This window comes from Pseudoxanthomonas sp. USHLN014 (assembly GCF_037153335.1).
GTDB lineage: Bacteria > Pseudomonadota > Gammaproteobacteria > Xanthomonadales > Xanthomonadaceae > Pseudoxanthomonas_A > Pseudoxanthomonas_A winnipegensis.
In genome coordinates this window covers 1-115,343 of record NZ_JBBCKO010000003.1, presented here as the reverse complement: position 1 = coordinate 115,343, position 115,343 = coordinate 1, and the positions used below count along the sequence as shown (strand labels likewise).

Annotated in this window: 79 protein-coding genes, 1 pseudogene and 2 riboswitches (1 of these 82 running past the window's edge); of the genes and pseudogenes, 36 read left to right on the top strand and 44 right to left on the bottom strand. The window is 70.2% G+C overall.

Annotated elements, in window-relative coordinates; all coding sequences use genetic code 11:
* From WFQ05_RS07500 to WFQ05_RS07490, 3 genes are all read left to right on the top strand, one after another.
* Positions 1-2,084: the 3' portion of a S9 family peptidase gene (locus WFQ05_RS07500; protein ID WP_337053317.1), read on the top strand. Its footprint begins 145 nt before the window's first position; 2,084 of the gene's 2,229 nt are visible here — the last part of the coding sequence; the start codon falls outside the window, past its left edge; its stop codon occupies positions 2,082-2,084.
* Between the two features lie 223 nt (positions 2,085-2,307).
* Complete coding sequence (locus WFQ05_RS07495; RefSeq protein WP_337053555.1) at positions 2,308-4,095, top strand: DUF885 domain-containing protein; 1,788 nt, start codon at positions 2,308-2,310, stop codon at positions 4,093-4,095.
* Between the two features lie 5 nt (positions 4,096-4,100).
* On the top strand, positions 4,101-4,460 hold the full coding sequence (locus tag WFQ05_RS07490; protein ID WP_337053553.1) for a VOC family protein: 360 nt from the start codon (positions 4,101-4,103) through the stop codon (positions 4,458-4,460).
* A 9-nt stretch (positions 4,461-4,469) separates the two neighbouring features.
* Here the strand turns inward: WFQ05_RS07490 and WFQ05_RS07485 are convergent, their stop codons facing one another.
* Positions 4,470-4,922, bottom strand: a complete 453-nt coding sequence (locus WFQ05_RS07485) for a hypothetical protein (RefSeq protein WP_130520745.1) — start codon at positions 4,920-4,922, stop codon at positions 4,470-4,472.
* Positions 4,923-5,069: 147 nt separating this feature from the next.
* Here WFQ05_RS07485 and WFQ05_RS07480 point away from each other — a divergent pair, with 147 nt between their 5' ends.
* The 4 genes from WFQ05_RS07480 (at position 5,070) to aroE (ending at position 8,291) form a co-directional block, all read left to right on the top strand.
* Complete coding sequence (locus WFQ05_RS07480) at positions 5,070-5,984, top strand: bestrophin family protein (RefSeq protein WP_130535330.1); 915 nt, start codon at positions 5,070-5,072, stop codon at positions 5,982-5,984.
* A 74-nt stretch (positions 5,985-6,058) separates the two neighbouring features.
* Positions 6,059-7,051, top strand: coding sequence for a porphobilinogen synthase (gene hemB / locus WFQ05_RS07475; protein ID WP_337053316.1), 993 nt, complete (start codon positions 6,059-6,061; stop codon positions 7,049-7,051).
* A gap of 4 nt (positions 7,052-7,055) precedes the next feature.
* Positions 7,056-7,403, top strand: coding sequence for a hypothetical protein (locus WFQ05_RS07470; RefSeq protein ID WP_130520740.1), 348 nt, complete (start codon positions 7,056-7,058; stop codon positions 7,401-7,403).
* Between the two features lie 48 nt (positions 7,404-7,451).
* Positions 7,452-8,291: a shikimate dehydrogenase gene (gene aroE, locus WFQ05_RS07465; protein ID WP_130524581.1), complete on the top strand. Its 840-nt coding sequence runs from the start codon at positions 7,452-7,454 to the stop codon at positions 8,289-8,291.
* Positions 8,292-8,810: 519 nt separating this feature from the next.
* Here the strand turns inward: aroE and WFQ05_RS07460 are convergent.
* A complete protein-coding gene (locus tag WFQ05_RS07460; protein ID WP_337053315.1) occupies positions 8,811-9,989 on the bottom strand; it encodes an OsmC family protein in 1,179 nt (392 codons plus the stop codon).
* A 265-nt stretch (positions 9,990-10,254) separates the two neighbouring features.
* Here WFQ05_RS07460 and WFQ05_RS07455 point away from each other — a divergent pair, with 265 nt between their 5' ends.
* Positions 10,255-13,290: a TonB-dependent receptor gene (locus WFQ05_RS07455; RefSeq protein ID WP_337053314.1), complete on the top strand. Its 3,036-nt coding sequence runs from the start codon at positions 10,255-10,257 to the stop codon at positions 13,288-13,290.
* Positions 13,291-13,322: 32 nt separating this feature from the next.
* On the top strand, positions 13,323-14,309 hold the full coding sequence (locus tag WFQ05_RS07450; RefSeq protein ID WP_165402999.1) for a DUF1684 domain-containing protein: 987 nt from the start codon (positions 13,323-13,325) through the stop codon (positions 14,307-14,309).
* A 6-nt stretch (positions 14,310-14,315) separates the two neighbouring features.
* Here WFQ05_RS07450 and WFQ05_RS07445 read toward each other — a convergent pair whose 3' ends face one another.
* The 4 genes from WFQ05_RS07445 to WFQ05_RS07430 form a co-directional block, all read right to left on the bottom strand.
* Complete coding sequence (locus WFQ05_RS07445) at positions 14,316-14,957, bottom strand: exopolysaccharide biosynthesis protein (RefSeq protein WP_337053313.1); 642 nt, start codon at positions 14,955-14,957, stop codon at positions 14,316-14,318.
* A gap of 88 nt (positions 14,958-15,045) precedes the next feature.
* Complete coding sequence (locus WFQ05_RS07440; RefSeq protein WP_130524576.1) at positions 15,046-18,492, bottom strand: PAS domain-containing hybrid sensor histidine kinase/response regulator; 3,447 nt, start codon at positions 18,490-18,492, stop codon at positions 15,046-15,048.
* Between the two features lie 419 nt (positions 18,493-18,911).
* Positions 18,912-20,186 (bottom strand): HAMP domain-containing sensor histidine kinase, encoded by a 1,275-nt coding sequence (locus WFQ05_RS07435; protein ID WP_337053312.1) that lies wholly within the window; start codon positions 20,184-20,186, stop codon positions 18,912-18,914.
* Positions 20,176-20,871: a response regulator transcription factor gene (locus tag WFQ05_RS07430; RefSeq protein WP_130520729.1), complete on the bottom strand. Its 696-nt coding sequence runs from the start codon at positions 20,869-20,871 to the stop codon at positions 20,176-20,178. Before WFQ05_RS07430 ends, WFQ05_RS07435 begins: the two co-directional genes overlap by 11 nt.
* A gap of 215 nt (positions 20,872-21,086) precedes the next feature.
* Between WFQ05_RS07430 and WFQ05_RS07425 the strand changes: the two genes are divergently transcribed.
* Together WFQ05_RS07425 and WFQ05_RS07420 are read left to right on the top strand one after the other, a co-directional pair.
* Positions 21,087-21,812, top strand: a complete 726-nt coding sequence (locus WFQ05_RS07425; RefSeq protein ID WP_337053311.1) for a phosphatase PAP2 family protein — start codon at positions 21,087-21,089, stop codon at positions 21,810-21,812.
* 2 nt (positions 21,813-21,814) lie between these two features.
* Positions 21,815-23,494 carry a phosphoethanolamine--lipid A transferase gene (locus WFQ05_RS07420; RefSeq protein WP_337053552.1) on the top strand — a complete coding sequence of 560 codons (1,680 nt, stop codon included), beginning with the start codon at positions 21,815-21,817 and terminating at the stop codon, positions 23,492-23,494.
* 911 nt (positions 23,495-24,405) lie between these two features.
* On the opposite strand, the gene zapE is transcribed toward WFQ05_RS07420, so the two are convergent.
* From zapE to WFQ05_RS07350, 14 genes are all read right to left on the bottom strand, one after another.
* The gene (zapE, locus tag WFQ05_RS07415) at positions 24,406-25,494 is read right to left on the bottom strand and encodes a cell division protein ZapE (protein ID WP_337053551.1); all 1,089 of its coding nucleotides are present in this window, start codon (positions 25,492-25,494) and stop codon (positions 24,406-24,408) included.
* Between the two features lie 11 nt (positions 25,495-25,505).
* Positions 25,506-26,177, bottom strand: a complete 672-nt coding sequence (locus WFQ05_RS07410) for an alpha/beta fold hydrolase (RefSeq protein WP_130524573.1) — start codon at positions 26,175-26,177, stop codon at positions 25,506-25,508.
* A 51-nt stretch (positions 26,178-26,228) separates the two neighbouring features.
* Positions 26,229-29,918, bottom strand: coding sequence for an ABC transporter permease (locus WFQ05_RS07405; protein WP_337053310.1), 3,690 nt, complete (start codon positions 29,916-29,918; stop codon positions 26,229-26,231).
* Positions 29,919-29,931: 13 nt separating this feature from the next.
* Positions 29,932-30,810, bottom strand: a complete 879-nt coding sequence (locus tag WFQ05_RS07400) for an ABC transporter ATP-binding protein (RefSeq protein WP_337053309.1) — start codon at positions 30,808-30,810, stop codon at positions 29,932-29,934.
* A 181-nt stretch (positions 30,811-30,991) separates the two neighbouring features.
* Positions 30,992-31,921 (bottom strand): nuclear transport factor 2 family protein, encoded by a 930-nt coding sequence (locus WFQ05_RS07395; protein ID WP_337053308.1) that lies wholly within the window; start codon positions 31,919-31,921, stop codon positions 30,992-30,994.
* A 124-nt stretch (positions 31,922-32,045) separates the two neighbouring features.
* The gene (locus WFQ05_RS07390) at positions 32,046-32,744 is read right to left on the bottom strand and encodes a hypothetical protein (protein ID WP_337053307.1); all 699 of its coding nucleotides are present in this window, start codon (positions 32,742-32,744) and stop codon (positions 32,046-32,048) included.
* A gap of 95 nt (positions 32,745-32,839) precedes the next feature.
* Complete coding sequence (locus WFQ05_RS07385) at positions 32,840-32,974, bottom strand: hypothetical protein (RefSeq protein ID WP_265937031.1); 135 nt, start codon at positions 32,972-32,974, stop codon at positions 32,840-32,842.
* A 69-nt stretch (positions 32,975-33,043) separates the two neighbouring features.
* Positions 33,044-33,514 (bottom strand): nuclear transport factor 2 family protein, encoded by a 471-nt coding sequence (locus WFQ05_RS07380; RefSeq protein WP_165494553.1) that lies wholly within the window; start codon positions 33,512-33,514, stop codon positions 33,044-33,046.
* 144 nt (positions 33,515-33,658) lie between these two features.
* Positions 33,659-35,194, bottom strand: a complete 1,536-nt coding sequence (locus tag WFQ05_RS07375; protein ID WP_337053306.1) for a DUF6065 family protein — start codon at positions 35,192-35,194, stop codon at positions 33,659-33,661.
* Between the two features lie 13 nt (positions 35,195-35,207).
* Positions 35,208-38,894, bottom strand: coding sequence for an autotransporter domain-containing protein (locus WFQ05_RS07370; RefSeq protein WP_337053305.1), 3,687 nt, complete (start codon positions 38,892-38,894; stop codon positions 35,208-35,210).
* A 1,005-nt stretch (positions 38,895-39,899) separates the two neighbouring features.
* Positions 39,900-40,427 (bottom strand): ECF-type sigma factor, encoded by a 528-nt coding sequence (locus tag WFQ05_RS07365; protein WP_130531904.1) that lies wholly within the window; start codon positions 40,425-40,427, stop codon positions 39,900-39,902.
* A gap of 41 nt (positions 40,428-40,468) precedes the next feature.
* A complete protein-coding gene (locus WFQ05_RS07360; protein WP_337053304.1) occupies positions 40,469-43,312 on the bottom strand; it encodes a serine/threonine-protein kinase in 2,844 nt (947 codons plus the stop codon).
* Between the two features lie 153 nt (positions 43,313-43,465).
* A complete protein-coding gene (locus WFQ05_RS07355) occupies positions 43,466-45,127 on the bottom strand; it encodes an MFS transporter (protein WP_130520707.1) in 1,662 nt (553 codons plus the stop codon).
* 123 nt (positions 45,128-45,250) lie between these two features.
* A complete protein-coding gene (locus tag WFQ05_RS07350) occupies positions 45,251-46,678 on the bottom strand; it encodes a carbohydrate porin (protein ID WP_130531902.1) in 1,428 nt (475 codons plus the stop codon).
* Positions 46,679-46,949: 271 nt separating this feature from the next.
* Here WFQ05_RS07350 and acs point away from each other — a divergent pair, with 271 nt between their 5' ends.
* The 3 genes from acs to WFQ05_RS07335 all read left to right on the top strand — a co-directional run bounded on the left by acs (position 46,950) and on the right by WFQ05_RS07335 (position 50,882).
* Positions 46,950-48,893, top strand: a complete 1,944-nt coding sequence (acs, locus tag WFQ05_RS07345) for an acetate--CoA ligase (protein ID WP_337053303.1) — start codon at positions 46,950-46,952, stop codon at positions 48,891-48,893.
* A 117-nt stretch (positions 48,894-49,010) separates the two neighbouring features.
* Positions 49,011-49,679 (top strand): response regulator transcription factor, encoded by a 669-nt coding sequence (locus WFQ05_RS07340; RefSeq protein WP_130520703.1) that lies wholly within the window; start codon positions 49,011-49,013, stop codon positions 49,677-49,679.
* Between the two features lie 165 nt (positions 49,680-49,844).
* Positions 49,845-50,882 (top strand): LacI family DNA-binding transcriptional regulator, encoded by a 1,038-nt coding sequence (locus tag WFQ05_RS07335; protein WP_337053302.1) that lies wholly within the window; start codon positions 49,845-49,847, stop codon positions 50,880-50,882.
* Here the strand turns inward: WFQ05_RS07335 and WFQ05_RS07330 are convergent.
* On the bottom strand, positions 50,879-52,252 hold the full coding sequence (locus tag WFQ05_RS07330; protein ID WP_337053301.1) for an MFS transporter: 1,374 nt from the start codon (positions 52,250-52,252) through the stop codon (positions 50,879-50,881). The genes WFQ05_RS07335 and WFQ05_RS07330 overlap by 4 nt on opposite strands.
* A gap of 280 nt (positions 52,253-52,532) precedes the next feature.
* Here WFQ05_RS07330 and WFQ05_RS07325 point away from each other — a divergent pair, with 280 nt between their 5' ends.
* The 7 genes from WFQ05_RS07325 to WFQ05_RS07295 all read left to right on the top strand — a co-directional run bounded on the left by WFQ05_RS07325 (position 52,533) and on the right by WFQ05_RS07295 (position 65,578).
* Positions 52,533-54,974: a TonB-dependent receptor gene (locus WFQ05_RS07325; RefSeq protein ID WP_337053300.1), complete on the top strand. Its 2,442-nt coding sequence runs from the start codon at positions 52,533-52,535 to the stop codon at positions 54,972-54,974.
* A 47-nt stretch (positions 54,975-55,021) separates the two neighbouring features.
* Positions 55,022-56,917: an amylosucrase gene (locus WFQ05_RS07320; RefSeq protein WP_337053299.1), complete on the top strand. Its 1,896-nt coding sequence runs from the start codon at positions 55,022-55,024 to the stop codon at positions 56,915-56,917.
* Positions 56,918-56,955: 38 nt separating this feature from the next.
* The gene (locus tag WFQ05_RS07315) at positions 56,956-57,960 is read left to right on the top strand and encodes a carbohydrate kinase (protein WP_130524558.1); all 1,005 of its coding nucleotides are present in this window, start codon (positions 56,956-56,958) and stop codon (positions 57,958-57,960) included.
* Positions 57,961-57,999: 39 nt separating this feature from the next.
* Positions 58,000-59,706, top strand: a complete 1,707-nt coding sequence (gene aceK / locus WFQ05_RS07310) for a bifunctional isocitrate dehydrogenase kinase/phosphatase (RefSeq protein WP_130524557.1) — start codon at positions 58,000-58,002, stop codon at positions 59,704-59,706.
* Between the two features lie 239 nt (positions 59,707-59,945).
* Positions 59,946-61,328, top strand: coding sequence for a magnesium transporter (gene mgtE, locus WFQ05_RS07305; protein WP_130524556.1), 1,383 nt, complete (start codon positions 59,946-59,948; stop codon positions 61,326-61,328).
* Positions 61,329-61,788: 460 nt separating this feature from the next.
* Complete coding sequence (locus WFQ05_RS07300) at positions 61,789-64,494, top strand: bifunctional acetate--CoA ligase family protein/GNAT family N-acetyltransferase (RefSeq protein WP_337053298.1); 2,706 nt, start codon at positions 61,789-61,791, stop codon at positions 64,492-64,494.
* Between the two features lie 118 nt (positions 64,495-64,612).
* Positions 64,613-65,578 carry a hypothetical protein gene (locus WFQ05_RS07295; protein WP_337053297.1) on the top strand — a complete coding sequence of 322 codons (966 nt, stop codon included), beginning with the start codon at positions 64,613-64,615 and terminating at the stop codon, positions 65,576-65,578.
* Positions 65,579-65,804: 226 nt separating this feature from the next.
* Here WFQ05_RS07295 and WFQ05_RS07290 read toward each other — a convergent pair whose 3' ends face one another.
* A complete protein-coding gene (locus tag WFQ05_RS07290; protein WP_337053296.1) occupies positions 65,805-67,223 on the bottom strand; it encodes an alpha/beta hydrolase in 1,419 nt (472 codons plus the stop codon).
* 213 nt (positions 67,224-67,436) lie between these two features.
* On the opposite strand from WFQ05_RS07290, the gene WFQ05_RS07285 reads away from it, so the two are divergent.
* From WFQ05_RS07285 to WFQ05_RS07255, 7 genes are all read left to right on the top strand, one after another.
* Positions 67,437-68,513: an alpha/beta hydrolase fold domain-containing protein gene (locus tag WFQ05_RS07285; protein WP_337053295.1), complete on the top strand. Its 1,077-nt coding sequence runs from the start codon at positions 67,437-67,439 to the stop codon at positions 68,511-68,513.
* A gap of 4 nt (positions 68,514-68,517) precedes the next feature.
* Positions 68,518-70,170, top strand: a complete 1,653-nt coding sequence (locus WFQ05_RS07280) for a long-chain-fatty-acid--CoA ligase (protein ID WP_337053294.1) — start codon at positions 68,518-68,520, stop codon at positions 70,168-70,170.
* Between the two features lie 221 nt (positions 70,171-70,391).
* A complete protein-coding gene (locus WFQ05_RS07275) occupies positions 70,392-70,868 on the top strand; it encodes a hypothetical protein (protein ID WP_337053293.1) in 477 nt (158 codons plus the stop codon).
* 298 nt (positions 70,869-71,166) lie between these two features.
* Positions 71,167-72,126, top strand: a complete 960-nt coding sequence (locus tag WFQ05_RS07270; protein WP_337053292.1) for a TerC family protein — start codon at positions 71,167-71,169, stop codon at positions 72,124-72,126.
* 267 nt (positions 72,127-72,393) lie between these two features.
* On the top strand, positions 72,394-74,037 hold the full coding sequence (locus WFQ05_RS07265) for an N-acetylmuramoyl-L-alanine amidase (RefSeq protein ID WP_337053291.1): 1,644 nt from the start codon (positions 72,394-72,396) through the stop codon (positions 74,035-74,037).
* A gap of 201 nt (positions 74,038-74,238) precedes the next feature.
* Positions 74,239-75,042: a rhomboid family intramembrane serine protease gene (locus WFQ05_RS07260; protein WP_130520685.1), complete on the top strand. Its 804-nt coding sequence runs from the start codon at positions 74,239-74,241 to the stop codon at positions 75,040-75,042.
* 25 nt (positions 75,043-75,067) lie between these two features.
* The gene (locus WFQ05_RS07255; RefSeq protein ID WP_337053290.1) at positions 75,068-76,249 is read left to right on the top strand and encodes a glycoside hydrolase family 18 protein; all 1,182 of its coding nucleotides are present in this window, start codon (positions 75,068-75,070) and stop codon (positions 76,247-76,249) included.
* On the opposite strand, the gene WFQ05_RS07250 is transcribed toward WFQ05_RS07255, so the two are convergent.
* From WFQ05_RS07250 to WFQ05_RS07235, 4 genes are all read right to left on the bottom strand, one after another.
* On the bottom strand, positions 76,233-76,649 hold the full coding sequence (locus WFQ05_RS07250) for an acyl-CoA thioesterase (protein ID WP_130520681.1): 417 nt from the start codon (positions 76,647-76,649) through the stop codon (positions 76,233-76,235). The two genes, WFQ05_RS07255 and WFQ05_RS07250, sit on opposite strands and share 17 nt — an antisense overlap.
* A gap of 83 nt (positions 76,650-76,732) precedes the next feature.
* Positions 76,733-79,702 carry a diguanylate cyclase gene (locus WFQ05_RS07245; RefSeq protein WP_337053289.1) on the bottom strand — a complete coding sequence of 990 codons (2,970 nt, stop codon included), beginning with the start codon at positions 79,700-79,702 and terminating at the stop codon, positions 76,733-76,735.
* A 153-nt stretch (positions 79,703-79,855) separates the two neighbouring features.
* The gene (locus tag WFQ05_RS07240; protein WP_337053288.1) at positions 79,856-80,875 is read right to left on the bottom strand and encodes a ribonucleotide-diphosphate reductase subunit beta; all 1,020 of its coding nucleotides are present in this window, start codon (positions 80,873-80,875) and stop codon (positions 79,856-79,858) included.
* A 478-nt stretch (positions 80,876-81,353) separates the two neighbouring features.
* Complete coding sequence (locus WFQ05_RS07235) at positions 81,354-83,771, bottom strand: ribonucleoside-diphosphate reductase subunit alpha (protein WP_337053287.1); 2,418 nt, start codon at positions 83,769-83,771, stop codon at positions 81,354-81,356.
* A 187-nt stretch (positions 83,772-83,958) separates the two neighbouring features.
* Positions 83,959-84,192: riboswitch (cobalamin riboswitch) on the bottom strand.
* Positions 84,193-84,423: 231 nt separating this feature from the next.
* On the opposite strand from WFQ05_RS07235, the gene WFQ05_RS07230 reads away from it, so the two are divergent.
* Positions 84,424-85,332 (top strand): ZIP family metal transporter, encoded by a 909-nt coding sequence (locus WFQ05_RS07230; protein ID WP_307184114.1) that lies wholly within the window; start codon positions 84,424-84,426, stop codon positions 85,330-85,332.
* On the opposite strand, the gene WFQ05_RS07225 is transcribed toward WFQ05_RS07230, so the two are convergent.
* The 3 genes and pseudogenes from WFQ05_RS07225 to WFQ05_RS07215 form a co-directional block, all read right to left on the bottom strand.
* Positions 85,333-86,187, bottom strand: coding sequence for a sterol desaturase family protein (locus WFQ05_RS07225; protein ID WP_337053286.1), 855 nt, complete (start codon positions 86,185-86,187; stop codon positions 85,333-85,335).
* A 12-nt stretch (positions 86,188-86,199) separates the two neighbouring features.
* Positions 86,200-86,370, bottom strand: a pseudogene (locus WFQ05_RS07220) (hypothetical protein); the annotation flags it as partial.
* A gap of 185 nt (positions 86,371-86,555) precedes the next feature.
* Positions 86,556-87,086 (bottom strand): hypothetical protein, encoded by a 531-nt coding sequence (locus WFQ05_RS07215; RefSeq protein ID WP_337053285.1) that lies wholly within the window; start codon positions 87,084-87,086, stop codon positions 86,556-86,558.
* A 175-nt stretch (positions 87,087-87,261) separates the two neighbouring features.
* On the opposite strand from WFQ05_RS07215, the gene ompR reads away from it, so the two are divergent.
* The 4 genes from ompR (at position 87,262) to WFQ05_RS07195 (ending at position 92,669) form a co-directional block, all read left to right on the top strand.
* Positions 87,262-87,981 carry a two-component system response regulator OmpR gene (ompR, locus tag WFQ05_RS07210; protein WP_337053284.1) on the top strand — a complete coding sequence of 240 codons (720 nt, stop codon included), beginning with the start codon at positions 87,262-87,264 and terminating at the stop codon, positions 87,979-87,981.
* Positions 87,978-89,234 (top strand): ATP-binding protein, encoded by a 1,257-nt coding sequence (locus WFQ05_RS07205; RefSeq protein WP_337053282.1) that lies wholly within the window; start codon positions 87,978-87,980, stop codon positions 89,232-89,234. Before ompR ends, WFQ05_RS07205 begins: the two co-directional genes overlap by 4 nt.
* A 21-nt stretch (positions 89,235-89,255) precedes the next feature.
* The gene (locus tag WFQ05_RS07200) at positions 89,256-90,152 is read left to right on the top strand and encodes an alpha/beta hydrolase fold domain-containing protein (RefSeq protein WP_337053281.1); all 897 of its coding nucleotides are present in this window, start codon (positions 89,256-89,258) and stop codon (positions 90,150-90,152) included.
* Between the two features lie 276 nt (positions 90,153-90,428).
* Positions 90,429-92,669 carry a TonB-dependent siderophore receptor gene (locus WFQ05_RS07195; RefSeq protein ID WP_337053280.1) on the top strand — a complete coding sequence of 747 codons (2,241 nt, stop codon included), beginning with the start codon at positions 90,429-90,431 and terminating at the stop codon, positions 92,667-92,669.
* Positions 92,670-93,051: 382 nt separating this feature from the next.
* Here WFQ05_RS07195 and WFQ05_RS07190 read toward each other — a convergent pair whose 3' ends face one another.
* The 7 genes from WFQ05_RS07190 to WFQ05_RS07160 form a co-directional block, all read right to left on the bottom strand.
* On the bottom strand, positions 93,052-94,065 hold the full coding sequence (locus WFQ05_RS07190; RefSeq protein ID WP_337053279.1) for a patatin-like phospholipase family protein: 1,014 nt from the start codon (positions 94,063-94,065) through the stop codon (positions 93,052-93,054).
* Between the two features lie 123 nt (positions 94,066-94,188).
* Positions 94,189-95,499: an arsenic transporter gene (locus WFQ05_RS07185; RefSeq protein ID WP_337053278.1), complete on the bottom strand. Its 1,311-nt coding sequence runs from the start codon at positions 95,497-95,499 to the stop codon at positions 94,189-94,191.
* A 188-nt stretch (positions 95,500-95,687) separates the two neighbouring features.
* Positions 95,688-96,101, bottom strand: coding sequence for an arsenate reductase (glutaredoxin) (gene arsC / locus WFQ05_RS07180; RefSeq protein ID WP_337053277.1), 414 nt, complete (start codon positions 96,099-96,101; stop codon positions 95,688-95,690).
* Between the two features lie 43 nt (positions 96,102-96,144).
* Positions 96,145-96,492: a helix-turn-helix domain-containing protein gene (locus WFQ05_RS07175; RefSeq protein WP_337053276.1), complete on the bottom strand. Its 348-nt coding sequence runs from the start codon at positions 96,490-96,492 to the stop codon at positions 96,145-96,147.
* Positions 96,493-96,649: 157 nt separating this feature from the next.
* A complete protein-coding gene (locus WFQ05_RS07170) occupies positions 96,650-97,660 on the bottom strand; it encodes a TIGR00266 family protein (RefSeq protein ID WP_130520650.1) in 1,011 nt (336 codons plus the stop codon).
* Between the two features lie 244 nt (positions 97,661-97,904).
* Positions 97,905-100,124 (bottom strand): TonB-dependent receptor, encoded by a 2,220-nt coding sequence (locus tag WFQ05_RS07165; RefSeq protein ID WP_130535292.1) that lies wholly within the window; start codon positions 100,122-100,124, stop codon positions 97,905-97,907.
* Positions 100,125-100,260: 136 nt separating this feature from the next.
* Entirely contained in the window at positions 100,261-100,887 is a 627-nt protein-coding gene (locus WFQ05_RS07160) for a nicotinamidase (protein ID WP_337053274.1), read from the bottom strand.
* A 157-nt stretch (positions 100,888-101,044) separates the two neighbouring features.
* On the opposite strand from WFQ05_RS07160, the gene WFQ05_RS07155 reads away from it, so the two are divergent.
* Positions 101,045-101,743, top strand: a complete 699-nt coding sequence (locus WFQ05_RS07155) for an MgtC/SapB family protein (protein ID WP_130524532.1) — start codon at positions 101,045-101,047, stop codon at positions 101,741-101,743.
* A 27-nt stretch (positions 101,744-101,770) separates the two neighbouring features.
* Here WFQ05_RS07155 and WFQ05_RS07150 read toward each other — a convergent pair whose 3' ends face one another.
* Entirely contained in the window at positions 101,771-102,514 is a 744-nt protein-coding gene (locus WFQ05_RS07150; protein ID WP_130524531.1) for a sulfite exporter TauE/SafE family protein, read from the bottom strand.
* 85 nt (positions 102,515-102,599) lie between these two features.
* Here WFQ05_RS07150 and WFQ05_RS07145 point away from each other — a divergent pair, with 85 nt between their 5' ends.
* Positions 102,600-103,499 (top strand): LysR family transcriptional regulator, encoded by a 900-nt coding sequence (locus WFQ05_RS07145; protein WP_337053271.1) that lies wholly within the window; start codon positions 102,600-102,602, stop codon positions 103,497-103,499.
* 79 nt (positions 103,500-103,578) lie between these two features.
* Here the strand turns inward: WFQ05_RS07145 and WFQ05_RS07140 are convergent, their stop codons facing one another.
* From WFQ05_RS07140 to WFQ05_RS07110, 7 genes are all read right to left on the bottom strand, one after another.
* Complete coding sequence (locus WFQ05_RS07140; protein WP_345786381.1) at positions 103,579-104,466, bottom strand: fructose bisphosphate aldolase; 888 nt, start codon at positions 104,464-104,466, stop codon at positions 103,579-103,581.
* Between the two features lie 178 nt (positions 104,467-104,644).
* Positions 104,645-106,936: a 5-methyltetrahydropteroyltriglutamate--homocysteine S-methyltransferase gene (gene metE, locus WFQ05_RS07135; RefSeq protein WP_337053269.1), complete on the bottom strand. Its 2,292-nt coding sequence runs from the start codon at positions 106,934-106,936 to the stop codon at positions 104,645-104,647.
* 231 nt (positions 106,937-107,167) lie between these two features.
* A riboswitch (cobalamin riboswitch) is annotated at positions 107,168-107,420 on the bottom strand.
* Positions 107,421-107,534: 114 nt separating this feature from the next.
* Positions 107,535-109,049, bottom strand: a complete 1,515-nt coding sequence (locus WFQ05_RS07130) for a histidine kinase famiy protein (RefSeq protein ID WP_337053550.1) — start codon at positions 109,047-109,049, stop codon at positions 107,535-107,537.
* Between the two features lie 156 nt (positions 109,050-109,205).
* Complete coding sequence (locus WFQ05_RS07125; protein WP_337053268.1) at positions 109,206-109,955, bottom strand: response regulator transcription factor; 750 nt, start codon at positions 109,953-109,955, stop codon at positions 109,206-109,208.
* A gap of 170 nt (positions 109,956-110,125) precedes the next feature.
* Entirely contained in the window at positions 110,126-110,611 is a 486-nt protein-coding gene (locus tag WFQ05_RS07120) for a hypothetical protein (RefSeq protein WP_337053267.1), read from the bottom strand.
* A 220-nt stretch (positions 110,612-110,831) separates the two neighbouring features.
* On the bottom strand, positions 110,832-111,386 hold the full coding sequence (locus tag WFQ05_RS07115) for a hypothetical protein (protein ID WP_337053266.1): 555 nt from the start codon (positions 111,384-111,386) through the stop codon (positions 110,832-110,834).
* A gap of 171 nt (positions 111,387-111,557) precedes the next feature.
* Entirely contained in the window at positions 111,558-113,651 is a 2,094-nt protein-coding gene (locus tag WFQ05_RS07110) for a catalase (RefSeq protein WP_337053549.1), read from the bottom strand.
* Between the two features lie 156 nt (positions 113,652-113,807).
* Here WFQ05_RS07110 and WFQ05_RS07105 point away from each other — a divergent pair, with 156 nt between their 5' ends.
* The gene (locus WFQ05_RS07105; RefSeq protein ID WP_165421984.1) at positions 113,808-114,626 is read left to right on the top strand and encodes a YdcF family protein; all 819 of its coding nucleotides are present in this window, start codon (positions 113,808-113,810) and stop codon (positions 114,624-114,626) included.
* Positions 114,627-115,343: the final 717 nt, after the last annotated feature.

The following is a 115,343-nucleotide window of genomic DNA, read 5'->3' as shown; positions in this document are numbered from 1 at the left end:
CGCGGCACCGGCTGGACCTGTGGTGCTACGAGGTCGCGGCAGGCGAACACCGGCTGCTGGTCGATGCCGACCACGTGCTGCCGCCAGGCGGGGAACGGCTCAGCGCCGAGGAAGCCGCGCGCCGCGAGCGTCAGCGCATCGCCGCCTACAGCGGCATCGTCGACTACCAGTTCTCGCAGGACGGCGCTCGGCTGCTGTTCCCGCTGGGCGGCGCGCTCTACCTCTACGACCTACGCGCCGCGCCCGCGCAGGCGGTGCGGACGCTGACGCACGCCGAGGAAGGCTTCGCCACCGATGCGCGCTTCTCGCCGCGCGATGGTTTCGTCGGCTTCATCCGCGGACGCGACCTGTGGGTGGTGGACCTGGCCGACGGCGCGCAGCACCGGCTGACCCACGACGGCGATGCGGTCATCGGCAACGGCGTGGCCGAGTTCGTCGCCGACGAGGAAATGGGGCGCCACACCGGCTACTGGTGGGCCCCGGACGACAGCGCACTGGCGTTCGCGCGCATCGACGAATCGCCGGTGCCGCTCAAGCAGCGCAGCGAGATCCACGCCGACCGCACCGTGGTGGTCGAGCAGCGCTATCCGGCCGCGGGCGAGCCCAATGTGCGGGTGCGGCTGGGCGTGATCGCGCCCGGCGCGGGCGCGGCGCCGCGCTGGATCGACCTGGGCGACGAGGCGGACTTCTATCTGGCGCGGGTGACCTGGCGCGATGCGCAGCGCCTGACCTTCCAGCGCCAGTCGCGCGACCAGCAGCGCCTGGACCTGATCGAGCACGATCTGCGCACCGACGCGCAGCGCACCCTGATCACCGAGACCTCGCCGACCTGGGTGCCGCTGCACGATGCGCTGCACTTCCTCGCCGACGGGCGCTTCGTGTGGGCGTCCGAACGCAGCGGCTTCCTGCACCTGTCGCTGCACCAGGAGGACGGCAGGCTGCGCACGCCGCTGACCGCGGGCGCTTGGCCGGTCGACGCGCTGCTCGCCGTCGATGCGGCGCGCGAGCAGGTGTACTTCAGCGCCGGCATGCGCGATGGCGCGGCGGCGCCGACGCAGGCCCATGCGTTTGCCGTGTCCTTCGACGGCGGCGCGCCGCGGGCGCTGACGCGGGAGGCGGGCGTGCATGCGGTGAGCTTCGCGCGCGATGCCAGCGTGTTCGTCGATCACTGGTCCAGCCCCTCGGTGCCGCCGCAGCTGGTCCTGCATCGCGCCGACGGCACGCCGCTGGCCGCGCTGCTGGCCAACGACCTCGACGATCCCGGCCATCCGTATGCGCCCTACCGCGCCGCGCATCGTCCGCCGCGGTTCGGCACCTGCCTGGCCGCCGACGGCGTCACGCCGCTGCATACCAGCCTGCTCCTGCCACCCGGCTTCGACCCGGCGCGGCGCCATCCGGCGATCGTGCACGTCTATGGCGGCCCGGCCGCGCAGACGGTGACCGAGAGCTGGCCCACGCGCGGCGATGCCTGGCTGGACCAGGTCCTGGCCCAGCGCGGCTACGTGGTCTTCAGCGTGGACAACCGCGGCACGCCGCGGCGCGGGCGCGCGTTCGGCGGTGCGCTGTACGGGCGGCAGGGCACGGTCGAGATGGACGACCAGTGCGCGGCGGTGGACTGGCTGCGCGCGCAGCCCTGGGTCGACCCGGCGCGCATCGGCGTGTACGGCTGGTCCAACGGCGGCTACCTGACGCTGATGCTGCTGGCGCGCGCGCCGCAGCGGTTCGCCTGCGGCGTGGCCGGCGCCCCGGTGGTCGACTGGGCGCTGTACGACACCCATTACACCGAGCGCTACATGGGCCATCCGCGCGACAACGCCGAGGGCTACGCCCAGGCCAGCGTGCTGACCCATGTGGCGGGCATCGCCCCGGGCGCGCTGTTGCTGCTGCACGGCATGGCCGACGACAACGTGCTGTTCTCCAATGCCACCGCCCTGATGAGCGCCCTGCAGGCGCGCGGCACCGCCTTCGAACTGATGGCCTTCCCCGGCGCCCGGCACGGCCTGCTCGGACACGACGCGCGGTTCCGCTACCGGATGATGGAAGACTTCTTCGCGCGCAAGCTGGGGGTTGGCAGCGCAGGCTGACCGCCTCGGCCCACCGCTCCGCCCCCTCCCTTTCGCCGAAGGCGAAGGGGAGGGTCGGGGTGGGGTGCTGTTGCTCTTGCTTCTGTGGCTTGCCCGATAAAGCCCCCAACCCCTCCCCAGCCCTCCCCTGCGCTATGCGCAAGGGAGAGGGCCGTGAGTTGCCTCCCTGCGTCGCAGTGCGTAGCGTCGCCGCACTCTCCTTGCCTGCCAGGTGTCGTCCATGATCAAGCCGCTGGTGTTCGCCCTTGCCCTGGCGCTGTGCGCGCCGCTGCCCGGCGTGGCGGCCGAGGCCGCCTCGCCGGCCGCGCCGGCCTGGGTCGCGCGCAGCAACACCTACGCCGAGGCGCTGCTGGAGGCGCAGGCGGCCTTCATGCCGGAGATGGCGAGCCAGGTGGGCCTGTCGGCCTACGACGCGCGGGTCGCCGATCTGGGGCCCAACCAGCCGGCGCGCTATCGCGCCGCGATGACCGCGGCGCGCGCCAAGCTCCAGGCCGCGCTGCAGACCGAGCGCGATGCCAACGTGCGCCAGGACCTGCAGATCCTGCTGCACGCGGTGGACATGGAAATCCAGGGCAGCCAGCTCAACGAGGAGCTGCTGCTGCCGTGGGTCGACGCACCGCAGTCGGTGTTCAACGGCATCAACAACCTGCTCTCCGACCAGGTGCCGCCCGCGCGCCGGGCCAAGGCGCTGGACCGGCTCAAGGCCTACGTGGGCCTGACCCCGGGCAGCACCCCGTTCACCACGCTCGCGCGCCAGCGCTACGAGGAGAAGCTGGCCAATCCGGCGCTGCTGCCGCCGACCAGGCTCGAGGTCGAGCGCGCGCTGTCCAACGTGGACACCTACATCGACGGCATCCGCGAGCTGTTCACCGAATACAAGATCGCCGGCGCCGAGCCGGCGCTGGCGCGCATGGCCGCCGAGCTCAAGGACTACGCCGACTGGACCCGCGGCACCGTGCTGCCCAAGGCGCGCACCGACACGCGCCTGCCACCGCAGCTGTACGCCTTCCAGCTCAAGCAGGTCGGCATCGACATCGATCCGCAGCAGCTGATGCAGCGCGCGCAGGTGGAGTTCATGGAGACCCGCGCGGCCATGCAGCAGCTGGCGCCGCAGGTGGCCAAGGCGCAGGGGCTGCGCGACACCGACTACCGCGCGGTGATCAAGGCGCTCAAGCGCGGCACCATCGCCAACGACCAACTGGAGGCGCACTACCGCGATGTGATCGACCGGATCGATCCGATCATGAAGCGCGAGCGCATCGTCACCGTGCCCAAGCGGCCGCTGCAGATGCGGCTGGGCTCGGCCGCCGAGAGCGCCGCCTCGCCCGCGCCGCACTACCTGCCGCCGCCGCTGGTGGGCAATACCGGCCAGCAGGGCCAGTTCGTGCTGCCCATCGGCAACCCGTCGGCCGATGGCCAGGAAGCCGGCAGCCGCTACGACGATTTCAACTTCGCCGCCGCGGCCTGGACGCTGAGCGCGCACGAGGGTCGCCCGGGCCACGACCTGCAGTTCGCCGCGATGGTCGAACGCGGGCTGTCGCTGGCGCGCACGCTGTTCGCGTTCAACTCGGTGAACGTGGAGGGCTGGGCGCTGTACGCCGAGGCCGAGATGGTGCCCTACGAGCCGGCCGAGGGGCAGATGATCGCGCTGCAGTTCCGCCTGCTGCGCGCGGCGCGCGCGATGCTGGACCCGATGCTCAACCTGGGCCTGATCGACCGCGAGCGCGCGCGCCTGGTGCTGGAGCACGACGTCGGGCTGTCGCCGGCGATGGCGCGCCAGGAGCTGGACCGCTACACCTTCAACGCGCCCGGCCAGGCCGGCAGCTACTTCTACGGCTATAGCCGGATCCTTGAACTGCGCATGCAGACCGAACTGGCGCTGGGGCCGGCGTTCGACCGGCAGGCGTTCAACGACTTCCTGCTCGACCAGGGACTGCTGCCGCCCGACCAGCTGGCCGAGGCGGTGCGCACGCAGTTCGTGCCGCGTTACGCGGGCAAGGCCGCGCCATGAAGCCGCTGGTCGTGCGCCGCGTGGTCGCCAACCTGGCCACGCCCGATCCGGCCGGGCTGGCGGCGTTCTATCGGGCGGTGTTCGATCTGGAGCTGGCGATGGACCACGGCTGGATCGTGACCCTGGCCAGCGACGCGGCGAGCATGACGCCCCAGGTCTCGCTGGCCAGCGAGGGCGGCAGCGGCACGCCGGTCCCGCAGCTGTCGATCGAGGTGAACGATGTGGCCGGCGCCTATGCGCGGGTGCAGGCGCTGGGCGCGCCGGTCGAGTATCCGCTGACCGACGAGCCCTGGGGCGTGCGGCGCTTCTTCGTGCGCGATCCGGCCGGACACCTGCTCAACGTGCTGGCGCACCTGCCGCGCTAGGGCCTTGGGTCAGGGCGTGGCGGGCGCCGTCTCGGCCGCGCGCTCGGCGCCCGGCGGGACGTAGATCGCTACGCCGTTGGCCTGCTTCTGCTGGGTCGGGATGCCGATGCCGATCCCGCCGCCGACATGGCCGCCATAGCTGCCGCCGCCGACCGACAGGCCCACCGGCGAGCGCCCGCCGGCGCCGGCGCCGATCAGCACCACGCCATTGGCGCCGAGCTTGGCCGCCTCGTTCTTGAGCCGGCGCATGGCCGCGTCGGTCTGGCCCTGGGTGCCGAAGCCGACCGCGCTCTGCGCCTCGAGCTGGGCGATCTGCACCGCGCCGGGCGGCACGGCGGTGTAGACGCGCACGGTGGCCGGGTCCACCGGCGGGCGCGGCGAGGACAGCATCACCTTGGTGGTGCCGGCGCAGGCGGCCAGGCTGAGCAGCAGCGGGGCGAGGAACAGGGCGCGCTTGGACATGGTCGAAACTCCGGCAATGGGCGAGGACGGCCCTCCAGGCCGGCATGATCCACGCCGCGCGCTGAACCGCAACGTCCCAGACGGCGCGTGGCGCCGCGCGGGCGTCGGGGCGATCATGGCCTGTCCGGTTTTCCTGTCCCCCTTCGCATGATCCTGCGTCCACGCCCCACCACCTGGCAGCTGCTGTACCTGATGCGCGGCTCGATCCTGCCGCTGGTGGCGCCGCGGCTGCTGTTCGTCGGCGCGGTGGCGTGCCTGGCGTCGTGGTTCGCCCAGCGTCAGCCGCACGCGTTCGCGCAGATCACCGTCGCGCCCTTCACCCTGATCGGCATCGCGCTGTCGCTGTTCCTGGGCTTCCGCAACAGCGCCTGTCACGAACGCTGGTGGGAAGGCCGCAAGCAGTGGGGCGCGCTGCTGGTGCACACCCGCGCGCTGGCGCGGCAGACCGATGCCCTGCTGGCGCAGGCGCCGCAGCTGCGCACCGAGCTGCTGCGCGCGGCCATCGGCTTCACCCATGCGCTCAACGCCCGCCTGCGCGGCGGCCAGACGGCGGCCGCGGCCGCGCCCTGGTTGCCGGACGAGACGGCCGCCGCCATCGCCGCCGCGCCCAACCCGACCGACGCGGTGCTGGGCTGGATGAGCCGCCGGCTGGGCCAGGCCCTGCACGACCAGCAGGTCCATCCGCTGCTGTATCCGAGCCTGGCCGCGCCCGTCGCCGGCCTGGGCGAGGTGCAGGCCGCGTGCGAACGCATCCACGGCACGCCGCTGCCGTTCGCCTATACGCTGCTGCTGCATCGCACCGCGCTGCTGTTCTGCACGCTGCTGCCGTTCGGCCTGGCCGGCGCGCTGGGCTGGGCCACGCCGCTGCTGTCGATGCTGATGGCCTACGCGATGTTCGGCCTGGACGCGCTGGGCGACCAGCTGGAGGACCCCTTCGGCCGCGCCGACAACGACCTGCCGCTGGACGCGCTGACCCGCACCGTGGAGATCGAGCTGCGTGCGGCGCTGGGCGAGACCGCGCTGCCGGCACCGCTGCAGCCGCAACGCTTCGTCCTGACCTGATCGCGCCAACGCCGCGCCGGTCCGCGCGGCGCGGGGGCGTATCCTTGTCGGGTTGAAGCTGGAGTTCTTCCCGTATGGCCTACCCCGCCCACCGTCCGCGGCGCATGCGCCGCGACGATTTCTCGCGCCGCCTGATGCGCGAGCACACCCTGACCACCAACGACCTGATCCTGCCGGTGTTCGTCCACGAGGGCGAGGGCCGCATCCCCGTGCCGTCGATGCCCGGCGTGGAGCGCCTGTCGATCGACGAGCTGCTGCGCGTGGGCGAGCAGGCGCTGGAGCTGGGCGTGCCGGTGCTGGACCTGTTCGGCGTGCCCGACCCGGCCGCCAAGACCGACGACGGCCGCGTGGCCTGGGACGAACAAGGCATCATCCAGCGCGCGATCCGCGCGCTCAAAAGCCGGTTCCCCGAACTGGGCGTGATGACCGACCAGGCGCTGGACCCGTACACCACGCACGGCCAGGACGGGCTGATCGACGAGACCGGCTACATCCTCAACGAGGCGACCATCGAGGCGCTGATCAAGCAGTCGCTCTCGCACGCGGCCGCCGGCGTGGACATCCTCTCGCCCAGCGACATGATGGACGGGCGCATCGGCGCCATCCGCAGCGCGCTGGAAGCCGAAGGCTTCATCCACACCAAGATCATGGCCTACTCGGCCAAGTACGCCAGCGCCTTCTACGGCCCGTTCCGCAACGCGGTCGGCAGCGCCGGCAACCTGGGCAAGGGCAACAAGTTCACCTACCAGATGGACCCGGCCAACCTGGACGAGGCGCTGCACGAGATCGCGCTGGACCTGGAGGAAGGCGCGGACATGGTGATGGTCAAGCCGGGCATGCCGTATCTGGACGTGCTGCGCCGGGTCAAGGACACCTTCCGCCGCCCGACCTTCGTCTATCAGGTCAGCGGCGAGTACGCGATGCTCAAGGCCGCCGCGGCCAATGGCTGGCTGGATGGCGAGGCGGTGATGATGGAATCGCTGGTCGGCTTCAAGCGCGCCGGCGCCGATGGCGTGCTGACCTACTTCGCCCTGGACGCGGCGCGCTTGCTGCGCCAGCGCGGCTGACGCGATGAGTACCGGCATGGCCCTGCAGGCGCTGCTCGGCCTGCCCCTGGTCTGCGCCACCGCCTTCGCGCTGCTGGTGGCGCTGATCGCCCCGCGCGTGCCCGGCCGCACCCTGGTGCGCTGGGGCGCGGCGCTGATGCTGCTCGGTCAGGTGGGCGCGCTGGGCGTGAGCGTGGGCCAGACCCTGCTGCTGCAGCGCACCCTGGCCGGCGGCGGCAGCCTGCAGCAGGCCGGCGTGGTGATCGGCTTGATCCACATGGGCCTGGGCGTGATCGCGGTGGTCGGCCTGAGCCTGCTGGCGGTCGGCTTCCTGCGCACGGCCCGGGCGGCGGCCGGCGCCATGCCGCGCTGAAGCCCGGCATGGGACACTAGGCGCTCGTCGTCCCATCCGAGTGCCCGCATGAGTCGTTACGCGCTGTTTGGCCGGTCCGTGGCCAAGTCGCCCTCCCCGCAGATCCACGCCGCCTTCGCCCGCCAGACCGGCATCGCGATGGAATACGTCGGCCTGGACGTCGAGCCGGGCGCGCTGCCCGCCGCCCTGGACGCCTTTGCCGCCCGTGGCGGCCGCGGCGCCAACGTCACCGTGCCGCACAAGCAGGCCGCCTTCGCCGCCTGCACGCGCCTGAGCGCGCGCGCCCGCACCGCCGGCGCGGTCAACACCCTGCGCCTGGAAGAGGGCCAGTGGTACGGCGACAACACCGACGGCGCCGGCCTGGTGCGCGACCTCACCGGCCGCCACAGCCTGGACCTGCGCGGCCGACGCGCCCTGCTGCTGGGCGCCGGCGGCGCCGCGCGCGGCGTGGCCCCGGCCCTGCTGGAGGCCGGCGTGCGCGAGCTGGTCATCGTCAACCGCAGCCCCGAGCGCGCCGACGCCCTGGCCGACGCGCTGGGCGAACCCGGCCGCGCCCATACCCGCTACTGGGAAGACCTGGCCGGCATCGGCGACTTCGAACTGGTCATCAACGCCACCTCGGCCGGTCGCGACGCCGGCGCCCCGCTGTCGCTGCCCTTCGCCCTGTGCAACGACATGACCGGCGCGGTGGACCTCAACTATGGCGAGGTGGCCATCCCCTTCCTGGCCTGGGCCCGCGCCGCGGGCCTGCGCACCATCGTCGACGGCCTGGGCATGCTGGTCGAACAGGCCGCCGAGAGCTTCGAGATCTGGCACGGCGTGCGCCCCGACACCGACCCGGTCTACGCCCTGCTGCGCGAGGGCGCCCCGGAACCGGCAACAGCCTGAGCCTCTGGCGGTTGTCTTTGCGGTTGCGGTTGCGGTTGTGGTTGCTCAAGAGCTTTTGCTTTTGCTTTACCTGTCTGAGCCGTAAAGCGAGCCGAGCATCGCAGGAAGACGGGGCCGAAGAGGGGCCCTGTTTGAGCGAAGCGAGTTTGGGCCCCGTGCCCCGTCTTCCGAGAAGCGCAGGGAACCGCCGCGCAGCGGCGGCTCGCGTCCCGGCGAGAAGCGGTTTTGGCTACTTTTGACAAGACAAAAGTAGCTCGCGCGGCGAAGCCGTGCGAAAGCTTTGCTTTTAAGCCCGTCGAGCGCGCTCAAGCCTGCTATCAACCGCGTTTCAGCGCCAGCGTGTTAGTGCACAGCTTGCAACCCGCGAGAACGTCCACGCAGCGTTGCCGGGGGACGAGGGGACCCCGTTCCCCCCAACCGTCGTTCCCGCGAAGGCGAGAACCCAGCGTGTCTCGCGCTGCAAAGCCAAAGCCCCTGGATTCCCGCCTGCGCGGGAACGACGGTCTGTTAGCCCCGGTCTTATCCCTTGGCATCGGCCACATAGGGCCCGTGGACGATCCTGCCTTCCAGCTTCTGCGAATCCTTGACCAGGTTGTACAGCGGGCAGGTGTCCTCCACCGCCTTGGCCAACGCATCGATGTCCGCCCGCGAATTCGGCGAAGCGATGTCGACCTGATAGGTGATGTAGCCATAGCGCGCCGGTGACTTTGCGTTCCTGCCGAAGCGCGGACTGAGCTCGGCATCGGCGGTGAGTTCGAGCTTGTCCAGCAGCACACCGCGGGCGGCCGCCTGGATCTCGAAGATGTGCGTCGGGCAGGTGGTCACCACGCCCAGTAGATTCTCTTCCACGGTCGGCGCCAGGCCGCGACCCAGCAGGCCGGGCGCACTGTCGTGGAGCGCGCTGAAGTAGCCGTCGTCGCCCAGCCAGGTCTGCCGCAGGCCGGTATGCGGCTCCACCCGCGTGTGCGCGATCAGGGTGCGCGGCGCCTGCGCCTCGCCGCGCGGCTTGCTGGACGTCAGCGTGCCCTTGGTCACCGGCACCTGGTCTTCGAGGATGAACTCGCGCAGGCCCGGCTGCGTATTGGGCGCGCGCTGGGCCGGGGTCTGCTGGTAGTGGATCGTCAGCGGACTGACCTGGTGCGGCTGCGTCACCAGGTCGATGACCGAGGAGTTGGCGTGGACGGCGGCCTTCAACGCCTGAAGCTCCGCATCCGATGCCGGCGACTGGATGTAGGCCACGTAGGACAGGTTGTTGGGATAGCTGAGGTTGGCGTTCTTGCGCTCGGGGATACTGGTGAACACGATGTCCAACGCATCCAGCGGCACGCCACGCACGGCGGCCTGGACGATGTATTCGTCGGCCACCGCGCTGGACAGCATCGCCACCAGCGATTCCCACGAGCCGGGCGCCAGGTTGAAGCCGGCGCCCTGGCGCGGGCTGTCGCTCAGCCACTGGAACTGTTCCTTGTCGCCAACGCGCAACCGGCGCACGCCCGAGCGGCCTTCGGCGATCACATGCGCATGCAGGCGCGTGGGTGCGGCGTCCTGCTGCTGCAGGGCCGAAATGGCCTGCGCCTTGTCCTTCAGATAATCGCGCAGGGGCTGGTCGCTCTCCGCCGAGCGGGCCGGCGATACGGACAGCAACGATGACAGCGCTAGGACGGCGCCGATAAGGAGCTTGGACGAAACAGTGGGCATGGGCTGACGCTTCGGATGGACAAAGAGCGTGCATCTTCACTGACAACGCCCGTCTCCCCTCATGCCCATCGGCCATGTGGAAACGCCTCACCCTTTCATCGGCAACCGCTCCTTGCGCCGGCATAAGCAGCGAATAAATCCGCATTTCGCAAACCGATGAACGCTGTTCAGGCTGCTGCTCCCCTTCACCGACACAGGGCGCCGCGTGCAGCCGCATCGTCATTCTCCAAACCCGCTCGTGCTGGAGACGCGCGCTCGATCCCGGTTGTCGCTGGCGCTGTGCGCACTGCTTTGCAGCGGCACGCTGCATGCGCAGGACACCACCGAGCGCGACACCAAGCCGCAGGACGCGACGGCGCAAACGACCGACGTGCCGCAGCACGGCGACAGCAAGACGCTGGACAAGGTGTCCGTGGTGGGCTCGCAGATCGCCGGCGGTGGCGCGCAGGCGGCGCTGCCGGTGGTCAGCGTGAGCAAGGAGCAGATCGACTCGACCGGCGCGACCAAGGGCGATGAGCTGTTCCGCAACCTGCCGCAGTTCGGCGATGTGGCCTTCACCCAGAAGACCGTCAATGCCGGCCGCAACCAGAACTATGCGCGCGGCGACGTGGCCTCGATCAACCTGCGCAACATCGGCTCGCAGTACACGCTGCTGCTGGTCGATGGTCGCCGCACGGTCCAGTACCCGCTCAGCGGCAACACGCCTTCCTACAACGCCAACGCGATCCCCACCTTCGGCCTCGACCGCCTGGACGTGCTGCTCGATGGCGCCGCGGCCGTGTACGGCTCCGATGCGGTGGCCGGCGTGGTCAACCTGGTCCTGCCCAGCAACCTCAACGGCGGCGGGGTCGAACTGGGCTATGGCCACGCCGAGGGCACCAGCCGTTCGACCCGGTCGCTCGACGGCTACTGGGGCAGCGACTTCGCCGAGGGGCGCGGCAACGTCAGCCTGCTCTACGGCGCCTCGCACCAGAGCAAGCTGCTCAACAGCGACCAGGCCTATACCGCGACGGCCCGGCGCAGCATCGCCGAGGACGGCCGCGCGGTGCCCGATCCCAACGGCACCGCCGGTGGACTGAGCACCTACACGCCCTGGGGTCAGTTCACGCTGGTCAGGAAGAACGCCGACGGCTCGGTCGCGACGCTGGGCCAGCCGTACTACGTCGACACCACCGGCACCCTGCGCCGCGCCAGTTCGGTTCCGACCTCGCTGCGCTACGACACCTCGGCCGCGCCAGGCATCACCCAGGAGCCCTCGGTCGACAAGGCCAACGTCTACGCGAGCGCGCACTTCGATCTGAGCCAGACGACCCAGCTTTTCGGCGAACTGGGCTACTACCGCGCGAAGTCCGAATCGCGCTTCTCCGGCGGCCCGAACTCGGTGCTGAGCTCCACGGTGCCTAACTACGTGTACGTCGACACCAACGCGTACTGGGTTCCCGCGTCCCTGCGCGCCGCCGCCGCCGCGGCCGGCGCCAGCGCGATCCGCCTGACCAACTACCAGCTGGTCGACGAGCCCGTGCAGCGCCTGAAGGACGACAACTCGGAAGTGCGGGTGCTGACCGGCGTGCGCGGCAGCACCGAGGGCGGCTGGAACTGGGAGAGCGCCGTCCTGTACGCGCGTGCCCGCGTGGTCGACAGCCAGCAGAACGGCCTGTTCAATCAGTTCGTCGCGGCGTTGAACAAGACCACCGCCGACGCCTACAACCCCTTCAATGGCGGCGACCCGTCGCATCCGAGCTGGGGCGACGCCACGCCCTCCGACCTGGCCGGCATCCTGGGCTGGACCACGCGCATCGGCACCACCACGCTGGCCTCGTGGGACTTCAAGGTCGATCGGCCCGATGCGCTGCGCTGGTACGCGGGCGAGATCGGCGTGGCCGCGGGTGTGGAGCTTCGCCGCGAGACCGCCAAGGACGACCGCGACGCGAACGTCGACGGCACCGTCCAGTACCTCGACTGGTATACGGGTAACGTCAACTCGAGCAACGTGTTCCTGACCAGCTATTCCGACGACATCAGCGCCAGCCGCACGGTGAAGTCCGTCTTCGCCGAGCTCGCCGTGCCGCTGGTCTCGCCCGAGCTGGGCATTCCGCTGGTCAAAGCCATCGATCTGCAGGTCGCCGGCCGTTACGAGGACTACAACGACGCCGGCTCGGTGGCCAAGCCGAAGCTGGCGCTGGCCTGGAACGTGGTGGACGGCCTGCTGCTGCGCGGCTCGGTGAGCGGCGGCTTCCACGCGCCCGCGCTGGAGCTGGCCAACTCCGGGACCATCTGGCGCGGCGGCAGTACCATCGACCTGATCCGCTGCGATGCGCTGGTCAAGCGCGGCGCCTACGCCAGCTACAGCGCCTGCACCAGCGCCACGAGCGGCGCGGTGCTGCTGGCGCCGCTGTCCACGAACATCGACACCGGCACGGTGTTCGACAAGGGCAGCATCAAGCCGGAGACCAGCAAGCAGTACTCGTACGGGTTCGTGTTCGAGCCGGCGTTCCTGCCCGACGCGGCCGGCCGGCTGAGCTTGGGCGTGAACGCCTGGCAGATCCGGATCGACAACCCGATCAGCGCGCTCGGCGGGACCAACGAACTGCTCTACGACGCCTACCTGCGCACCAGCGGTCAGGGCGGAAGTCCCAACGTCGTCCGGCTCGACCCCACCGCCGAGGACGCGGCCCAGTTCGCCGGCTCCGGCATCGCCCCGGTCGGCGCGCTGCAGTACGTCAAGACCTACTACGCCAACGGCAACCCGCTCACCGCCCGCGGCATCGACTACGACCTGAGCTGGCGCAAGCGCGGCACGGCCTGGGGCGACTGGACGTTCACCGTCAACGTCAGCCAGCTCAAGCGCTACTCGCAGGAGCCGCTGCCGCAGGTCAAGGCCATCGCCGGCGCGATCGCCAGCGGCGTGCTGGTGAACATCGTCGACCCCGCCACGCTGGCCGCCTACAACCAGGTCGGCCTGGAGGGCGCCAAGCCGGAGTGGCGCGGCAGCGCGGCGCTGATCTGGCATCGGGACGACTGGACGGTGCGCCTGCGCGACAACTACATCGGCAGCGTCACCAGCGCGGCCTACAGCTTCGTGGCCAGCACCGCGCCGCACAAGGTCGATGCCACCCAGTTGTGGACGCTGTCGCTGAGGAAGGGCTTCAGCCTGGGCGCGCTGGCGGGCAGCTACGTCGAGGTCGGCGCGCGCAACCTGTTCGACAAGGATCCGCCGCTGGACGCCGGCGGCAACTATCTGGCCGCCCTGTACGAAGACTACGGCCGCTATCTCTACCTCAACGTGGGCGCCACCTGGTGAGCGCCCGCCTCTTCCCTCAACGGAGCACCCTCGTGAAGACTTCGCATCCCGCGCCCAGGCGACTCGCCGCCGGCCTGCTCATCGCGCTGCTGTCCGGCACCGGCGCCTGGGCGGCCGACCTTCCCAAGCCGGGCGCCGCGTCCGGCCAGCCCAACGCAAGCGCCTTCGCCCAGGCGCAGGCCAAATTCGAGCAGGACTATGCCACCGGGCTGCGCAAGCCCGACGGCTGGCCCAGCGTGATCGGGCTGCACTGGATCGAGCCGGGCAAACAGTCGGTGGGCGGCGCGGACGGCAACCGCATCAAGCTGGCGATCGCGCCGGCCACGCTGGGCGTGATCGAGGAGCGCGGACAGACCGTCTACTTCACCCCGGCCAAGGCGGCCGCGATCACCGTGGACGGCAAGCCGCTGGACCATGAGATCGCGCTCGCGCCCGAGGGCCACGATGGCGGCACCCAGCTGGTGTACGACGGCGGAAAGGGCAAGATCAGCCTGATCAAGCGCGCCGACCGGCTGGCGCTGCGCGTGCGTCATGCCGACGCGCCGACACGGCTGAACTTCGCGGGGGTGGATTTCTATCCGGCCAACCCGGCCTGGGCGATCAAGGCCAGGTTCCATCCCAATCCGCCGGGCACCACGCTGCCGATCGCCAACATCATCGGCAACGTCACCGACACGCCGAATCCGGGCTATGTGGAGTTCGAGAAGAACGGCAAGACCTGGCGCCTGCAGGCCCTCGGCGACCCGAGCAAGAGCCTGAACTTCATCTTCCGCGACGGCACCAGCGGCAAGACGACGTATCCGAACGCGCGCTTCCTGCGCACCGGGCCGGTGGCGGCCGACGGCACGGTGCTCATCGACTTCAATCGCGCCTACAATCCGCCCTGCGCCTACACCGCGTATGCGACCTGCCCGCTCCCTCCGAGGGAGAACCTGCTCAGCAAGACCGCCGACGGTCAGGTCGCGCAGCTGGCAGTGGAGGCCGGGGAGAAGAAATACCGCGGCCAGGTCGACCACTAGGCCCGGCTAGCCCGCCAGCCGCTGCAACGCCTCGCGCAGCGCCAGGCCGCCGCCGCCGATCAGCACGCCGAAGTAGACGATGCTGGCCAGATTCATCAGATGGCCCAGCAGCGCCGCGACGCCATCGCGCTGCATCAGGCCGATCGCCAGCAGCAGGATCGCCAGCGCCGGCAAGGTGTTGGAGAAGGGCACGAAGCCGAACGGCGCCATCAGCAGCAGCGCGCCCAGCACCAGGCCGGCGTCGTTGACCGTCTCGGCCGGGCGCGAATCGACCAGGGCGGGCAGCCGGTGCGGGCGGCTGATCTTCTGCAGCCGCCCGACCCAGACCATGCCGCGGCCGAGCGCGCTGCGCAGCCGGTCCGAAGGCAGCTGGCGTTCGCGCAGCCGCGCCGGCAGCCACAGCGGGCGGCGCAGCAGGCGGCACACGCCGACCAGCAGGATGCCGGCGCCGAACACCGTGCTCACCCCGGGAATCGACACCGGGATCAGGAACACCAACGTCAGCAACGCCGTCAGCAGCAGCAATCCCTGCGGCCCGAACTGGTCGAGCAGCGCGTCAAGGCTGAGCTGGTCCGGCGGCAGATGGTCGATGGCCTGTTGCAGCTGGTCGCCCAGCGCGGTGGTGGACGGGTCAGGCGCGGCGCGCATGCGGGATCCGAAGCGACGTGGGACCGCGAGCCTAGCCCGGCCGCGCATGTCGGCGCTGTCAGTCGGCGCCGACAAACGCAGGCGCGATTCAGCGCGCGGCGGCGCCGTGCGCGGCCAGGAAGGCGCGCAGCGAGGCCGGCTTGACCGGCTTGGTCAGCAGGCGATAGCCGCGCTCGCGCGCCTCGGCCTTGAGCTCGTCGCGGCCATCGGCGGTCAGCAGCGCGCCGGCGATCGGGCCCGGGCTGGCGGCGCGCAGCGCATCCAGGGTGTCCAGGCCTTCCAGGCGGTCGTGCAGGTGGTAGTCCACCAGCATCACCGCCGGCGCCTCGGCCACCACGCGCTCCAGCGCCGCATCGACGGTGGCCGCGGTGACCACGTTCACACCCCAGCGGCCCAACAGCACGCGCATGCCATCCAGGATCTCCTGGTCGTTGTCCACGCACAGCACCTTGAGCCCGGTCAGCGAGTCGCTGGCCGGCATGCGCCGCGGCACGGCCGGGCGGGCGCTGATGCTGGCCGCGCGCGGCACGGTGATTGAGAACATGCTGCCCTTGCCGACGTTGCTGCGCGCGTCCAGCGGCGCGTCCAGCACGCGCGAGATGCGCTGGCAGATCGACAGGCCCAGCCCCAGGCCCTGCTCGCCCCAGTCGAAGGGCTGCTGGTAGCGCTGGAACTCGTCGAAGATCTGGCGCATGTGCTGCGGCGGGATGCCCGGGCCGGTGTCCCACACCTGCAGCTCCAGCTGCGCGCCGCGGCCGCGCATGCCCAGCACGATCCGGCCCGAGCGGGTGTAGCGCAGCGCGTTGGCGATGAAGTTCTGCAGCACCCGGCGCAGCAGGCGGCGATCGCTGCGCACCGGGGCGCGGTCGCGCACGTGCACGCGCAGCTGCAGGCCGCGGCCGGCGGCCACCGGCGCGTACTGCGCGGCCAGCTCGCGCATGACCTCGGCCGCGTCGAAGTCGGTCAGCTCGGCGCGCAGGCGGTTGTGGTCCATGCGCGAGACGTCCAGCAGGCCGTCGAGCAGCTCCTCGGCCGCGCGCAGCGAGGCGTCCACGCGCTCGGCCAGGCGCACCTGCTCGGCCGCGTCGCCGCCACTCTCGCGCAGGGCCGAGGTGAACAGCCGCGCCGCGTTGAGCGGCTGCAGCACGTCGTGGCTGATGGCCGCCAGGAAGCGCGACTTGGACTGCTGCGCCGATTCGGCCTCCTCGCTGCGCTGGGCCACGCGCTGTTCCAGGTTCTCGTTGGCTTCCAGCAGGGCCAGCTCGACGCGCTTGAACTCGGTCACGTCGTTGTAGCTGGTCACGTAGCCGCCGCCGGGCAGCGGCTGGCCGCGCATCTCGATCACCTGGCCGTCGCTGCGCGTGCGCTCGAACACGTGCGGGCTGCCGGCGCGCATGTAGCCGATGCGCTTGGCGATCTGCTCCTCGACATCGCCCTCGCCCAGCTCGCCGCGCTCGGCGTTGTAGCGGATCAGGTCGGCGACCGGGCGGCCGACGTAGAGCATGCCCTCGGGATAGCCGAACATGGTCTGGTAGCGGCGGTTCCAGGCCACCAGGCGCATCTCCGGGTCGACCACGCTCACGCCCGAGCTGATGTTCTCCAGCGTGGAGGAGAGGATCTCGCGGTTGAAGCGCAGCTCCTGGCCGGCCTCGTCCAGCACCGCCACCACCTCGCCCAGCTCCATGCCCGAGCCGCGCAGCACGCTGGTCAGCACCAGCCGCGCCGAGGCCGCGCCGATGGCCGAGGCCAGCAGGCGTTCGGTGAACTGCACCCAGGCGCGGTCGGCGTTGGCGTCGAGCTTGAGCTCGCGGCCCAGCTCGCGCGCCTGCTCGGCGAAGGCGCGCGAGGCATGGCGTTCGCCCACCACGCGCTGGGCCAGCGACATCAGGTCGGCCACGCGCACGTTGCCCGGCCACTCGCTGGCGATCAGCGCGCGCCGCTGCGCGTACGGGTCCAGGAACGGCACGATGCGCAGGCGCTCGTCCAGCGAGGGCCGCCAGCGCGCCGAGACCAGCATCATCGTGGCGGTGTTGAGCAGCAGCGACCAGAACGTGCCGTGGGTGAGCGGGTCCCAGCCGCTCAGGTTGAACAGCTGCTGCGGCTTGAGCCAGGCGATGCCGAACGGCCCGGTCTCCAGCCACTCCGGCCCCAGCCAGCCCGAGGCCGACAGCGTCGGCAGCAGCAGCGTATAGCCCCACACCGCGAAGCCCGCCGCCATACCCAGCTCCACGCCGCGCTTGCTGGCCCCGCGCCAGTACAGCCCGCCGATCAGCGCCGGGGCGAACTGCGCCACCGCCGCGAAGGCGATCAGGCCATAGCTGGCCAGCGTGCTGTCGCCGTTGCTGCCGCGGTGGTAGGCATAGGCGCACAGCGCCAGCACCAGGATGGTGACCCGGCGCACCCACAGCACGCGCGTGGCCACGTCGGCCGCGTCGTGGCGCTCGCCCCAGCCGCGGCGCAGCAGGATCGGCATGACCAGGTCGTTGCTGATCATGGTCGCCAGCGCGATGCTGGCCACGATCACCATGCCGGTGGCCGCCGAGAAGCCGCCGATGTAGGCGGCCATGGCCAGCTTGTCCTGGCCGATGGCCAGCGGCAGGGCCAGCACGAAGGTGTCGCCGGCCTGCGCGCCGTGCCCGCCGAACAGCTCCACCCCGGCGGTGGCGATGGGCACCACCATCAGCGAGATGATCACCAGGTAGGCGCCGAACATCCAGCGCGCGCGGCGCACATCGCCCACGTCGCCGCATTCGACCACCGCCACCTGGAACTGGCGCGGCAGGCACAGGATGGCCAGGAAGCCCAGCAGGGTCTGGGTGAGGAAGCCGGCCGGCGGCTGGCTCTCGAACAGCGTGCGCGCCGCCTCGCCCAGCGGATGGTCGCGCACGCTCAGCCAGTGCCAGGACACCAGGCCCACGGCCACCAGCGCCACCAGCTTGACCACCGACTCCAGCGCCAGGGCGGCCATCATGCCGTGGTGGTGTTCGGTGGCATCGACCTGGCGGGTGCCGAACAGCGCGGCGAACAGCGCCATCAGCAGCGCCACGTACAGCGCCGGATCGTGGAAGAAGCCGGTGGTCTCCGGGTTGTGCCCGGTCAGCACGCCCAGGCTCATCGCCACGGCCTTGTACTGCAGGGCCAGATAGGGGATGACGCCGAACAGCGCGATCAGCGTCACCAGCGCGGCCAGCCGGCGCGAGCGCCCGTAGCGCGAGGAGATGAAGTCGGCGATGGAGACGATGTTGTGGCTGCGCGCCAGCAGCGCCAGCCGCTCGATGATGCGCCAGGCGAACACCATCAGCAGCAGCGGGCCCAGGTAGATCGGCAGATAGCTCAGGCCGTGGCGCACCGCCGTGCCCACCGCGCCGTAGAAGGTCCACGACGAGCAGTACACCGCCAGCGCCGCCGAATAGATCACCGGGCGCAGCCAGCGCAGGTTGGGATACAGCCGATAGCGGTCCCCCAGCCACGCCACGCCGAACAGCACCGCGGCATAGGCGACGGAAATCCCCAACAGGACCCAGCCTGAGATCATCGTGTTCCTTAAGGATGTGTGGCGCGCGGACGGCGCGCCCGGCGGCCAGTGTACTGAGCGGCGTCAGGAAAGCCCCGTCGCCGCCGTGGCGGCTCCCACAAAAGCGCCAGCCGTCAGCCGTCAGCAAACCCCCCTACCGTCATTCCCGCGAAAGCGGGAATCCAGGGACTTTGCTCCTGCGCTTCGACCTCCTGGTTTTCCCGCTCGAACGTCCATGGATTCCCGCTTTCGCGGGAACGACGGATTGGGAGGATCGGGGGAGCGACGGCGTTGCAGGCCGTTGCGCGTCAGCACCGCAGCGCTTGTGGCGGGAGCCGCCATGGCGGCGATGGGGCTTTACCGGGAAGGCCTCATCGCCGCCATGCCGGCTCCCACCAAGCGGACTGACTGGCCACCGCAGCGCCACAGGCGCCGCAGATTCACTCCGCCGCGCAGAAGCGCAGGCGGGCCACGGTGCCGCGGCCGGGATCGGAGTCGATGCGCAGCTGCCAGCCCAGGTGCTCGCACAGGCGCGCGATCAGGTCCAGGCCGATGCCGCCGCCGTCGCGGCCGCCGCCGCGGGCCATGCGGCTGTAGACCGCGCTGATCTCCTCCGGCGACATGCCGTGGCCGGGGTCGCGGATCACCACGGTCGCGCCGGGCTCCAGGCCCACTTCGATGCGGCCGCGGTCGCTGTTCTCCACCGCGTTGCGCAGCAGGTTGCCGATGGCGGCCTGGACGATGGCCAGCGGCGCGTGGATCACGCATTCGGCCATGGGCGCGATCACCAGCTCCAGGTCGCGACCCTCGGTCAGGTGCTGGTGGTCGGCCACCACCTCCGGGATCAGGTCCTGCAGCGCGACCAGGTCGGCGTTGCGGGTCAGCCGCGAGGGATCCTTGGCCAGCACCAGCAGCAGCGAGATCAGCTGCTCGACCTTACGCGCGGTGCGGCGCACGCGCAGCAGCGGCGCGCGCACGGCCGGCGGCAGGTCGGGGTGTTCCAGGGCCAGGTCGTTGGCGCCGGCGATCACCGCCACCGGAGTGCGCAGCTCGTGGCTGGCGCTGTCGATGAAGGCGCGCTCGCGCTCGACGAAGCGCGCGTTGCGCTCCAGGTAGCCGTTGAACGCCTCGCCGATCACGCGCAGCTCCTCGCTGGCGTCGGCCGGCACGTCGATGCGGGCCTGGGTCGCATCCGGACGCAGCCCGGCGATCTGCCGCGCCAGCGCGCTCAGCGGCTGCACCGCCCGGCCCAGCCCCAGCGCCATCAGCAGGCCGAAGATGATGATCGCCACTGCCGCGGTCACCACCGTGGAGAAGGTCACCCAGCCCTCGACGCCTTCGAACCGGGTCAGGTCCAGGGCCAGTGCCAGCCGCCCGAACTCGGTGTCCTCCACCAGCACCACATGCTTGACGTGGTTGATGAAGAAGTCGTCGTGCAGTCCGGGTTTGAGCCGGGCCAGCTTCTTGGGCAGGTTGGCGTCGTGCTGCAGGAAGTACATGTGCTCGGCCGGGTCGTCGATCCAGTTGTAGCCCGGATCGGCCCGCCGGCGTTCGACGAAATGCTGCAGGTCCGAGCGCATCAGCGAGCGCCAGACCTGGCGCTCGGCGTGCTCGTTGACGACCTCCCCGCCGATGACCACCGCGGCGGTGACCACCACCAGGTAGACCAGCGCCCAGCGCAGCAGGCGCGCCCGCAGTGAAGGCCTACGCGCCATCGCGCGCCATGGGCTGGGCGTGCAGGCGGTAGCCCACGCGCGGCAGGGTGTGGATCAGCTTGGTCTCGAACGGCCCGTCCACGCTGCGGCGCAGTTCGTAGATATGCGAGCGCAGCATGTCCCCGTCCGGCGGCTCGTCGCCCCACAACGCCTGCTCCAGGCGCTGGCGCGCCACCGCGCCCGGGCTGGCCTGCATCAGCACCTCCAGCAGCTTGCGGCAGGCCGGGTACAGGTGCAGCGGCCGCCCGGCGCGCTGCACCTCCAGCGTGGCCAGGTCCAGGGTCAGGTCGGCCACCTGCAGCACGCGGCGCCGGTTGCGGCCCTCGGCGCGGGCCAGCAGCGCCTCCAGGCGCACCTCCAGCTCCTGCATGGCGAAGGGCTTGGTCAGGTAGTCGTCGGCGCCGGCGCGGAAGCCGTCGACCTTGTCGGGCAGCTCGTCGCGCGCGGTCAGCATGATCACCGGCACGGTGCTGGCGTGCTCCTCGCGCAGCCGGCGCAGCACCTCGCGCCCGTCCATGCGCGGCAGCATCCAGTCCAGCAGGACGGCGTCGAAGGCCTGGGTGGTGGCCAGGTGCAGGCCGGTGACGCCGTCGGGCGCGGCGTCCAGCGCATGGCCGCGCGGTTCGAAGTAGTCGAACAGATTGGCCACCAGGTTGCGATTGTCTTCGATCACCAGCAGACGCATGGCGAGGGTCCTTGCAGGGGCCGCCGGCAGGAAGGCGGGCGGCGCGGGCGCGCATGGTGCACGGCCGCACGTCGGAAAGCCGTGTGGGCGCGCCGGCCGATTGTCCCATATGCTCCAGCGGCTGAACGCCTATGACGGGAGCGCCAGGTTCCGACATGTCTCCGACATCGCCCGGCACAGCATCGCCACCGCTTCCCTCGTCTCGCGCGCTCTCCATGCAGATGCCTGCCGTTTTCCGCCCGCGCGCGTCGTTGGCCGCACGCTTCCATCCCGATCTGCTGCTGTGGGGCCCGCTGTGTGCGGCGGCCGTGGCCATCGCCCTGCTGCAGGGCGCCGGCGGCGATCTGTGGCTGGCCGACCATGTCTATGCGTGGGAAGGCGGGCGCTGGGCCCTGCAGCACGCCTGGGCGACCGAGACCCTGGTCCACCAGTGGGGCAAGCGCACCGACGTGGTGATCTGGCTGACGCTGGCGGCGCTGCGCATCGTGCTCTCGCGCGAGCCTTCGACCCGCGCCTGGTGGCGGCCGCTGGACTACCTGCTGATCGCCTCGGTGGCCGGCCCGCTGCTGGTGTCGTGGATGAAGTCCTGGACCGACGTGGACTGCCCCTGGGACCTGGCCCGCTACGGCGGCAAGCATGTCTACGTGGAGCTGTTCCAGTCGCGCCCGGCCGGCTATGGCCCGGGCCAGTGCTTCCCGGCCGGCCACGCCAGCGCCGCCTACGGCTGGGTGGCGCTGTTCTTCGGCCTGGGCGCGGTGCAGCCGCGCTGGGGCCGGATCGGGCTGGTCGCCGCGCTCTGCGCGGGCCTGCTGTTCGGGCTGAGCCAGCAGCTGCGCGGGGCGCACTTCGCCTCGCACGACATCGCCGCCGTGGCGGTGTGCTGGACGGCGTCGTGGCTGCTGGCGCGGCTGATGCTGCCGCGCGCGGACGCGCCGGCGTGAGCATGGAGGTGCCGCTGGACACGCGACGCGGCCGCCTGCGCCTGCCGGCCTGGCTGACCCAGCGCCCGCTGCTGTCCAGCGATGCGCTGGTGGTGCTGGCCAGCCTGTACTTCGCCTGCTTCAGCAACGCCCGCTTCTGGTCGGCGGCGATCACCTCGCCCACGCAGCAGTGGCCGATGGCGCTGGCGCTGCTGGTGCTGCTGGTCGGCCTGCACGTGCTGCTGCTGGGCCTGCTGCTGACCCGCCGCACCGCGCAGCCGCTGCTGACGGTGATCGTGCTGGTCACCGCGGCCGCCTCGCACTTCATGGTGAAGTTCGGCCTGTACCTGGACGCGGACATGATCCGCAACGTGCTGGCCACCGACCGGCGCGAGTCCTCCGAGCTGCTCACCCCGTCCCTGCTGCCGCCGCTGCTGCTGGCCCTGATCCCGGTGCTGCTGCTGTGGCGGGTGCGCGTGCGCCAGCGCCCGCTCAAGGTCGCCGTGCTGCGCCGCGGCGCGCTGCTGGGCGGCGCGGCGCTGGCCTGCGTGCTGGCGGCCGTGGCCGCCTACCAGCCGCTGTCGGCGCTGATGCGCAACCAGCACGACCTGCGCTACCTGGCCGCGCCGGGCAACTGGATGATCTCGCTGGCGCGCGTGACCCTGGCCGGTCCGCCCGGCGACAAGAAACCCAAGCAGCCCATCGGCCTGGACGCGGTGCAGCTGCCGCTGCGCCCGGCCGGCGCCAAGCCGCGCCTGCTGGTGCTGGTGGTCGGCGAGACCGCCCGCGCGCAGAACTGGGGCCTCAACGGCTATGCGCGCGACACCACGCCGCAGCTGCGCCAGGCCGGGGTGATCAACTTCCCCAACACCAGCTCCTGCGGCACCGCCACCGAGGTCTCGGTGCCGTGCATGTTCTCGCCCTGGGGCCGGGCCAACTACGACGAGGCCAAGATCCGCGGCCACCAGTCGCTGCTGCACGTGCTGGACCACGCCGGCGTCGGCGTGGTGTGGCGCGACAACCAGGCCGGCTGCAAGGGCGTGTGCGAGGGCCTGCCGTTCCAGTCGGTGACCGAGTCGACCGATCCGGAATTCTGCAACGGCACGCGCTGCTTCGACGGCATCCTGCTCAAGGACCTGGACGGCGCGCTGAAGCTGGCCAAGACCAAGGGCGGCGACCGCGTGCTGGTGCTGCACATGCTGGGCAACCACGGGCCGAGCTACTACGACCGTTATCCGCCCGCCTTCGCCCGCTATGCCCCGGCCTGCCAGCAGGCCGACCTGGGCCGCTGCACGCGCGAGCAGATCGTCAACGCCTACGACAACGCGCTGACCTATACCGACCACGTCCTGGCCAGCGCCATCGCCCAACTGGCCGCGCGCACCGATGTGGACAGCGCGCTGCTGTACGTCTCCGACCACGGCGAGTCGCTGGGCGAGAAGGGCCTTTTCCTGCACGGCGTGCCCTACGCCATCGCCCCGCGCGAGCAGACCCATGTGCCGATGGTGATGTGGTTCGGCGACGGCTTCGCCCGCGACGAGGGGCTGGACGTGCAATGCCTGCGCCAGCACGCCGATGCGCCGGCCAGCCACGACAATCTGTTCTCGTCGGTGCTGGGGCTGATGGACGTCAAGACGTCGGTGTACGACGCGTCGCGGGATCTGTTTGCGCCGTGCAGGAGCAAGTCTGTGGCGAGCAAGTAGCGCACAGCTGTTGCTGTTGCCTCGGCTGTTGCTGTTGCCTCGGCTGTTGCTGTTGCCTCGGCTGTTGCTGTTGCCTCGGCTGTTGCCGTTGCTTCCCTGTCTGAGCCGTAAAGCGAGCCGAGCATCGCAGGAAGACGGGGCCGAAGAGGCGCCCTGTTTGAGCGAAGCGAGTTTGGGCGACGTGCCCCGTCTTCCGAGAAGCGCAGGGGACCGCCGCGAAGCGGCGGCTCGCGTCCCGGCGAGAAGCGGTTTTGGCTACTTTTGACAAGACAAAAGTAGCTCGCGCGGCGAAGCCGTGCGAAAGCTTTGCTTTAGCTTTGCTCTAAGAAGCGCCTGCATGGCGCTCAAGTTTTGCTTGCAAATTTAAAGCAAGACTTGCCAGGAGCTGGCGCCGGGACTTGTAGGACGAAAGCAACGCGCCTGCGGCGCGCCAAGTGCAAAGCTTTCGCGCCTGCGGCGCGACTTCCTTTTGTCTTGTCAAAAGGAAGCAAAACCGCTTCTCGCCGGGACGCACGCCGACGCTACGCGTCGGTCCCCTGCGCTCCTCGCAAAGCAGGGCACGGCGCCCAAACTCGCTTCGCTCAAACAGGGCGCCTCTTCGGCCCTGCTTTGCTGCGGTGCTCGGCGTGCTTTACGGCTCAGACAGGTGAAGCAACCGCAAAGGCAAAAGCCGAAGCAACAGCAACAGCAACAGCAACAGCAACAGCAACAGAAGAGCAGAAGCGGGCGCACTCTTCGCGCTAAGAGCGGGAGCTCAGTGTCCTTAGCGCTGCGCTTGTACGTCCATAGGTTCCCGCGTTCGCGGGAACGACGGTAGGGGGTGTGTTGCCAGCTTGAGCGGCAACAGCCCGCCGGCAGCTGATCTGCTCGACAACAGCACAGCAGCAGCACAGCCGCACGGCACCCAACCCCTACCCGCGATGCGCGGTCCCCAGATACTCCGCACTCTGCATCTCGATCAGCCGCGACGCCGTGCGCTCGAACGCCCCCGCCAGCCGCGTGCCCGCATACAGCGCCACCGGCGCGGCCGCCGCCGTGCAGACCAGCTTGACGTGGCGGTCGTAGACCTCGTCGATCAGGTTGACGAAGCGGCGCGCGGCGTCCTCGTTCATGCGGTCGAAGGTGGGAATGCCGCCCACCAGCAGGGTCTGGAACTCGGTGGCCAGGGCGATGTAGTCGCTGGCCGCGCGCGGGCCTTCGCACAGCTCGGCGAAGTCGAACCAGGCCAGGTCCTGGCTGCGCCCGCGCATGACCAGCGTGCGGCCGTCGATCTGGATCTCATCGCGCTGCGCCGGGGCGCCGGCCAGCTCCTGCCAGCGCCCGGCCAGCCAGGCCTCGCTGTCGGCATCCAGCGGCGCGCGATACACCGGCGAGCGGGTCAGCGCACGCAGCCGGTAGTCCTGCTGGCCTTCGGCGTAGAGCACCACGCAGTGCCGGACCAGCAGGTCGATCGCCGGCAGGAAGCGCTCGCGCTGCAGGCCGTCCTTGTAGAGATTTTCCGGCGCGGTGTTGGAGGTGGTCACCAGGGTCACGCCTTGGGCGAACAGGCGCTCGAGCAGGCGGCCCAGCAGCATCGCATCGCCGATGTCGGTGACGAAGAACTCGTCCAGCACCAGCACGCGCAGGGAATCCTTCCAGTCCTGGGCGATGCGCGCCAGCGGGTCGGCCTGGCCGGCGTGCTCGCGCAGCTTGTCGTGGATATCGCGCATGAAGCGGTGGAAGTGCGTGCGCCGCTTCTGCCGGATCGGCAGGCCTTCGTAGAACAGGTCCACCAGGAAGGTCTTGCCGCGCCCCACCCCGCCCCAGAAGTACAGGCCGCGCACGGCCTGGGGCTTCTTCCAGAACGCCGAGAGCCGGTCCAGGAAGCCGTCCTGCGCCTCGTCGCACAGCTCGGTATGGATGCGGTCCAGCTCGGCCAGGGCCGCGTGCTGGGCCGGATCGTCGCTCCACTGCCCGGCCTGGGCGCCCTGCGCGTACCGCTGCGAGGGCAACAGGTCCACCTGCGGGGCGCTCACGCGCCGGCCGCCGGCAGCCAGCCCTTGACCGCGTGCTGGAGGGCGCCGCGCAGGTCGATCAGCTTGCGGTGGAAGAAGTGGCTGGTGTCGGGCATGCGCACCAGCGTGTGCGGGGCGCGCTCGCCGATCTCGCCCAGCCAGTCGAACACCGCCTGCGGGTCGACGATCTCATCGTCCTCGCCCTGGATCACCAGCCAGTGCGCCGGCGGATGGATCTCCGAGAAATCCCAGCGCCCGGCCGGCGGCGCGATGGAGATCAGCGCCTTGGGCCGCAGCGCGCCGGCGGCCTTCAGCGAGACGTAGGCGCCGAAGCTGAAACCCACCAGCCACAGCGCCGCGCGCGGGCGCATCACCCGCACCCACTCGACCACCGCGGCCAGGTCGTCCTGCTCGCCCTGGCCGTCGTCGAAGCTGCCTTCCGAGGCGCCGACGCCGCGGAAGTTGAAGCGCACCGTCGGCACGCCCAGCTCGCGCAGGGCGCGCGCGGCCATGGTCACGACCTTGTTGTGCAGGCTGCCGCCCTCGGTGGACAGCGGATGGCAGACCACGGCCACGACCGGCAGCTGGGCCGCGTCGGGCGCGGGGAAGTCGACGGCCACCTCCAGCGCGCCGGCCGGGCCGGCCAGCTGCAGGACGGTGTCCTGGGTGGGGAATTCGGGCAGGGACATGCGCCCATGATACCGCCGCGCCGCAGCATGGCCGCGGCACGGCGCTTGCCGCTACTGCAGCGAGACGTCCACCAGGTTGTCCTCGGCGATACGGTCGACCAGCTTGTTGTACGGGTCGATCCCGGCGCGCGTGGGCAGGCGGTCCACGGTGAAGGTGAAGTCGCGCTGGCCCGCGCCCAGGCGCACGCGCTGCACGGCCAGCGGCTTCTCCTTGCCGGCCGCGCCCTCGAACACGCCCACCTCGACCAGATCGTCCATCGGCGCCGGCGTCTCGTTGCCGTCGCCGTCGGCCTGGGCCTTGCCGGCCTGCACCTGCAGGGTCACCTGGTAGCGGCCGTCGGCCAGCTTGCGCGCCGTGGCCGAGCGGGCGCGGTTGTCGTAGAGCACGATCCGTTCGAAGCTGTCCCCGATGAAGGACTGCAGGTCCGCCGGCGCCTGCGCGCGCAGCGCGGCCACGAACTCGCGCGTGTCCGGGTAGCTGCCGTCGCGCCCGCCGGCCGGGTCGGCGTTGGCGTAGCGACGGCGCAGCAGCAGGTCGCGCAGCGCCGCGTTGACCTTGTCCTCGCCCATGTAGTCGGCCAGGGTGTACATCAGCAGGCCGCCCTTGTTGTACCAGACGTAGGGCTCGTTCTGGACCAGCACCAGCGGCCGCTCGCGACGCAGTTCGCGGGTGCGCCCGCGCAGGTAGCTGTCCAGCTCGGTCCGCAGCACCTTGCGCATGTAGTCCGGGCCGTACTGGTGCTTGAGCGCCATCAGCGCCGAATACTCGGCCAGGGTCTCGGACATCATGTTCGAGCCCTCCACGTTGCCGCCGATCAGCTGATGGCCCCACCACTGATGGCCCAGCTCGTGGGTGGTGATGAAGTAGGCGAAGTCCACGTCGTCGTCCTTGCGCCGGCGCTGGATGAAGCCCAGCGCCTCGGAGAACGGCACGGTGTTGGGGAAGGACTGGGCGAAGCTGCGATAGCGCGGATACTCCAGGATGCGGTACTGGCGGAACTGGAACGGGCTGAAGTGCGCCTCGTTGTAGGCCATCCCCGCACGCGAGGACGCCAGCAGGGTGCCGATGTTCCAGGCGTGGCCCGGGTGGTAATAGACCTCCAGGTTGATCGGCCCTTCCTTGCCGGGGTAGACCTCCTTGTGCACCGCATAGCGCCCGGAGACGAAGGCGAAGAAGGCCTGCATGGGCTGCTGGCCCATGCTGTACTCGAAGTACTGGCGGCCGTCCTTGCGCCACTGCTTCTGCAGATAGCCCGGCGCCAGCGCGGTCTGGTCGCCGCTGGTGCCCACCACCGTGTGGAAGCTGATCCAGTCCGCGTTGGGACTGAACAGGTTGACCTTGGACTGCACCGGATCGCCGCGCTTGGCCATCTCCTGCTGCGGGCCCAGGCCCTGCTCGCGGCGGCGGCGCGGATCGTCCAGCTCGTTGCCGGGCTGGTAGCCCAGGATCGGGAAGAACTCCAGGTCGAAGAACGTGCCGTTGTAGGCGAACTTGCCGCCGGCATCGCCGCCGGAGAAGTCGGCGACCTTGCCGTCGGTGAAGCCGGGGCTGTCGTGGCCGACCTTGAAGTGCAGGGTCATCGTCTGGCCCGGCTGCAGCGGCGCGTCCAGTGCGTAGATCACGTACAGCCCGCGCGGCGCGCGGCTGACCAGGTGGGCGGGACGGTCGAAGGACAGCGCGCGCAGCGACTGGTTGATGTCGGTGAAGTGCAGCTGGGTCACCGGCACGCTGCCGCGGTTCTGCAAGGTGTAGGTGCCGGTGGCCTCGAAGGCGCGCCGCTCCGGATAGATCTCCACCGTGGTGTCCACGGCCGTGACCTTGGGCTGCGGCAGGTCCTGGTAGCGCTTGAACCGGCGCTCGTAATCGGCCTGGATGGCGCGCCGGTCCTTGCTGCTGAGGAACTCGTTGAGCACGTGGGTGTTGTAGTAGTACCAGCCGCCGGCCGCGGCGGCCACGCACAGGCAGGCCAGGGTCGCCGGCAGCCAGCCGGACGGGCGCCGCAGCGCCGCGCCGATGCGGCGGCGCAGGCCGGTCTCGGCACCGCGCCGGGCCAGGGCCATGGACAGCACGCCCAGCGCGGCGAAGATCGCCAGCCAGTACAGGATCGACCAGAACAGCGCCGGCACGTAGTGCCCATAGCCGTTCATGTCCGAATAGGTGAAGCCCGGCGTCGCGCCCGGCAGGTACAGCGTGTTCTCCAGGCCGAAGTTGTACAGGATCGGCACGATCACCCACAGGCCGATCACGATGGCGTGGCCCAGGAACTTGTTGGGCACCACCGTCTGCACGAACAGCGCCAGCATCGAGAAGCCCACCAGTTGCGGCAGGACCAGCACGAACAGCTCCTTGAAGTACAGCAGAGGCTCGTAGTGGTAGTAGCCCAGCACCGTCTGCATCAGCACGCCGCCGAGCATGGACAGCAGCAGCATCACGACCTGCGCGGCGGTGAGGGCGAGCAGCTTGGAGGCCGCGTCGGGCAGCGGGCGCAGCGGCAGCGCGTCGAAGATGCCGTCGAAGCGCACGTCGCGCTCGCGCCAGACCAGCTCGCCGGCATACAGCGCGGTGACGATGACCAGGAACAGGTAGGCGTTGCCTTCCACCGATTCGAGCATCAGATAGGTCACCGGCCACACGTCGGTGCCGCTCATGCGCCCGGCGTAGTAGCCGTTGTTGACGATGAAGGCGAACAGCACGCCGCACAGCGCCCAGAACGGCACCGCCTTGAGGATGGCGCGCGTGCGCAGCGACGCCAGCGCGAGGAACTGGCGCCAGCGCGTGGCCGGATCGTGGCGCGGATGCACCTGCGGCAGCCGGGTGGCGATCTGCGTGCGCACCGGCGCGCCCTGCGCCTGTTCCAAGGTGCGCAGCTTGGCCGCGCGGCGCCCCTGCGAACGCGCGCCCAGCGCCTCCACCGACATCGGGAACAGCAGCGCCAGCGCCGCCAGCACCAGCGCGCCGAAGCCGATCCACAGCAGGCGGTTGTAGAGGAACACGCCCGGCGCGTAGCCGCTGGTGGTGTCCATCGGGAACAGCCAGCTGTTGCGTTCCACCACCGACCAGTAGCCGCTGACCACGCGCGCCAGCTGCAGGCCGATGGGGTCCAGGATGCCCGACCAGAAATGCTCGGTGGAACGCGTGGCCGAGAAGGCGGTGAGGCCGATCAGGTACAGCACGAACAGCGCCACGCCCTGCACGTAGACCACGAACAGGCTGCGGGTCAGCGCCGCCACGGCGAAGAACAGCGCGCCGATGAAGAACACCTGCACCACCACGATGGTCAAGAACGGCTGCAGGTACCAGACCAGATGGTTCGGCCCGATGCGCGCATGGTCGGCCCACGGCGCGTAGGTGCCCAGCCAGGCCCCGACCAGCAGGCCGGAGAAGGCGAACAGGGTGACCAGCATCGAGCCCGACCAGCGCCCGCCCAGATACGACAGCCGCGACACCGGCTTGGTGAACAGCAGCTGGAAGGTGTCGCGCTGGAAGTCGCGCAGGATCGAGGTGCCGAAGATCGCGGCCATCACGATCATGCCGAACATGCACGCGCCGAACATGTTGTAGCCCATCGCCCAGGGCCCGTTGAGCATCACCTTGCCGCTCTGGCTGGACACCGGCCCGAAGTTCTCCGAGGCCACGCTCAGGAACGCGAACGCCGCCCACATGAAGAAGTACACGTAGGTGGACGGACTCTTGAAGCGCAGCTTCAGCTCGAAGCGCAGGAACTCGAGGAACTGGTGCATGGCGCCCCCCTGCTCAGGCGCGCCCGGCGGCGAGCCGGGTGAAGTACACGTCCTCCAGGCCGGCACCGGCGGGCACGAAGCCCTCGCCCGGCGCCTGCGCGGCCAGCACGCGCACCTCGTGGCGGCCGCCGACCAGATGGGTGCTGATGAGCGTCATGTCGGCCTCGATGGCGCGCAGCTCCGCGTCGCTGTCCACCAGCTTGGACCACACCTGGCCGTCCAGCGCGCCGATGGCCTCGTTGGGCGCGCCCTCCAGCAGCACCTGGCCGCCGGCGATGATGGCCATGCGCGGGCATAGCTCGCGCACGTCATCGACGATGTGGGTGGACAGGATGACCGTGACGTCGCGGCCGATGCCGGCCAGCAGGTTGAGGAAGCGATTGCGCTCGGCCGGGTCCAGGCCGGCGGTGGGCTCGTCGACGATCACCAGCCGCGGGTTGGCCAGCAGCGCCTGGGCGATGCCGAAGCGCTGCTTCATGCCGCCCGAATAGGTGGCGATGGCCTTCTTGCGCGCGTTCCACAGGTTGGTCTGGTTGAGCAGCGCCTCGATCATCTCGCGCCGCTCGCCCTTGTGGATCACGCCCTTGAGCACGGCCAGGTGCTCGAGCATGTCCAGCGCCGAGACCTTGGGATAGACGCCGAATTCCTGCGGCAGATAGCCCAGCACGCGGCGGATGCGGTCCTTCTCGCGGACCACGTCCACGCCGTCCAGGGTGATGCTGCCGGCGTCCGGATCCTGCAGGGTGGCGATGGTGCGCATCAGCGAACTCTTGCCCGCGCCGTTGGGCCCCAGCAGGCCGAACATGTGGTTGCCGATGGTCAGCGACAGGTCCTTCAGGGCCTGCACACCGTTGGGATAGGTCTTGGACAGTCCTTCGATGACAAGCGCCATGCACGGATCCTTTGAGGACGTACGGGAGAAGGGGGGGATACCAGAACCGATACTGACCGCACCGCGGTCCGCCGCGAATGCCCGGACGTCATCATGACGAAAGATCTAGGCGGCCACGGACAGCCGTCCGACGAACGGCCGCCATGCCCGCATGCGGTCGCGGCGGCAGCGGCGCCGGCGCTCACTTCGGCGCCGGGCTCTCCTTGGTGAGCTGCCCGGCGGCGATGCGCCAGCCCTCGGCGGTCTGGACGGCCACCAGCAGCAGGGCGCGCTCGATACCGGCGATCGGCTGGCCCTGCGCATCGAGGAACTTGACCCGGAAGAAGAGCGTGGCCACGCCCGGCTTGGGGATGCGCACGGTGCTGGGGCCGAACGGCGCGATCGTGGTCTTGCCGGCCCAGGACGCATGCGCGGCGGCCAGATCCTGGACGATGGCCGCGCGCCCCTCGTCGCGCACTTCGGCGATCGGCACCCAGACCGCCTGTTCGGTGAAGAGCCGTTCGAAGCGTTGCGCCTGGTGCGCATTCCAGGCGTCGACGAACGCCGGGACCAGCGCCTCCGGACCGGGCGCCGCGGCCTCGCTGTCCGGGCCCGCGCCGGCGGGCGGTGGCGCGTCGACACCCAGGATCGTTGCCTGGCGCAGCACCAGCACCCAGCGCGCGCCGTCCTGCTTCCAGACATCGGTGAAACGCCTGCGGACCTGCTGGCCGGCGTTTGGCGCATCGCCCTTGGGCACCACGCGCTCCTCACCCATCAGGACCACGGCGTCGTCGAGCCTGCCCGCGTACTCGATGCTGCGCTCATACCGGCTGTAACTGATCAGCCCGTTGCTGTTGCGGCGCCCGACCGCGTCGCGCACGGACACGCCGTTCTGCGGATTGTTGACCACCAGGTCCTTGCCCAGGCCCGCGGCGAAGGCGGCATGGTCGTCGCGGATCAGGGCCGCGTCCATCGCATCGACGGCGGCCAGCGCCGCCGCGATGCGCGGGTCGGCAGCCGCGGCGGTGACGCTGTCGTTGGCGGCCTTCCATTCCGCCGAGGCGGGGGCGCAGCAGGCGATCAGCAGCAATGCCAGGGCGCGGGGAGCGCATGAGGGAAGCGACAGCGTCATGTGCGTTTTCCTTGGGTGTCGTCGGTGGAGGCAGCTTTCAGTCCCGCATGTCCCTGTGCCTGGAGGGGGGCGGCGCGTGGCGTCGGAGGACGCGCACGCCGGGTTGGCAGCCGACGCGTCGAGGTCAGGAAGGCGGCTGGGCCCAGGCCGCGAGCCGCTGCGCGAGCGTGGTCGCGGTGACGGCGTCGGAGAGCGGCCCCATCGCGCACAGCAGCGCACCGCCGATGACGGTCACGACGAAGACGCGCCTGCGGGTAGCCAGGTCGAAGACGAACAGCGCGGCGATCGCGGCCAGCGGCACCAGGCCGATGAGGGCCGGATGGTGGACCATCACCGGGAACGTCAGCGCCGGGTGCTCCACCACGGGGAAGGCCATCCGGAACAGCGCCGGCGGCAGCAGGGCGGCATTGGCGATGAGCATCGCGCGCTTGTGCACGATGCGGTCGTTGCGCCTGTAGACCGCGAGTGCGACGAAGGCGCCGAAGAACAGCAGCTCGATGAGATTGCCGATCAGGAAGGACGCCGGGCTGCCCAGCGCCGGCGGCAGCGCCAGCCCGCGCGCCAGCGTCCCGAACGTGGTGAGGACGCCAAGCACCACCATCGCCCCGGCGATGAGCGCGCCGGCCATGCCGAGCCTGCGGTGGAGCCGCAGCTGCCCGGTCGCCACCAGCGCGGGCTGCACCACCACCAGCACCATCCAGGACGAGAACACGAGCCCATGCGCGTGCACGAGCACGCTGGGCTGATGCGAGAGCGTCGCGCCGCGCAGGAAGTAGCTCGAAGCGAACCCCAGGAAGACGATCGCCAGCATGGCCAGCGACATGACGGTGAAGAACACATCGTCCGCGCGCCTGTGGAGGGCCGGCGCCGGGCGCGACGTCGTGCCCATGCCGGCCGGGCGTGTCGGCGAGGGGCTGCTCATCCTCGCTCCGTCGTGCCTCCGACACCGCTGCGCGCCGGTCCACCGCCCGGGTGGCCCATCGACGCGCCTCGCGCGCCCTTGTCCGCACCGCCCGCACCCGCGATCAGCAGCAACACCAGCAGCAGGGTCATCGTCGATCTCCTGTCAGGACATCCTTGGTCGCTTGGACGTCACGCGCCGCCGGCGCGCGACGCCAGGGCTCAGTAGTGCTTGACCGCCGGGTCGTAGATCGTGGCCTGGCGTGCGATCAGCACCCAGGCGCCGTCGGTGTACTGCCAGACGTTGGTGGCGCGCCGGTGCAGCAGCTGGCCCTTCTCCGGCCCGAAGGTCGGGGTGTAGGTGTCCTCGCCCATCGACACGGCGACGTTGCCGTAGAACTCGGCGCGCTCGAGCTTGAAGGTGTAGCCCTGCTCGTAGTCGAGCATGCCGGCCTTGATCGCGCCGAAGACCTGGTCGCGCGTCAGGACCGAGTTGTCCGGCGAATTGACCAGCAGCTTGGGCGACCAGAGCTTGCTCAGCGCGGCCAGGTCGTGGGCGACGATGGCCCGCCCCACCGCCTCGGCCGCCTGCGGCAGCTGCTGCCTGGCGCGGGCGTCGAGCTCCTGCGCCTGGGCGAACGCGCACGGGACGAACAACGCCAGCAGCAGGGTCAGCTTCAAGGTCCTGGACATGGGAACTCCTTCATGGGTGGATGGAGGGATGCGCGATCTGCGCGAGGGCAGACGGAGCGCGGCGGGGCACGCGGCCGGCCGTGTGTGGGCCGGTCTGCCCTCTGTTACGCCGAACGGCGCGCCGGCCCGCCATCGCCGCGGCGCTCATGGCGGGTTGGGCCAGTGGAAGTCCTCGCGCGTCACCGACACGCTGAAGTCCATCGCCGCGCCCTGGCGCCACCAGCCGAAGGGGACGAACAGCGCATCGCCCGGCTGCAGCAGCACCGCATGCAGTTCCAGCCCGCGCAGCTGCGGCTGGCGTTCGGACAGGTCCGGCGCGGTCAGGTCGCCCAGCGCGCCGGCCTGGGCCAGCGGCTGCAGGCGCGCCGCCTCGCCCGGCGGCGCCAGCCACAGGCGGCGCTGGCCGTGCAGCTGCAGCAGCAGGCGGTTGCAGGGTTCGGGCGCGGCCAGGGTGCCGCTGCCGGCTGCCTCCAGCCACAGCCGGCCCGGGTCGTGACCGCGCAGCAGGCGCATCAGGTGGCCCAGGCGCGGGGCCAGGTCCGGCAGCGTCTCCAGCGCGCCGGTCAGGCGCGGCTGACGGCCGGGCGCGTCCGCGGGCCGCAGCGCCTGCTGCACGAACCGGCCCAGCGTGCTGGCCTGGCCGTGGGCATCGACCAGCGGCGCGTCGCCGTGGGTCGAGACCAGGGCCTGCGGCGCCCAGCGTCCCAGGGCTTCCTCGATCTCCCCGGCCAGCAGCACCGGCCAGTTGGCGGCGTAGTACTCGTCCAGGAACACCCCGGCGGTCAGGCCGCCACGGCGCGGCACGCAGCGGTTGCGCGCCGACAGCGCGCGCAGCCGCTGCAGGCGGACGAGCACCTCGCTCGCGTCCGGCGATGGCGGCAGGGCCGGGCCCGCCGCGCGCCCATGCGGGCAGGCCGCCGCCGGCGCACCTGCCGGCGGCGGCGCGGCGCCCTCGAAGCCCGGCAGACGCAGCTTGCTGCGGTGATCGGCCGCGCCGGGCGCGCCATCGGCATCGGTACCGCGGAAATAGAACTTCTGCCACTTCGCGCCCGGCGCGGCCTGCGGCGTGGCGGCGACCTGCGCCTGGAAGGCATCGCGCGCCTGGCTCCACTGCTCGAAGCGGCGCTTGAGCTCGGGCGCCTCGTCGATCGGCGCGATGCGCGGCACCACCGCGTCGAGCAGGTCGCGCGGCAGCGGGAACAGGAAGGCCAGCGGCTCGTTCTCCTCGAAGCGCACCACGTGCCCGGCGCGGGTGAAGCGCCAGTTCATGGTGAAGGTGTACGGGGCCCAGTCGGTCTCGATGATCCCGCCCAGCGCGGCCACGCCGTCCTTGGCCAGGTTGGGCGATCCGCCCACCCACAGGTTGTGCCCGAGCGAGGTGCGGAACAGCCCGGGCACATGGAAGGTGAAGGTGCCCTGCCCGAACAGCGCCACCGGCGCGTCCTGCGCCGGCGTGCCCGGATCGGCCTGGATGCTCACGTCCTGCGGCAGCGGCCCGCCGTTCCAGTGCGCCTGGAAGCCGCACGGGCTGAGCAGCTCCCAGCCGTGCGCATTGGCGATGCCCAGCGGCAGGCAGCGGTAGGCGAAGCTCTCCGGGCTGGCGTCCATCCAGGCGCGCCGCGGGCTGGCCGCACGCAGCCGCGGCTTCCAGCCCGGATAGACGTAGCAGGTCAGCTCCATCGCGACGCTGGCCTCAGAACGTCGCGCGCAGGCTCAGCGTGCCCTGCTGATCGCTCCAGCCGTCGGCCCATTGCCCGCGCCAGGCCAGCGACAGCGTCCACGGCCCGCGATGCCCGGTCAGCGCCGCGCCGGCTTCGCCGACATCGCGCGCGATGCCATCGCGGTTGCCGTCGAACAGCGTGCCGTCGGCGGCGGTGAGCGCGTAGCGCTGGCCCTGCCCGGCCTGCGCGCGGCGATAGCCCACGTGCAGTTCCGGCGTCCAGCGCACCCCGCTGGCCTGATCGAAGCTGCGCGACAGCCCCAGCGCGGCGTACGGCGACACCAGGGTCTCGCGCCGGGCCTGGCCGCCGACCTTGAACGCGTCGGGCACATCGCCGGTCTCGACGAAGGCCTCGCCGGTCAGGCGCGTGGCCACCACCCCGGCCACCGGCGTCAGCTGCGCCTGGCCGACGTCCAGCGGCAGCGCCAGCTGCAGCGCCGCGGTGGCCGCGTCGGTGCCGCGGCTGGAGAAGGCCAGGCCGATGCCGGTCTGGCGCCAGGCGTGCTCGCGCGCATGGGCATAGCCCAGCATCGCCGACACGCCCAGCGGCCCGATCAACTGCGAGCCGTACACGGCCATGCGCGTGACATCGCTGCGGCCGCGGCTGCCCAGCTGGTCATGCAGCCAGGCGTTGTCCGTGCCGACCGCCAGGCCCAGCCGCGTGCCCTGGCCGAGCGTCCAGTCGGTGCCCACCTGCGTGGCGGTGGAGCGCGCGCCGAAGCCGACCTGATCGCTCGCCCCTTCGACATCCAGATCCTGGTAGCGCAGCTGCACCCAGCCACGCGCCGCCGGGTCGAGGCCGGCATCGCGGTTGAACAAGGTATTGCCGTCGCCCTCGGCCCGCAGGCGCGCCAGCAGGCCCATCGCATCGGCCTGGCTGGACAGCGCCAGCGCGGTGGCCTGGCGACTGAACAGCTCACCATCGTTGGGCGCGATGCGCACCGGCGCGGTGGGAGTCGGTGTCGGGGTCGGGGTCGGGGTCGGTGTCGGTGTCGGGGTCGGTGTCGGTGTTGGAGTGGGCGTGGGGGTTGGTGTTGGTGTTGGTGTTGGTGTTGGGGTGGGAGTCGGCGTCGGCGTCGGCGTGCCCAGCGTCAGGTAGGCATTGTTGGCGTCGTAGCTGACCGAGGTCGGGAAGCCGGCCGGCGGCGTGGTACCGGCCGCATTGGTGACGGTGGCGAAGCCGCCGCTGACGCCGCCGCTGGCGTTGACGAAGCTGCGCGAGACGCTGCCGTAGGTGCCCGGCGCCCAGGCGAAGGCCACCGTGCCGGCCAGCGCGGCCGTGCCGCCGGTGACCTTGAGCTGGTCGATCGCGTCGGGCGTCACGCCGACCACCAGCGTGCCGCTGGCGGCCTGCGCGTAGCGGCCCAGCACGTTCAGGCTGTTGCCCGGCGCGCCGGACTGGCTCAGGTCGAGCAGGCCAGAATTGTTGAACACGAACTGCCCGCTGCTTGCGCCAAGCGTCTGGCCCGCGCCAACGGTCAGGCGCGAGCTGGCGTCGAGGTTGAAGCTGGCGTCGGCCTGGCCGTAGGACGAGGAGAGGGTGAGCCTGTCGCCGGTCAGGACCGCGGCGCTGCCGTTGCTCAGGCTGATCGTGCGCCAGTTGAATCCGAGATTGATGCCCTGGGACGGATCATTGGTGCTGAAGCTGCCGCCTCTGAACTGCAGGCCGTCCAGGCTGAGCGTGCTTTCGCCGAAGTCGTTGCTCAACCGGGTCAGCCCGGCGTAGTCGGCGGCGCTCAGCCCGCTCACGCGGATGTTGCCCGAGCCGATCGCGATGCCGCCGGTCACCGACCCCCCGGTCCAGTTCACCGTGGTGTCCGAACCCATCATGTAGCCGGAGGCGATGTCGCCGCGCACGCTGCCGCCGCGCAGGTTCAGCACGTTGCTGTTGCTGAGCACGACCGCGGCACCGCCCGCGCCGTCGAGGGTGCCGGTGTTGTCGAGCAGGAGCGCGCGCCCGCCGCCTGCGCTGACGCCGCCGACCAGGCTGCCGGCGTTGGTGAGCGTCAGGGTGCCGGGCAGCGATGTGCCCTGGTCGAGGATCGAGAAGGTCCCGACGTTGCTGATGCCGGTGCCGGTGATGCTGCCGCCCTGCGCCACATCGATGCTGGCGTTGCCGCCGTAGGACAGGCGGACGCCACCGCCCCCCTGGACGCTGCCGGCCACGGCGATGCGCAGGCTCGGATCGATGCCGGCCGCGCCGGTGGCATCGCGGTAGCCGCTGCTGAAGTCGATCCCGTAGTTGCGGCCGCTCAGGCTGCCGTCGACCTGCACGACCGCCGTGCGATCGGCGGTGCTGGTCCCGCTGGTGGGCGGCGCCTGTTCCAGGCTCACGGCGCTGCCGTTGGCCGAGCTCAGCGTGCCGGCCAGCTGCAGGCGCGCGGTGCCGTTGAAGTTGCGCACCGACAGCGCATTGCCCTGGCCGCTGATGCTGGCCGCGCCCGTCACTTCGACATCGGCGCCGCCGACGCCGGAGTTCCACACCATCACCGTGTCGGTCACGCCGGTGGGGTTGCTGCTGCCGCGGGTCACCGCGCCGGCGAGCGTGACCGCGGTCCTGCCGGTGGTGCCCTGGTTCCAGGCGTAGACCGCCGTGGCGCCGGGCGTGCTGACATCGCGCAGCTGCAGGATCAGGTCGCGGCCGCTGGCGGCGTTGTGGGCATTGACCGCGGCGTCGGTGCCGAAGGTGGCGGTGCTGCCCGAGCGACTGACCGGCCCGGTGGCGATCACGCTCAGCGAGCCGGTACCGCTGTTGTCCGCATTGATGGCCCGCGCGCCTGCATCCACTCCGGCGGTGCGGATGGTCAGATCGCCCGTGCTCGCACTGCCCAGCGACGCGTTGACGCCGACGCTGGCGGCGCCGTTGCCGGTCACCTGGCCGTCGGCCGTGATCGAGATCCCGCCGCGTGCGGCGTAGGCCTGGATGCCGGTGTAGCCGCTCACCGTCGAGGCGGCGGCGATCACGATGTCGCCATTGGTCGTGGCGGCGTTGATGCCGCGGCCCCCGCCGACGCCGCTGACGGCGCCCTGGGTCGTCACACTGACCGGACCGCCGGCATTGATGGAGACGGCCTCGCCGCCATTGCTGGGCGCCATCGACACCGTGCCGCGGGTGATGAGCGAGACCGGAGCGCTGGGGGCCGACACCAGGATGCCGTAGGCGTAGCTGTAGCCCTGTCCATCGCCGCCGGTCACGCTGCCCAGATCCAGGCTCACCTGTCCGGCATGGCTGGTCTCCAGCGAGAGGCCGAACCCATGCACCGCGGCGATGCTGCCGTTGCTGACCAGCGACAGCGGCACGTCGCCCTGATCCGGGTCGTAGGCGTTGTAGCGGAAGTAGATGCCCGCGCCGCCCCGGATCGAGGACTGAATGGCATCGGTGAAGCTGCCGGCCCCGTTGATCGTCAGTGCGGTGCCGCTGTTGCCGGTGTCCACGCCGAAGCCGGCGGCCGTGCTGGCGGTGGTGACGGTGGGGCTGAAGACGATGGTCTGCCCGCTGGTGTTGGCGCTGGCGGCGCCGTCGCAAATCCAGGTCTGCGGCGTCAGGTCGGTGCGCAGGACGCAGGCGGCCTGGGCGGCCTGTTGGCTGGCCAGCACGGCCAGGATGGAAACGCTCAGTGCGGCATAGCGCGGCACGGCCTTGCGCCGGATCGGGTTCATGTCTGCTCCATGGCGGGACGAGGAAGCCGCCGCCCCGGTACCGGGACGGCGGCGCGGGCCCGCCTCGCACGGACTCGCAGTCCTCTGTTACGCCGCATGGGGGCGGTGGCCGCCACGCGTGGAGCGTTTTTTGTTCTTCTTGTGTTCGATGGGTCGCGGCGTGGGGGCGATCCGTCCTTGCGGAAGGCTGAGAACAGCATCGGACCGACGCTTGTAGAGCGGAGCTCGCTCCGCTGAGGCCTTCCCGATGATCCGGTCGAAAGGCAGCGGAGCAAGCTCCGCTCTACAAGGAGGGCGCGACGTGGTTCGGGGCGACACGCCGGTGCGATGTGTCCTTGCCGAATGCGAAAGGGCAGCATCCGACCGACGCCTGTAGAGCGGAGCTCGCTCCGCTGGGGCTTCCCCGATGATCTGGTCGAAAGGCAGCGGAGCAAGCTCCGCTCTACAAGCAGGGCGCGACGTGGTGCGGGGCGGCACGCCGGTGCGATGTGTCCTTGCCGAACGCGAAAGAGCAGCACCGGACCGACGCCTGTAGAGCGGAGCTCGCTCCGCTGGGGCTTTCCCGATGATCCGGTCGAAAGGCAGCGGAGCAAGCTCCGCTCTACAAGCAGGGCGCGACGTGGTGCGGGGCGGCACGCGGATGCGATGCGTCCTTGCCGAGTGCCAAAGGGCAGCACCCGACCGACGCCTGTAGAGCGGAGCTCGCTCCGCTGGGGCTTTACCCATGATCTGGTCGAAAGACAGCGGAGCAAGCTCCGCTCTACAAGGAGGGCGCGACATGGTCCGGGGCGGTACGCGGATGCGATGCGTCCTTGCCGAATGCCAAAGGGCAGCATCGGACCGACGCCTGTAGAGCGGAGCTCGCTCCGCTGGGGCTTTCCCCATGATCTGGTCGAAAGGCGGCGGAGCAAGCTCCGCTCTACAAGGAGGGCGCGGCGTGGTCGACTGCGGCGAAGAACCAAGGCTCTGACGGAGCGCTGGACGGGCCCCGTCCGGGCGCCTGGCTCAGGTGCCCAGCGCTTCGTACAGCAAGGCCTTGGCGATGGCCCAGTCGCGCTGCACGGTGCGCTCGGAAACGCCCAGGGCCAGGGCGGTCTCGGCGTCGGAATAGCCGGCGAAGTAGCGGCATTCGACGAGGCGCGCCAGGCGCGGCTGCTGGCGCTCCAGTTCGGCCAGGGCCTCGTCGAGGGCGACGATGCGCTCGTCGCTCTCGGCCAGCACCTCGACGGTGTCGATGTCCAGCAGCGCGCGGCCCGGGTCGCGCTTGTGGCGCAGGCGCGCGCGGGCGTGGCTCACCAGCACCTGGCGCATGGCCAGGGCGGCGGTGTTGAGGAAATGGGCCTGGCCTTCGAAGACGCCGTGGCGGCTCAGCTTGAGGTAGGCCTCGTGCACCAGCGCGGTGGTCTCCAGCGTGGCCGCGCGCGGGAAGGCCCGGCCGCGCTCGCGACGGGCCAGGCGCTTGAGGTCGGCATAGAACATGCGCGCCAGATCATCGACCAGGGACGCATCTGGCTGGGGGGGGACGGAAGCCATGGCGGCTAGATTCTGCCCCACGCCGCGCGCGCCGGGGTGACTCACTCTTGCAGCGCCAGGCGCGCGCCCTTGGCGGGCGCGCCCGATTTGCGCTGCGCCTGGGCCAGCAGCTGCTGCGCCTGGGCGATGCGTGGACTCTGCGGCAGGTCCAGGGTGCGGCGCAGCGCCAGCGAGGCATCCAGCAGGCGCGCGGCGCCGGCGGCGTCGCCCTGGGCCAGCGCGGCGCGGCCTTCGAGCAGCTGGCCGTCGGCGATCATCGAGCGCAGGAACGGCGCCAGCGTGCTGGCGCGCGCCGCTTCGGTCGCGGCGTGGGCGCGACGCGCGGCGTCGGCGGCATCGCCGCCGGCCAGGGCCAGCTCGGCCTCGGTCAACGCGCGCTGCAGGCGGCGGGTCTGCGCCTTGGGGCCCTGCCCGCTGATCGGCTTGAGGCTGGCGTAGCCGGCCTGCGCCTGAGCCAGCTGACCCTGCGCCAGCAGCGCGCGTACGCGCTGCAGCATGTTGAAGTCGTTGGGGCCGGGCGTGCCGAGCGCGTCCATCAGCCGGTCGCATTCGTCCAGTCGCTGGCGGGCCTCGTCGTAGCGACCCAGCTCGACCAGCGCCTCGGCCTCGCGCTGCAGGCTGCTGGTCAGCACCGTACCGCCCGGGTCGGCCTGGCGTGCCAGGCGCACGGCCTGCCGCGCATCGATCAGCGCCGCCGCCGGATCGCCGGCACGCACCTTGGCGCGGCTGCTGGTCGACAGGGTATGGATGGTGAGGAACAAGGCCTCCGGGCCGGAGTCCTGAGGCGGCGCGGCCGCCCGGGCCAGCGCGGCTTCGACCAGACCCTCGCGCGCGCGATCGGCATTGACCAGCGCCACGGCCAGGGTGGCGCGGGCGCGCACCAGGGCCAGGTTGTTCTCCGCGGTCGAGTCTTCAGCGCGCTGGATGCCGCGGCGCAGATCGGCCTCGGCGGCAGCGTGCTCGTAGGCGTAGCTCTCGGTCTCGCCCAGCTGGATGTAGTAGCCGGCCAGGGCGGGGTTGGGATCGCCGTCGGCCTGGATGGACACCTGCACCGAGCGCCGCAGTACCGGGACGGCCTCGGCGGTCTTGCCGCGGTAAGCGGTGGCGACGCCCTGCAGCTGCAGGGCGCGGGCCAGCTCGGACGAAGGCGGATACGCCGACAGCACCGCCGCCGCCTGGGTCGCATCGTCCAGGGCGCGGCCGGGATCGTTGGTGTAGTTGTTCGCGGCCGAGGCGATCAGCAGCCGGCCGCGCAGCTGCGAGCGCGTGTCGCCCTGGCGGTCGAGGATGGCGCGGGCCTGGGCGAGCAGGGCTTCGGCCTGGTCGTGATCGCTGAAGCTGATCCGCGCCTGCGCGATCAGGTCGCTGGCCAGTTCGACCGAATCGGGCCCGTAGAGCTGGCGGCTCAGCGCGACGGCCTGCTGGCGCATCGGCAGCTGCTCGGCGCTCAGCGCGAACTCGTCGTACAGGTTGCCGAACAGGCGCAGCAGCGCCAGCTTGTTCTCCGGCGCCTGGTCCAGCTCGGACTGGATGCGCGCCGCGCCGATGTCCAGCAGCTCGCGCGCGGTGGTCTGGCGCGCGCGCACCGGATCGGCCTGGCGGCTGGTGTTGGTGCGGAACAGATCGACCATGAAGGCCTGCATGGCTGCGGCCCGCTGCGCCTCGCGCTCGGTGCGGCGCTCCTGCCAGGCCAGCGTCACCAGGCCGGTGCCCAGCGCAAGGAAGGCCACGCCCACCAGGGCCAGCCCGCGCCAGTGCCGGCGCACGTAGCGGCGCGCCTGGTAGCTGCGCGCGCCGGCGCGCGCCAGCACCGGGCGGTGTTCCAGATGGCGGCGGATGTCCTCGGCCAGGGCGCGCGCGTCGGGATAGCGCTGCTCGGCCGCGGGCCGCATCGCGCGGGCGACGATGGCGTCCAGGTCGCCGCGCAGCGCGCGGGCCGGGATGGGGCCGTCGGCGGCCACGGCGCGGCTGGGCGGCGGCGGTTCGGCCGCGGCCAGGCGCCGCACCGCGGTGGCCAGCGCGCTGCCCTGCATGGCCCAGGGCAGGCGGCCGGCGAGCAGTTCGTACAGGGTCACGCCCAGGGCGTAGACGTCGGTGGCGGTGCCGACCAGGCCGCCGTCGAGCTGCTCGGGTGCGGCGTAGGACGGCGACAGCTGCAGCGTGCGCGTGGTGCTGGCCGCCTCGCCGCCCGGCGCGTCCTCGAGCAGCCGGGCCAGGCCGAAATCCAGCAGCCGCGCCTGGCCGTCGTCGGTGACCAGGATGTTGGCCGGCTTGATGTCGCGATGGACGACCAGCCGGGTATGCGCGTAGGCCACCGCATCGCAGACCTGCAGGAACAGCGCCAGGCGCTCGGCCACGCCGCTGTGGCGCGCCTGGCACCAGCTGACCAGGTCCTGGCCCTGCACATACTCCATCGCCATCCAGGCCAGGCCCTCGTCGGTCACCCCGCCGTCGTAGAGCCGGGCGATGCCCGGGTGCACCAGCGAGGCCAGGATGTCGCGCTCGGCCGACAGCCGGCCCTGCAGCGGGTCGGGCACTTGGGCGATGAGCTTGATCGCCACCTGCTGGCGGAAGCCGCCGGCGATGCGCTCGGCCAGCCACACCTGGGCCATGCCGCCGGCGCCGAGCCAGCGCAGCAATCGATAAGGCCCGACCACGCGGCCGGGCGTGCGCGGATCGGCCTCCTGGGCCGCGCCTTCGCCGAACGGAGACCGGTCCAGGAAGCCGTCACCGCCCTCGGCCAGGGCCAGCAGCCGCCGCAGGCGTTCGAGCAGATCCGGCCGTCCCTCGCAGGCGCGCGCCAGCGCCGCCTGGCGCTGCGCCGGCGGCAAGGCCAACAGCTGCTCCAGCAGGGCGTGCACGCCCTGCCCGTCGCTCTGCGTCATCGGAAGGTTCCAGGCCAGTCCCCCTGCCCCGCGCCGGAGCATAGCGCGGCGCGGCGCGGCCAGGCCCCGCAAACAGCGACGCCGGCCCCCCACGGACCGGCGTCGGTGTGGGCCGGCGTGATTCGCCCCGGCCCTTGGCGCCCCTCCCAGGGATTACTTGGTGATATCCACGTCCTTGGTCTCGCGCAGGAAGATCGCGCCGATCACCAGGGTCATCAGCGCGACGCCGATCGGATACCACAGGCCGTAGTACATGTTGCCGGTGGCCGCGACCAGGCCGAAGGAGATGGTCGGCAGGAAGCCGCCGAACCAGCCGTTGCCGATGTGATAAGGCAGCGACATGGAGGTGTAGCGGATGCGGGTCGGGAACAGCTCGACCAGCCAGGCCGCGATCGGCGCATAGACCATGGTCACGAACAGCGCCAGCACGAACAGCACCGCGATCACCATCGGCTTGTTGATGCGCGCCGGGTCGGCCTTCTCCGGATAGCCGGCGCCGGTCAGCGCGCCCTTGAGCTGCTTGCCGAAGGCATCGGCCTTGGCCTTGCCTTCTTCCTTGGACAGCCCGCTGCCTTCGTAGGAATTGATCTGGTTGCTGCCCACGTTGACCGTGGCGATGGTGCCCGGCGGGGCGGCCTTGACGGTGTAGGGCACGCCGGCCTTGGTCAGCGCGGTGGCGACGATGTCGCAGGAGCTGGTGAAGGTCTTCTTGCCGACCGGGTCGAACTGGAAGCTGCAGGTGTCCGGATCGGCGTTGATCACCACCGGCGCACTGGTGCGCGCCTCCTCGATGGCCGGGTTGGCGTAGTGGGTCAGCGCCTTGAACATCGGGATGTACAGCAGCGCGGCCAGCAGGCAGCCGCCCAGCACGATGACCTTGCGGCCGATGCGGTCGGACAGCCAGCCGAAGAACAGGAAGAACGGCGTGGCCAGCGCCAGCGCGCCGGCGATCAGCAGCGCGCCGGTGGTGGCATCCACCTTGAGCGCCTGGGTCAGGAAGAACAGCGCGTAGAACTGGCCGCCGTACCACACCACGGCCTGGCCGGCGGTGGCGCCCAGCAGCACCAGCAGCATCAGCTTGAAGTTGCCGCCCTTGAGGCTGTCGCGGAACGGGGTCTTGGAGCCCTTGCCCTCGGCCTTCATCTGCTGGAACAGCGGCGACTCGCTCAGCTGCATGCGGATCCACACCGACACGCCCAGCAGGATGATCGAGACCAGGAACGGGATGCGCCAGCCCCAGGCCTCGAAGGCCTCGTTGCCCAGCGCGCTGCGGCAGGCCAGGATGATCAGCAGCGACAGGAACAGGCCGATGGTCGCGGTGCACTGGATGAAGCTGGTGTAGAAGCCGCGCTTGTTGGCCGGCGCATGCTCGGCCACGTAGGTCGCCGCACCGCCGTACTCGCCGCCCATCGCCAGGCCCTGGGCCAGGCGCAGGCAGATCAGGATCACCGGCGCGGCCACGCCGATGGTGGCGTACGAGGGCAGCACGCCCACCAGGAAGGTGGACAGGCCCATGATCAGGATGGTCACCAGGAAGGTGTACTTGCGACCGATGCGATCGCCCAGGCTGCCGAAGAAGGCCGCGCCGAAGGGCCGCACGAAGAAGCCGGCGGCGAAGGCCAGCAGCGCGAAGATGAAGGCCGTGGTCTCGTTGACGCCGCTGAAGAACTGCTTGGCGATGATCGCCGCCAGCGAACCGTACAGGAAGAAGTCGTACCACTCGAACACGGTGCCCAGGGACGAAGCGAGGATGACCCGCTTGTGACCCTGGGTGAGTCCGGCCGGCTGGCCGGCGGTGACGTTGACGCTGGACATGGGAGCTTTCCCTCGAAGCTGGATGCCGTGGTGCTGGCGTGGATGTCAGTTGGCCATGGAGCAGCCGTGGGTCTCGCGCCGGAAGGCGAGCCCTTCCGGCACGGGGCAGGCAGGTACAGCGCCCTAGAAGGTGTACTGGGCGCTGACGCTGACCTGGTTGCCGCTTTCGGTGGTGGTGTTGGCGGTGGTGCCGACGGTGTGCTCGAGCTTGTCGTGCATCGCCTCCAGGCCCAGCTTGTAGGGGCCGTTGGCGTAGATCAGGTTGAGCGCGGTCTGGCGGTTGTTGAGCAGGCCCACCGCCGTGCCGCGCCAGCGCAGCACGTCGTCCTTGTCGGGGTTGTCCACCGCGTAGAACGCGTTGAGGCTCCAGTTCTTGTTGAAGCTGTAGCCCACCTGCGCGTAGCCGCCGGTTTCGGAGATGTCGCCGAACTGGGAGAGCGCGCCGAAGTTCTGGCCCATGCCGTTGCCGGTGAAGGCGAAGGCCTTGATGTTCCAGTTGCCGGGCTTGACCATGCCGCCCACTTCGAAGGCGGTGCTCTTGATGTCCGAACGGATCGGCGTGGGCGTGGCGCCGTCGACGCCGCTCAGGTCGATCTTGGAGTAGTGCCCGGCGGCATAGGCCACCCAGTTGCTGCCGGCCACGCGCACGCGCGCCTCGACCTGCGGGTTGAAGCCGGCGTTGCCGCCGGTGAGATAGTTGGTGGTGCTGCCCGGGCCGGACCAGTTGCCGCTGAAGGCGCCCACGTCCAGGCGCCACTTGGGGCCATCCGAACCGTGGTTGAGGTCCTGCATGACCACCACGCCCGGATAGCGCCAGCCGATCATGCCGGTGCCGAAGCCGAGCGGGAAGGCCACGTGGGCGACCGAGTCGGGCACGTTGTCCAGCGGGAACATCAGCGTCCACTGCTGGCCCACGCGTACCTTGGTGCCGGTGGCGGCGTTGTCCATGTCCAGGTAGGCCTGGCGCAGGCGCGGGACCGGCTGCTGGCCGCTGTAGGCGCCGGTGCCGTTGTTGCCGCCGAAGAAGTCCATCTCCAGGCGCGCGCCGCCGGTCCAGTGCTCACCCATCTTGGCGCCGGTGATGTCCACCCAGAAGCGGGTGTTGCGGATGTCCACGCCGCTCAGGTCGCCCTTGCCGCCGGGCGTGGGCCACTCGGCGTTCTGGCCGTTGCCGAAGTTGAACGGCCGCGACTGCTCGAAGGCCGTGGCGTTGACGAAGCCGTGGAAGGCCACCGACATGCCCGGCGCGGTCGTGAACTGCGGCGCGGCCGGCTTGGCGGCGGCGGTGGCCTTGACCTGATCCAGCTCGGTCTTGGTGTCGGCCACCTGAGTCTGGGTCTGGCTGACCTGGCTCTGGGTCTGCACGACCTGCGCCTGGGTCTGCTGCTGCGCCGACAGCAGCTGCTGCACCTGCGCCTCGAGCTGGGCGACACGCGCCTCGAGCGCCTTCTCCTTCTTCGACTGCGCCAGGGCCACGCCCGGCGCCATCAAGGCCACGATCATGGCGAGCGCCAATGGGCGACGCGCCATCGTTGCGATGCGTGTGGTCATGCTCCCCTCTCCCAAGAGTCCGGTGATTCACCGCGGCGCGCCCTCCCCTTTGCGAGAGCGCGATGTGCGCCGCAGATTGCGCACGCATGACAGCGCCCACCATTCGCCTTTGGTCTCAAAACAAGGGCTTTAAGACCATGGTCTAAGCCAGCTGCTGCACTGCGCAAACAGTGGATCGGTCAAACTTCAAGGCCTCGACAAGTCGCTGGCCGCACCCCGCAACGGTTGGTCCATCCGCCACGTTCCAAGCAAGATGAGGTAAGGAGATTCCATGTCTGATCTGTATCCCGTCGATCCCGCATTCGCCAGCCAGGCCCTGGTCGATGCGCAGGCCTATGCGCGCGACTACAAGGCGTCGGTGGAAGCACCCGACGCGTTCTGGGCCAAGGCGGCGCAGCGACTGGACTGGATGAAGGCGCCGACGCAGATCAAGGACGTCAGCTTCGACATCGACGACTTCCGCATCAACTGGTTCGCCGATGGCGAACTCAACGCCAGCGTCAACTGCCTGGACCGCCAGCTGGAGAAGCGCGGCGACAAGATCGCCCTGCTGTTCGAACCCGACAGCCCCGACAGCCAGAGTGTTGGTGTGACCTATCGCGAGCTGCATGCGCGCGTGTGCAAGCTGGCCAACGCGCTGCGCAAGCTGGGCGTGGCCAAGGGCGACCGGGTCACCATCTACCTGCCGATGATCCCCGACGCGGCCGTGGCGATGCTGGCCTGCGCGCGCATCGGCGCGGTGCACTCGGTGGTGTTCGGCGGCTTCGCGCCCAACTCCATCGCCGATCGCGTGTCCGACTGCGGCAGCAAGCTGATCATCACCGCCGACGAAGGCCTGCGCGGCAGCAAGAAGGTGCCGCTCAAGGCCAATGTCGATGCCGCGCTCAAGCTGCCCGGCACCAACAGCGTGGAGACCGTGCTGGTGGTGCGCCACACCGGCGGCGCGGTGCAGATGCAGGCCCCGCGCGACCGCTGGTTCCACGACGTGGTCGAGGGCCAGCCGGAGACCTGCGAGCCCGAGCGCATGAACGCCGAGGATCCGCTGTTCATCCTCTACACCTCCGGCAGCACCGGCAAGCCCAAGGGCGTGCTGCACACCACCGGCGGCTACCTGCTGTGGGCGGCCTACACGCACGAGGTGGTGTTCGACCTGAAGGAGGACGACATCTACTGGTGCACGGCCGACGTGGGCTGGGTCACCGGCCACAGCTACATCGTCTACGGCCCGCTGGCCAACGGCGCCACCTCGCTGATCTTCGAAGGCGTGCCCAACTACCCGAGCAACTCGCGCTTCTGGGAGGTCGTGGACAAGCACCAGGTCACCCTGTTCTACACCGCGCCCACCGCGATCCGCGCGCTGATGCGCGATGGCGACGCGCCGGTGAAGAAGACCTCGCGCAAGAGCCTGCGCCTGCTCGGCACGGTCGGCGAGCCGATCAACCCCGAGGCCTGGCGCTGGTATTACGAGGTGGTCGGCGATTCCCGCTGCCCGATCGTGGACACCTGGTGGCAGACCGAGACCGGCGGCCACATGATCACGCCGATCCCCGGCGCCACCCCGCTCAAGCCCGGCTCGGCCACCGTGCCCTTCTTCGGCGTGCAGCCGGCGCTGGTGGACGCCAACGGCGCCGAGCTGGACGGCGCGGCCGAGGGCAACCTGGTGATCAAGGACTCCTGGCCGGGCCAGATGCGCACGGTCTACGGCGACCACCAGCGCTTCATCGATACCTATTTCCGCACCTATCCGGGCACCTACTTCACCGGCGACGGCTGCCGCCGCGATGCCGATGGCTACTACTGGATCACCGGCCGCGTGGACGATGTCATCAACGTCTCCGGCCACCGCATCGGCACGGCCGAGGTGGAAAGCGCGCTGGTCTCGCATCCCAAGGTGGCCGAGGCGGCGGTGGTGGGCTTCCCGCACGACATCAAGGGCCAGGGCATCTACGCCTACGTCACCCTGGTGGCCGGCGAGGCGCCCAGCGAGGAGCTGCACAAGGAGCTGATCGCCCACGTGCGCAAGGAGATCGGCCCGATCGCCTCGCCCGACCACCTGCAGTGGGCGCCGGGCCTGCCCAAGACGCGCTCGGGCAAGATCATGCGCCGCATCCTGCGCAAGATCGCCGAGAACGCGCCCGACCAGCTCGGCGACACCTCGACCCTGGCCGACCCCTCGGTCGTCGATTCGCTGGTGTCCGAGCGCAAGGTCAAATAAGACGTGATGGCGGCCGTGGGCAAGGAAGCATCGAAAGCCGATCGCCTGGTCTGGCACTATGCCAGTCGTACGGCGCACGACGCGTCGGACGCTTCCGTCCCCACGCCCCCCGCCTCCATGACCACACTGCTCATCGCCGACGACCATCCCCTGTTCCGGGAGGCCCTGCGCGGCGCCGTGCAGCGCGTGCTGCCCGGCGTGTCCCTACACGAGGCCGACAGCGTCGATGCGCTGTACGCGCTGGTCGAGGCCAACCCGGACGCCGACCTGCTCCTGCTGGACCTCAACATGCCCGGCGCGCACGGCTTCAATGCGCTGGTGCACCTGCGCGCGCTGCATCCGCAGCTGCCGGTGGTGGTGGTGTCCGCGCGCGAGGAACCGTCGGTGATGCGCCGCGCGCTGGACCACGGCGCGCTGGGCTTCATCCCCAAGTCGGCCGACTCGGACACCATCGGCGAGGCCATCGGCCTGGTGCTGGACGGCGAGCGCTGGGCGCCGGAGGAGGCGCACAACGCGCCGGCCATCGGCCGCGACGAGCAGGAGGTCGCCCAGCGCCTGCGCGACCTGACCCCGCAGCAGTTCCGCGTGCTGCAGATGCTCGGCGCCGGCCGGCTCAACAAGCAGATCGCCTACGACCTGGGCGTGTCCGAGGCCACCATCAAGGCGCACGTCACCGCGATCCTGCGCAAGCTCGGCGTCACCAACCGCACCCAGGCCGTGCTGATGGCCGGGCGCCTGTCGGTGGATCCGGATGGGCTGACGCCGCCGCCGGAAGACCAGGACTGAGCACCAGGGCCGCCGGTTTTCGCGAAGGCGGGACCGGGTGACCTTGGCGCCTGCGGGAACGTCGCTGGGTTCCCGCGTGCGCGGGAACGACGGCAAGAGCGTCGGCGGCGCGGCGGCATCCATGCAGTAAGGTGATCAGCCCAAGAAGGCCCAACCGCGCCCTCCATGTCCGACAAACCCTCCCGGTCCGGCGACGCGCCGCGCGCCAAGGTGCAGATGGCCGACATCGCCCGCATGGCGGGCGTGTCCGAGTCAACCGTCTCGCGCGCGCTGGCCGACAACCCGCTGGTCGCCGAGCGCACCCGCGCCTACGTCAAGCAGCTCGCCGCGCGCGCCGGCTACCAGGTGGACCCGGTCGCGCGCAGCCTGCGCTCGCGGCGCTCCAACACCATCTGCGTGGCCGTGCCGCTGATGCATGCCTTCGAGCAGCCGCTGTCGGACCCCTTCATGATGACCATGCTGGCGCTGCTGGCCGAGGAGCTGACCGGCAACGGCTACAGCATGCTGCTGTCCAAGGTGGACCGGCACCAGGACGGCTGGGTCGAGCGGCTGGCGCGCAGCAGCCGCGCCGACGGGCTGGTGATGCTGGGCCAGAGCTCCGAGCACGAGGCGATGAACGCCGCCGCGCGCGAGGGCTGGCCGATGGTCGTCTGGGGCAGCCGCATGCCCGGGCAGGCCTATGTCAGCGTCGGCAGCGACAATCGGCGCGGCGGCGAGCTGGCGACCGCGCACCTGATCGAGGCCGGGCGCCGGCGTATCGCCTTCCTCGGCGACGAGCAGCTGCCCGAGGTCGCGCCGCGCTTCGCCGGCTATCGGGCGATGCTGGAACAGCACGGGCTGGCGTTCGATCCGCGCCTGCACGCGCGCAGCCACTTCGTCAGCGAGGACGCCTACCGGCTGACCCGCGCGATGCTGAAGAAGGCCGACCCGCCGGACGGGGTGTTCGCGGCCTCGGACCTGATCGCGCTCGGCGCGATCCGCGCGCTGGCCGAGGCCGGCCTGCGCGTGCCGCAGGACGTCTCGCTGGTGGGCTTCGACGATCTGCCGCTGGCCAGCTACAGCCAGCCGCCGCTGACCACGGTGCGTCAGGACCTGACGCTGGCCGCGCGCCACATGGTCGATCGCCTGCTGGCCCTGGTCGACGGCGGCACCGCCGATTCGCTGGAGATGCCGGTGCAGCTGGTGGTGCGCGAGTCGGCCTAGCGCCGCTCTTCCACGCCTGGATAGCCCGCGCCCGCGCTTGAACGCGCGGCGCTGGCCCGCGGCGCGCGCACGCGCTGCACGCCGACGAACAGCATCGACACCGCCGCGGCCAGCAGCAGCGCCCCGGCCAGCCGGATCACGTTGCGCGCATCGCCGCCGAGCAGGCGGTCGAAGTACAGCGGCAGGGTCAGGATCTGGATCAGCATCGGCAGCACGATGAACAGGTTGAACAGCCCCATGTACACGCCGGTGCGCTCGGGCGGGATGCGCTCGGCCAGCATCAGATAGGGATTGCCCATCATGCTGGCCCAGGCCAGGCCGATGCCGATCATCGGCAGCAGCAGCAGCCAGCGGTCCTGGATGACCGGCAGCAGCAGCATGCCGATGCCGGCCGCGGTCAGGCAGGCCGCGTGGGTCGGCTTGGGGCCGAAGCGCCGCGTGAACGGCACCATCGCGAAGGCCGCCACGAAGGCGACGAAGTTGTAGAAGCTGCCGATCTGCCCGTTGATCAGCCCGGCCTGGCGGAATGCGTGCGAGGCCGGATCGGTGGTGCCGAACAGCGTGGTCGACAGCGACAGCACGATGTACTGCCAGTAGCAGAACATCGCATACCACTGGAACAGCATCACCGGCGCCAGCTGGCGCATGGTCGGCGGCATCTCGCGCAGCGCGCAGACGATCTCGCGCAGCGCCGCGCCCAGGCCCTGCCCGCCCTGGCGCAGGCGCGCGCGCTCGGCGGGCGTGGGCTGCGGCTCGCGCACGCTGCGCGCGGTGAGCAGGATCGAGCCGGCCGAGAACGCCGCGCCGATCACGAACGCGGCGATGGTGACGTAAGGGATGTGGTGGCTGTTGGCCGCGTCCTGGTCCATGCCGAACCACACCAGCAGCGAGGGCGTCAGATAGGCCAGGGTCTGGCCCAGGCCGGTGAACGCGCTCTGGGTCAGGAACCCGAGCGGGCGCTGCTCGGGCGTGAGCACATCGCTGACCAGCGCGCGATACGGCTCCATCGCCACGTTGTTGGCCGCATCCAGCACCCACAGCAGGCACACCGCCATCCACAGCGCGGTGCTGAAGGGCATGGTCAGCAGGCACAGGCTGCACACCAGCGCGCCGAGCACGATGAAGGGCAGCCGCCGCCCCCAGCGCGTGCTGGTGCGGTCGCTGATCGCGCCGACCAGCGGCTGCAGCACCAGCCCGGTCACCGGGCCGGCCAGCCACAGGTACGGCAGGCTGGCGTGGTCGGCGCCCAGGTAGCTGTAGATCGGGCTCATGTTGCTCTGCTGCAGCCCGAAGCTGTACTGCACGCCGAAGAAGCCGGCGTTGAGCAGCAGCAGGCGCATGAGCGGGAACGTGGTGGGACGCGAGGACATGCCGTTGCCTTGGAGAACGGGAGGCGGGTCCGGCAGGGCCGGCGCTACATAGCCTGCGAGCTTTGCAATCGTTTGTAACGACGCAGCGCAGCAAGAAATCCTTGCAATCGCGAGGACATTCATTTGCAATCTATCGATGCTGCAGTGCAAGTTGCAATCGATTGCAAAACCCCAATACTCCGCCGCCACACCGCCGGCCATCCGGTCGGCCCGGCCCGGGGAGGGACGGTCAGGTGCGCGTATCACGCCAAACACCACGAACCGTGAGAGGGGTAATCCGATGTCCATCAAGACCACATGTCGCATCCACGTCCTGGCCTGCGCGGTGAGCGCGGCCCTGGCCGCGCCGGCCGCGCTGGCCCAGCAGGCCGCCTCGGCGACCGTCTCGCCCGCCGACGGCGCCACCAACCTGGACATGGTCTTCGTCACCGGCACCACCAGCGCCAAGACCAAGCTGCGCAGCGCGGTGTCGGTCAGCACGGTGGGCGCCGAGGCGATCGAGCAGTCCGCGCCGCGCTCCAGTGCCGAGATCCTGCGCAACATCCCCGGCATCCGCTCGGAGTCCAGCGGCGGCGAGGGCAACGCCAACATCGCCGTGCGCGGCCTGCCGGTCGCCTCCGGCGGCGCCAAGTTCCTGCAGCTGCACGAGGACGGCCTGCCGGTGATGGAGTTCGGCGACATCGCCTTCGGCAACGCCGACATCTTCCTGCGCGCGGACAACACCGTCGAACGCATCGAGGCCATCCGCGGCGGTTCGGCCTCGACCATGGCCTCCAACTCGCCCGGCGGCATCGTCAACTTCATCAGCAAGACCGGCGAGAGCCGCGGCGGCAGCGTCGGCATCACCCGCGGCCTGGGCGACTGGGACAACACGCGCCTGGACTTCGACTACGGCCAGCCCTTCGCCGAGCACTGGCAGTTCAACGTCGGCGGCTTCTACCGCCGCGGCGACGGCGTGCGCGATGCGGGCTTCGCCACCGACAAGGGCGGCCAGCTCAAGGCCAACCTCACCCGCCTGTTCGAGAACGGCTATGTGCGCGTCTACGGCAAGTACCTGGACGATCGCGCCGCCGGCTACCTGCCCGCGCCGGTGGGCGTGCGCGGCAGCGACGGCTCGCCGCACTTCTACGACCTGCCCGGCTTCGATGCCGGCAGCGACACGCTCTACAGCCCCTACATCCGCCGCACCCTGGCGCTGAACGGCGACAACCGCCCCGAGACGGTGCAGCTGGGCGACGGCATGCATCCCAAGTCGCAGGCGATCGGCGCCGAGGCGCAGTTCGACCTGGGCGGCTGGACGCTGACCGACCGCTTCCGCTTCGCCGACAACTCCGGGCGCTTCGTCGCGCCGTTCCCGGCCGAGGTGACCGACGCGGCGACCCTGGCCGCGGAGATCGGCGGCGCCGGCTCGCGCCTGCAGGTCGCCAGCGGCCCCGGCGCCGGCCAGGCCTACACCGGCATGGCGGTGCGCACCATGCTGTTCAACGTCAAGCTCAACGACCTGAACAACACGACCAACGACCTCAACCTGACCCGCAGCTTCGCCGCCGGCGACGGCGGCACGCTCGACCTGAAGGCCGGCCTGTACTCCTCGCGCCAGGTGATCGACGTGGACTGGCTGTGGACCTCGTACGTGCAGTCGCTGGAGCACCGCGCGCGGCTGCTGGACGTGTACAACGCCGCCGGCGCCTCGCTGTCGCAGAACGGCGTGTACGCCTACGGCCAGCCCTACTGGGGCAACTGCTGCACGCGCAACTACGACACCCGCTACACCGTCAACGCGCCCTACGTGGCGCTGACCTGGGACCAGGGCCCGCTGTCGCTGGACGGCAGCCTGCGCTACGACATGGGCACCGCGCGCGGCACCTACGCGGCCGCCACGACCACCGCGATGGACGTCAACGGCGATGGCGTCATCGAGGCGCCCGAGCAGCAGGTGGCGGTGATCGACTACGCCAACCGCAAGCCGGTGGACTACGACTGGAACTACCTGTCCTACTCCTTCGGCGGCAACTACCTGATCAACGACGACCTGGCGGCGTTCGCCCGCTACAGCCGCGGCGCGCGCGCCAACGCCGACCGCCTGCTGTTCGGCATCGTGCGCGACGACGGCTCGGTGTCCTCCAGCGAGGCGGTGAACTTCGTCAAGCAGCTCGAGGGCGGCCTGAAGTGGCGCAGCGGCGGCCTGAGCCTGTTCGCCACCGCCTTCGCCGCGCACACCCAGGAGCAGAACTACGAGGCCACCAGCCAGCGCTTCCTCAACCGCAGCTACAAGGCGCACGGCCTGGAGCTGGAGGCGGCCTATCGCACCGGCGGTTTCGGCCTCAACGGCGGCCTGACCTGGACCGACGCGAAGATCGACAAGGACCAGATCACCCCGAGCAACGTCGGCAACACCCCGCGCCGCCAGGCCAAGTTCGTCTGGCAGCTCACCCCGAGCTACCGCGGCGAGCGCTACGAGGCCGGCGTCAACCTGATCGGCACGACCTCGGCCTATACGCAGGATTCCAACCAGCTGAAGATGCCCGGCTATACGCAGGTCAACCTGTTCGCCAACTACCACATCACCAGCGCGCTGACGCTCTCGGCCAGCGTCAACAACCTGTTCAACGCCTTCGGCCTGACCGAGGCGGAAGAAGCCAGCATCCCGGGCGACGACATCATCCGCGCCCGCTCGATCGCCGGGCGTACCGCCAGCCTCGGCCTGCGCTACGACTTCTGATCCATCACCCAAGGAGCCTGCCGCGCCCGCCCGGGCGCGGCGCCATCATGACCCCCACGCCTGCCCCACGCGCCACCCTCGTTTCCGATGCGCCCGACCTGGAGGGCCTGGCGCTTGGCCCGCGCTGGGCGCGGCACGCGCCGCGCCTGCTCGAGGCGTTGCGCGCGCTGTACGGCGACCATCCCGACTACGCCGGCTGGCTGTCGTCCTGGCTGCAGGCGGTGGCGGCGAAGATGGGGCAGCGGCCGCAGGCGCTGGCGCAGCTGGATGCCACCCGCGCGCCGGACTGGTTCGGCCAGCCGGACATGGCCGGCTACAGCACCTATGTGGACCGCTTCGCCGGCGACCTGCGCGGGCTGACCGCGCGCGTGCCGTACCTGCAGGACCTGGGCGTGCGTTATCTGCACCTGCTGCCGTTCCTGCGCATGCGGCCGGGCGACAGCGACGGCGGCTTCGCGGTCAGCGACTATGGGCAGGTCGATCCGCGCCTGGGCAGCAACGACGACCTGCGCGCCCTGACCGCGCAGCTGCGCGCGGCCGGCATCAGCCTGTGCGCGGACTTCGTCCTCAACCATACCGCCGACGACCACGCCTGGGCACAGGCCGCGCGCGCCGGCGATGCGCACTACCGCGACTACTACCACCTCTATCCCGACCGCCGCGTGCCCGATGCCTACGAGCGCACGCTGGGTCAGGTCTTCCCGCGCACCGCGCCGGGCAACTTCAGCTGGGTCGAAGACGCGCAGGCCTGGGCGTGGACCACGTTCTACCCGTTCCAGTGGGACCTGGACTGGCGCAATCCGCACGTCTTCGGCGACATGGCGCTGGCGCTGCTGGAGCTGGCCAACCTGGGCGTGGAGGTGTTCCGCCTGGATTCCACCGCCTATCTGTGGAAGCGGCCGGGCACCGACTGCATGAACCAGCCCGAGACCCACGTCATCCTGCGTGCGCTGCGCGCGCTGGTGGACATCGCCGCGCCCTGCGTGGCGCTCAAGGCCGAGGCCATCGTGCCGATGGACCAGCTGCCGCCCTACTTCGGCCAGGGCGCGCACGCGGGCGAGGAATGCCATCTGGCCTACCACAGCTCGCTGATGGCGGCCGGCTGGTCGGCGCTGGCGCTGCAGCGCGCCGACATCGTGGCCAACGTCATCGCGCGCACGCCGCCGCTGCCGCCGGCCGCGGGCTGGCTGGCCTATGTGCGCTGCCACGACGATATCGGCTGGAACGTGCTGCGCGCCGAGGCCTCGGGCGCGACCGGGCTGGCGCCGTTCTCGCTGGCGCAGGTGGAAGGCTTCTACGCCGGACGCACGCCCGGGTCCTTCGCCCGGGGCGAGTCCTTCCAGAGCGATGGCGAGGGCGTGCACGGCAGCAACGGCATGGCCTCGGCGCTGTGCGGGCTACAGGCGGCCGAGGAGGCCGGCGACCCGGCGCAGGCGCAGCGCGCGATCGACCGCATGCTGCTGCTGTACTCGCTGGCCATGGCCATGCCCGGCATCCCGATGCTGTACATGGGCGATGAGCTGGCGCTGGGCAACGATACGACCTGGCGCGCGGACCCGCTGCGCCGTGACGAAGGCCGCTGGCTGCACCGCCCGCCGATGGACTGGGACCTGCTGGCCCAGGCGCAGGCCGACGCCGGCACGCCGCATGGCCGGGCGCTGGCCGGCCTGCGCGCGCTGATCGCGACCCGCAAGCGACTGCCCGCGCTGGCCAGCACCCAGCCGCTGGACACCGTCGACACCGGCGATGCGCGCGTGCTGGCGGTGCGCCGCGGCGCGGACTTCCTGGCCGTCGGCAACTTCTCCGACGCGGACTGCACGCTGAGCCTGGACGTGCTGTCCGACGGCGCCTGGACGCTGGTCGCCGGCGGGCAGGCCCGTCACGCCGACACGGCCGTGCACCTGGGGCCGTGGGGATTCGCCTGGCTGTCCCGCCCCGTCTGACGCCGCGCGCGAACGCGCCCATCCTTGAGGAGAGAGTCATGCGCAAGATCGTCTGCTTCGGTGAAGCGCTCATCGACATGCTCGGCCTGCCCACCGGCCATCCCGACGCGCCCACCGCCTTCCACCAGAACGCCGGCGGCGCGCCGGCCAATGTCGCCGTCGGCATCGCCCGGCTGGGCGGCGCGGCGTGCTTCGTCGGCATGCTGGGGCGCGACCTGTTCGGCGACTTCCTGCTCGAACGCATGGCCGCGGCCGGCGTGGACCTGGGCCACGTCCAGCGCACCGACGCGGCGCGCACCGCGCTGGCCTTCGTCTCGCTGGACGCCCAGGGCGAGCGCAGCTTCAGCTTCTACCGGCCGCCGTCGGCCGACCTGCTGTTCGAAAGCGCGCACTTCCAGCCGGCGTGTTTCGAATCGCTCGGCACCTTCCACGCGTGTTCCAACAGCCTGACCGGCGAGGGCGTCGCGCAGGCCACCCTGGACGGCATGCGCCGAGCGCGGGCGGCCGGGGCGCTGGTCAGCTTCGACATGAACCTGCGCCCGGCGCTGTGGCCGGCCGATGTGACGCCGGGCGAGCGCATCGCGCAGGCGCTGGCGCTGGCCGACCTGGTCAAGCTCTCGCGCGAGGAGCTGACCTATCTGGCCGCGTTCCTGCAGACCACCGACGAGGCGGCGATCGCCCAGCTGCTGGCCGGCCACACGCGGCTGCTGGTGATCACCGACGGCGGCGCGCCGCTGCGCTGGTACACGCGCACCGGGCGCGGCGAGCGTGCGGGCTTCGAGGTGACCGTGCGCGACACGACCGCGGCCGGCGATGCCTTCGTCGCCGGGCTGCTGTTCGCGCTGGCCCGACGCGGCGTGGATGCGGCCGGACTTGCGGCGCTGGCCGAGGATGCCGAGGCGCTCGACGAACCGCTGCGCTTCGCCGCGGCCACCGGAGCGCTGGCGGTCACCCGCGCTGGCGCCTTCGCCGCCATGCCCAGCCTGGCGCAGGTGCAGGCCCTGCTGGAGACCGAGCGCCGCGACGACGCCATCGTGGTGTGAATGCTCTAGGCTGTCGCTCCCCTGCCCCGGGCCGCCCGCATGGACGACGCCGCCGCCTACGCCAGCCTGATCGACGAGGCCTTCGCCGATTACCACGCCCGCTTCGCGGACATCACCCGGCGCGCCAAGACGCGCTTCGAGCAGCGCGACTGGAACGGCGCGCGCGACGATGCGGTCGAGCGCATCGCGCTCTACGACGCCTGCGTGGACGAGTGCCGGCTGCGCCTGCAGGCGGTGATGGGCCAGCGCGCGTTCGACCGCACGCTGTGGCACGCCATCCGCGCGCGCTACGCGGCGCTGATCGATAACCAGATCGACCGTGAGCTGTACAAGACCTTCTACAACACCCTGACCCGGCGCTTCTTCCGCACCCAGGGCGTGGATGCGCAGGTCGAGTTCGTGGCGCTGGACATCGCGCCCACCGAGGCCATCACCCATCCGGTGGCGCGGCACAACTACCTGGTCTCGCAGACCAGGCCGATGGACACCTTCGCCCGGCTGCTGGGCGACTACGTCTTCGCCGTGCCCTATGCGCACCAGGCGCGCTGCGCGGCGGCCATCGCCGTGCGCCTGCACGACGACCTGACCGGCTGGGGCGAGCCGGTGCGCGCGGTGGAGCTGCTGGACACGGTGTTCTACCGCGAACGCCGCGCCTACCTGGTCGGCCGCGTGCTGGGCGAGACGCGCTTCGCCCCGTGCATGATCGCGCTGATCCACGACGAGGCCGGCCTGCGCGTGGACGCGGTGCTGACCCGGCGCGCGGACGTGGCCCAGCTGTTCGGCATCTCGCGCAGCTACTTCCACGCCGACCTGCCCACGGTGGGCGATGCGGTGGTGTTCCTGCGCACGCTGCTGCCGCACAAGCCCATCGACGAACTGTACACCGTGCTGGGCCGCGCCAAGCAGGGCAAGACCGAGCGCTTCCGCACCTTCTACCACCACTTCAACGACCATCCCGGCGAGCAGCTGATCCAGGCCGAGGGCACGCGCGGCCTGGTGATGGCGGTGTTCACGCTGCCCAGCTATCCGCTGGTGTTCAAGCTGATCCGCGACCGCTTCGCCGAGACCAAGCAGGTCACGCGCCAGGACGTGGAGGACCGCTACGCGCTGGTGTTCAACCGCGACCGCGTCGGTCGCCTGCTCGATGCGCAGCCGTACCGCTCGCTGCGCTTCCCGCTGGCGCGCTTCGCCCCGGCGCTGCTGGAGGAGCTGCGGCAGACCTGCGCCAGCAGCCTGAGCTTCGAGGGCGAGGACGTGATCATCGCCCTGTGCTACGTGCAGCGCCGGCTGCGCCCGCTCAACCTGTATCTGCGCGAGCAGCCGGCCGAGGCCGCGCGCGCGGCGGCGCTGGACTACGGCCAGGCCATCGTCGACATGGCGCGCAACAACATCTTCCCCGGCGACATGCTGCTGAAGAACTTCGGCGTCTCGCGCCATGGGCGGGTGGTGTTCTACGACTACGACGAGGTGCGGCTGATCACCGACTGCCGTTTCCGCGACTGGCCCAAGGCGCAGAGCTACGAGGAACAGATGGCCGACGAGCCCTGGTTCCATGTCGCGCCGGGCGATGTGTTCCCCGAGCGCTTCGCGCAGTTCATGGGCCTGCCCGCCGCGCTGACCCAGGCCGTGCGCGCGGTGCATGGCCAGCTGTTCGACCCGGCCTGGTGGCGCGAACTGCAGGCCGCGCTGGCGCAGGACCGCTATCCCGACACGCCGCCTTATCCGCCCTCGCTGCGCGTGGCCTGAACGCCGCGACCATCGGCCATGCCGCATCGCGAGAAAGTGGTTGACGCTTCGAGGATGCAGGCACAGACTTCCGCCCGCCCGGCGCAGGCCACAGCGCGCCGGTCCCTTTCGTGAAGCTTTCCTCCTCATGCCCAGCGACCCTTCCAGTCGATCTTGTCTGCCGTCAACGGTGGCTGCGCGCTGAGTCCTGATCGGGTTCGGCCAGGCGGCCGTTGCGGCTGCCCAACCAGGCCGTCCCGATGAACCTGAAGCACTTCTCCTTCAAGACCACCGACCCGGTGGCCGCCCAGCTGGACGCGCTGCGTCCGCTCAACACCGCCGACGTGGTCGAGCGGCTCAACAAGCTCAAGCCCGCCCTGGCCGATGCGACCTTCGCCGGCCTGTCCGATGAGCGCGCGATCAACGTGCTCGAAGCGCCCGAACTGCTGCGCGCCCCGCAGCTGCTGCAGGCCCTGCCGCGGCCGCGCCGGGCGCGCGTGCTCGAAGGCATGGCCGACGACCGCGCCGCCGACGTGGTCCAGGCGCTGGAGCTGACCGACCAGGCCGCGGTCCTGGCCGACCTGGCCGCCTGCGCCCCGGCCAGCGCGCACGCGATACAGAAGCTGATGCGCTATCGCCCGCGCACCGCCGGCGCGCTGATGACCACCGAATACGTCGGCGTGCCCGCCGACTGGACCGTGGCCCAGACCCTGGACCACGTGCGCGAGGTCGAGCGCAAGCGCGAGACCGTCTACGCCATCTACGTGCTCGCCCCCGGCAGCGACGTGCTGCAGCAGGTGGTCACCTTGCGCCGGCTGATCACCGGCGCGCCGGGCGACAACATCCTGACCGTGGCCCAGGTCAATCCGCCGGTCACCGTCTCGCCGCTGACCGACCAGCAGGAGGTCGCGCGCCTGATCCGCCGCCACGACCTGCTCTCGCTGGCCGTGGTCGACGAGCAGCGCCGCATGCTGGGCATCGTCACCGTGGACGACATCATCGACACGATGATGGAGGAGAGCACCGAGGACGCGCACAAGTTCGGCGGTATGGAGGCGCTGGACGCGCCGTACATGCAGATCGGCTTCTGGCGGATGATCCGCAAGCGCGCCGGCTGGCTGTGCGCGCTGTTCCTGGGCGAGATGCTCACCGCCAGCGCGATGCAGCACTTCGAGGGCGAGCTGGACAAGGCGCTGGTGCTGACCTTGTTCATCCCGCTGATCATGAGCTCGGGCGGCAACTCCGGCTCGCAGGCGACCTCGCTGCTGATCCGCGCCCTGGCCCTGGGCGAGCTGCGCCTGCGCGACTGGTGGAAGGTGGCCCTGCGCGAGCTGCCCACCGGCATGCTGCTCGGCGCGATCCTGGGCGTGATCGCCATCGTGCGCGTGGTGGCCTGGCAGCAGCTGGGCATCTACGACTACGGCCCGCACTGGCCGCTGGTGGCCCTGACCGTGGGCGCGGCGCTGGTGGGCATCGTGACCTTCGGCTCACTGGCCGGCTCGATGCTGCCGTTCGTGCTGCAGCGGCTGCGCTTCGACCCGGCCAGCGCCTCGGCGCCGTTCGTGGCCACGCTGGTGGACGTCACTGGCCTGGTCATCTACTTCAGCATTGCCCTGCTGATTTTGAGCGGGACGCTGCTGTAGGCGAGCGGGGAGCGCGGTTCGTTGGAGCCACCATTGGCGAAGAGGCCACAAGGGCGGCCTCCACCGGTAGAGCGGAGCTTGCTCCGCTGCGTTTCGGCCGGATTATCGGGAAGGCCCAGCGGAGCAAGCTCCGCTCTACAAGGAGGCCGCGATGCGCTCGGAAGAGACAACGGCTGCCACGCACGCTGGGCCCCTCCCCTTTCGCGCAGCGAAGGGGGAGGCTGGGAGGTGGTGCTTTTCAGCTTTCCCGCGGAGAGCACCCCCTCCCCTCAGTCGTTAGGTCGCGACTTCGAGCTTCCCTTGGCCTGCGGCCAAAGGGAGGTGGCTAAGCGCGCATCGCCGACGCGTAAGGGGACCTTTGCTCCTCCTCACGCGTTCGCGGGGCGCGTCATGCAGGGGCGCCGCCGGGGCGTGTAACGTGTGGGGCGATGTCCCGCTTCCAGGCCGCCGCCGCCACCGCATGAGCACCTACCGCCTCAAGTCCGTGTTCGCGCCGGCCTCGATCGCCATCATCGGCGGCAGCCCGCGCGATCGCTCGGCCGGGCGGGCGGTGGTGCGCAACCTGCGCGCGGCCGGCTTCCCCGGGCGGATCGCCTGGATCAATGCGCGCTACAAGCGCATCGACGAGGTCGACACCGTGCCGCGGCTGTCCGACCTGGACTACGTGCCGGACCTGGTGATCGTCACCACCCCGGCGCACACCGTGCCCAAGGTCGTGGCCAACGCCGCCCAGCGCGGGGTGGCCGCGGCCATCATCCTCACCGCCGGGCTCGGCCACGGCTCCGGCTCGCTGGCCGAGGCCACCGAGCGCGCCGCGCGCGCCCACGGCCTGCGCCTGCTCGGGCCGCACTGCCTGGGCGTGATCGCCCCGCACGCGCGGCTCAACGCCAGCATCGCCGCGCACACGCCGATGGCCGGCGACCTGGCGCTGATCTCCGAGTCCTCGGCCATCGCCGCGGCGCTGGTCGAATGGGGCGTGCAGCACCAGGTCGGGTTCTCGGCGGTGGTGTCGCTGGGCGATGCGATCGACGTGGACTTCAGCGACCTGCTGGACCACTTCGCCATCGACCACCGCACCCGCGCGATCCTGCTCTACGTCGAATCGATCCGCGACGCGCGCAAGTTCATGTCCGCCGCACGCGCGGCCGCGCGCGCCAAGCCGGTGGTGGTGGTCAAGTCCGGCGTGGCCCGCGCCGGCGGCGGCGAGGACACCCACAGCCAGTCGCTGGCCCGGCCCGATGCGATCTACGACGCGGCCTTCCGCCGCGCCGGGCTGTTGCGCGTGGGCGCGCTGGACGAGCTGTTCGCCGCGGCGCAGACGCTGGGCCGGCTGGGCACCTTCCCCGGCCGGCGCCTGGCGATCCTGTCCAACGGCGGTGGAGTGGGCGCGCTGGCGCGCGACCAGCTGGCCCTGCTCGGCGGCAGCCTGGCCACGCTGTCGCCGGCCACGGTGCAGCGCCTGGACGGCGTGCTGCCGCACGGCTGGACGCGCGAGAACCCGGTGGACATCGTGGTCGACGCCGATGGCGATCGCTACGCCACCGCGGTCGAGGCGCTGCTGGCCGACCCCGACAACGACGCCCTGCTGGTGGTCAACGTGCCGACCGCCTTCACCTCCTCGGCCGATGCCGCCAGCGCGCTGGTGCGCAGCGCCGGCGCGCGCCCGCGCCACAGCCATGCCAAGCCGGTGTTCGCGGTGTGGCTGGGCGGCGGCGAGGCGGCGCTGTCCACGCTCAACGCGGCACAGATCCCCAGCTACGCCACCGAGGCCGATGCGGTGGCCGGCTTCATGCACCTGGTGCGCTACCGGCAGGCGCAGACCGCGCTGATGGAGACCCCGCCCAGCCTGCCCGAGGACTTCGTGGTCGATGCCGCCGCCGCGCGCGCGCTGGTCGAACAGACCTTGAGCGAGGGACGGCGCTATCTGGACCCGGTCGCCGCAAACGCGGTGCTGCGCGCCTACGGCATCCCGACCGCGCAGCTGTGGGTGGCGGCCGATGCGCAGGCCGCGGTGCGCTTCGCCCAGCCGCTGCTGGACCAGGGCCAGCCGGTGGCGCTGAAGGTGCTCTCGCCGGACATCCCCAACAAGTCCGATGTCGATGGCGTGCGCCTGAACCTGGTCTCGGCCGAGGCCGTGCACATGGCCGCGCAGACGCTGATCGAGCGCGCCCGGCGGCTGCGCCCGGACGCGCGCATCGATGGCGTGGTGGTGCAGGCGACGGTGCTGCGGCCCAAGGCGCGCGAGCTGATCGCCGGCATCGCCGACGATGCGGTGTTCGGCCCGGTGATCGTGTTCGGCCGCGGCGGCACCGCCGCCGAGGTGATCGACGATGTGGCCCTGGCGCTGCCGCCGCTGGACCTGCGCCTGGCCCATGAGCTGATCGGCCGTACCCGCGTCTCGCGCATCCTCAAGGCCTATCGCGACGTGCCCGCCGCCGACGAGCGCGCCGTGGCCCTGGTGCTGGTCAAGCTGGCGCAGCTGGCCGCCGATCTGCCCGAGATCCGCAGCCTGGACATCAACCCGCTGCTGGCCGACGCCACCGGCGTGGTGGCGGTGGACGCGCGCATCGCCGTGGCCCCCTCGCGCGCGCTGCACAAGGGCCGCGGGCATCCGCGCTTCGCCGTGTTCCCCTATCCGAAGGAGTGGGAGCGCACCCTGGCCCTGAGCGATGGCGGCACGGTCTTCGTGCGGCCGGTGCGCCCTGAGGACGATGCGCTGTTCCGCGCCTTCTTCGCCCGCGTCACCGACGAGGACCTGCGCCTGCGCTTCTTCCAGTCGGTCAAGCATTTCAGCCACGAGTTCATCGCCCGCCTGACCCAGTTGGACTACGCGCGCTCGATCGCGCTGGTGGCCATCGACCCGTCCAACGGCGAGATGCTCGGCGCGGTGCGGCTGCTGGCCGACGCCGATTACGATCGCGGCGAGTACGGCATCCTGGTGCGCTCGGACCAGAAGGGCGCCGGCCTGGGCTGGCAGCTGATGCGGATCATGATCGAGTACGCGCACTGGCAGGGCCTGCGCCAGGTCGAGGGCCAGGTGCTGCGCGAGAACCGCACCATGCTGGCCATGTGCCAGCAGCTGGGCTTCACCCTCAGGCCCGATCCGGACGACCCGTCCATCGTCAACGTCACCCTGCCGATCCAGAGCGCCCGCGCGCAGACCTGAGCGGCAAAACGGGCCCGGTGTCACCTTCCGGGACTTGCCCCCTGTTGCGATGCGGCGGCGGCGCGTTAGGCTCGTCCCATGCGCCGCAGGGCACGGATGCGGCAACAAGGGGCGTGACGTGGTGCGGGTGGCGATCGTGGGTTCGGATGTGCAGACCGAAGTGGCGCTGATGCGCCGCCTGCAGCGCATTGCCGCCCTGCCCGCCGACAGCCTGACGCTGATCCACAACCCCGACGGCTGCGACCTGCTGGTGCTGCAAGAGGCATCGACCACGCGCGTGGCCGGCGCGCGCCTGGCACAGGAGCGCCCGGCCCGGCCGCTGTGGCTGATCGATGCCGGCGGGCGACTGTCCGACCCGCGCCAGGGCGCCGCGCCGCTGCACGAGCAGGCGATCCGTGAGGTGCTGCAGGCCCTGCACGCCCCGCATGCGCAGGCCGACGTCGCCCCGTCCGCCCCGGCACGCCCCTTCGCCGAGCAGCTGCGCGAGCACCTGCAGGCCCGGCGCACGCAGGCGGTGTTGTCGCTGGATGGGGTGGACGTGCTGCACCTGGATTTCGTCGCCGGCCAGGCCGTGCCACTGCACAGCGCGCGCCAGGCGGTGGACAACGTGCCCGGGCTGCTGGGGCCGGGCTTCGACCGGCTGGTGCTGCGCGAGGTGGCGTTCGCGCCGGCCGGCCAGGCCCCGCGCTTGGCCCTGACCCCGCTGCTGTGGCAGACCGCGCTGCGCATGCGCATGGTGCCGAAGCTGATCGCGCCGCTGACCGAGACCACCGCGCTGCGCATGCGCCAGTGGCCGGACTTCCGGGTGCTGGCCCACCGCCATGACGACTTCCGGCTGTGCTCGCTGCTGCTCAAGCAGGCCATGACCGCCACCGAGGCCGCCGCGCAGCTGGACATGGACCCCGGCGCGGCGCGCGCCTTCTTCAACGCCGCCTATCTCAGCGGCCACGCCGTGCTGGAAGGCGAGGCGGACGCACTGGGCGCCGCCACCGCCGACGCGCCGCCACCGCCGCCCGGCACCTCGCCCCTGGCGCGGCTGTGGCAGCGCCTGCGCGGCAGCGCGCGCCGCCGGGCCGGCGACTGAGCCCGCCCGCACCGAGCCTGCCTGCACGACCGCGACGATCGTGACACCTCCGGTGTCGCGTCACTCGAAACCGCGAGCAACCTTCTGCCGTCGTTCCAGTCGGCACGCGGCGCGTGCGTGACGAGGTCGCATCGCGTCGGGCTTGGCACGGGAAACATGGCATCGGTCGCTGCGCGCGCAAACCCCGAGCCCCGCGACCACCCAGGCGATCAAGCAATCAAGCAGCTCAGTGCACAAGATCCTCGGACGGCCGCGTGCCGCGCTCGACCCAGGCGTGCAATGCGTTCCAGGCCGCCACCGTCTGCGCCGGATCGAAGCCGCAATGCGTGTAGCCCACCACGCCGCCGATCGGCAGCGGCGCCTTCACCCCCGGCACGGTGAACTGCACCAGGCGCGCGTCGTTGCCGGCCTGATGGACGACGCGGCCCAGGCCCTGCGACTGCGCGTAGGGCACCAGCGAATCGATCCGGTTGTGCAGGGTCACCAGCGGCACCTGGAAGCGGCCGGTGGCCTGGTGCCAGCGCCGCGCGTAGGCGATGGCCGCCGGGTCGGCGCCGAAGCGCTGCACCTGCCGGTTGAACTCGGCCAGCTCCTTGGCGCTCATGTCCGGCACGCGATAGACCTTGCCCCGGTTGCCGTACAGCTGGCCGCCCATGGTCTGGCGCAGATCGTCGGCGCCCAGGGCGAGGGTGAGCAGCGGATAGGCGACCGAGGCCGGCTCGTTCTCGAAGCCGCCGATCGCCGCCACCTGCCGCGCGATGCGCGCCTCGGGCCCGTCGGGGCGTTCCTGCGCCGCCTTGAACAGCGCCAGCACCGGCGTGGCGAGGCGGGCCATCTGCATCCCGCGGAACTGCTCCGGATCGGTCGCATCGCCCGGCGGCGGCACGGTGGGCAGCGCGGTGCGCAGCGCGTCCTGCTCGCCCGGCAGCGCGTAGGGCGTGCCGCGGGTGAGCTGGTTCCAGGCCACGCGCATGTCGAACAGCTGCGCGAACAGCGGCTCCCAGCCCTCGGTCACCCCGCACATCGCCAGCCCGCCGGCGAAGGCCTGCGGGTGCTGCTCCAGCAGCGAGAGCACGATGTTGCCGCCCATCGAGCTGCCGCTGACATAGACCCTGTCCGCGCCCAGGCGCACCAGGAAATCGCGCAGCCGCAGCGTGTTGACCGTCGCGGTCTCCACGCCCATGCCGGCCTTGGCATAGGCGCTGTGCCCGGCCGCCAGGCCCGCGTCGTAGGCGGCCTTCAGGACCCCGGTCGCGCCGGTGCCCGGGGCGGTGGGGTCATCGAGCACGTCCACGGGGCTGCCCGGCGTGGAGTATCCGTGCGCGTAGAGCAGGGCATCGTGGTTCCATCGCGCTGGAATGGCGACGGCGAACTGATCGCCACCGAGCTTGCCGCCCAGCAGCAGGCCGCCCTCCGGGCCAGGCACGGCGCTGACCTCGGTCGCGCCAAGCGCGGCGGCACGCGCGGCCAGGGCTCGCTGCGCGCTGGTCGGCTCGGTCGGCGCCTTGGCCGGGGCGGTCGCAGAGGTGTCCACCGCGGGGCGCGCAGGCGTGACGGCCTGGTGCGTGGCGCTGCAGGCGGATACCAGCGTCATGGTCAGCAGCGTCATGGCCATGCCGCGCGCACGCCGTGCGATCGGATTCATGCGGAAACTCCCTCGAATGACCGGGCCGAGTGTATGGCCTTGCGGAGGGGCCCTTCCGTGGACGTGCCGCGGCCCTGCCCTAGCAGAGGTCATAGGCAAGGCAAGGCCAGTCGACGGGGCAAGCGCCCTGTGCGGCGCAGCATGACCCGGCGCAGGCGATCAGGCAGCTTGGCGGGACAGGAGTGAGCCCCTTCCATCCGCTGGAGCACCGCGTTGAGAACCGCCATCTTTTCTTGTGGGGCCCTGCTCGCGCTGTTCGCCTCGATGTGGACGGTGCGCGCCGCCGAGACGCCCGATCCGCGCGTGCCGCTCAACGGCGTGCAGGTGCCGCTGTCGGCCTTCGCCTCGCCCGAGGCGCGCGTGCGCCTCCAGGCCATGCTCGATGCGCACGCCCGCGGCGAGGGCCCGGGTCAGGACATCGCTGCGGCGCGGGCGTTCTACGACGCGCAGAACAGCGACCGCGTGGCGCGCATGCGCAAGCTGTGGCCGGTGCGCACCAGCGAGCAGCGCTTCGACGGCGTGCTGGCCGACGTGGCCGAGCCGGCCGACGGCATCGCGCCGGCCAACAAGACGCGCGTGCTGATCAATCTGCACGGCGGCGCCTTTCTGTGGGGCGCGCGCAGCGGCGCGCTGGCCGAGGCCATCCCGATCGCCGGTGTGGGCAAAATCAAGGTGGTCTCGGTGGATTACCGCCAGGGGCCGGAGTACGCCTTCCCCGCCGCCAGCGAGGACGTGGAAACCGTCTACCGCGCGCTGCTGCGCGACTACCGCCCGCAGGACATCGGCATCTACGGCTGCTCGGCCGGCGGCTATCTCACCGCGCAGGCGGTGGCGCGCCTGATCTCCAAGCAGCTGCCGCTGCCCGGCGCGATCGGCACCTTCTGCGGATCGCTGGCCGCGCCCGATGGCGATTCCATCTACACCTCGGCCGCGCTGGAGGGGCAGAAGGTGCCCGCCGGCCCGCCCAGGCTCTCGGACTACCCGTACTTCCGCGGCGCCGACCTGTCCGATCCGCTGGTGTTCCCGGCCAATTCGCAGGCCATCCTCGCCCGCTTCCCGCCCACGCTGCTGATCAGCGGCAGCCGCGACTTCGCCTTGAGCTCGGTGCTGCACAGCCACGCGCTGCTCGACGCGGCCGGGGTGGACGCCGAACTGCATGTGTGGGACGGCATGTGGCACGCGTTCTTCGTCGATCCCGAGCTGCCCGAGTCGCGCCAGGCCTATGCGGTGATCTGGCGCTTCTTCGACCGCCACCTCGGCCAGGCGCCGGCCGCGGGCAAGGGGCGCTAGGACCATGGGCCTGCGCTACGCCACCCCGGCCGAAGGCCATTACGACTATCCGCTGCACGTGGGCCAGCTGCTGCGCAGCGCGCTGGAGACCCGCAGCGGCCAGTCCATCCTCGGCAGCGACGGACGCCGCCACGACTATCCCGAGTTCGGCCGGCGCGTGCACCGCCTGGCCAACGTCCTGACCGCGCTGGGGGTGGCGCCGGGCGATGTGGTGGCGGTGATGGACTGGGACAGCCATCGCTACCAGGAGTGTTACTTCGCCATCCCGATGCTGGGCGCGGTGCTGCAGACGGTCAATGTGCGCCTGTCGCCCGAGCAGATCGCCTACACGCTGCGCGACACCGGCGCGCGCGTGGTGCTCTTCCACGCCGACTTCGCCGCGCTGGTGGCGCAGCTGGCCACGCAGCTGCCGCAGCTGGAGCGCTTCGTGCTGACCCATGCCGGCCAGCCGCCGGCCTCGCTGCCGCTGGCCGTCGCAGGCGAGTACGAGGCGCTGCTGGCCGCGGCCGAGGACCGGCACGCCTTCGTCGACATCGACGAGCGCGCGCTGGCCACCACCTTCCACACCACCGGCACCACCGGCGACCCGAAGGCGGTGGCCTTCTCGCACCGCCAGCTGGTGCTGCACACGCTGGCCGTCGGCACCACGCTGGGCACGCAGCCCGAGGGCCAGGGGCTGCGCCACGGCGATGTCTACATGCCGGTGACGCCGATGTTCCACGTGCATGCCTGGGGCCTGCCGTACCTGGCCACGCTGCTGGGCCTCAAGCAGGTCTATCCCGGCCGCTACGTGCCGGCGCAGCTGCTGCGGCTGCGGCGCCAGGAGGGCGTGACCTTCTCCCACTGCGTGCCGACCATCCTGCAGATGCTGCTGGACGCCTTCGGCCCCGAGGACCCGGTCGACCGGCGCTGGACCATCATCGTCGGCGGCTCGGTGCAGCCGCGCGCGCTGCATCGCGCCGCGGCCGCCAAGGGCATCACCGCGCTGTCCGGCTACGGCATGTCCGAGACCGCGCCGGTGCTGAGCATCGCGCGCTCGTTCGCGCCGCCGGGCGCGCAGCGCGAGACCGAGCTGTGCAGCGCCGGGCACCCGGTCCCGCTGGCGCAGCTGCGCGTGGTCGACCCGGACATGCAGACACTGCCGGCCGATGGCCAGCACCAGGGCGAATTGGTCGCGCGCACGCCGTGGCTGACGGCCAGTTACGGCGGCAACGCCCAGGCCGGCGAGGCCCTGTGGCGGGGCGGCTGGCTGCACACCCAGGACGTGGCCAGCATCGCCGCCGATGGCCGCCTAGTGATCCGCGATCGGCTCAAGGACGTGATCAAGACCGGCGGCGAATGGGTGTCCTCAGCCGAAATGGAGGACCTGACCGTGGCCGGCCCCGGCATCTGCGCCGCCTCGTACGTGGGCGTGGCCGATCCGCGCTGGGGCGAGCGGCCGGTGGTCTTCGTGGTGCCCGCCGAGGGCGCGCAGGTCTCGCTGGAGGGCGTGCGCGCGCACCTGCAGCAGCACGTGGACAGCGGCGCCATCAGCCGCTATGCCCTGCCCGACGAACTGATCGTGGTCGAGGAGCTGCCGCGCACCAGCGTGGGCAAGATCGACAAGAAGGCGCTGCGCGCGCGCCTGGCGCAGCGCGACACCTTCCAGCGCGATTGATCCGACCCGGGCATTCGATGCGACGACGCCGTCGGCCCTGGCCCGGGAACACGCTGGCGGCGTGCCGACGCCAGCGGACGGCACGCACCGTCACGGACAGGCATCGCGCCGGCCAGCCTGGGTTTAAGGCGCGGCTGCTAGCGTGCACGGGTGATCCCTGCCGGCCTGCTGGCCAGACGGCCCGCACCGCGCAACGGACACGCACCGCAAGGTCTGCCGCCATGAAGTCCATCGCCGTCGTCTCCCTGTTGCTGCTCTGCGCGCCGCTGGCCGCGTTGGCTCAGACCCAGCCGCTGAACCTCAAGCTCAAGGACGACACCAGCTTCTCCGGCGCGGGCGATCCGCCCGGCACCTATTACGGCGACCACAGCGGCCCGGTCGTGGACACCGACCCGGTCCGGCCGGTGTCCGAGCTGGACGACGGCAAGGCCCACGTGCATGGCGCGTTCACCACCGGCATCGGCTATTCCAAGGGCTACGGCAGCAGCACCTACAACGCGGCCGATCTGAGCGTGGCCAAGGCGTTCACCAGCGACGAGGGGCGCACCAGCGTGATGCGCCTGGACATCCACGTCAGCAAGAGCGATGGCCCGTTCGGCGGCGGCCCCTATGGCGGCTACTACGGGCGGGGTTACCCGGGTCCGCGCTCGGCCTCGGGCGCGGCGATGCGCTGGTCGGCGGCCGACGACGCGCCGTGACAATGCGGACAGATCGGGCCTGATCTGAACGACCCGCTCAGCCTGGGCGTTGACCCGGCGCGTGCCGCGCCGCGACAATCGCCCACAGAAGGGGAGTAGCTCCCACGCGCTGCGATCGTCATGACGGGCTTCACGCCCCGGTCCAGCGGCAACCGGCCCACTACTAGGGCCGGCTGTGAGCGAGACCTTCGCCGCAACGGCGAAGGTGTGTGTCCGGATCTCCTTCTTTCCCGGATTCCGTGCGCTTCACTGGACTCGTCGCAGCCTTCGTCCCTTGGCTTACGCGTGGAGCATTCGCATGCAGACAATTGCAAACCCCTGGCTGTGGGGTGGATTCGTGGTGGTGGTGATCGCCGCCCTGTTGGCCGACCTGGTGCTGATGCGCCACGGCGGCCCGCACAAGGTCACCTTCAAGGAAGCGCTGTGGTGGTCGATCGGCTGGGTCGCCCTGGCCCTGGCCTTCAACGCCGGCCTGTGGTGGTACCTGCACCAGACCATCGACGCGGCCAACGCCAACCGCATCAGCCTGGAATTCCTGACCGGCTATCTGGTCGAGAAGTCGCTGGCGGTGGACAACATCTTCGTGTTCCTGATGGTGATGTCCTACTTCGCCGTGCCCGAGGAGCAGCGCCAGCGCGTGCTGGTGATCGGCGTGCTGGGCGCGATCTTCCTGCGCGCGATCATGATCTTCGCCGGCGCCGCGCTGCTGACCAAGTTCCACTGGCTGCTGTACGTGTTCGGCGCGTTCCTGCTGTTCACCGGTATCAAGATGTGGTTCTCGGCCGGCAGCGAGCCCGACCTGGAAGCCAATCCGGCGCTGAAGTTCATGCGCAGGCATCTGCGCCTGACCGATGGCTACGTCGGCCACGACCTGTCGGTGAAGCGCGATGGCAAGCGCTGGTTCACGCCGCTGTTCGTGGTGCTGATCCTGATCGCGGTGACCGACGTGATCTTCGCGGTCGACTCGATCCCGGCGATCTTCGCCATCACCACCGACCCGTTCATCGTGCTGACCTCCAACGTGTTCGCGGTGCTGGGCCTGCGCGCGATGTTCTTCCTGCTGGCCGGCATGGCCGATCGCTTCCATCTGCTGCCCTACGGCCTGGCGGTGGTGCTGGTCTACATCGGCGCCAAGATGCTGCTGATCGATGTGGTCAAGATCCCGGTGCTGGTGTCGCTGGGCGTGGTGTTCGGCATCCTGGCGGTCACGGTGTGGCTGAGCCTGGTGCGGCCGGCGAAACCTGACGCGACCGGCTGATTGAAGGCCGAAGGACGCTGGTGTCGCCCAGACGGCGACGCCAGCGGCAAAATAACAGCGCGCGCGGCGGACGCAACGCAATCGGTTGCATAAACCTCAAGCTTAGAGAATGTGCGGCCAATTCCAGATTGTATTCCCCGTCGAATCCTTCGTTGACCTGCAATCGCGATCATGTGATGGTCAGCGTGCGAGGGTAGCCCAGGAAGGCATCACACCACGACACCAATGGGTTCCGTATCGCATTCTCGATCAAGGAGGATTCATCAGATGGGCATGCAATGCGCTACCCGGTTCCGCTCGCGCCATTTCATTATATGTGGGTTTCTCACCGCCACCTTGGTGACGCCATTTTTGTATTGGCCTTTTAGTGCAGCGAATGCTAAAGAAAGCGGGCCAACAAGCAAAATAACCCTGAGTAACAGCACCTCTATTGAGGCCACTATACGACCGGAGATTCAACGTCTTGTAGATGGCCAACGCAGGCTTCCTGGTCAAGGCAAGCTTATATTGGTAAATGTAATTGCCGACCCTGACAATGGATCGATTACAGTCAATGTAGACAGTGACTTTATACCGCAAGGAAAGCGTCACCTCACCGAGGATCTTGGGGATTTGATCAATGAAATAACCGGAGCAACATCTTCTATCATTGGGAATACCTTAGGCCCTACTCCGATCAGTTTCACGGTCGGCGGAAAAGATCTATCGGAAATCTTTCCCGATGATTTTTCCCCAAGGAAGCGACCGAGTAACAAGGCGTCACTTGTCATGCCATCAGCCGTATCGGGCCTCGTCGTTATAAATCCGGGACACGGATTTTATTACCATTACGGCACAACCAATGGCTGGGTCAAGCAGCGCCCACTTTATTCCGGATCTTCTACTGAGACTGAAGACTCTGTGATGCCCGGCTACTCGACAGAGTTGTCGAACATAATGATCAATCGTAGCCACGAGTACGTCACAGCTCTCGCCAATACTAGAGACGTTTCAAACAACGCCATAGATCCAGACAGCGAAAAACCTTGGAAGGATTTGGGGGCAAGATATTTCCTCAAAAGACAATATCCCACACTTGGCCCGACATTGTGGAACATGTTTCCAAATGGAACAGAGCCGGATCGCTTGGCGCTAAGGGAGTATGACGAGGATATTCGATCACGCCCAGAGTACGCTAATCTTCTGGACGCAGAGACTATGATCTCTATTCACAGCAATGGATCAACAAACGTCAATGCGCGTGGCTTCGAAGTCTACACCCGCCTGACAGATTCAGAATCACTCAAGTTGGCCACCAACATTTCTTGCGCTGCCAAGGAGCTGATTCAGGCGATCCCCACATACAGCGCTTTTCCCGTCGACCTCAATCCGAGATCAAGCACTCATGGCGAGGTTAATCGTGCCGATGCAACAGCAGTCCTGATTGAGGTCGGCTATCACAGCAACGCGGCGGATGCCGCTGCCTTGCTTGATCCGGCGTTTCGTACCGCAGCAATGAAAGGCACGGAAAAAGGTTATCGCCTGACCAAGGAGGACGAGGATTGCGTGCCTTTCGCTATCACCAACGTCCCCGATGTGAGCGGGCCATCGAATGGTTCAGAAATCCCTGCAAATATAGAGTTCGCCGGATTCCCACAGTTTCCAGTGACTCGCGTGATGAAAAATGTCAGCTGCCCGGCAAATGCAAACTGCCCAGATGTTACGAGTGTCTATTCGGAAAAAATTCCGTCTCCGCTTCAGGCTTCTTTTAAATGCACTGGATTCACGACAACGCAAGTTGGCACCTTCAGCACCACACTGACAGATGCAGATGGAGTCAAGACCGACCCGGTTGAACACACTTTGACCTGCACCCCCAACTCTAGTTCAGCGGCAAAAGTGCGCACCTCGGTTGGCGAGATGGAAGGCTGACAAGTATTTTGCCAAGCGCCTTGCTAGAGCAGAGCTAGAGCCTCTGGTCTCAGACCCGTTGTTCGTGTCTGTGCCGAGTGCCTGCTTCAAAGCCTGGCGACTAGTCCAAGCCAAGCCTGCGTACCGACGCGCCGCGGCGTTCCATCCATGGGACGTCGCGGCGCGCTTGTTTTCGCAGCCTGGCGGCGCCATCGAAGCGGGATGGACGCCTACCACCCCGACGATCCGCGCTATGACGCGCAGGCCCAGGCCCGTGCCGACCGGCGACGCCTGCTGCGCGCCTTCAACGCGTCGCTGGCCTTCGTGCTGCTGCTGGTGCTGTGCTACTGGATGCAGTCCAGCTTCGACTGGCGGGCCCTGGCGATCGCGCCGCACACCGTGCAGGGCCTGGTCGGCATCCTGACCGCGCCGCTGCTGCATGGCTCGGTCGAACACATCGCCTCCAACGCCATCGCCCTGCTGATGCTGGGCACGCTGGCCGGCAGCGTGTATCCCAAGGCCACGCTGCGTGCGTGGCCGCTGCTGTGGCTGGGCTCGGGCCTGGGGGCGTGGTGGCTGGGCGATGCCGGCACGCGCCACCTGGGCGCCAGCGGGCTGGGCCACGGGCTGATGTTCCTGGTGATCGGGCTGGGCCTGCTGCGCCGCGATCGTGCGTCGATCGCCGCCGGCCTGATCGCCTTCCTGTTCTACGGCGGCATGCTGCTGACCGTGCTGCCGCGCGAGCCCGGCGTGTCCTGGCAGGCGCACCTGGGCGGCGCGGTGGCCGGGCTGCTGGCGGCCTGGTGGCTGCGCCGCGCCGACCCGCCGCTGCCGCGCAAGCGCTACAGCTGGGAGGTAGAAGAGGAACTCGCCGCGCAGGCGCACGATGAGGACGCCAGCACGCTCGAGCCGCCCTCGCCGCGCGAGGTGCCGGTGCTGTGGCAGCCGGCGCCGCCGGGCCGCGGCACGGTGCTGGTGTTTCCGCCCCGGCCTCCGCAGGACGCGTCGGGTCAGCGGCTAGACTAGCCGGCCGTTCGCTGCCGGCCCTGCCATGCGCCTGATCGCCTCTTCCGGCCTGTCGGCCGTGCTGGCCTGCCTGCTGACCCTCACCGGCTGCGCCAGCGCGCCTTCGCCGGCGCAGCCAACCTTCCCGCGCACGCCGCTGACCCTGGTCGGCTACGTCACCGCCGGCGAACCGGTCCGCGCCAGCGCCGCCGCCAAGCTGGACGTGGCCAACTTCGCCTTCGCCGCGCCCGATGCCGCGCACCGGGTCAGCCTGGGCACGACGCAGAACGCCGCCGCGCTGTCCGCGCTGGTGCGTCTGCGCCAGCAGGCGCCGGGCCTGCGCGTGGTGCTCTCCATCGGCGGCTGGGGCGCCGGGCATTTCTCCGAGGCGGCGGCCACGCCGCAGGCGCGCGCGATCTTCGTCGACAGCGCCATGGCCCTGCTGCGCCAGTACGACCTGGACGGGCTGGACATCGACTGGGAGTACCCGACCCTGGCCGATGCCGGCATCAGCGCCAGCGCCGACGACAAGGCGCACTTCACCGCGCTGCTGGGCGACTTGCGCGCGGCGCTGGACGCGCAGGGCGCGCGCGACGGGCGCCGCTATCTGCTGACCATCGCCGCGGCCGAGGGTCGGCTGGCCTCGGGCCTGGACCTGCCGGCGATCGCGCCGCTGCTGGACTGGATCAACCTGATGACCTACGACTTCTACGGCAGCCTGACCCCGACCACCGGGCATGCCGCCGCGCTGGGGCGGTCGCGGCTGGCACCGGCCGATGCGCGCACGACCGAGGCGGCGGTAGAGGGCTTCCTGCGCGCTGGCGTGCCGGGGGCCAAGCTGCACGTGGGCATGGCGTTCTACGGGCGCCGCTTCGGCGAGGTCGCGCCGCAACAGGCGGGGCTGCTGCAGCCCTACCGCAGCGATGGCGGCTTCATTTCCTATCGCCAGATCGTGGAAGGCGACCTGGTCGGCAGCGGCGGCTTCGAGGCCCATTGGGATCCGCAGGCGCGCGCGGCCTGGCTGTGGAATCCGCGCAGCGCGCAGATGATCAGCTACGAAGACCCGCGCGCCCTGCGCGAGAAGGTCGCCTACGCCCGCGCCCAGGGCCTGGGCGGGGTGATGTTCTGGGAGCTGCACCAGGACCACGACCAGGACCTGCTGGACGTGGTGCGCCAGGCGATCGACGACCCGGCGGCCGCCCGCCCGGATCTCATCCCTGCGCGCTAGCCACCGGCAGCGGCGGGGCGGCGGTCGGGCGTCCCAGCGGATCCAGCGCGATCATCACGAAGCGCCCGCGCGTGCACAGCTTGCGCTCGCCGCTGAGCAGGTCCTCGGTGACCACTTCCACGTCGACGTTCATCGAGCTGCGCCCGACCTTGACGATGGTGGCGATGACCTCGACCAGGTCGCCCTTGCGGATCGGCTGGTTGAAGTCCACCTGCTCCGAACGCGCGGTGACGACCGTGGTGCGCGCGTAGCGCGAGGCGACGATGAAGGCGGCCATGTCCATCCAGGCCAGCGCCTGACCACCGAACAGCGTGCCCAGGTGGTTGGTGTGGTCGGGAAAGACCATGTGCAACAGGCGCGCCTCGGTGGGGCGGGCTTCGGCGGCGGGGGCCTCGGACATGCGGACAAGCTCCTGATCGGGGGGACGGCCGCGCAGGCGACGGCCGGGCGACCATTGTCGCGCGCCGGAACCGCGCGCGGCGATCAGACCAGGGCCGGGGCCGCGCCAGGGGCCTGGTCGCTGGCGATCCCTTCGTGCGTGGCCACCACCACGCGATTGCGCCCTTCGCGCTTGGCCTGGTAGAGCGCGTGGTCGGCGCGCCGCAGCAGCGCGTTGGGCGTCTCGCCCGGCTGCAGCCAGGCCACGCCGATCGAGCAGGTCACGCGCAGCGAGAGGCCATCGATGACCAGCGGCTTGGCGCCCACCGCGTCGTGCAGCGCCTGCAGCCGCTCGCCGGCCGGCGGCTGCAGGCCGGGCATCACGCCGAGCAGTTCCTCGCCGCCGTAGCGGCCGATGATGTCCGAGCCGCGCATGTTGTGGGCCAGGCGGTCGGCGACGCCGGCCAGCACCACGTCGCCGACCAGGTGGCCGTGGGTGTCGTTGACCTGCTTGAAGTGGTCCAGGTCCAGCAGCGCGATCGCCAGCTGCGTCCCGGCGGCATGGGCGCGCACGGCCTCGCGCTCGAGCTGCTCCATGATGCTGGTACGGTTGTGCAGGCCGGTCAGGCCGTCGTGGGTGGCCTGCACCTGCAGCGCGGTGCGCGCCAGTTCCAGCGCGCGCTTGTCGGCCTCCAGCTCGGCGGTGCGCGCGGCGACCAGGCGTTCGAGCTGCTGCTTGTGCTTGACGATGGCGTGCACGCGCCAGCGCCACAGGCTGCCGACCAGCGCGACCGCCAGGATGCCCCACAGCGCCAGCAGCAGCGGCGAGCGCCACCATGGCGGGCGCACCTCGAAGCCGAAGGTCACCACCTCCGACTGCGCGCGGCGACCGACGTCCAGCGCCTGCACCTCGATCACCTGCTTGCCCGAGCCCAGCAGCGGGAAATCCAGCGTGCGCGAATTGGTCTCGATCCATGCGTCCTGGCGATCGCGCAGGCGGTAGCGGAACTTCAGCATGTCGGTCCCGGCGATGCTGCCGGGCGTGGACAGGGTCATGCGCACCGGCAGCTGTTCCCACGGCAGCACCGCGCCCGAGTCGATGCGCTGCCCGCCGCGTTCGACCCGGGCGATGTTGAGCGCCACCGGCGTGCGCGCCAGCAGCTGCTCCGGATGCAGCAGGTGGCTGACGCCGCGCGAGGTGCCGATCCACACCGAACCGTCGCGGTCCTCGAAGAATCCGCCCTCGGAGATGTCCTCGCTGATCAGGCCGTTGGCCTCATGCAGCCGCGTCCACTTGCCGTCCTGCAGCACGTCCAGGCCCATGCTGCCGCCGACCCAGAGCCGGCCGGCGCGGTCGTGGCGGATGAAGTAGGGGATCGCATCGCGCAGCAGCGGGTCCTCGACTTCCTTCAGGGTCAGCGTGTCGCCCTGGCCGATCGGGCCGCGGAACAGGCCCGCATCGTCCACGCTGAGCCACAGCGTGCCGTCGCGCCCGATCGAGAGCTTGTCGAACAGCGTATTGGGCATGTCGCCCTGCGCGTGGATCCTGGTGACACGCCCGTCGCGCTCCAGGCGCATCACCCCGCCCTTGCCGGCGAACCACAGCCGTCCCTGTGCGTCCTGCTCGACATCGCCGAAGCTCACCGCCGGCAGCGCCTGGAAGCGCCGGGGGACCGGATGGGCCAGATCGTCGATCAGGTACACGCCTTCGGTCGTGCAGATCCACAGGCGCTGGCGATCGTCGAAGAAGATCCGGCGCAGCTTGGCCGGCAGGGTCGCGGCGACCTTCAGCTCGTCGCCCTGCAGGCGCAGCAGCTGGCCGCGATACAGCGCCACCCACACCGCCTGGTCCGGGCCCAGGGTCAGCGCGAACACATCGCGCACCGGCTCGCCCAGCGGATTGTGCAGGGTCTGGATGCGGTTATCGCCGGCGGTCAGGCGATGCAGGTCGCGCTCGTTGCCGAACAGCATCGCGCCCTGCGCATCGCGCGCTAGCGACCAGTTGGGCAGGCCCTGCAGGCCGTTGCCCGGGCCCCAGTTCTCCACGCCGGCATAGCCGCGCCAGCGCAGCACGCCCAGGCCGGGGTAGGACATCCACAGCTCGCCGCTGCGGCTGGCCAGCAGCGCGTTGGGCGGAAGATCGGGCAGGCCGTTGCGGGTGTCGAACCGCTCCCAGCGACCGTCCCAGCGCAGCATGCCGCCGTCGCTGCGGGTCAGCACGCGACCCTGGCGGTCCTCGGTCAGGTCCAGGTGGCGCGTGGTGGTAGCCAGCATCGAAGGCGGCGGCACCGGCCGCTCCTCGAAGCGCGTCGCGCCCGGTGCCAGCACCAGGATGTGGCGCGGGCTGCGCGCCCACAGCGTGCCGCGACGGTCGCGCAGGAACGCGGTCCAGGCATCGCGCGGCACGCCGTCGCCGGGCCCGTAGACGCGCACCTGGCCATCGTCGGTGCGGCGGCAAACGGTCTGGCCGCAGCCGAACCACAGCGCGCGGCCATCGCGGTAGACCGCGCCCAGCTCGGCCAGCTCGGGGTGGGCCCGTTCGGCGGCCTGGTCGAACAGCGCGCGTGTCTTCCAGTGCCCGTCCGGGTCGCGGGTCGCGCGTAGCGCGCGGCTATGGCTCAGCGCCACCGCACCATCGGCCAGCGCCGCGACGTTGTGGCCGACCTCGAAGGGAAGCGGCGACCCGGCCGGGTCGAGCACGCGCACGGCCCGGTCGCCGTCCCAGAAGTACAGGTTGGCCGCGGTGGCGACCCACAGCCCGCGCCCGTCCGGCGCCGGCGAGGCGTTCATCACATAGGCATCGTCCAGACCCGCACCGGCGCCGACGCGTTCGAAGCGCTCGCCTTCGTAGCGGTACAGGCCGCCGTAGGTGCAGGCGTAGACGTTGGCCTGCGGATCCTCGACCAGGCAGTCGGCGCCCAGGCTACGCAGGCCATCGGCCGTGCCGTAGACCCGCAGCGAGGCGACCTGGGCGGGCACGGGCCCGACCACGCACAACAGCGCCAGCGCCGCGCCGAAGGCGCGACCGAGCCGGAGCATGGCGATGGTGCGCGCCGAGGCGCGACGGGCGTGCATGGCGAACAAGCGCGGTCTGCGGGGACGGATATCCCCCAGACTAACGGCACGCCTGGCCTCGACTTAAGCCCGTCAGGCAGTCAGATGCGGTGTTTTGGCGACCTTTTCCGCCCGGAAACGTTTCCAGTGCGGCGTCGGCGTCGTGCGGCGCCCTCAGAAGGCGTGATCGAAGCCGACCTCGCCCTGCACGCCGACCTGGTAGGACGAGACCCGCCGCTCGAAGAAGTTGGTCAGCTCCTGCACGTCCTGCAGCTCCATGAAGGGCAGCGGATTGCGCACGCTGTACTTGCGCGCCATGCCCAGCTTGGCGAAATGGTTGTCCGCGCAGTGCTGCAGGTACTGGCGCATGTCGCGGGTGGAGATGCCGGCCACGCCGCCGGACAGCACGTCCTCGGCGAACTGCAGCTCGCACTCGATCGCCTCTTCCAGCATGTCGTAGACCTGCTGCTGCATGTCGGCGTCGAACAGGTCCGGCTCCTCCTCGCGCACCACGCGCACGCCCTCGAAGGCGAAGGCCATGTGGCAGCTCTCGTCGCGGAACACCCAGTTGGTGCCCGAGGCCAGGCCCGGCAGCAGACCGCGCGAGCGGAAGTAGTAGACGTAGGCGAAGGCGGCGAAGAAGAACAGGCCCTCGATGCAGGCGGCGAAGCAGATCTGGTTGAGCAGGAACTGGCGGCGGTGCGCGCGCGTCTCCAGGCGCTTGAGGTCCTGGATGGTGTCCATCCACTTGAAGCAGAAGTCGGCCTTCTTCTTGATCGAGGGGATGTTGTCGACCGCGGCGAAGGCCTTGGCGCGCTCGCCCGGATCCGGCAGGTAGTTGTCCAGCAGGGTCAGGTAGAACTGCACATGCAGCGCTTCCTCGTACAGCTGGCGCGAGAGGTACATGCGCGCTTCGGGCGCATTGAGGTGCTGGTACAGGTTCAGCACCAGGTTGTTGGACACGATCGAATCGCCGGTGGCGAAGAAGGCGACCAGCCGATGGATCAGATGGCGATCGGCCGGGGTCATCTTGTCGTGCAGATCGGTGATGTCGATCTGGAAGTTGATCTCGTCCACCGTCCAGCTGTTCTTGATGGCGTCGCGATACATGTCATAGAACTGCGGATAGCGCATCGGGCGCAGGGTCAGTTCGAAACCGGGATCGAGCAGCATCTGACGGGGTTGAGCGGACATTGGAACTCCTGAATTCTTTGACTGTGCAGAAAGGCGAGACCGGCGAACCGGTCCCACCTCCCACTGCGGTTACTGCTTGGGAACGCGGATTGGGAAAGCTCGAATGCCACATGCCTTCGCGTACAACACTTTGCCGTTCGGCAGAGTGATGCAGCTCCGAAAGATGACTTCGTAGCCTTCATCCGAGTCATTCGGTTGGTTGTCCAACTGAAATTCTCCAATAGAAATTGGCTACCAATTCCTGTCACACCTTCCGAATTTTCTTCTTGAGTTGAACCTCAAGAACGCGATAGTGTTGCGCCCCTCCTTACAAGAGATGGCTTCGGTAGGTCAGCGGCGTCAGTAGCACCACGACGCTTTGCTATCGCTAGCTAAAGGGACCGAGTTGGCGCTTGGTCCCTTTTTTATGCCCGCTCTCCAGCGAGCTTGGCGCGTCCATGCGCCGGGGGACGTCCTGTCCCCCTTGTTCTTAAATGACTTACTGGCAGGCTTCGCAGGCTTCTGGATTCTCAAGCGAGCAGCTGACCGCCTCGGTGGGCGTGTACTGCGGCTTGGGGGCTTCAGACGCGCCGTGGCTGATGGTGGCCTTGGCGATGCGGGTGGCCGGACGCGAACGCAGGTAGTAGGTGGTCTTGATGCCCTGCTTCCAGGCGTACATGTACATGGAGGACAGCGCGCCGATGTTCGGGCTCTCCATGAACAGGTTGAGCGAGGCCGACTGGTCGATGAAGGCGCCGCGGTCGGCGGCCATGTCGATCAGCGAGCGCATCGGCAGCTCCCAGGCGGTGCGGTAGACCACGCGCAGGGCCTCGGGGATCTCCGCCACGCCCTGGATCGAGCCTTCGGCCAGCTTGATCGCATCGCGCATCTCCGGCGTCCACAGGCCGAGCTTCTTCAGCTCGTCCACCAGGTAGCGGTTGACCTGCAGGAAGTCGCCGGACAGCGTCTCGCGCTTGAACAGGTTGGACACCTGCGGCTCCACGCACTCGTAGCAGCCGGCGATCGAGGCAATGGTCGCGGTCGGGGCGATGGCGATCAACAGAGAGTTGCGCAGGCCGTGCTGCTGGATGCGCTCGCGCAGCGCGTCCCAGCGCGCGGTGTCCTCGGGCACCACGCCCCAGGCGTCGAACTGCAGCTCGCCCTGGGCGGCGCGGGTGTCGCCGAAGGAGGGATGCTTGCCGCGCTCCTGCGCCAGCTCGCACGAGGTCTCCAGCGCGTGGAAGTAGATCGTCTCGGCGATCTTCCTGCTGATCGCGCGCGCCTCGGCGCTGTCGAAGGCCAGGCGCTTGCGGAAGAACACGTCCTGCAAGCCCATGCAGCCCAGGCCGACCGGGCGCCAGCGCAGGTTGCCGCGGCGCGCGGTCTCGATCGGGTAGAAGTTCAGATCGATCACGCGGTCCAGCTGACGCACGGCCAGGCGCACGGTCTCGGCCAGCTTGTCGTAGTCGAAGTCGCCGTACTCGTCGAAGTGGCGACCCAGGTTGATCGAGCCCAGGTTGCACACCGCGGTCTCCTCGTTGGAGGTGACCTCCAGGATCTCGGTGCACAGGTTGGACAGATGGATCACGTTGCCCGGACGCAGGGTCTGGTTGGACGCCTTGTTGCACTTGTCCTTGAAGGTCATCCAGCCGTTGCCGGTCTCGGCCAGGGTGCGCATCATCCGCGCGTACAGCTTGCGCGCCGGCACGGTCTTGCTGGCCTTGCCCTGCGCCTCGGCCTGCTCGTACGCGCGCTCGAAGGCCTCGCCGTACAGGTCGGTCAGCTCCGGCACGGCCTTGGGGTCGAACAGCGACCAGGGCTTGTCCGCTTCCACGCGCGCCATGAACAGGTCCGGCACCCAGTTGGCCAGGTTGAGGTTGTGCGTGCGGCGCGCGTCGTCGCCGGCGTTGTCGCGCAGCTCGAGGAAGTCGTCGATGTCCGCGTGCCAGGTCTCCAGGTAGACGCAGGCCGCGCCCTTGCGCTTGCCGCCCTGGTTGACCGCCGCCACCGAGGAATCCAGCGTCTTCAGCCACGGCACGATGCCGTTGGAATGGCCGTTGGTGGACTTGATCAGCGAGCCGCGCGCACGCACGCGCGAGTAGCTCACGCCGATGCCGCCGGAGAACTTGGACAACTGCGCAATATCGCCGTACTTGGCGTAGATCGACTCCAGCGAATCCTGCGGCGAGTCCAGCAGGAAGCAGCTGGAGAGCTGCTCGTGCGTGGTGCCGGAATTGAACAGCGTCGGGCTGGACGGCAGGTAGTCCAGGTGCGCCATGCGCTGGTACAGCGCCAGGGCCTCCGGCACGTCCTCGCTCAGCGCGCTGGCGATGCGCAGGAAGAACTGCTGCGGGGTCTCGATCACCTTGCGGCTGTGCGGGTGGCGCAGTAGGTAGCGGTCGTACAGGGTGCGCAGGCCGAAGTACTCGAACTCGCGGTCCAGGCCGGCGTCGACGGCATCGTTGAGCTTGCGCGCGTTGACCTGCACGAAGTTCAGCAGGCGCTCGTTGATCAGGCCGACCTCATGGCCGCGGGCCACCGACTGGGAGAAGGCGTGGATCTCCTGGCCGGAGACCTCCTTGGCGATGAAGTTGGCCAGCAGGCGCGCGGCCAGGCGGCCGTACTCGGGCTCCTCGCCGATCAGCAGCGCGGCGGTGCGGATGGACAACTCGTCCAGCTCCTGCGTGGTGGCGCCGTCGTACAGGCCGGAGATGGTGCGCGTGGCCACGCGCATCGGATCGACCGCGTGCAGGCCTTCGGCGCAGCGCTGCACGGCGCGCACGATCTTGTTCAGGTCCACCGCCTCGCTGCCGCCGTTGCGCTTGGTCACGCGCATGGCCGTGGCGGTGGGCGGCGGGGTCAGCGAAAAGGCGGCGTCGGCCGGGCGCTGGGCCACGGCGGAATCGGTCTGGGTCACGGTCGAAACTCTCCATGCGTAGATGCACGCATTGCGCCTTCCCACGAGGGCGCAACAGGGGCCGGGCGACCGAGGGTGAAACGGCGGCGTCGCAGAAGCCGCGACCGCACGAACGGCGTTCGTGGTCGGGCCTTGCGTCACCAGCCGTCTCTCCCTCGAAAGACACCGCGGCCGGCGCCGCGCGAGGTGCTTGCGCGCGACTGTCGGCAGGTCTTCGGACTGACGGGCGTGAAGCCAGGACACAGTCCTGCTTCTCCTAACCCACCGCTTCCCAAGGCCACCGGGGGCCTCAGTGCAGATGGCGGGGTCGTTCCCAATCACCGCTGCGGGGCAGTGCCGGAGTGGGCCGCAAGGCCGCACCGGCTTCCCTTTTCATCCCCGCGGCTTGTGGCCGCGAGGAACCGACGACCCCAAGATAGTGGGGTCATCCACGCCCGTCAACGCCAAATGTAGTGACAAAAGGGAAGGTCCTGATGCCATGCGGGTTTCACGGATTTCTGCTCCGTGGAGCATTCCCGGCCGGTGTGCGCTGCAGCACGGTTGACGCGCCCTTGCCCGTCGGTGTCCGATGTTGGGCAGGCACCTTCGGTCCCGTTGCGGACAACGGCACCCCGAGCGCACGCGCGCCCCTTCCGCCCACGAAGCCCCTGCCATGCACGATCACACCCTGTCCTCCCCGTCCGCGCTGCGGCGCCTGCTGCCGTGGCTGCTGGCGCTGGCCGCCCTGCTGCTGGGCGCCTGGCTGCTGCAGGAAGTCCTGGCCCAATGGCCGCATCGCCCCGGCCTGCGCCAGGCGCTGCGCGACGGCCTGATCTGCGCCGCGGCCACCGCCGCCGGCGCGCTGCCGGTGCTGGCGGTGCGGCGCCTGCCGCAGACGCTGGCCGACGGCCTGATGGGCTTCGGCGCCGGCGTGATGCTGGCCGCCACGGCCTTCTCGCTGATCGTGCCCAGCCTGCAGGCGGCCAAGGACCAGGGCTACGGCGGGCTGGGCGCCGGCGGGCTGGTCAGCGTCGGCATCTGCCTGGGCGTGGCGATGATGCTGACGATGGACCGGGTGATCCCGCATGCGCATCTGGACCAGCAGGGCCAGACCACGCGCGTGGGCGGCCTGCACCAGTGGCTGCCGCCGCAGGTGACGCTGTTCGTGCTGGCCATCACCTTGCACAACATCCCCGAAGGCATGGCGGTGGGCGTGGCCTCCGGCTCGGGCATGGCCAACGCCGAGCCCTTCAGCCTGGCCATCGCGCTGCAGGACATCCCCGAAGGCCTGGTGATCGCGCTCTCGCTGGCCACCGCCGGCGTGCGCCGCGGGCGCGCGGTGCTGATCGGCGCCGCCTCGGGTCTGGTGGAGCCGCTGGGCGCGGTGGTGGCGGCGGTGGCGGTGGGCGCGTTCTCCACCCTGCTGCCCTGGGGCCTGGCGTTCGCGGCCGGGGCGATGCTGTTCGCGGTCAGCCACGAGGTCATCCCCGAGTCGCACCGCAACGGCCACGAGACCCTGGCCACCATCGGCCTGACCCTGGGCTTCTGCCTGATGATGGTGATGGACACCGGGCTGGGCTGATCAGCCGCCCGGCTTGAACCCCGGCGGGCCGAACAGCGTCCGCAGTGCCTGCCCGGGCGAGCGCACCCGGCGCAGGTCGGCCCACAGCCCCAGCCAGCCGTGCAGGGCGATCCGCACCGGATGGTGGCTGCGCAGCGGTTCGACCAGGCCGTAGCGCGGCGGCACGCCCGGCAACTGCGCGCGGAAGCTGCCGAACATCCGGTCGAACACGATCAGCACCCCGCCGTAGTTGCAGTCCAGATACTCCGGGTTGCTGGCGTGGTGCACGCGGTGGTGCGCAGGGGTGTTGAAGACACATTCGATCCAGCGCGGCAGCACGCCGATCAGTTCGGTATGCAGCCAGAACTGGTAGAGCAGGTTCAGCGCCAGCGCGCCCAGCACCGCCGGTACCGGGAAACCAAGCCACACCAGCGGAGCGAAGAACAGCGCCTGCCCGGTGAGCTGCGCGGTCCAGCCCAGCCGGTACGCCGAGGCCAGCGTGTACTGCTCGGGCGAGTGGTGCACGCAGTGGTTGACCCAGAACCAGCGGATCCGGTGGTCGGCGCGGTGCATGGCGTAGTAGCAGGCCTCCTGGCCGACGAACAGCAGCGTCCATTGCCAGGGCGCATCCATCGCCAGGGTCGTCAGGCGCACCTGGTGCACCGCCAGCAGCACGACGCCGGCCACGCCGCTGCCGAGCACCAGGCCGACCAGGCCGCGGCCGAGCGCATCCCCCAGCGAGGCCCAGTAGCTCTTCCAGTCGTAAGCCAGGCCGCGACGCAGGCGCAGCCAGGCTTCGAGCGCCGCCAGCAGCGGCAGCGCCAGCGGGACCCAGCGCAGCCAGGACAGGTGCGGGCCAAGCAGGGACAGGACCATGGCCGCGGCGGCCTACTGGCCCGACCCGCGTCGGGCGGCGGACAGCGCCTGGCCCGCCGCGCGCAGTTCGTCGCGCGACAGGGCGCCGTCGTGGTTGGCGTCCAGCGCGTCGAAATGCTCGAACAGGCGCGGCAGGCTGGCCTGGGCTTCGCTGCGCTGGATCAGGCCGTCGCCGTTGGCATCGGCGGCCTTGAGCTTGCGCGCCATCTGCTGGCGTCCGGCCGAGGCGGCGCTGTCGTTGGCCTGCTGCGCCAGCAGGCAGGACGGGGCCAGCGCGAGCAGCGCCAGCGTCAGCGCGGGGAAGAGCGTCTTCATGGGCAGGTCTCGATCGAAAGGGCGCGCCGCCGGCCTGGCGGCGCGCGAAAGGCTCACTTGCGGCAGGCCACGACCTGGCCGCTGCTGTCGGTGCAGGTGCCGGTGTGGCTGACGCTGCCGTTCTGCACCGTGGTCGACCCGGTGTAGGACGCCCCGCCGGCCGTGGTGGCGATGGTGCTGCGCGCGCCGTTGACGTTGCCTGCGGCATCGCGGCTGATCTCGCCGCTGGTGGACAGGCTGCCGCCGGCGGCGGTGGTCGCGCTGGCCGTGCCCTGGCGGCCGGCGCTGCCATCGGTGTTGCGGTACCAGCTGCCGCTGCGGTGCGCGCTGCCGCCGTCGGCGCCCTGCACCGCCGCGCCGCTGCGGCCGGTGGTATTGCCGGCCGCATCGGTGCGGCTGCCGTGGCCGCGCACATAGGCGCCGTTGGCGTTGCGTCCGGCGGCGGCCGTGCCGCGCACCTGCGCGCCATCGGCGGCGGTACCGCCGCCATGGACGCGGACGCGGCCGGCCCAGGCGTCGGTGGAGAGGGACAGCGCGCCGCCAACGGCCAGCGCGGACAGCAGCATCAGGTGGGTCGTACGCATGATCGGTTCCTCGCGATGGGATGGAACGGCGTCGATCGCCGTGCCGCCATGCTGGGCCGGCCGGACCTGCGAGGTGTTGCGCCTCTGCCAGCAGATGTGTCCGCCGGCCGGCGCTGAAACATCTGCTTACAACCGGCGTTGTCGGCGCCGGCCACCGGGCGCGATAGTGCGCCGCATGAGCGAGATCACCGCCAAGCTGCTGCTGGTCGACGACGACGTGCGCCTGCGCGAACTGCTGCAGCGCTACCTGGAAGGCGAGGGCTTCGCCGTCAAGGCGGTGGGCGACGGCACGCAGATGCGCCAGGCGCTGGACCGCGGCCATTTCGACCTGATCGTGCTGGACCTGATGCTGCCCGGCGAGAGCGGCCTGGACCTGTGCCGGCGCCTGCGCGGTCAGGGCGACACCACGCCGGTGGTGATGCTCACCGCCAAGGGCGACGAGATCGACCGCATCGTCGGGCTGGAGATCGGCGCCGACGACTATCTGCCCAAGCCGGTCAATCCGCGCGAGCTGCTGGCCCGCATCCGCTCGGTGCTGCGACGCACGCAGGCCGTGCCGGGCGCGCCGCAGGCCGAGGGCGGGATCGTCGCCTTCGGCCCGTGGCGGCTGGACTTGGGCAACCGCCAGCTCAGCCGCCAGGGCCGCGTGGTGAAGCTGACCAGCGGCGAGTTCGCGGTGCTGGCGGTGCTGGTGCGGCACCCGCGGCAGACACTCTCACGCGACCGGCTGATGAGCCTGGCGCGCGGGCGCGAGCACGAGGCCTTCGAGCGCAGCATGGACGTGACCATCGCCCGCCTGCGCAAGCTGCTGGAGGACGATGCGCGCAACCCGACCATCGTGCAGACGGTCTGGGGCGCGGGCTATGTGTTCGTGCCGCCGGAGGAGGTCGCGTGAGGCGCGCGCCGGGGATGTTCGCCCAGCTGGCGCTGGTCATCGCGCTGGTGCTGGCCGGCGCCGGCGTGCTGGCCGCGGTGCTGGGCCGCGAGCTCGCCATCGCCCCGGCCGCCGATCAGCTGGCGCGCGCCATGCGCGGCTTCGCCGGCCTGGCCGAGGAGGTGGACCGCAACAGCGGCCACGCCGCCACGCTTCGCTATCTGCAGCAGGCCGAGCTGGACGTGCGCGAGAGCGCGCCGGCGAGCGACGCGCGCGCGTTCGCGCCCTTCCTGCGCGTGCTGCGCCAGCGCACGGCGCGCGCGCTGGGCCACGAGCGTGCGGTGGTGCTGTCGCGCGACGTTGAGGGCGACCGGCTGTGGATGCAGCTGCGTACCAGTCCGACGCTGTGGATTTCCTTCGGCGCCAAGCCCGCGCGCGGCAGCCGGCGCTTCACGCTGGCCCTGCTGCTGGGCTGCGTCGGCCTGACCTGGCTGGCGGCGGCGTACTGCGCCCAGCGCCTGGTCGGCCCGCTGCGCCAGCTGGCCCAGGCCGCGCCCGGGCTGGTCCGCGGCGAGGCGCCGCGTCTGGACGTGCGCGGCCCACGCGAGGTGCGCGAGCTGGCCGACGCCCTGGAGCAGGCCAGTGAGGACGTGCGCAGCGCCGCCGACGAGCGCGCGCTGATGCTGGCCGGCATCTCGCACGACCTGCGCACGCCGCTGACCCGGGTGCAGTTCGCCACCGCCCTGCTGCCCGACACCGATCCCACCCTGCGCGCCGGCATCGACCGCGATATCGCCGAGATCGACGCCATCCTCTCCCAGTTCATCGCCTACGCCCGCGACGGCCGCGACGAGGCGGTCGAGCCGCTGGACCTGGCGCGGATCTGCCGCGAGGCGCTCGATGCCGCCGGCGGACCGTGGGACGTGCAGTGCCCGGACACCGCGCCGCTGCGCGGGCGGCCCATCGCCCTGCGCCGCGCGCTGGAGAACCTGGTGGCCAACGCGCAGCGCCATGGCGCCGCGCCATTCGCGCTGCGCCTGGTCGGCACCGGCGATGGCGCCTGGCAGGTGACCGTGTGCGACCACGGCCCGGGCATGGACGCGGCGCAGGCGCAACGCGCGCTGCAGCCGTTCGTGCACGACCCGGCCGGCGGCGGCAGCGGCCTGGGGCTGGCCATCGTCGACCGCGTGGCGCGCCAGCACGGCGGCGCGCTGCAGCTGCTGCCCAACCCGCCGCGCGGCCTGCGCGCGGTCCTGCGCCTGCGCGGCGCCTGACGTCCCACCGGAACCTTCGCCATGCGTGTCCGCTCCGCCTGCTGTGTCCTGCTGCTCTGCCTGCCGCTGCTGGCCTGCGCGCAGTCGCGCGGCGAGCGCCTGCGCCACCTGCTGGGCCAGCGTCAGGTCGAGGCCGGCGACACGCAGTCGCTGCCCGCCGACGCGCGCGTGCTGCGCGAGGTCGCCTATGGCCCCGATCCGGCGCAGCGCTACGACGTGTATGCGCCCGCCGGCGCGCGCGGCCTGCCGATCATCGCGATGGTCCACGGCGGCGGCTGGAGCAAGGGCGACAAGGACAATCCCGGCCTGGCCACGCCGAAGGCGGCGTACTGGCTGCCGCGCGGCTATGTGCTGGTGTCGATCAACTACCGCATGCTGCCCGATGCCGATCCGGCGGTGCAGGCGCGCGACGTGGCCGCGGCCATCGCCCACCTGCAGCGGCACGCGCAGGACTGGGGCGGCGATCCGGCGCGCACGGTGCTGATGGGGCATTCGGCCGGCGCGCATCTGGTCGCCCTGCTCGGCGCCGATGTCGCGGCGCTGACCGAGGCCGGCGCGCAGCGCCCGCGCGCGGTGATCGCGCTGGACAGCGCGGCGATGAATGTCGTGCAGATCATGCAGGCGCGCCACTTCCCGCTCTACGACCGCGCCTTCGGCGACGACACCCGCACCTGGAGCGCGGTCTCGCCCTGGCACCATCTCTCGCGGGCTTCGCTGCCGATGCTCGCGGTGTGTTCCTCGCGGCGCGAGGACAGCTGCGCGCAGGCGCGCGGGCTGGCGCAGCGCGCGCAGGCCTTCGGCGTGACCATCCAGGTCCTGCCCGAGGACCTGTCGCATATGCAGATCAACCGCACGCTGGGCGAGCCTTCCGCCTACACCCGTGCGGTCGATGCCTATCTGGCCACTGCGGTGAAGTAAGCCGCGCACCGCACGCAGCGCTTCTCTGACGGCTTTGTCATCGCGCATAGCGGCGCGCGAGGCCTTTGGCGGCCACCGCATGCCCGTGTGTGGCTTGTCCGCCATTTGAGAATCACTTACATTTGCGCGCCGCAGGCCTCCGCGCCAACGCCCGCCTGCGTGGTCATCGGACGACCATCGCCAGCCCGCTATCTGGGCAAGCCTCCCAACGTCTTCCCCGCCGTGCGCTCGCCTTCGCCGCGCGCGGCGTGCCTGCCTGCGCCCTCAAGGAACCCCATGTCCGCTGCCGTTTTCCGCGCGTCCGCCGCGCCGACCCGCTCCCCGCTCGCCGCGGCCCTGCTGCTGGGGCTGGGCCTGTGCGCCCCGCTCGCCCACGCCGCCGATGGCGAGACAGACGCCGAGGAGCAGGCGCGCCGCCGCACGCCCAAGACGCTGGACAACGTGCAGGTCACCGGCGCGCGGGCCGAGCCATCCACCACCACGCGGCTGCCGATCAGCCTCCAGGACACGCCGCAGTCGGTGAGCGTGATCGGCCTGCAGCGGCTGGAGGACGAATCGATGTTCAGCATCAACGATGTGATGCGCAACATCACCGGCGTCAACGTGTCCTTCTGGGATACCCAGCGTCCGCTGTACTTCGCGCGCGGCTTCCAGATCACCGACTTCCAGGTCGACAGCCTGCCGACCTACAGCGGCTCGACCAACCAGGAATACGACACCGCCTTCTACGACCGCATCGAAGTCATCCGCGGCGCCAACGGCCTGCTCAGCGGCGCCGGCATTCCCTCGGCCACGGTCAACCTGCTGCGCAAGCGTCCGGGCCGCGACTTCGACGCGGCGGTCACCGCCAGCGTCGGCAGCTGGGACTTCCGCCGCGTGCAGGCGGACATCAACCTGCCGCTGACCAGCGACGGGCGCTTCCGCAGCCGCTGGGTCGGCGCCTGGACCGACCGCGACTACTACTACGACCGCTACGAAGAGAACAAGAAGGCCGGCATGGCCGTGCTGGAAGGCGACCTGACCGACAGCACGACGGTCACGGTCGGCTACCAGATCCAGGACAACAACCCGACCGGCTCGACCTGGGGCACGGTGCCGTTCTTCAGCGCCGATGGCGCCGACGCCCACCTCTCGCGTTCGACCAACTTCTCGCCGGCCTGGACGCGCTGGCAGCGCCAGACCCGTACCGCCTTCGCCAATCTGGAGCAGCGCTTCGGCGAGGACTGGCTGCTGAGGGTGAACTCGGCGCATACCAAGGGCGAGGTGCAGAGCCTGCGCGTCTACGGCAGCGGCTACCCGGATCCGGTCACCGGCGCCGGCACCTATCTGCAGGCCAGCGCCGGCGAGACGAACGACACCCGCGATGCGCTGGACGTATACCTGTCGGGCAAGTTCGCGCTGTTCGGCCGGACCCACGACGTGGTGGTCGGCGGCAGCTGGCAGGACCTGCAATCCACCACGCCCGGCGTCGCCTTGGTCTATCCGAGCGACTGGCAGATGATCGCCACGCCGTATGGCAATGCGATGGGCTTCAACGTGCCCAACCTGTACGACTGGGACGGCAGCGCCGGGGCACTGACCTATCGGCGCACCGGCGCCTGGCGTCAGGCCCGCACCACCCAGCGCGGCGTCTATGCCTCGGCGCGCCTGCGCCTGGCCGAGCCGCTGTCGCTGATCGCCGGCGCGCGCCTGAGTTCGTGGGAAACGCGCACCCGCGCCTACAACGCCGCCGGCACTTACACTGGCACCAGCGGCCGCTACAAGGTCAGCGACGAAGTCACGCCCTACGTGGGCCTGGTCTACGACCTGGTGCCGGATGTCTCGCTCTACGCCAGCTACACCGAGATCTTCAATCCGCAGAACTACAAGGACAGGAACGACAACCTGCTGGCGCCGGTGCAGGGCTCCAACCTGGAGGCCGGCCTCAAGGCGCAACTGTTCGATGGCCGCGCCATGGCCACCGCCGCGGTGTTCGAGGCCAAGCAGGACAACTACGCGGTGCTGGACACCACCCAGCCGCCGAACTCGCTGCCGGACGGCAGCTCGGCCTATGTGGGCGTCAACGGCACCAAGAGTCGCGGCTGGGAAGTGGACTTCAACGGCGAGCTGCTGCCGGGCTGGACGCTCAACGCCGGCTACACCCACGTCAAGGTGACCCGCGCGCCGACCGATGCCATCTACGCCAACCTGCCCGAGGACTATCTGCAGCTCTCCACCCAGTGGCGCCTGCCGGGCCGCTGGGAGCGCCTGAGCCTGGGCGGCGGCGTGAGCTGGCAGAGCAAGGTGCAGGGCTTCAACATCGAGCGCCCCAATGGCGATGGCACCACCACGCCGGTCACGGTCACCCAGGGCGCCTACACGCTGGTCCACCTCAACGCCAACCTGCGCATCAACGCGCAATGGACCGCGACGCTGTCGGTGCGCAACGCGCTGGACAAGACCTACTGGGCCAACCTGGACTACAACAACTACGGCGAACCGCGCTTCGTCTCGGCGAGTTTGCGGTGGCGGTTCTGAGGGCTGGTGATGGAGGTTGAGCAAGGTCGCTAGGCGACGCTCGTCGTTCCTGCGAACTCGGGGCTTCCGTTGCTTTGGTTTTCCCGAGCGAAAGTCCCTGGGTTCCCGCGTTCGCGGGAACGACGGTAGAGGTGTTGCTGGCGCTTCGAGTGCGAAGCGGCCTCGCGAGGTGTGCGACATCGAGATCAACGGATCTCAAGCGACTAACGCGCAGCGAAGCTCCCGCTTCTGCCCCCTCCCTTTCGCGCAGCGAAGGGGAGGGCTGGGGAGGGGTCGCTGTTGCTTTTGCCTTTCGCTGGTTCGCAGTTTCGCTCAAATAACTACTCGCGGTGCCGAGCTCGACCAGCCATATCCCGTCGCAACAACGACACGACCCAACCACTCACTTGGCCGGACAAGGCGTCCCACGAAACGTCAGACGCTGGAGGCGTGTCGGCTCCACACACGGCACCGGCTTCGGCGCCGCGGCCGCCGCCGCTGCGGCCGCGCGCTCGTGCTGCAGCTGGGCCAGGCGCGCCTTGATCTGCGGCATCACCGCCAGCGCGGCCTTCTCGCCTTCCAGAATGGCCGCGTTGCGCTGGCTGAAATCGGCCGCGCCGATCTCGTTGACCTTGGGCCGCACCACCACATCGGCGCGCGCGAGCTCCTGCTGGCCGGCGCGCTGGCCCATGATGGTGATCGACTGGTTGAGCGTGCCCAGCAGATCGCCCGGATTCTTGCCGCTGGCCTTGCTGGAGATGTCCACGGCGATGACGAAATCCGCGCCCAGCTGCTTGGCCGCATCCACCGGCACCGGGCTGACCACGCCGCCGTCGACGTAGTGCCACTTGCCGATCTCCACCGGCTCGAACACGCCCGGCACGCTGCTCGAGGCGCGCACCGCCTGGCCGGTGTCGCCGCGGTTGAACATGGTGCGTTCGCCGTCCTCCAGCCGCGTGGCCACCGCGACGAAGGGCTTCTTCAGCCGCTGGATCGGCGTATTGCCCACCTGCGCGTTGACGTAGTCCTGCAGCGCGCGGCCCTGCACCAGCCCGCCGGAGAACAGGCGCACATCGCGGATGGTCGATTCGTCCAGCGCCACGGCCTTGCTCTGCATCTGGAACACGTCCATGCCGCTGGCGTAGAGCGCGCCGACCACGCTGCCGGCGCTGGTGCCGGCGACCACGTCGGGGCGGATGCCGTTGGCCTCCAGCATCTTGATCACGCCGATGTGCGCGAAGCCCTTGGCCGCCCCGCCGCCCAGCGCGATGCCGATCACCACCGGCCTGGCGGTGACCGCCGGCGGCGGCACTACGGTCGTGGTCGGCGGCGGCGTCTTGACCGCCTCGCCGCCGCAGGCCGAAAGCAGGGTGACGCAGGCGGTCAGCAGCAGGCAGGTCAGGCGCGAAGCAGGCATGGCACGCAGGGCGTTGGGGAAAGCACGCAGCTTAGTCAGCCGATGCCAAACGGCGGGCAACTTGCGCCGAGCCGGCCACATCGAGCGGCGGCCCCGAGGCGCGCCGGCCCCGTGCGCCGCCGCTCAGTGCCCGCGCACGACCGGGAGCCAGAGCCACAGGGCCACCAGGGTGGCCAGCAGCACGGGAGGCGTCAGGACAAGCCCGACCTTCATGTACTGCGCCCACGTGATCCGCTGCCCCTTGCCGGCCAGCACGTGCAGCCACAGCAGGGTCGCCAGCGAGCCGATCGGCGTGAGCTTGGGCCCCAGATCGTTGCCGACCACGCTGGCGTAGATCATCAGCTCGCGCGTCTGCGCGGGGACGTCGGCCGCATCGATGGCCAGCGCGCTGACCAGCGTCGCCGGCATGTTGTTCATGAGCGAAGCGAGCCCGGCCACGGCGAAGCCCGTGCCGAACGTGGCCGCGAACGTGCCTTGCGCCGCCAGCCACACCAGGAGCGCGCGCGCCGCCTCCGTGAGCCAGGCACGGCCCAGGCCGTAGACGATCAGATACATGCCGAGCGAGAACAGCACGATCTGCCACGGCGCACCGCGCAGCACCTTGTCCAGCGCGACCGTCGCGCCGCGACCGCCGGACGCCCAACGGCCGGCGATCGCCAGGAGCAGCAGCGCGGCGGCGCCGGTGACCAGCGCGACCGGCACGCCCAGCGGGCCGGTGACGAAATAGGCCAGGAGCAGCAGGGCCAGCAGCGGGAAGGCGGCCCGGAACACCGCTTCGTCGCGGATCGCCTGACGCGGCGGCTCCAGACGATCGATGCCGTACGTGGCGGGCATGTCGCGTCGGCACCACAGCCACAGCACCCCCAGCGTGGCGCCGACCGAGACCAGGTTCACCGGCACCATCACGGCGGCGTAGCGACCGAACGCGATCTCGAAGTAGTTGGCCGTGACGATGTTGACCAGGTTGGACACCACCAGCGGCAGGCTTGCCGTGTCGGCGATGAAGCCGCAGGCCACGGTGAAGGCCAGCGCGCCGGCTGGCGGGAAGTCCAGCCGCAGCAGGATCGCCAGCACGATCGGCGTCAGCAGCAGCGCCGCACCATCGTTGGCGAACACCGCGGCGATCGCCGCACCGAGCAGCACGACCAGCGGAAACAGCCTGCGGCCAGCGCCGCCGCCCCAGCGGGCGACATGCAGCGCCGCCCAGGCGAAGAACCCGGCCTCGTCCAGGAGCAGCGAGATCACGATCAGGGCGACGAAGGTGAAGGTCGCGTCCCACACGATGCCCCAGACCGTGCCGACGTCGTGCCAGCCGACCACGCCGGTGGCCAGCGCGACGGCGGCGCCGGCGAGCGCGGACCAGCCGATCCCCAGCCCGCGTGGCTGCCAGATCACAAGGACGAGGGTGACGACGAAGATCGCGAGGGCAAGCATGGGCGCTCCGGCGCGCGTCAGAGAGAGCGCCGATCCGGCGCCGGTGGGAGCGCCTGGACGCGCTTCAGGCGCTCGGGAAGTCGCTCGATGGAAGGGGCCACGCCACGACGCGCGGTGCGGTCAGCGCGCGGGCCCGGACGGGATGGCGTCGCGCGGCGTCGATGTCCGGCAGACACCGCGCATGCGCCTCACGCCGATGTCGCGGGCGCGGTCACGACCTCTCCGTCTTCCTTGGTGAAGCGAGCGACGGGATTGGCCAGCAGCGCCAGCACGCGCTCGGAAGGCCGACACAGCGCCGCGCCCTTCTCGCTGACCACGATGGGCCGATTGATCAGGATGGGATGCGCCATCATCGCGTCCAGGAGCTGGTCGTCGGTCAGCGATGGATCTTCCAGGCCGAGCTCGGCATAGGGCGTGCCCTTCTCGCGCAGCAGCGCACGCGGGCTGATGTCCATGGCCGCGATCAGCGCAACCAGCGCCTCGCGCGTGGGCGGCGTCCGCAGGTACTCGATGACCTCGGGCGTCTCGCCCGACTGGCGGATCATCGCCAGCGTGTTGCGCGAAGTGCCGCAGGCCGGGTTGTGGTAGATGGTGATGCGCATGGGCTTGTGAGGTCCGGAAGAAGGTTCGGAGCACCCGCCCCGCTCACGCGCGGCGCTGCGGGGCGCAGGCGGACGCAAGCCCGAGCAGGTCGCCGCAGATGGCCGGGTTGCCGGAGCAGCAGTCCTCGGTCAGAAAGGCCAGCAGCTGGCGCATGTCCTCGTAGCTGGCCGCGTAGCGCACGCGCCGGCCATCGCGCCACGCGCGCACCAGGCCGGCCCGCTCCAGCGTCGCCAGGTGGAAGCTCATGCGCGTGGGCGGGATGGACAGCGCTTCGGCGATGTCTCCGGACGCCACGCCTTCCGGACCGGCTTTCACCAGCAGGCGGAAGGCGGTCAGTCGATCGGCATGCGCCAGGGCTGCGAGCGCGGAAACGGCGACATCATCGTTCATGCCACCACTCTACAAGGATATTTGTAGAGTGCAAGAGAAAGCTGGTCTCACGGCGCGTGAGCTTGCGCTCGAGGCACCCGCCGACGGCGCTCGGCCTGCCGATGCCGGCGGCAGCCACCGCTTCTCGATCGCCTCCGCGGCGGGAGGCGACCCGGAATCAGAAGTTGTTGTCCCCATCCAGGATGCGGCCCAGCCCACCCAGCACCGAGCCTTCGCCGCGGGCCTGGCCGCCACCTTGCGGGGCGGCCTGCAGCATGCGGCCGGCCATGCGCGAGAACGGCAGCGACTGCAGCCACACCTTGCCTGGCCCGGTCAGCGTCGCCAGAAACACGCCTTCGCCGCCGAAGAACATGCTCTTGATGCCCGCCACGCGGCGGATGTCCATGTCCACGCCGCCGTGGTAGGCGACCACGCAGCCGGTATCCACGTCGATGCGCTCGCCGGCGGCCAGCTCGCGCTCGACCACCGTGCCGCCGGCGTGGACGAACACCCAGCCGTCGCCCTCGAGCTTCTGCATGATGAAGCCCTCGCCGCCGAACAGGCCGGTGAGGATCTTGCGCTGGAAGGCGATGCCCAGCGACACCCCGCGCGCGCCGGCCAGGAAGCTGTCCTTCTGGCAGATCAGGCGGCCGCCGTGTTCGGACAGCTTCAGCGGCACCACGGTGCCCGGGTACGGCGCGGCGAAGGCGACCTTGGCCTTGCCGCTGCCGGTGTGCGTGTAGACGGTGGTGAACAGGCTCTCGCCGGTGACCACGCGCTTGCCCGCGGCCAGCAGCTTGTCCATGAAGCCGCCGCCGGCACCGCTGCTGCGGCCGTCGCCGAACACCGTGTCCATCTGCACCGAGGCGTCCTTGAACATCAGCGCGCCGGCCTCGGCCACCGCGCTCTCGCCCGGGTCCAGCTCCACCTCGACGAACTGCATGTCGTGGCCGACGATGCGGAAATCGATGTCGTCCGCGCGCCCCGCCCCGGTCGGCGGCGGCGGCATGTTCGGCGGCGAGGCGCCGCCGCCCAGCTCGGCCAGGGTCCCGACCGGCTGCCAGCCGGACAGGCCCTCGCGCCAGGCCAGCGCGAACGGGTTTGCGCGCGCGAAGGCCTGCGCGGCCGCGTCGTCGAACGGGCCCGAGCGGGTCTGCTCGGTGCCGGTGAGGAAGTACCAGCTGCTCATGGGCGCACACCTGACTGCGAAGGGATGCGCCGAGTCTAGCGTCAGCCCCCGACAGCCGCGCCCGTGCCCAAGGTCATGCGAAGCGCCCCACCCGTAGAGCGGAGCTTGCTCCGCTGGGGCGTTTCTCAAGAACCGGACCAGAAGCAGCGGAGGTAGAGCGGAGCTTGCTCCGCTGGGGCCTTTCCCATGAACCGGACCAGAAGCAGCGGAGCAAGCTCCGCTCTACAGGAAGGTGGCTCGCGCGTCAGAAGCCCGCGCGGAACTGCGCGCCGATGATGCGCGGGTCGTTGATGAAGCCGGTCAGGTTGTCGAAGTCGATCGCGCCGGTGGCCCGGATCTGATTGGTGCAGTTGCGGCAGAACACCGAGGCCTCGTACTTGCCGTCGGCCCAGGTGTAGCCGATCTTCAGGCCGCCTTCGGTCAGCGGCTGGCCGATGAACTCGCGCGACTGGTACAGGAAGAAGTTCACTTCGCTGCGATACGACCAGTCGGTGTAGAAGAACAGCTCGCCGTCGGCGCCCATCGGCACGCCGTAGCGCAGGTTGACGTTGCCGATCCACTTGGCCGCCTGCGGCAGCGGGTTGCCGTCGATGCGGGCGAAGCCGTTGGCATCGACCGGATCGGTCACCGTGCACACCCACGCCGAGCAGGTCGAAGTGGCCAGGCCCTTGTCCTTGATCTCGGTGTGGTTGTAGCTGCCGTTGAGGCCAAAGCGCAGGTTCTCGGTCAGCAGCAGGTCGAAGTCCAGCTCGGCGCCGTAGGCCTGGCTCTTCTTGGCGTTGATCAGCTGCACGGCATTGGACGTGCCGCCCACCGCGGTCAGCTGCTGGTCCTTGATGTCCATGCTGTAGATGTCGAAGGCCAGCCGGCCGCGGCGCTCCCACAGGTCGGCCTTGATGCCCAGCTCATAGGAATCCACCGTCTCCGGGCGGGCCACGGTCACCGGCACGCCGGTGGACGGCGGGCCGAAGCTGGCGCCGCGATAGCCGCGCGCAGCGCGCGCATACAGGTTGACCGCATCGCTCAGCGCCCAGGTCGCGGCGACGTCGCCGGTGACCTTCGAACCGCTGGTGTCACCACCGATCGGCGGCGGCGAGGTGCGGTCCCACTGCAGGATGTCGAAGGTCTTGTGGTCGTGCGTGTAGCGGATGCCGGCGCGCAGGTTGAGCACGTCGGTGGCCTGGTAGTTGAGCGAGGCGAACGCCGCCCACGAGCTGGTCTTCTGCTTGGTCAGGTCGTAGCCGGTCAGCGCGCCACCGGCCAGGGTGTCGTAGTCGTAGGCCTCACCCTGCACGTTGTCGTAGAAGTAGTACAGGCCGCCCTGCCAGTTGAGCGGGCCGGTGTAATCCGACTCGGCGCGCAGCTCCTGGGTGAACTGGTCCAGCGACTTGATCCCACCGGCGGTCTCCACCGAGAACGGGATGAAGCCCGGGCCCGACGGCACGGCTGGGTTCACGAACGCGCCCGGGCCGTAGCCGCCGTCGATGTCGCCGCGGCTGTAGTACTTGGAGATGCCCTCGTAGCCGGTGATCGAGTGGAAGGTCACATCGCCCGAGCTGAAGGTCAGGTTGGCGCTGCCGCCGTAGGTGGTCAGCTCCTGCGCGTTGTGGCCATCGATGTAGGCCTTGTCCGGGTCGAAGCCATCGACCAGGTTGTTGTTACCCGACTGGATGATGTTGGCGCGGAACAGGCGCGCGGTGCCGTTGAGCTTGCGCGCGTGCGCGTTGAACAGCGCGTTGAAGTCCTCCGAGGGCTGGAACAGCGCCTGCAGGCGCAGGGCCGAGTCGTCGTAGCCTTCCAGCTTCTGCCCGCTGATCTGGCTGGTCACCCAGTCGTCGCGGTGCTGCTGCAGCAGCGAGATGCGCGCGGCCCAGTCGCTGCCCATCGGCAGGTTGAGCGCGCCTTCGACCGAGCTGGTCGCATGAGTGCCGTAGGACACGCTGGCATAGCCGGAGGTCTCGCCGAGCACCGGCCGCACCGAGTTGAACTTCACCACGCCGCCGGGCGTGTTGCGGCCGAACTGCGTGCCCTGCGGGCCGCGCAGCACCTCGACGCTAGCCAGGTCGAACATCGGGAAGCCCTTGATGAAGGCGTTCTCGTAGACCACGTCGTCGTACACCAGCGACACCGGCTGCGAGGCGTAGGTGGTGAAATCGGTGTTGCCGTAGCCGCGGATGTAGAAGCGCGGGAACACGCGGCCGTTGGAGGACTCCACGTTGAGGCTGGGCGACTTGCCGGCCAGCACGCGCACGTCCGAGGCGCTGGTGGAGATGGCGTCCAGGTATTCCGGGCGCAGCACGGTGGCCGAGACCGGCACGTCCTTGGCGTTCTCGGCGCGGCGGTCGGCGGTGACGGTGACCGCATCCAGCGCCACCGGCGCCTGCTGCGCCAGCGCGACGGTGGCGACGGCGGCATTGATGGCGATGGCGAGCGTGGCGTGACGCAGCGACCTGCTGGCGGACATGGGGCGACTCCGGGGGCGTGGGTGGTATGCGAGGCGTGCTGTGGCGCAGCACGTTTAACGCAAAATACACGTTTTGGCCCCGGAGTTGTCAAACCCGGGAGTCCCGCTCCCCGGCTTGGCGACTCGGATCACGCGTTCAGCGAATCGGAATCCCAGCCTCCTGCAACGCCGCGCGCGTCGGCGCGTCCCCGTCCGGCGTGACCGGGCGCGTCAGCTCCCACAGGAACGCCACCTCGAAGCCTTCGGCGCGCGCATCCTGCGCCGTCCACAGCACGCAGACATCGCGCGCCAGCCCGCAGACGTGCACCTGCGCGATGCCGCGCTCGCGCAGCCAGCCGGCCAGGCCGGTGCTGGGACGCAGCCCATCCGGGCCGTGGTTCTCGCGGAACGCGCTGTAGGAATCGACCTGCGCATGGGTGCCCTTGCGCAGGATCAGGTCGGCCGGCGTCCAGTCCACGCGCGGGTCCAGCGCCGCGCCCGGCGTGCCCTGCACGCAGTGCGGCGGCCACAGCGTCTGCGGCTGGCCGTGCAGCTCGATCACCTCGAACGGCGCACGCCCCGGATGCTGGGCGGCGAAGGAGGCATGCGCACCCGGATGCCAGTCCTGCGTGGCCACGACCGTGCCGTAGACGCGCGCGGCCAGCAGCTGCGCGATGCCCGGCACGATCGCATCGCCCTCGAAGCAGGCCAGCGCGCCGCCCGGCATGAAGTCCGGCTGCAGATCGACCACGATCAGCGCGGTATCGGAAGGCATGTCGGTCATCGAAGCGGCCAGCGGCGTGGGGAAGGCGCAGCCTAGCCACGCGCGCCAGCGGCCTCAAGCCGGCTCCGCCTTGAGCGCGCCTTGATCGCGATGGGGCTAGGCTCAGCCGCGTTGCCCGTGCGTGCAGCGCACCGGCCACCTGCAAGGAGACTGCACCATGCTCGACACCTGGGAGATCGCCCTGCGCCTGCTGCTGGCCGCGCTGCTCGGCGGCATCATCGGCGCCGACCGCGGCCGGCTGGAGTGGGCCGCCGGCCTGCGCACGCACATGCTGGTCTGCGTCGGCGCGGCCCTGGCCATCATCGTCTCTGCGTTCGGCTTCAACGACGTGCTGGGCAATCCGCATGTGGTGCTCGATCCCTCGCGCATCGCCGCCCAGGTGATCAGCGGCGTGGGCTTCCTCGGCGCCGGCACCATCCTGTTCCTGCAGCGCGAGCAGGTGATCCGCGGCCTCACCACCGCGGCCGGGCTGTGGGCGGTGGCCTCGATCGGGCTGGCCGCCGGCAGCGGCCTGTACGCGGCCGCGGTGCTGGCCACCGCGCTGCTGTGGATCATCCTGGCCCTGCTCAAGCCGCTGGAGCGCCGCTATCTGCGCCGCCGCCGCGCCTCGATGCCGGGCCTGAAGCTGGTGCTGTCGCGGCAGCACGCGCCGCTGGGCCAGATCCAGCAGCAGCTGGAGGGCAGCGGCCTGCCGGTGCAGCGCATGGTGCTCAAGCCGCGCTCGCCGCAGACCGATCTGCTCGACGTGCGCTGTGAGTCCACCGTGCCGCAGGCGGCGCTGCTGCAGGCCCTGGAAGACCTGCGCGGGGTCCCCGGCGTCGAACAGGTCGACCTGCGCGGCAGCATCGGCCAGTAGCGCTCCGGCCCCGCACGCGCCCGCGTTTCAACCGCGCCACGCAAGCTCCACCCCGAGCAGCAGCAGACAGATCAGGAAGCCGGTCCGGAACGCGGCCGGACGGATGCGCTGGCGCAGGCGCTGGCCCAGCCACATGCCCGCCAGGGCAGGCAGCACGGCGATCGACGACGGCAGCAGATGACCGACCGACAGCGCGCCATGCAGGGCCAGACCGGCGGCCAGCGCGAGCGTGGAGACGGTGAAGGACAGGCCCAGCGCCTGCACCAGCGCATCGCGGTGCAGGCCCAGCGCCTGCAGGAAGGGCACCGCCGGGATCACGAACACGCCGGTTACCCCCGTCACCACGCCGGTGATGCCGCCGACCAGCGGCGCAAGCACGCGTTCCAGCGCGGGCGGCACACGAAACGGCCGGGACAGCAGGGTCACCAGGGCGTAGAGCACCAGCGCGATGCCGAGCAGGCGCGCCGTGCCGTCCGCCGCCCCACCGGCCAGCCAGGCGGAGGCCAGCAGCGTGCCGGCGACCACCGCCAGCTGCATCGGCCACAGCCGTCGCAGCAGCGCACCCAGCTGCCCGCCACTGACCAGCTGCAGCACATTGGTCACCAGCGAAGGCAGCAGCAGCAAGGCGGCCGCCCAGGCCGGCGACATCAGCGCACCCAGCACGCCCATGGCCACGGTAGGCAGGCCCATGCCGGTCACGCCTTTCACGCAGCCGGCCACGAAGAACGTGCCGAGCACGATCAGCCACCACACTTCCGTCGAGATCTGCATGCCGCCATGAAACGGGGTGACGCGCACGGGCACAATGCGGTCTGTCCGATGCCGACCTTCGGGCCAGCCGAAGGAGCCCTTGGCCTTGCGATTCGATCTGCCCGACCTGCGCCTGTTCCTGGCCGTGCTGGACGCCGGCAGCATCACCGCCGGCGCCGAGCGCGCGCACCTGTCGCTGGCCGCCGCCAGCGAGCGCCTGCGTGCGATGGAGGAATACGCCGGGGTCGTCCTGCTCGACCGCCTGCCCAAGGGCATCCGGCCCACCGCGGCGGGCGAGGCGGTGGCCCATCACGCGCGCTCGATCCTGCAGCAGTCGGCGCTGCTGCGGCACGCACTGGCCGACCATGCGCGCGGGACGCGCGGACGCGTGCGCCTGATGGTCAATACCGCGACCATGAGCGAGGCGCTTCCCGCCGCGCTGGCGCCCTGGCTGGCGGCCCATCCCCACATCGACGTGGAGCTACTCGAGCGCAGCAGCGAGGAGATCGCCAAGGCGCTGGAGGCCGGCGTGGTGGAGCTGGGCATCCTGTCCGAGGCCGCGGCCTCGCCAGGCCTGCAACGCCAGCACTTCGCGCGCGACACCCTGGTGGCGCTGCTGCCGCCCGCGCACGCCGCCGCCAGTGCGCAGGCGCTGAGTCTGGCCGATCTGGCGGCCGAGCCCTGGATCGGCCTGCCCGAAGGTAGTGCCCTGCAGCGGCATCTGGACGCCCAGGCGGCGGCGCTGGGCCTGCGTTTGGCGTATCGCGTGCGGCTGCGTACATTCGAGGCCATCGGCGCGGTGGTCGCCGCCGGCGCCGGCGTCGCCGTGGTGCCGGCCGCCGCACTGGCGCGGCTTGGGCCGTGCGTTCGCGGCGTTGCGCTGCGCGAGCCCTGGGCGCAGCGACGCCTGTGCCTGTGCTGGGACGACGCGCGCCCGCTGTCGCCGACTGCGCAGGCCTTGCGCACTCACCTGGCCGACTGGGCCGACCGCGCCGCCGATCGTTGAAGCCCGCCCTGCCGCGGCCCTTGAAACGCAACAGGCCCCGCCGAAGCGGGGCCTGCGTGAACCACACCGTCCGCGTCGATCAGGCGATCGAGGCGCGGTAGATCGACTCGATGGTGGCATCGAGGGTCTTGTTGAACTCCTCGTCGCTCTGCTGCGCGCTCAGGCCCTCGGTCAGCGCGCGGCTGAAGCTGGCGATGATGCCGGGGTTCCGGGCCAGCTTGGCGTTGGCCTCATCGCGGCTGTAGCCGCCGGACAGCGCCACGACCTTGAGCACGCTGGGGTGGTCGACCAGCTCCTTGAAGAAGCCATCGACGCTGGGCAGGGTCAGCTTGAGCACGACCGGCGTGGACGCATCGACCTTGTCCAGGCGCTCGAGCAGCCCCTGCTTCAGCGTGGTCTCGATCTGCGCCTTGTCGGCGGCCTTGATGTCCACCTCCGGCTCGATGATCGGGACCAGGCCGGCGTCCAGCACCTGCTGGCCCAGCTCGAACTGCTGGTCCAGCACCGCCGCGATGCCGGCGGCGTTGTCGGCCTTGATGACCGAGCGCTCCTTGGTGCCGAACACGCCCTTGGCCTTGGCCTTGGCCAGCAGCTCGGCCAGGCCCGGGATGGGCTTGAGCAGCTGCACGCCGTTGGCCTCGTCCTCCAGGCCCTTGTCGATCTTGAGGAACGGCACGACCTGCTTGACGTTCCACAGGTAGTGCGCGGCCTCTTCGCCTGCGAAGCGGTCGTCGAGCGTGCGCTCGAACAGGATCGCCCCGACCACGCGCTCGCCGGTGAACGCCGGGCTGGTGACGATGCGCTCGCGCATCTGGTGGACCAGCGCGAACATCTCCGCATCGTTGGAATAGGCCGACTCGTCGACGCCGTAGAGCTTGAGCGCCTTGGGCGTGCTGCCGCCGCTCTGGTCCAGTGCGGCGATGAAGCCCTGGCCGGAAGCAATCTTGTCCCGCTGTTCCTGGTTGATCGACACGGTCGGCAAGTCCTATGAAAGATGGGGGAGCCAGAGTGTACGCAAGCCCCGCGTCGCTGGCAGCCGTGAAAACGTTATCGGCTTCATAACGGTTTCAGCCGGGGGACACGCCGCGTGGTGTGCCGCGTGCGCCGAAATGCCGCGCCTGCAGCGCAGGCGCGGCACGCGCGCATCAGGCCGCCTGGGCCAGATCCGCGCGCAGGCGGCGTGCGGCTTCCACCATCTGCTCCAGCGCATGGCGCGTCTCGTCCCAGCCGCGGGTCTTCAGGCCGCAGTCCGGGTTGACCCACAGCTGCTGCGGGCTGAGCACCGCCCGCGCCTTGCGCAGCAGTTCCACCATTTCCTCCACCGAGGGCACGCGCGGGGAGTGGATGTCGTACACGCCCGGGCCGATACCGTTGGGATAGCGGAACCGCACGAACGCATCGAGCAGCTCCATGCGCGAGCGCGAGGTCTCGATCGAGATCACGTCCGCATCCATCGCCGCCACCGCATCGATGATGTCGTTGAACTCCGAATAGCACATGTGGGTATGGATCTGGGTCGCATCGCCCACACCGCTGGCGCAGATGCGGAAGGCCTCGATCGCCCAGTTCAGGTAGTCCGACCACGCATCGCGGCGCAGCGGCAGGCCCTCGCGGATGGCCGGCTCGTCGATCTGGATGATGCCGATGCCGGCGGCCTCCAGGTCGTTGACCTCATCGCGCAGGGCCAGCGCGATCTGCCGGCAGGTCTCGCTGCGGGCCTGGTCGTCGCGCACGAACGACCACTGCAGCACCGTCACCGGGCCGGTCAGCATGCCCTTCATCGGCCGCTGGGTCAGCGACTGGGCGTAGCGCGACCAGCGCACGGTCATCGGCTTCGGGCGCACCACGTCGCCGAAGATGATCGGCGGCTTGACGCAGCGGCTGCCGTAGCTCTGCACCCAGCCCAGCTTGGTGAAGGCGAAGCCGTCCAGCTGCTCGCCAAAGTACTCGACCATGTCGTTGCGCTCGTACTCGCCATGCACCAGCACGTCCAGGCCGATGCGTTCCTGGAAGCGCACACAGCGCTCGGTCTCGGCCTCCAGGAAGGTCTCGTAGTCGGCGTCGGACAGCTTGCCCGCCTTGTGCTGGGCGCGCGCCTGACGCACCTGCTGGGTCTGCGGGAACGAGCCGATGGTGGTGGTCGGATACACCGGCAGCCCGAACGCCTGCTCCTGCAGCACGCGGCGCTGGGCGTAAGGCGAGGCGCGCCGGCTGTCGGCCTCGCTCAGCGTGGCCAGGCGCCGGGCCACCTCGGGCCGATGCACGCGCGCCGACTGGCGGCGCGATTCCAGGCGGGCGCGCTGCTGCGCCAGCAGGCCTTCCGCGCCTTCGCGTCCGTCCAGCGCGTCGGCCAGCACGCGCAGCTCGCCCAGCTTCTGCCGTGCGAAGGACAGCCAGGACTTGAGTTCGGCATCGAGCGCCTTCTCCTGCTCCAGGTCGACCGGTACGTGCAGCAGCGCGCACGACGGCGCCAGCCACAGGTTGTCGGCGCCGACGTGCCCTTGCGCATAGCGCGCCAGCGTCAGCGCGTTGTCCAGGTTGGTGCGCCAGACATTGCGCCCGTTGACCAGGCCGGCCGAGAGCACGCGGCCCTTGGGCCAGGCCTGCAGCACCGCGTCGAGCTGTTCCGGCGCGCGCACCAGATCCACGTGCAGCCCCTCGACCTGCAGCCGCGCGACCAGGTCCAGGTTGTCGCCCAGCGCGCCGAAGTAGGTGGTCAGCAGCAACCTGGAGCGCGGCGCCTGGGCCAGGAACGCATAGGCGCGGGCGAAGGCCGCCTTCGCCGCCTCGTCCAGGTCCAGCACCAGCGTGGGTTCGTCGATCTGCACCCAAGCCGCGCCAGCAGCATGCAGGCGTTCGAGCAGCTGCGCGTACACCGGCAGCAGGCGCTCGAGCAGCGCCAGCCGGTCGCTGCCATCGGTGGTCTTGGACAGCAGCAGGAAGCTCACCGGCCCAAGCAGCACCGGGCGCGTGTCGAAGCCGGCGGCCCTGGCCTCCAGGAACTGGGCCACCGGCTTGTCGCCGCGCAGGGCGAAGTCCTGGCCGGCATGCAGCTCGGGGACGATGTAGTGGTAGTTGGTGTCGAACCACTTGGTCATCTCCAGCGCGCGCAGGTCGATGCCCCCGGTCTGCACGCCGCGCGCCATGGCGAAGTAGCCGGCCAGCGGGTCGGCGTCGGCCAGGGCGCGATAACGCTGCGGGAGGGCGTCGAACAGGAACGCCGTGTCCAGCACATGGTCGTAGAGCGAGAAGTCGTTGCTGGGCAGCACGTCGGCGCCGGCCTGCCGCTGCAGCTGCCAGTGCTGCGCGCGCAGGGCCGCGGCGGTGGCCTGCAGCGTGTCGGCGCTGTGCTCGCCCTTCCAGTAGCGCTCCAGGGCGTGCTTGAGTTCACGGCGTGGTCCGATGCGCGGAAAGCCAAGGTTGGTGACGCTGGTCATTGAATGGATCCTCATTGCGTGTGGGCATTGAGGAACGAAGGAACCGCACGCCACGCCTTACAGCCCTGCGGCTGCGACGTGCCATGCCAGCGACCTTCGCCCCCGCGGGCGAACCGGCCCCGTGCGCGGAAACCTCCACACGCGCACGCCTGCTGCACCGGGCCTTGCGCCCGCCGCATCACGCGCCCGTGCCGCTCCCGCGAGCGGTGCCAGGTCGAAGCGGAAGACCGAGCAGGGTCCTCCGGCCGGGGCCGGTCTTCGGGCTCATGGACACGGCGCGGACGGGTCCGCACCCCCTACTCCCCGCCGCTTCCCGGCCCGATGCCTTGCGGCGCGGACCAGTGCTGTTGGCAGGCTTCGTTTCCAATGACCGCTGCGGGGCAGCTCCGGAATGGACGCGCACGGGGCGCGCCTTCACCGGATTCCCGTTTAATCCATCGCTTCATGTGGATGAAGCGATGGAACCACGACGGACGCACCTTACGCGCCGGGTGCCGGGCGCGTCAAGGCGGCTCACGGATCGGTCGCGCCAACGAAAAGGCCCCTTTCGGGGCCTCTTCGTCTCGCAGGTGTTTGACGGCAAGGCTGCCGCTGCAGCTCAGCCCACGCCGGTCGGGCCGTCCAGCACCTGACGGACCAGCTTGAGCAGGTCGCGCTGGGTGTATGGCTTGTTGATCACGTCGAACTGCGCGCCTTCGGCGTCGCTGCGCGCCAGCGTGTTTTCGGCATAGCCGGTGGTGAGGATGACCTTGGTCGCCGGACTGCGCCGCATGACCTCGTGGGCCAGGACCACGCCATTCATGCCGCCCGGCATGATCAGGTCGGTGAACAGCAGATTGAACGGGTCGCTCGCCTTCAGCAGCTCCAGCGCCTGCGCCGCGTTGCTGGCGACCTCGGTCTGATAGCCGGCCGCTTCCAGGAACATCTGCGCCACCGCCGCGACCTCCTCACGGTCCTCCACGATCAGGATCCGTTCGCTGCCGCCGCGGCCGCTGGCACGCGGTTCGGGCAGCTGCGGCTTGCCGCCTTCGCTGGGCTGGGCCGGGAAGTACAGCCGGATCGTGCTGCCCCGATCCACCTCCGAATAGATGCGCACCGCGCCGCCGGACTGCTTGACAAAACCGTACACCATGCTCATGCCCAGCCCGGTGCCCTTGCCTTCCTCCTTGGTGGTGAAGAACGGCTCCAGCACGCGCTGCTGGATGTCCAGCGGCATACCGCAGCCGGTGTCGGTCACGGCCACGCTGACGTAGTGACCCGGCGCCAGATGATGGAAGTCGGGGCTGCTGAGATCGCTCTGGTCCACCTCCACATTGGCCGTCTCGATGGTCACCTGCCGCTGCGGGCGATCCTCCATCGCGTCGCGCGCATTGAGCAGGATGTTCAGCAGCGCCACCTCGGCCTGGGTGCTGTCCAGCTTGGCGTTCCACAGCGAGGCGTCCAGGTGGGTGACCAGCTCGACATCGTCGCCCAGCGAGCGGTGCGCCAGGTCGATCATTCCCGACACCAGCGTGTTGAGGTTGGTGGTCCGGCCCTCCAGCCGCTGGCGACGCGCGAATGCGAGCAGTTGCTGGGTCAGCGTGGCGGCCTTCTTGGCCGCGGCCTGCGCGCGCGCGATGCCGACCTCGATGCGCGCCTGGTCCGGCTTCTCGGCACTGTTGAGCATCCCCAGCAGCTCCAGGTGCCCGCTCATGACCTGCAGCAGATTGTTGAAGTCGTGCGCGATGCCGCCTGTCAGCTGGCCGACCGCTTCCATCTTCTGCGCCTGGCGCAGTGCGTCCTCGGCGTCGCGGCGGCGGCTGACGTCCAGCTGCGAACCGAAGAAGAAGATCAGATTGCCCTGCTCGTCGAACACCGGCGAGGTGAACAAGGCGTTCCAGAACGAGGTGCCGTCCTTGCGGTAGTTCAGGATCTCCGCGGCGAACTCGCGGTTCTGCGCCACCGATTCGCGTATCGCCGCGACCGTGGCCCGGTCGGTGTCCTTGCCCTGCAGGAAACGGCAGTTACGCCCGACCAGCTCTTCGGCGCTGTAGCCGGTCATCTCGATGAAGGCGCGATTGGCGAAGATGATCGGGTTGTCGGGCTGGTGCGGGTCGGTGACGATCATCGGCATGCGGGTGGTTTCCACCGCCGCGAAGAAGATGTCCGACTTGTGACCCTTCAGGCGCAGGTCGTCGATCGCCGGGGACTTGAAGCCGGGTGCGGTTTCCTGGGGCAAGCGCAATCCTTGGTGAGTGGGAAGGGACCGACGCCGGGCCCAAGGGCCGCCTCAGGCCGCCACGGCGGCCGAATCGGTCTCGGGCTGCGTCGATGGCAGCGGCTGGTCCACCGGCGCCAGACGGAAACCGAAGGTCAGGTGGGTGTGCAGCAGCGGGCTACCGAACGGCTTGTCGATGACCTTGCGCAGATTGTAGATGTGGCTGCGCAGCGTGTCCGAGTCCGGCAGGTCGCTGCCCCAGATCTCGCGCTCCAGCTGGGCCCGGGTGACGATCGCCGGCGAATGCCGCATCAGCACCGCCAGCAGCTGAAACTGGATCGGCGAGAGCGACAGCCGCTGGCCGGCGCGCTTGACCGTGTAGTTCTCCGTCTCCAGGGTCAGATCGCCGACCGTCAGCCGCGTGCCCGCCAGCTGACGGCGCTGGCGCTTGATCAGCGCGTTCAGGCGGGCCTGCAGTTCCGGCAGGGCATATGGCTTGACCAGGTAGTCGTCCGCGCCGGCCTCGATGCCGGTCACGCGATCCTCGACCCGCTCGCGGCCCGACAGGAAGATGATCGGCGTGCTGCGCTTGACCTCGCGGCGGAACGCACGGCAGACATCCAGCCCGTCCATACGCGGCATCTTGCCGTCCAGCAGGATCACGTCGTAGTGCTGCTCGCTGGCCAGGCGCAGGCCTTCGAGTCCGTCATGGGCGTAGTCGACGTCGTAGCCGATCGATTCGAGATACTCGCCAGTTGCAGTGGCGATCGCGTAGTCGTCATCGACCAGCAGCAGGGTGTGCCGTTGTTGGAAGGCGCGCATAGGGGCAGGTCCTGGAAGTGTGCCGATACCATCGCTGCGCCCCCGCCCATGTCGGGTGAAGGCGAGACCGCTTACCGCTGATTGAACGCATCGCGTTTTCTCTTCGCTCAGCGATGTGGCGTTGAGGTCAGGACGTCTTCGCGCGGTGCTGACGCTGCGCGTGATGTCAGCTACGTATTTTGCGGCGCGCAGGTAGCGAGTAGATGTTGTCTGCTTTCGCTCAGCAGCACCTCGGAGTGCTCGCGCAGCTGGCGCGCCTGTTGCCTGGCATCGACCAGATTGGCGCGCAGTTCCAGCTCGTCGGCCGCCGTTTCCAGATGGTCGCGCGCGGTGACCGAACGCGCCCGCTGCTCGTCGATGCTATGGGTGCCCTGGAGCACCTGCATCCGCAGTGCGGCAATCGCACGCTCGGCATCGAGTTCGAACAGCGCCAGCCTGCGCGCCTGTTCGAGCAGGCGCCCGTCCGGGTCCCGCGCGCCGACACGGCGCCGCAGTCGCTCGAGCACCCGCCTGCATTGGGCGGCTGCCATCCACAGCCGATGCGCTTCCTCGTCCGCCCCGGCCTGCGCCGCGCTGCGCAGCCGACGGGCGGTCAGGGCTTCGCGCTTGGCGTGTCTGAGCTTGGCGCGCTCGAAGACGCGCGAGACTGGCCACATCAATGCTTCCCCTGTCCGCTTCGCAGAGACGTCATGCGCGGGACGAGGCGCGGATGGGACAGCACGACGCCAGCGAGGCGGATGTGCATCCGCCGGACCTGCGGTCGACAACCGAAGGCGCACACGAGGCCTCTCTCGCACTCGTGCACAAGGATCGGTTTACCGCCAGCAACAGGGCCCAACGCCGCGATGTGTGACAAGACGATAAGCAGCCGCGCGCTCAACCGGTCGGCTGGGCGATCGCCGCGACCCGTGCGTCCGGGCGCAGTTCGGCACGTGCCTTGGCCGCGGCGTCGGCCAGCACCAGCAACGCATTGGCATAGTCGGCCGCGGCGTAGGTCACGGTGTCGCGCGTGACTGCGGCGCCGCCCTGCAACATCGCCACCTGGTCGGTCATCACCGCGATCTGCGCCAGCTCGTCGGCGTGGCCGATCACCTTGGACAGCGCCAGCACCTCCGCCCGCTGGCCGCTGATCGAATCCCAGTCCAGCGCGTCCACCAGCGAAGCGGGCGGATCCAGCGTGCGCCACTGCAGCGCGTAGCGCACATCGCCCCAGTGGCCCAGGCGCAGCGAGGTGGCCAGCACGCGCAGGTCGGCGGCCCACTGGTCCAGATCCACGGCCAGCTGCTGGCGCTCCGGCTCCCAGTCGGCGTCGTGCATTGCGCGCTTGCGGCCGCCGAACAAGGGCTGGACCAGCAGAACGAGGACGGCGGCAAGAAGCGCGGCGAGCAGGATGGCGACGAGAACGTCGGATTGCACTGCGAGGTCGGCCATGGTGGTCGGATGGAGAGGATGCGTGGCTCAGATTTACTGAGCCGCACGTGATGGCCGCGCAGTGAATTGCTGAACAGGTCACGATATCGTGGTGCGCTTCGCATCGCCTGAAACGACAAGGGCACGCCGGCGGAAGCCGGCGTGCCCTTCGGGCCATGCTTGGCGAAAACTTCAGGCCAGCATGCGCAGCTTCGGCTCGCGCGCCCATTGCCGCGTCTTGGCCGCGGCGATGAAACCCTTGGTGTCGGCCGCATCGACGATGCCCGCGTCCTTGCCGACGTTGCCGGCCTTCAGCAGCGGCGCGGCGCCCGCATCGCTGGCGATGGCCTTCAGATGCGCCCAGGCGTTGCTGACGAAGTCGATCGCCGCCGAATCCTTGGCAAGCGCCTTGCCGGCGTCGGCCGACAGCACCACCGCGACCGCATCGAACACGAACGATGGCGTGCCCGCCAGCTGGCCATCGGCGCTGACCTTCCGGCCTTCCGACAACGCCACGCCCAGCTTGGGCGCCACCAGCTTGACCGTCGCACCCGCATCCTTTGCCGCCTTCTGCAAGGCCTTGACCGTGCCCACGTCCGAGCCGTCATGCACCAGGATGCCGACCGTGCGGCCCTTGAGCGTGTCCTTCATCTTGCCGATCAGCTGCAGCGCCGGCGAGAGCGGCATGTCGATCGGCTCGACCTTGGCCTGCGCCGGCGGCGGCAGCGCATCCAGGCCCAAGCCGTTGGCCACGCGCTGGGCCAGCTCGGCATCGACGTGGCGCAGATGACCGATCACGGCTTCACGCACGTGCGCCGTCTCGACCTTGGACAATTCGAACACCAGCGCCGACGCCAGATGCGCGTGCTCGGGCTTGGTCTGGCTGCGGTAGAACAGCCGCGCCTGGCTGTAGTGGTCGGCGAAGCTCTCCGGCCGCAGGCGGCCCTTGGCGCCATCATCGACGGTGGCGTGACTGCGGAAGCCGGCCGGCGTCTCGCGCGGGCTGTCTTCCTGCAGCGAGGACGGCTCATAGGCCACGCGCCCCTTCGGCACGCCCATCTGCATATGGCCGTCGCGCTGGTTGTTGTGGAACGGGCACTTGGGCGCGTTGATCGGCAGCTGATGGAAGTTAGGCGAGCCCAGCCGCGAGAGCTGCGTGTCCAGGTACGAGAACAGCCTTCCCTGCAGCAGCGGATCGTTGGAGAAGTCGATGCCGGGCACGATGTTGGCCGGGCAGTAGGCCACCTGCTCGGTCTCGGCGAAGAAGTTGTCCGGCCAGCGGTCCAGCACCATGCGCCCGATGATCTGCAGCGGGATGGTCTCCTCCGGGATCAGCTTGGTCGGGTCCAGGTGATCGAACGGGAACTGCGCCGCCTGTTCCTCGGTGAACAGCTGCACGCCCAGCTCCCATTCCGGGAAGTCGCCGCTGCTGATCGCCTCGAACATGTCGCGGCGCTGGAAGTCAGGATCCGCGCCGGCCACCTTCACCGCCTCGTCCCAGACGTGGGACTGCAGGCCCAGCTTGGGCCGCCAGTGGAACTTCACGAAGGTGCTGTTGCCCTGCGCGTCGAGCAGACGAAAGCTGTGGATGCCGAAGCCTTCGATCATGCGCAGCGAACGCGGGATGGCGCGGTCGCTCATCGCCCACATGATCATGTGCATCGACTCGGGCGTGAGCGAGATGAAGTCCCAGAAGGTGTCGTGCGCGCTGGCCGCCTGCGGGAAACCGCGGTCCGGCTCCATCTTCACCGAGTGGATCAGATCGGGGAACTTGATCGCGTCCTGGATGAAGAACACCGGGATGTTGTTACCCACCAGATCCCAGTTGCCCTCCTTGGTATAGAACTTGACCGCGAAGCCGCGCACGTCGCGCGGCGTATCCACCGAGCCCGCGCCGCCGGCCACGGTCGAAAAGCGCGTGAACACCGGCGTCTTTACCCCGGTCTCGGTCAGGAGCTTGGCGGTGGTGTACTTGGACAGCGACTTGGTCAGCTCGAAATAGCCGTGCGCCGCGGTCCCGCGTGCATGCACGATGCGCTCTGGGATGCGCTCATGATCGAAGTGGGTGATCTTCTCGCGCAGGATGAAATCTTCGAGCAACGTCGGTCCGCGCGGGCCGGCCTTGAGCGAGTTCTGGTTGTCGCTGACCGGGATGCCCTGGTTGGTGGTCAGTGCGGGATGCGTGCCGCCGGCCTGCTGGTGGAGCTCGTCGCCTTCGCCGCGCGTGACGGCGCCTTGGTCGGCGGGCGGGTTGGCGGGCTTGGGGATGGGTTTGCGTGCGGCCATGGCGTGCTGCTCCAGGTGGCGGGCGAAGGGACTCACGATCCTGGTCGCGAAGACGTCAACTGTTTGTGGATTGCCGCTCGCATCGCCTTCACACGATGCTCCCAAGGTCCAGCCGCGATCTGCGACCATGCACGCATCGTTCCAGGGACCTGCGTGATGTCGCTGCTGTTTCTTGCCTTCGGCGTCCTGCTGACGGCGCTGCTCTTTCGCCTGCGTCGCCCGCGCATCGCGCGTGCTGTCGGCGTGGCCTGGTTCCTGGTGTTCTGGCTGCTGGGCAATGGCGTACTGGCCGGCTGGATCGTCGACGCCACCCAGGCCGGCCAACGCTCGCCGGCACGCGTGGACTGGCAGCCGGACGCGGTGATCATCGTGCTGGGCATGGGCATGCAGCGGCTGCCGCACGAAGGCGGCATCGAACCGCAGTCGCTGGCCTACAGCCGCATCCTGCGCGCGGTGCAGCTGTTCGACGCATGCAAGGCCGCCACGCAGGGCTGCAAGGTGCTGGTGTCCGGCGGCGACCCGGCCGGCCTCGGCAACAGCGAAGCCGAGCTCTATGCCTCGCTCATCGAAGAGGCCGGCGTGCCGGCCGAGGACGTGCTGAAGGAAGAAGCCTCGCGCAACACCTTCGAGAACGCCAAGTTCACCGCCCGCCTGCTCTCGAGCAGGGCGCATGGACCGCTGGTCCTGGTCACCTCGGGCCTGCATATGCGGCGCAGCCTGCTGTACTTCCGCCATTTCGGCCTGCAGCCGACCCCGGCGCGCAGCGACTACACCGCGCCGTTCGCCTCCTGGCTGCCCAACAGCTACAACCTGCTGATCAGCGACCTGGCCGCCGTCGAGTGGCTCGGCATCGCCCGCTACCACTGGTACAACTGGCTCGGCCGCAACGACCCTCCTGTCAAACCCACGCCGGACGCCGTGCCCTCCCATCCGCGCCTGCGCGATCGCCCGGTGACGCTCCCCCCGGCGCAGTAGTCCGCCGCCGAGCGATTGGCGGCCAACCGCAGCCCTGGCGAGCAAGGTCCCGTCGGCGGCCATGGACCGCCACTGTACGGAGCGTCGCGAAGTAAACCTGCTGTAGCGGCTCTCAACCGCGTCACGAAGTCGTGCGGGAGCACCCGAGAAGCAGAGCAGCTAAGCCGCTATGACTCTCACGCTCGTTAGCCGCGGCTTGGCGCCAGGGCGGCGTCAGGCGCGCGCGAAGGCCGGGGACGTTCAGTGCAGGAGAGCTCCATCGGGAGCCCGTCATCGGATGCGAAGCCCTGCATCGGCGGCCCGATTCGCTGCGCCGCTTATCAGGTGCGTGGCGCATGCGTCGCCGTCTGCCGCTGTCGGTCAATCGTCTTGCGTCTTTTTGCGGACGATCAACGCTGTTGGCCGAACCTTAGACGCAATCACTATCCGCGCATCTCGTTTGCTTTGCCCCGCAGGTACCGGGCTTCCGAGGTGGGATAACTCGAAGCAAGCACACGGGGCACGCATGCATCAGCATGCGCAGTAGTCGTACTTGGCTCAAGGGGCGCGGCCTTGCGCAGCACGTTGGTGCCTTCCGCTTCCAGCCGTCCGCCCGCATCGAATGCTCGGGCGTATTGCCTGGCTCTCTGCGTTGCGTCCCAGGCCGCGCGGCAGCTTTGCTTTTCCCAGGCGCAAAAGAAGACCCCCTCAGATCGTTGGATCTGAGGGGGTCTGGGG

Excerpts from the sequence above, each read along its gene's own strand:
- WFQ05_RS07485 (WP_130520745.1), bottom strand. The coding sequence starts at position 4,922 with ATGTCCAAGCGCGCCCTGTTCCTCGCCCCGCTGCTGCTCAGCCTGGCC.
- WFQ05_RS07480 (WP_130535330.1), top strand. The coding sequence starts at position 5,070 with ATGATCCTGCGTCCACGCCCCACCACCTGGCAGCTGCTGTACCTGATG.
- hemB (WP_337053316.1), top strand. The coding sequence starts at position 6,059 with ATGGCCTACCCCGCCCACCGTCCGCGGCGCATGCGCCGCGACGATTTC.
- WFQ05_RS07470 (WP_130520740.1), top strand. The coding sequence starts at position 7,056 with ATGAGTACCGGCATGGCCCTGCAGGCGCTGCTCGGCCTGCCCCTGGTC.
- aroE (WP_130524581.1), top strand. The coding sequence starts at position 7,452 with ATGAGTCGTTACGCGCTGTTTGGCCGGTCCGTGGCCAAGTCGCCCTCC.
- WFQ05_RS07460 (WP_337053315.1), bottom strand. The coding sequence starts at position 9,989 with ATGCCCACTGTTTCGTCCAAGCTCCTTATCGGCGCCGTCCTAGCGCTG.
- WFQ05_RS07445 (WP_337053313.1), bottom strand. The coding sequence starts at position 14,957 with ATGCGCGCCGCGCCTGACCCGTCCACCACCGCGCTGGGCGACCAGCTG.
- WFQ05_RS07440 (WP_130524576.1), bottom strand. The coding sequence starts at position 18,492 with ATGATCTCAGGCTGGGTCCTGTTGGGGATTTCCGTCGCCTATGCCGCG.
- WFQ05_RS07435 (WP_337053312.1), bottom strand. The coding sequence starts at position 20,186 with ATGGCGCGTAGGCCTTCACTGCGGGCGCGCCTGCTGCGCTGGGCGCTG.
- WFQ05_RS07430 (WP_130520729.1), bottom strand. The coding sequence starts at position 20,871 with ATGCGTCTGCTGGTGATCGAAGACAATCGCAACCTGGTGGCCAATCTG.
- WFQ05_RS07425 (WP_337053311.1), top strand. The coding sequence starts at position 21,087 with ATGCAGATGCCTGCCGTTTTCCGCCCGCGCGCGTCGTTGGCCGCACGC.
- WFQ05_RS07420 (WP_337053552.1), top strand. The coding sequence starts at position 21,815 with ATGGAGGTGCCGCTGGACACGCGACGCGGCCGCCTGCGCCTGCCGGCC.
- WFQ05_RS07410 (WP_130524573.1), bottom strand. The coding sequence starts at position 26,177 with ATGTCCCTGCCCGAATTCCCCACCCAGGACACCGTCCTGCAGCTGGCC.
- WFQ05_RS07405 (WP_337053310.1), bottom strand. The coding sequence starts at position 29,918 with ATGCACCAGTTCCTCGAGTTCCTGCGCTTCGAGCTGAAGCTGCGCTTC.
- WFQ05_RS07400 (WP_337053309.1), bottom strand. The coding sequence starts at position 30,810 with ATGGCGCTTGTCATCGAAGGACTGTCCAAGACCTATCCCAACGGTGTG.
- WFQ05_RS07395 (WP_337053308.1), bottom strand. The coding sequence starts at position 31,921 with ATGACGCTGTCGCTTCCCTCATGCGCTCCCCGCGCCCTGGCATTGCTG.
- WFQ05_RS07390 (WP_337053307.1), bottom strand. The coding sequence starts at position 32,744 with ATGTCGCTGGCCATGCTGGCGATCGTCTTCCTGGGGTTCGCTTCGAGC.
- WFQ05_RS07385 (WP_265937031.1), bottom strand. The coding sequence starts at position 32,974 with ATGACCCTGCTGCTGGTGTTGCTGCTGATCGCGGGTGCGGGCGGTGCG.
- WFQ05_RS07380 (WP_165494553.1), bottom strand. The coding sequence starts at position 33,514 with ATGTCCAGGACCTTGAAGCTGACCCTGCTGCTGGCGTTGTTCGTCCCG.
- WFQ05_RS07375 (WP_337053306.1), bottom strand. The coding sequence starts at position 35,194 with ATGGAGCTGACCTGCTACGTCTATCCGGGCTGGAAGCCGCGGCTGCGT.
- WFQ05_RS07370 (WP_337053305.1), bottom strand. The coding sequence starts at position 38,894 with ATGAACCCGATCCGGCGCAAGGCCGTGCCGCGCTATGCCGCACTGAGC.
- WFQ05_RS07365 (WP_130531904.1), bottom strand. The coding sequence starts at position 40,427 with ATGGCTTCCGTCCCCCCCCAGCCAGATGCGTCCCTGGTCGATGATCTG.
- WFQ05_RS07360 (WP_337053304.1), bottom strand. The coding sequence starts at position 43,312 with ATGACGCAGAGCGACGGGCAGGGCGTGCACGCCCTGCTGGAGCAGCTG.
- WFQ05_RS07355 (WP_130520707.1), bottom strand. The coding sequence starts at position 45,127 with ATGTCCAGCGTCAACGTCACCGCCGGCCAGCCGGCCGGACTCACCCAG.
- WFQ05_RS07350 (WP_130531902.1), bottom strand. The coding sequence starts at position 46,678 with ATGACCACACGCATCGCAACGATGGCGCGTCGCCCATTGGCGCTCGCC.
- acs (WP_337053303.1), top strand. The coding sequence starts at position 46,950 with ATGTCTGATCTGTATCCCGTCGATCCCGCATTCGCCAGCCAGGCCCTG.
- WFQ05_RS07340 (WP_130520703.1), top strand. The coding sequence starts at position 49,011 with ATGACCACACTGCTCATCGCCGACGACCATCCCCTGTTCCGGGAGGCC.
- WFQ05_RS07335 (WP_337053302.1), top strand. The coding sequence starts at position 49,845 with ATGTCCGACAAACCCTCCCGGTCCGGCGACGCGCCGCGCGCCAAGGTG.
- WFQ05_RS07330 (WP_337053301.1), bottom strand. The coding sequence starts at position 52,252 with ATGTCCTCGCGTCCCACCACGTTCCCGCTCATGCGCCTGCTGCTGCTC.
- WFQ05_RS07325 (WP_337053300.1), top strand. The coding sequence starts at position 52,533 with ATGTCCATCAAGACCACATGTCGCATCCACGTCCTGGCCTGCGCGGTG.
- WFQ05_RS07320 (WP_337053299.1), top strand. The coding sequence starts at position 55,022 with ATGACCCCCACGCCTGCCCCACGCGCCACCCTCGTTTCCGATGCGCCC.
- WFQ05_RS07315 (WP_130524558.1), top strand. The coding sequence starts at position 56,956 with ATGCGCAAGATCGTCTGCTTCGGTGAAGCGCTCATCGACATGCTCGGC.
- aceK (WP_130524557.1), top strand. The coding sequence starts at position 58,000 with ATGGACGACGCCGCCGCCTACGCCAGCCTGATCGACGAGGCCTTCGCC.
- mgtE (WP_130524556.1), top strand. The coding sequence starts at position 59,946 with ATGAACCTGAAGCACTTCTCCTTCAAGACCACCGACCCGGTGGCCGCC.
- WFQ05_RS07300 (WP_337053298.1), top strand. The coding sequence starts at position 61,789 with ATGAGCACCTACCGCCTCAAGTCCGTGTTCGCGCCGGCCTCGATCGCC.
- WFQ05_RS07290 (WP_337053296.1), bottom strand. The coding sequence starts at position 67,223 with ATGAATCCGATCGCACGGCGTGCGCGCGGCATGGCCATGACGCTGCTG.
- WFQ05_RS07280 (WP_337053294.1), top strand. The coding sequence starts at position 68,518 with ATGGGCCTGCGCTACGCCACCCCGGCCGAAGGCCATTACGACTATCCG.
- WFQ05_RS07275 (WP_337053293.1), top strand. The coding sequence starts at position 70,392 with ATGAAGTCCATCGCCGTCGTCTCCCTGTTGCTGCTCTGCGCGCCGCTG.
- WFQ05_RS07270 (WP_337053292.1), top strand. The coding sequence starts at position 71,167 with ATGCAGACAATTGCAAACCCCTGGCTGTGGGGTGGATTCGTGGTGGTG.
- WFQ05_RS07265 (WP_337053291.1), top strand. The coding sequence starts at position 72,394 with ATGGGCATGCAATGCGCTACCCGGTTCCGCTCGCGCCATTTCATTATA.
- WFQ05_RS07260 (WP_130520685.1), top strand. The coding sequence starts at position 74,239 with ATGGACGCCTACCACCCCGACGATCCGCGCTATGACGCGCAGGCCCAG.
- WFQ05_RS07255 (WP_337053290.1), top strand. The coding sequence starts at position 75,068 with ATGCGCCTGATCGCCTCTTCCGGCCTGTCGGCCGTGCTGGCCTGCCTG.
- WFQ05_RS07250 (WP_130520681.1), bottom strand. The coding sequence starts at position 76,649 with ATGTCCGAGGCCCCCGCCGCCGAAGCCCGCCCCACCGAGGCGCGCCTG.
- WFQ05_RS07245 (WP_337053289.1), bottom strand. The coding sequence starts at position 79,702 with ATGCACGCCCGTCGCGCCTCGGCGCGCACCATCGCCATGCTCCGGCTC.
- WFQ05_RS07240 (WP_337053288.1), bottom strand. The coding sequence starts at position 80,875 with ATGTCCGCTCAACCCCGTCAGATGCTGCTCGATCCCGGTTTCGAACTG.
- WFQ05_RS07230 (WP_307184114.1), top strand. The coding sequence starts at position 84,424 with ATGCACGATCACACCCTGTCCTCCCCGTCCGCGCTGCGGCGCCTGCTG.
- WFQ05_RS07225 (WP_337053286.1), bottom strand. The coding sequence starts at position 86,187 with ATGGTCCTGTCCCTGCTTGGCCCGCACCTGTCCTGGCTGCGCTGGGTC.
- WFQ05_RS07215 (WP_337053285.1), bottom strand. The coding sequence starts at position 87,086 with ATGCGTACGACCCACCTGATGCTGCTGTCCGCGCTGGCCGTTGGCGGC.
- ompR (WP_337053284.1), top strand. The coding sequence starts at position 87,262 with ATGAGCGAGATCACCGCCAAGCTGCTGCTGGTCGACGACGACGTGCGC.
- WFQ05_RS07200 (WP_337053281.1), top strand. The coding sequence starts at position 89,256 with ATGCGTGTCCGCTCCGCCTGCTGTGTCCTGCTGCTCTGCCTGCCGCTG.
- WFQ05_RS07195 (WP_337053280.1), top strand. The coding sequence starts at position 90,429 with ATGTCCGCTGCCGTTTTCCGCGCGTCCGCCGCGCCGACCCGCTCCCCG.
- WFQ05_RS07190 (WP_337053279.1), bottom strand. The coding sequence starts at position 94,065 with ATGCCTGCTTCGCGCCTGACCTGCCTGCTGCTGACCGCCTGCGTCACC.
- WFQ05_RS07185 (WP_337053278.1), bottom strand. The coding sequence starts at position 95,499 with ATGCTTGCCCTCGCGATCTTCGTCGTCACCCTCGTCCTTGTGATCTGG.
- arsC (WP_337053277.1), bottom strand. The coding sequence starts at position 96,101 with ATGCGCATCACCATCTACCACAACCCGGCCTGCGGCACTTCGCGCAAC.
- WFQ05_RS07175 (WP_337053276.1), bottom strand. The coding sequence starts at position 96,492 with ATGAACGATGATGTCGCCGTTTCCGCGCTCGCAGCCCTGGCGCATGCC.
- WFQ05_RS07170 (WP_130520650.1), bottom strand. The coding sequence starts at position 97,660 with ATGAGCAGCTGGTACTTCCTCACCGGCACCGAGCAGACCCGCTCGGGC.
- WFQ05_RS07165 (WP_130535292.1), bottom strand. The coding sequence starts at position 100,124 with ATGTCCGCCAGCAGGTCGCTGCGTCACGCCACGCTCGCCATCGCCATC.
- WFQ05_RS07160 (WP_337053274.1), bottom strand. The coding sequence starts at position 100,887 with ATGACCGACATGCCTTCCGATACCGCGCTGATCGTGGTCGATCTGCAG.
- WFQ05_RS07155 (WP_130524532.1), top strand. The coding sequence starts at position 101,045 with ATGCTCGACACCTGGGAGATCGCCCTGCGCCTGCTGCTGGCCGCGCTG.
- WFQ05_RS07150 (WP_130524531.1), bottom strand. The coding sequence starts at position 102,514 with ATGCAGATCTCGACGGAAGTGTGGTGGCTGATCGTGCTCGGCACGTTC.
- metE (WP_337053269.1), bottom strand. The coding sequence starts at position 106,936 with ATGACCAGCGTCACCAACCTTGGCTTTCCGCGCATCGGACCACGCCGT.
- WFQ05_RS07130 (WP_337053550.1), bottom strand. The coding sequence starts at position 109,049 with ATGCCGATGATCGTCACCGACCCGCACCAGCCCGACAACCCGATCATC.
- WFQ05_RS07125 (WP_337053268.1), bottom strand. The coding sequence starts at position 109,955 with ATGCGCGCCTTCCAACAACGGCACACCCTGCTGCTGGTCGATGACGAC.
- WFQ05_RS07120 (WP_337053267.1), bottom strand. The coding sequence starts at position 110,611 with ATGTGGCCAGTCTCGCGCGTCTTCGAGCGCGCCAAGCTCAGACACGCC.
- WFQ05_RS07115 (WP_337053266.1), bottom strand. The coding sequence starts at position 111,386 with ATGGCCGACCTCGCAGTGCAATCCGACGTTCTCGTCGCCATCCTGCTC.
- WFQ05_RS07110 (WP_337053549.1), bottom strand. The coding sequence starts at position 113,651 with ATGGCCGCACGCAAACCCATCCCCAAGCCCGCCAACCCGCCCGCCGAC.
- WFQ05_RS07105 (WP_165421984.1), top strand. The coding sequence starts at position 113,808 with ATGTCGCTGCTGTTTCTTGCCTTCGGCGTCCTGCTGACGGCGCTGCTC.